The organism is Variovorax sp. Root473, assembly GCF_001426505.1.
GTDB lineage: Bacteria > Pseudomonadota > Gammaproteobacteria > Burkholderiales > Burkholderiaceae_C > Variovorax.
Genome location: NZ_LMEV01000013.1, coordinates 1 through 110,381, shown reverse-complemented (window position 1 = coordinate 110,381; position 110,381 = coordinate 1). Strand labels below are relative to the sequence as shown.

107 protein-coding genes and 1 tRNA gene (1 of these 108 running past the window's edge) are annotated in these 110,381 nt (G+C 68.5%); 37 read left to right on the top strand and 71 right to left on the bottom strand.

Annotation, left to right across the window (positions count from 1 at the left end; translation table 11 throughout):
• Nucleotides 1-3, bottom strand: the 5' end (the start) of a protein-coding gene (locus ASD34_RS06915; RefSeq protein WP_056574735.1) for a CysB family HTH-type transcriptional regulator. The gene continues 942 nt to the left of window position 1, outside the view; 3 of the gene's 945 nt are visible here — the first part of the coding sequence; it begins with the start codon at nt 1-3; its stop codon lies beyond the left edge, outside the window.
• A gap of 171 nt (nt 4-174) precedes the next feature.
• Here ASD34_RS06915 and ASD34_RS06910 point away from each other — a divergent pair, with 171 nt between their 5' ends.
• Nucleotides 175-777: a TetR/AcrR family transcriptional regulator gene (locus ASD34_RS06910; protein ID WP_056574732.1), complete on the top strand. Its 603-nt coding sequence runs from the start codon at nt 175-177 to the stop codon at nt 775-777.
• 216 nt (nt 778-993) lie between these two features.
• Nucleotides 994-1,902, top strand: a complete 909-nt coding sequence (locus ASD34_RS06905) for an alpha/beta hydrolase (protein WP_056574729.1) — start codon at nt 994-996, stop codon at nt 1,900-1,902.
• Between the two features lie 9 nt (nt 1,903-1,911).
• Here the strand turns inward: ASD34_RS06905 and minE are convergent, their stop codons facing one another.
• The 5 genes from minE to ASD34_RS06880 all read right to left on the bottom strand — a co-directional run bounded on the left by minE (nt 1,912) and on the right by ASD34_RS06880 (nt 5,930).
• The gene (gene minE / locus ASD34_RS06900; RefSeq protein ID WP_056574726.1) at nt 1,912-2,184 is read right to left on the bottom strand and encodes a cell division topological specificity factor MinE; all 273 of its coding nucleotides are present in this window, start codon (nt 2,182-2,184) and stop codon (nt 1,912-1,914) included.
• 2 nt (nt 2,185-2,186) lie between these two features.
• The gene (gene minD, locus ASD34_RS06895) at nt 2,187-3,002 is read right to left on the bottom strand and encodes a septum site-determining protein MinD (protein WP_056574723.1); all 816 of its coding nucleotides are present in this window, start codon (nt 3,000-3,002) and stop codon (nt 2,187-2,189) included.
• Nucleotides 3,003-3,075: 73 nt separating this feature from the next.
• Nucleotides 3,076-3,852, bottom strand: coding sequence for a septum site-determining protein MinC (minC, locus tag ASD34_RS06890; protein WP_056574720.1), 777 nt, complete (start codon nt 3,850-3,852; stop codon nt 3,076-3,078).
• A gap of 223 nt (nt 3,853-4,075) precedes the next feature.
• Nucleotides 4,076-5,359, bottom strand: coding sequence for a solute carrier family 23 protein (locus ASD34_RS06885; RefSeq protein ID WP_056574718.1), 1,284 nt, complete (start codon nt 5,357-5,359; stop codon nt 4,076-4,078).
• A gap of 148 nt (nt 5,360-5,507) precedes the next feature.
• Complete coding sequence (locus ASD34_RS06880) at nt 5,508-5,930, bottom strand: hotdog fold thioesterase (RefSeq protein ID WP_056574715.1); 423 nt, start codon at nt 5,928-5,930, stop codon at nt 5,508-5,510.
• A gap of 87 nt (nt 5,931-6,017) precedes the next feature.
• Between ASD34_RS06880 and ASD34_RS06875 the strand changes: the two genes are divergently transcribed.
• A complete protein-coding gene (locus ASD34_RS06875) occupies nt 6,018-7,373 on the top strand; it encodes a hypothetical protein (RefSeq protein WP_056574712.1) in 1,356 nt (451 codons plus the stop codon).
• Here ASD34_RS06875 and ASD34_RS06870 read toward each other — a convergent pair.
• The 3 genes from ASD34_RS06870 to ASD34_RS06860 all read right to left on the bottom strand — a co-directional run bounded on the left by ASD34_RS06870 (nt 7,357) and on the right by ASD34_RS06860 (nt 10,578).
• The gene (locus ASD34_RS06870; RefSeq protein ID WP_157609658.1) at nt 7,357-8,700 is read right to left on the bottom strand and encodes a tripartite tricarboxylate transporter permease; all 1,344 of its coding nucleotides are present in this window, start codon (nt 8,698-8,700) and stop codon (nt 7,357-7,359) included. The two genes, ASD34_RS06875 and ASD34_RS06870, sit on opposite strands and share 17 nt — an antisense overlap.
• A gap of 41 nt (nt 8,701-8,741) precedes the next feature.
• Nucleotides 8,742-9,194, bottom strand: coding sequence for a hypothetical protein (locus tag ASD34_RS06865; protein ID WP_056574709.1), 453 nt, complete (start codon nt 9,192-9,194; stop codon nt 8,742-8,744).
• 97 nt (nt 9,195-9,291) lie between these two features.
• Nucleotides 9,292-10,578 (bottom strand): hydroxymethylglutaryl-CoA reductase, degradative, encoded by a 1,287-nt coding sequence (locus ASD34_RS06860; protein ID WP_056574706.1) that lies wholly within the window; start codon nt 10,576-10,578, stop codon nt 9,292-9,294.
• A 137-nt stretch (nt 10,579-10,715) separates the two neighbouring features.
• Here ASD34_RS06860 and ASD34_RS06855 point away from each other — a divergent pair, with 137 nt between their 5' ends.
• Nucleotides 10,716-12,104 carry a PLP-dependent aminotransferase family protein gene (locus ASD34_RS06855; protein WP_157609653.1) on the top strand — a complete coding sequence of 463 codons (1,389 nt, stop codon included), beginning with the start codon at nt 10,716-10,718 and terminating at the stop codon, nt 12,102-12,104.
• Nucleotide 12,105: 1 nt separating this feature from the next.
• Here the strand turns inward: ASD34_RS06855 and ASD34_RS06850 are convergent, their stop codons facing one another.
• The 5 genes from ASD34_RS06850 to ASD34_RS06830 form a co-directional block, all read right to left on the bottom strand.
• Nucleotides 12,106-12,891, bottom strand: a complete 786-nt coding sequence (locus tag ASD34_RS06850) for a crotonase/enoyl-CoA hydratase family protein (protein ID WP_056574703.1) — start codon at nt 12,889-12,891, stop codon at nt 12,106-12,108.
• 82 nt (nt 12,892-12,973) lie between these two features.
• Nucleotides 12,974-14,782, bottom strand: coding sequence for a feruloyl-CoA synthase (locus tag ASD34_RS06845; RefSeq protein ID WP_056574701.1), 1,809 nt, complete (start codon nt 14,780-14,782; stop codon nt 12,974-12,976).
• A 1-nt stretch (nt 14,783) separates the two neighbouring features.
• Nucleotides 14,784-15,731, bottom strand: a complete 948-nt coding sequence (locus tag ASD34_RS06840) for a 3-hydroxyacyl-CoA dehydrogenase NAD-binding domain-containing protein (RefSeq protein ID WP_056574698.1) — start codon at nt 15,729-15,731, stop codon at nt 14,784-14,786.
• Nucleotides 15,728-16,936 (bottom strand): ABC transporter substrate-binding protein, encoded by a 1,209-nt coding sequence (locus tag ASD34_RS06835; protein WP_056574695.1) that lies wholly within the window; start codon nt 16,934-16,936, stop codon nt 15,728-15,730. The genes ASD34_RS06840 and ASD34_RS06835 overlap by 4 nt, the downstream gene beginning before the upstream one ends.
• Before the next feature lie 34 nt (nt 16,937-16,970).
• A complete protein-coding gene (locus tag ASD34_RS06830) occupies nt 16,971-17,891 on the bottom strand; it encodes a 3-keto-5-aminohexanoate cleavage protein (RefSeq protein ID WP_056574692.1) in 921 nt (306 codons plus the stop codon).
• A gap of 157 nt (nt 17,892-18,048) precedes the next feature.
• Here ASD34_RS06830 and ASD34_RS27030 point away from each other — a divergent pair, with 157 nt between their 5' ends.
• Together ASD34_RS27030 and ASD34_RS06820 are read left to right on the top strand one after the other, a co-directional pair.
• The gene (locus tag ASD34_RS27030) at nt 18,049-18,429 is read left to right on the top strand and encodes a DUF1090 domain-containing protein (protein ID WP_162248689.1); all 381 of its coding nucleotides are present in this window, start codon (nt 18,049-18,051) and stop codon (nt 18,427-18,429) included.
• Between the two features lie 17 nt (nt 18,430-18,446).
• Entirely contained in the window at nt 18,447-19,157 is a 711-nt protein-coding gene (locus ASD34_RS06820; protein WP_056574686.1) for a Crp/Fnr family transcriptional regulator, read from the top strand.
• 35 nt (nt 19,158-19,192) lie between these two features.
• On the opposite strand, the gene ASD34_RS06815 is transcribed toward ASD34_RS06820, so the two are convergent.
• Nucleotides 19,193-20,995 (bottom strand): NAD(P)/FAD-dependent oxidoreductase, encoded by a 1,803-nt coding sequence (locus tag ASD34_RS06815; RefSeq protein WP_056574683.1) that lies wholly within the window; start codon nt 20,993-20,995, stop codon nt 19,193-19,195.
• Between the two features lie 390 nt (nt 20,996-21,385).
• Between ASD34_RS06815 and ASD34_RS06810 the strand changes: the two genes are divergently transcribed.
• The 3 genes from ASD34_RS06810 to ASD34_RS06800 all read left to right on the top strand — a co-directional run bounded on the left by ASD34_RS06810 (nt 21,386) and on the right by ASD34_RS06800 (nt 24,745).
• Nucleotides 21,386-22,765, top strand: coding sequence for a hypothetical protein (locus tag ASD34_RS06810; protein WP_082548524.1), 1,380 nt, complete (start codon nt 21,386-21,388; stop codon nt 22,763-22,765).
• Nucleotides 22,766-22,889: 124 nt separating this feature from the next.
• Nucleotides 22,890-23,534, top strand: a complete 645-nt coding sequence (locus ASD34_RS06805) for a TetR/AcrR family transcriptional regulator (RefSeq protein ID WP_056574677.1) — start codon at nt 22,890-22,892, stop codon at nt 23,532-23,534.
• The gene (locus ASD34_RS06800; RefSeq protein ID WP_056574674.1) at nt 23,531-24,745 is read left to right on the top strand and encodes a glycosyltransferase; all 1,215 of its coding nucleotides are present in this window, start codon (nt 23,531-23,533) and stop codon (nt 24,743-24,745) included. Before ASD34_RS06805 ends, ASD34_RS06800 begins: the two co-directional genes overlap by 4 nt.
• A 6-nt stretch (nt 24,746-24,751) precedes the next feature.
• Here ASD34_RS06800 and ASD34_RS06795 read toward each other — a convergent pair whose 3' ends face one another.
• The 10 genes from ASD34_RS06795 to ASD34_RS06750 form a co-directional block, all read right to left on the bottom strand.
• Nucleotides 24,752-26,704, bottom strand: a complete 1,953-nt coding sequence (locus tag ASD34_RS06795) for a sigma-54-dependent Fis family transcriptional regulator (protein ID WP_056574671.1) — start codon at nt 26,702-26,704, stop codon at nt 24,752-24,754.
• Nucleotides 26,705-26,828: 124 nt separating this feature from the next.
• Nucleotides 26,829-27,530 (bottom strand): ABC transporter ATP-binding protein, encoded by a 702-nt coding sequence (locus ASD34_RS06790; RefSeq protein WP_056574668.1) that lies wholly within the window; start codon nt 27,528-27,530, stop codon nt 26,829-26,831.
• Nucleotides 27,531-27,615: 85 nt separating this feature from the next.
• The gene (locus ASD34_RS06785) at nt 27,616-28,368 is read right to left on the bottom strand and encodes an ABC transporter ATP-binding protein (RefSeq protein WP_056574666.1); all 753 of its coding nucleotides are present in this window, start codon (nt 28,366-28,368) and stop codon (nt 27,616-27,618) included.
• Entirely contained in the window at nt 28,365-29,348 is a 984-nt protein-coding gene (locus ASD34_RS06780; RefSeq protein ID WP_056574663.1) for a branched-chain amino acid ABC transporter permease, read from the bottom strand. Before ASD34_RS06780 ends, ASD34_RS06785 begins: the two co-directional genes overlap by 4 nt.
• The gene (locus ASD34_RS06775) at nt 29,345-30,217 is read right to left on the bottom strand and encodes a branched-chain amino acid ABC transporter permease (protein ID WP_056574660.1); all 873 of its coding nucleotides are present in this window, start codon (nt 30,215-30,217) and stop codon (nt 29,345-29,347) included. The genes ASD34_RS06780 and ASD34_RS06775 overlap by 4 nt, the downstream gene beginning before the upstream one ends.
• 150 nt (nt 30,218-30,367) lie before the next feature.
• On the bottom strand, nt 30,368-31,543 hold the full coding sequence (locus ASD34_RS06770) for an ABC transporter substrate-binding protein (protein ID WP_056574658.1): 1,176 nt from the start codon (nt 31,541-31,543) through the stop codon (nt 30,368-30,370).
• Nucleotides 31,540-32,364: an alpha/beta fold hydrolase gene (locus tag ASD34_RS06765; RefSeq protein WP_056574656.1), complete on the bottom strand. Its 825-nt coding sequence runs from the start codon at nt 32,362-32,364 to the stop codon at nt 31,540-31,542. Before ASD34_RS06765 ends, ASD34_RS06770 begins: the two co-directional genes overlap by 4 nt.
• Nucleotides 32,361-33,911, bottom strand: coding sequence for a benzoate-CoA ligase family protein (locus tag ASD34_RS06760; protein WP_056574653.1), 1,551 nt, complete (start codon nt 33,909-33,911; stop codon nt 32,361-32,363). Before ASD34_RS06760 ends, ASD34_RS06765 begins: the two co-directional genes overlap by 4 nt.
• Nucleotides 33,912-33,944: 33 nt before the next feature.
• Nucleotides 33,945-35,495, bottom strand: coding sequence for a 3,4-dehydroadipyl-CoA semialdehyde dehydrogenase (locus tag ASD34_RS06755; RefSeq protein WP_056574651.1), 1,551 nt, complete (start codon nt 35,493-35,495; stop codon nt 33,945-33,947).
• Nucleotides 35,492-35,986, bottom strand: a complete 495-nt coding sequence (locus ASD34_RS06750) for a DUF4863 family protein (protein ID WP_056574649.1) — start codon at nt 35,984-35,986, stop codon at nt 35,492-35,494. Before ASD34_RS06750 ends, ASD34_RS06755 begins: the two co-directional genes overlap by 4 nt.
• Nucleotides 35,987-36,153: 167 nt before the next feature.
• Between ASD34_RS06750 and ASD34_RS06745 the strand changes: the two genes are divergently transcribed.
• From ASD34_RS06745 to ASD34_RS06725, 5 genes are all read left to right on the top strand, one after another.
• The gene (locus ASD34_RS06745; RefSeq protein ID WP_056574647.1) at nt 36,154-37,095 is read left to right on the top strand and encodes a helix-turn-helix transcriptional regulator; all 942 of its coding nucleotides are present in this window, start codon (nt 36,154-36,156) and stop codon (nt 37,093-37,095) included.
• A 141-nt stretch (nt 37,096-37,236) separates the two neighbouring features.
• Entirely contained in the window at nt 37,237-38,910 is a 1,674-nt protein-coding gene (gene boxC, locus ASD34_RS06740) for a 2,3-epoxybenzoyl-CoA dihydrolase (RefSeq protein WP_056574645.1), read from the top strand.
• Nucleotides 38,911-38,944: 34 nt separating this feature from the next.
• Nucleotides 38,945-40,372, top strand: coding sequence for a benzoyl-CoA 2,3-epoxidase subunit BoxB (boxB, locus tag ASD34_RS06735; protein WP_056574643.1), 1,428 nt, complete (start codon nt 38,945-38,947; stop codon nt 40,370-40,372).
• Between the two features lie 137 nt (nt 40,373-40,509).
• Nucleotides 40,510-41,790: a benzoyl-CoA 2,3-epoxidase subunit BoxA gene (gene boxA, locus ASD34_RS06730; RefSeq protein WP_056574641.1), complete on the top strand. Its 1,281-nt coding sequence runs from the start codon at nt 40,510-40,512 to the stop codon at nt 41,788-41,790.
• Between the two features lie 10 nt (nt 41,791-41,800).
• Entirely contained in the window at nt 41,801-42,247 is a 447-nt protein-coding gene (locus ASD34_RS06725) for a MaoC family dehydratase (RefSeq protein ID WP_056574638.1), read from the top strand.
• 100 nt (nt 42,248-42,347) lie between these two features.
• On the opposite strand, the gene ASD34_RS06720 is transcribed toward ASD34_RS06725, so the two are convergent.
• The 3 genes from ASD34_RS06720 to ASD34_RS06710 all read right to left on the bottom strand — a co-directional run bounded on the left by ASD34_RS06720 (nt 42,348) and on the right by ASD34_RS06710 (nt 45,317).
• Nucleotides 42,348-42,821 carry a hypothetical protein gene (locus tag ASD34_RS06720; protein WP_056574635.1) on the bottom strand — a complete coding sequence of 158 codons (474 nt, stop codon included), beginning with the start codon at nt 42,819-42,821 and terminating at the stop codon, nt 42,348-42,350.
• 160 nt (nt 42,822-42,981) lie between these two features.
• The gene (locus ASD34_RS06715; protein WP_056574633.1) at nt 42,982-44,037 is read right to left on the bottom strand and encodes an alpha/beta hydrolase family protein; all 1,056 of its coding nucleotides are present in this window, start codon (nt 44,035-44,037) and stop codon (nt 42,982-42,984) included.
• A gap of 107 nt (nt 44,038-44,144) precedes the next feature.
• Complete coding sequence (locus ASD34_RS06710) at nt 44,145-45,317, bottom strand: AraC family transcriptional regulator (protein ID WP_056574630.1); 1,173 nt, start codon at nt 45,315-45,317, stop codon at nt 44,145-44,147.
• 106 nt (nt 45,318-45,423) lie between these two features.
• Here ASD34_RS06710 and ASD34_RS06705 point away from each other — a divergent pair, with 106 nt between their 5' ends.
• The 3 genes from ASD34_RS06705 (at nt 45,424) to ASD34_RS06695 (ending at nt 46,916) form a co-directional block, all read left to right on the top strand.
• On the top strand, nt 45,424-45,885 hold the full coding sequence (locus tag ASD34_RS06705) for an RrF2 family transcriptional regulator (protein WP_056574626.1): 462 nt from the start codon (nt 45,424-45,426) through the stop codon (nt 45,883-45,885).
• On the top strand, nt 45,875-46,777 hold the full coding sequence (locus ASD34_RS06700; RefSeq protein ID WP_056574623.1) for an NAD(P)/FAD-dependent oxidoreductase: 903 nt from the start codon (nt 45,875-45,877) through the stop codon (nt 46,775-46,777). Before ASD34_RS06705 ends, ASD34_RS06700 begins: the two co-directional genes overlap by 11 nt.
• Nucleotides 46,778-46,840: 63 nt before the next feature.
• Nucleotides 46,841-46,916, top strand: a tRNA-Gly gene (locus ASD34_RS06695).
• Between the two features lie 54 nt (nt 46,917-46,970).
• Here the strand turns inward: ASD34_RS06695 and fahA are convergent.
• The 7 genes from fahA to ASD34_RS06660 are packed head-to-tail and all read right to left on the bottom strand — an operon-like array spanning nt 46,971 to nt 53,206.
• Nucleotides 46,971-48,293: a fumarylacetoacetase gene (gene fahA, locus ASD34_RS06690; RefSeq protein ID WP_082548522.1), complete on the bottom strand. Its 1,323-nt coding sequence runs from the start codon at nt 48,291-48,293 to the stop codon at nt 46,971-46,973.
• 2 nt (nt 48,294-48,295) lie between these two features.
• The gene (locus ASD34_RS06685; protein WP_056574620.1) at nt 48,296-49,102 is read right to left on the bottom strand and encodes a cyclase family protein; all 807 of its coding nucleotides are present in this window, start codon (nt 49,100-49,102) and stop codon (nt 48,296-48,298) included.
• A gap of 47 nt (nt 49,103-49,149) precedes the next feature.
• Complete coding sequence (locus ASD34_RS06680) at nt 49,150-49,941, bottom strand: ABC transporter permease (RefSeq protein ID WP_082548521.1); 792 nt, start codon at nt 49,939-49,941, stop codon at nt 49,150-49,152.
• Complete coding sequence (locus ASD34_RS06675; protein WP_056574617.1) at nt 49,938-50,708, bottom strand: ABC transporter permease; 771 nt, start codon at nt 50,706-50,708, stop codon at nt 49,938-49,940. Before ASD34_RS06675 ends, ASD34_RS06680 begins: the two co-directional genes overlap by 4 nt.
• On the bottom strand, nt 50,701-51,486 hold the full coding sequence (locus ASD34_RS06670; protein ID WP_056574614.1) for an ABC transporter ATP-binding protein: 786 nt from the start codon (nt 51,484-51,486) through the stop codon (nt 50,701-50,703). Before ASD34_RS06670 ends, ASD34_RS06675 begins: the two co-directional genes overlap by 8 nt.
• The gene (locus ASD34_RS06665) at nt 51,483-52,430 is read right to left on the bottom strand and encodes an ABC transporter substrate-binding protein (protein WP_056574611.1); all 948 of its coding nucleotides are present in this window, start codon (nt 52,428-52,430) and stop codon (nt 51,483-51,485) included. The genes ASD34_RS06670 and ASD34_RS06665 overlap by 4 nt, the downstream gene beginning before the upstream one ends.
• On the bottom strand, nt 52,427-53,206 hold the full coding sequence (locus ASD34_RS06660; RefSeq protein WP_056574608.1) for a TetR/AcrR family transcriptional regulator: 780 nt from the start codon (nt 53,204-53,206) through the stop codon (nt 52,427-52,429). The genes ASD34_RS06665 and ASD34_RS06660 overlap by 4 nt, the downstream gene beginning before the upstream one ends.
• 100 nt (nt 53,207-53,306) lie before the next feature.
• On the opposite strand from ASD34_RS06660, the gene ASD34_RS06655 reads away from it, so the two are divergent.
• Both ASD34_RS06655 and ASD34_RS06650 read left to right on the top strand, forming a co-directional pair.
• A complete protein-coding gene (locus ASD34_RS06655; protein WP_056574604.1) occupies nt 53,307-55,301 on the top strand; it encodes an acetoacetate--CoA ligase in 1,995 nt (664 codons plus the stop codon).
• Nucleotides 55,302-55,308: 7 nt separating this feature from the next.
• Complete coding sequence (locus ASD34_RS06650) at nt 55,309-55,773, top strand: YbaY family lipoprotein (RefSeq protein WP_235509991.1); 465 nt, start codon at nt 55,309-55,311, stop codon at nt 55,771-55,773.
• 43 nt (nt 55,774-55,816) lie between these two features.
• On the opposite strand, the gene ASD34_RS28530 is transcribed toward ASD34_RS06650, so the two are convergent.
• From ASD34_RS28530 to ASD34_RS06625, 5 genes are all read right to left on the bottom strand, one after another.
• Entirely contained in the window at nt 55,817-57,775 is a 1,959-nt protein-coding gene (locus ASD34_RS28530; RefSeq protein WP_082548520.1) for an adenylate/guanylate cyclase domain-containing protein, read from the bottom strand.
• Nucleotides 57,776-58,004: 229 nt separating this feature from the next.
• Entirely contained in the window at nt 58,005-58,718 is a 714-nt protein-coding gene (locus ASD34_RS06640; protein ID WP_056574596.1) for a 2OG-Fe(II) oxygenase, read from the bottom strand.
• A gap of 82 nt (nt 58,719-58,800) precedes the next feature.
• Nucleotides 58,801-59,529, bottom strand: coding sequence for a nucleotidyl transferase AbiEii/AbiGii toxin family protein (locus tag ASD34_RS06635; protein WP_056574593.1), 729 nt, complete (start codon nt 59,527-59,529; stop codon nt 58,801-58,803).
• Nucleotides 59,522-60,016: a helix-turn-helix domain-containing protein gene (locus ASD34_RS06630; RefSeq protein WP_056574590.1), complete on the bottom strand. Its 495-nt coding sequence runs from the start codon at nt 60,014-60,016 to the stop codon at nt 59,522-59,524. The genes ASD34_RS06635 and ASD34_RS06630 overlap by 8 nt, the downstream gene beginning before the upstream one ends.
• A 61-nt stretch (nt 60,017-60,077) precedes the next feature.
• Entirely contained in the window at nt 60,078-60,980 is a 903-nt protein-coding gene (locus ASD34_RS06625) for a LysR substrate-binding domain-containing protein (protein WP_056574587.1), read from the bottom strand.
• Nucleotides 60,981-61,165: 185 nt separating this feature from the next.
• Here ASD34_RS06625 and ASD34_RS06620 point away from each other — a divergent pair, with 185 nt between their 5' ends.
• The 3 genes from ASD34_RS06620 to ASD34_RS06610 are packed head-to-tail and all read left to right on the top strand — an operon-like array spanning nt 61,166 to nt 64,084.
• The gene (locus ASD34_RS06620; protein WP_056574584.1) at nt 61,166-62,365 is read left to right on the top strand and encodes an acyl-CoA dehydrogenase; all 1,200 of its coding nucleotides are present in this window, start codon (nt 61,166-61,168) and stop codon (nt 62,363-62,365) included.
• 8 nt (nt 62,366-62,373) lie between these two features.
• On the top strand, nt 62,374-63,612 hold the full coding sequence (locus ASD34_RS06615; protein WP_056574581.1) for a CaiB/BaiF CoA transferase family protein: 1,239 nt from the start codon (nt 62,374-62,376) through the stop codon (nt 63,610-63,612).
• A gap of 13 nt (nt 63,613-63,625) precedes the next feature.
• The gene (locus ASD34_RS06610) at nt 63,626-64,084 is read left to right on the top strand and encodes a VOC family protein (RefSeq protein ID WP_056574577.1); all 459 of its coding nucleotides are present in this window, start codon (nt 63,626-63,628) and stop codon (nt 64,082-64,084) included.
• Here ASD34_RS06610 and ASD34_RS06605 read toward each other — a convergent pair.
• Complete coding sequence (locus ASD34_RS06605) at nt 64,081-64,539, bottom strand: CopD family protein (RefSeq protein ID WP_056574574.1); 459 nt, start codon at nt 64,537-64,539, stop codon at nt 64,081-64,083. The genes ASD34_RS06610 and ASD34_RS06605 overlap by 4 nt on opposite strands.
• A gap of 56 nt (nt 64,540-64,595) precedes the next feature.
• A complete protein-coding gene (locus tag ASD34_RS06600) occupies nt 64,596-65,567 on the bottom strand; it encodes a LysR family transcriptional regulator (RefSeq protein WP_056574571.1) in 972 nt (323 codons plus the stop codon).
• Between the two features lie 112 nt (nt 65,568-65,679).
• On the opposite strand from ASD34_RS06600, the gene ASD34_RS06595 reads away from it, so the two are divergent.
• From ASD34_RS06595 to ASD34_RS06570, 6 genes are all read left to right on the top strand, one after another.
• Complete coding sequence (locus tag ASD34_RS06595; RefSeq protein ID WP_056574567.1) at nt 65,680-67,029, top strand: DUF3100 domain-containing protein; 1,350 nt, start codon at nt 65,680-65,682, stop codon at nt 67,027-67,029.
• A 25-nt stretch (nt 67,030-67,054) separates the two neighbouring features.
• Nucleotides 67,055-68,224 carry a M20 aminoacylase family protein gene (locus ASD34_RS06590; RefSeq protein WP_056574564.1) on the top strand — a complete coding sequence of 390 codons (1,170 nt, stop codon included), beginning with the start codon at nt 67,055-67,057 and terminating at the stop codon, nt 68,222-68,224.
• A 4-nt stretch (nt 68,225-68,228) separates the two neighbouring features.
• The gene (locus ASD34_RS06585) at nt 68,229-69,614 is read left to right on the top strand and encodes an L-serine ammonia-lyase (protein ID WP_056575357.1); all 1,386 of its coding nucleotides are present in this window, start codon (nt 68,229-68,231) and stop codon (nt 69,612-69,614) included.
• Between the two features lie 58 nt (nt 69,615-69,672).
• The gene (locus tag ASD34_RS06580) at nt 69,673-70,503 is read left to right on the top strand and encodes an isocitrate lyase/PEP mutase family protein (protein ID WP_056574561.1); all 831 of its coding nucleotides are present in this window, start codon (nt 69,673-69,675) and stop codon (nt 70,501-70,503) included.
• Entirely contained in the window at nt 70,475-71,116 is a 642-nt protein-coding gene (locus tag ASD34_RS06575; protein ID WP_056574558.1) for a uracil-DNA glycosylase family protein, read from the top strand. The genes ASD34_RS06580 and ASD34_RS06575 overlap by 29 nt, the downstream gene beginning before the upstream one ends.
• 82 nt (nt 71,117-71,198) lie before the next feature.
• Nucleotides 71,199-71,822: a hypothetical protein gene (locus ASD34_RS06570; RefSeq protein ID WP_056574555.1), complete on the top strand. Its 624-nt coding sequence runs from the start codon at nt 71,199-71,201 to the stop codon at nt 71,820-71,822.
• Nucleotides 71,823-71,952: 130 nt separating this feature from the next.
• Here ASD34_RS06570 and ASD34_RS06565 read toward each other — a convergent pair whose 3' ends face one another.
• Nucleotides 71,953-73,644 (bottom strand): hypothetical protein, encoded by a 1,692-nt coding sequence (locus ASD34_RS06565; RefSeq protein ID WP_056574552.1) that lies wholly within the window; start codon nt 73,642-73,644, stop codon nt 71,953-71,955.
• Nucleotides 73,645-73,708: 64 nt separating this feature from the next.
• Entirely contained in the window at nt 73,709-73,903 is a 195-nt protein-coding gene (locus ASD34_RS06560; RefSeq protein WP_056574549.1) for a DUF1127 domain-containing protein, read from the bottom strand.
• 90 nt (nt 73,904-73,993) lie between these two features.
• On the opposite strand from ASD34_RS06560, the gene ASD34_RS06555 reads away from it, so the two are divergent.
• Nucleotides 73,994-74,884 carry a LysR family transcriptional regulator gene (locus ASD34_RS06555; RefSeq protein ID WP_056574546.1) on the top strand — a complete coding sequence of 297 codons (891 nt, stop codon included), beginning with the start codon at nt 73,994-73,996 and terminating at the stop codon, nt 74,882-74,884.
• Between the two features lie 6 nt (nt 74,885-74,890).
• Here the strand turns inward: ASD34_RS06555 and ASD34_RS06550 are convergent, their stop codons facing one another.
• The 12 genes from ASD34_RS06550 to ASD34_RS06495 form a co-directional block, all read right to left on the bottom strand.
• Complete coding sequence (locus ASD34_RS06550) at nt 74,891-75,544, bottom strand: ANTAR domain-containing protein (RefSeq protein ID WP_200937536.1); 654 nt, start codon at nt 75,542-75,544, stop codon at nt 74,891-74,893.
• 60 nt (nt 75,545-75,604) lie between these two features.
• Nucleotides 75,605-76,759, bottom strand: a complete 1,155-nt coding sequence (locus tag ASD34_RS06545; protein WP_056574540.1) for a transporter substrate-binding domain-containing protein — start codon at nt 76,757-76,759, stop codon at nt 75,605-75,607.
• A 66-nt stretch (nt 76,760-76,825) separates the two neighbouring features.
• Entirely contained in the window at nt 76,826-78,460 is a 1,635-nt protein-coding gene (locus tag ASD34_RS06540; protein WP_056574537.1) for a nitric oxide reductase activation protein NorD, read from the bottom strand.
• The gene (locus tag ASD34_RS06535) at nt 78,457-79,275 is read right to left on the bottom strand and encodes a CbbQ/NirQ/NorQ/GpvN family protein (RefSeq protein WP_056574534.1); all 819 of its coding nucleotides are present in this window, start codon (nt 79,273-79,275) and stop codon (nt 78,457-78,459) included. The genes ASD34_RS06540 and ASD34_RS06535 overlap by 4 nt, the downstream gene beginning before the upstream one ends.
• Nucleotides 79,276-79,296: 21 nt before the next feature.
• Complete coding sequence (locus tag ASD34_RS06530) at nt 79,297-80,334, bottom strand: aliphatic amidase (RefSeq protein WP_056574532.1); 1,038 nt, start codon at nt 80,332-80,334, stop codon at nt 79,297-79,299.
• A 43-nt stretch (nt 80,335-80,377) separates the two neighbouring features.
• The gene (gene urtE, locus ASD34_RS06525; protein ID WP_056574529.1) at nt 80,378-81,067 is read right to left on the bottom strand and encodes an urea ABC transporter ATP-binding subunit UrtE; all 690 of its coding nucleotides are present in this window, start codon (nt 81,065-81,067) and stop codon (nt 80,378-80,380) included.
• Nucleotides 81,068-81,084: 17 nt separating this feature from the next.
• Nucleotides 81,085-81,867 (bottom strand): urea ABC transporter ATP-binding protein UrtD, encoded by a 783-nt coding sequence (gene urtD / locus ASD34_RS06520; protein ID WP_056575354.1) that lies wholly within the window; start codon nt 81,865-81,867, stop codon nt 81,085-81,087.
• Nucleotides 81,868-81,881: 14 nt separating this feature from the next.
• Entirely contained in the window at nt 81,882-82,934 is a 1,053-nt protein-coding gene (gene urtC / locus ASD34_RS06515; RefSeq protein WP_056574527.1) for an urea ABC transporter permease subunit UrtC, read from the bottom strand.
• Nucleotides 82,935-82,937: 3 nt separating this feature from the next.
• Nucleotides 82,938-83,840, bottom strand: coding sequence for an urea ABC transporter permease subunit UrtB (gene urtB / locus ASD34_RS06510; protein WP_056574524.1), 903 nt, complete (start codon nt 83,838-83,840; stop codon nt 82,938-82,940).
• Nucleotides 83,841-83,845: 5 nt separating this feature from the next.
• Entirely contained in the window at nt 83,846-85,039 is a 1,194-nt protein-coding gene (gene urtA / locus ASD34_RS06505; protein ID WP_056574522.1) for an urea ABC transporter substrate-binding protein, read from the bottom strand.
• 411 nt (nt 85,040-85,450) lie between these two features.
• Nucleotides 85,451-85,945 (bottom strand): hypothetical protein, encoded by a 495-nt coding sequence (locus tag ASD34_RS06500; RefSeq protein WP_056574519.1) that lies wholly within the window; start codon nt 85,943-85,945, stop codon nt 85,451-85,453.
• The gene (locus tag ASD34_RS06495) at nt 85,946-86,902 is read right to left on the bottom strand and encodes a LysR family transcriptional regulator (protein ID WP_056574516.1); all 957 of its coding nucleotides are present in this window, start codon (nt 86,900-86,902) and stop codon (nt 85,946-85,948) included.
• A 95-nt stretch (nt 86,903-86,997) separates the two neighbouring features.
• On the opposite strand from ASD34_RS06495, the gene ASD34_RS06490 reads away from it, so the two are divergent.
• Complete coding sequence (locus ASD34_RS06490) at nt 86,998-87,987, top strand: NAD-dependent epimerase/dehydratase family protein (RefSeq protein ID WP_056574513.1); 990 nt, start codon at nt 86,998-87,000, stop codon at nt 87,985-87,987.
• Nucleotides 87,988-87,994: 7 nt separating this feature from the next.
• Here the strand turns inward: ASD34_RS06490 and ASD34_RS06485 are convergent, their stop codons facing one another.
• The 4 genes from ASD34_RS06485 to ASD34_RS06470 all read right to left on the bottom strand — a co-directional run bounded on the left by ASD34_RS06485 (nt 87,995) and on the right by ASD34_RS06470 (nt 91,592).
• Nucleotides 87,995-88,939: a glutaminase gene (locus tag ASD34_RS06485; RefSeq protein ID WP_056574510.1), complete on the bottom strand. Its 945-nt coding sequence runs from the start codon at nt 88,937-88,939 to the stop codon at nt 87,995-87,997.
• Nucleotides 88,936-89,844, bottom strand: coding sequence for a DMT family transporter (locus ASD34_RS06480; protein WP_056574507.1), 909 nt, complete (start codon nt 89,842-89,844; stop codon nt 88,936-88,938). Before ASD34_RS06480 ends, ASD34_RS06485 begins: the two co-directional genes overlap by 4 nt.
• A 273-nt stretch (nt 89,845-90,117) precedes the next feature.
• Nucleotides 90,118-90,627 (bottom strand): flavin reductase family protein, encoded by a 510-nt coding sequence (locus ASD34_RS06475; RefSeq protein ID WP_056574504.1) that lies wholly within the window; start codon nt 90,625-90,627, stop codon nt 90,118-90,120.
• A gap of 50 nt (nt 90,628-90,677) precedes the next feature.
• Complete coding sequence (locus ASD34_RS06470; RefSeq protein WP_056574501.1) at nt 90,678-91,592, bottom strand: LysR family transcriptional regulator; 915 nt, start codon at nt 91,590-91,592, stop codon at nt 90,678-90,680.
• A 130-nt stretch (nt 91,593-91,722) separates the two neighbouring features.
• On the opposite strand from ASD34_RS06470, the gene ASD34_RS06465 reads away from it, so the two are divergent.
• On the top strand, nt 91,723-93,723 hold the full coding sequence (locus ASD34_RS06465) for an alkyl/aryl-sulfatase (protein WP_056574498.1): 2,001 nt from the start codon (nt 91,723-91,725) through the stop codon (nt 93,721-93,723).
• Between the two features lie 6 nt (nt 93,724-93,729).
• On the opposite strand, the gene ASD34_RS06460 is transcribed toward ASD34_RS06465, so the two are convergent.
• Complete coding sequence (locus ASD34_RS06460) at nt 93,730-94,959, bottom strand: nucleoside recognition domain-containing protein (RefSeq protein WP_056574496.1); 1,230 nt, start codon at nt 94,957-94,959, stop codon at nt 93,730-93,732.
• Between the two features lie 96 nt (nt 94,960-95,055).
• On the opposite strand from ASD34_RS06460, the gene ASD34_RS06455 reads away from it, so the two are divergent.
• From ASD34_RS06455 to ASD34_RS06445, 3 genes are all read left to right on the top strand, one after another.
• Complete coding sequence (locus tag ASD34_RS06455) at nt 95,056-96,684, top strand: phospholipase D family protein (RefSeq protein WP_056574494.1); 1,629 nt, start codon at nt 95,056-95,058, stop codon at nt 96,682-96,684.
• An 85-nt stretch (nt 96,685-96,769) separates the two neighbouring features.
• Complete coding sequence (locus tag ASD34_RS06450) at nt 96,770-97,924, top strand: ABC transporter substrate-binding protein (protein WP_056574491.1); 1,155 nt, start codon at nt 96,770-96,772, stop codon at nt 97,922-97,924.
• Between the two features lie 101 nt (nt 97,925-98,025).
• Nucleotides 98,026-98,373, top strand: a complete 348-nt coding sequence (locus tag ASD34_RS06445; protein WP_056574489.1) for a hypothetical protein — start codon at nt 98,026-98,028, stop codon at nt 98,371-98,373.
• A 4-nt stretch (nt 98,374-98,377) separates the two neighbouring features.
• On the opposite strand, the gene ASD34_RS06440 is transcribed toward ASD34_RS06445, so the two are convergent.
• From ASD34_RS06440 to ASD34_RS06405, 8 genes are all read right to left on the bottom strand, one after another.
• Nucleotides 98,378-99,106: an ABC transporter ATP-binding protein gene (locus ASD34_RS06440; protein WP_056574487.1), complete on the bottom strand. Its 729-nt coding sequence runs from the start codon at nt 99,104-99,106 to the stop codon at nt 98,378-98,380.
• Nucleotides 99,099-99,866, bottom strand: coding sequence for an ABC transporter ATP-binding protein (locus tag ASD34_RS06435; protein WP_056574484.1), 768 nt, complete (start codon nt 99,864-99,866; stop codon nt 99,099-99,101). The genes ASD34_RS06440 and ASD34_RS06435 overlap by 8 nt, the downstream gene beginning before the upstream one ends.
• Nucleotides 99,863-100,825, bottom strand: a complete 963-nt coding sequence (locus ASD34_RS06430; protein WP_056574481.1) for a branched-chain amino acid ABC transporter permease — start codon at nt 100,823-100,825, stop codon at nt 99,863-99,865. Before ASD34_RS06430 ends, ASD34_RS06435 begins: the two co-directional genes overlap by 4 nt.
• On the bottom strand, nt 100,822-101,682 hold the full coding sequence (locus ASD34_RS06425; RefSeq protein ID WP_056574479.1) for a branched-chain amino acid ABC transporter permease: 861 nt from the start codon (nt 101,680-101,682) through the stop codon (nt 100,822-100,824). The genes ASD34_RS06430 and ASD34_RS06425 overlap by 4 nt, the downstream gene beginning before the upstream one ends.
• A 36-nt stretch (nt 101,683-101,718) precedes the next feature.
• Nucleotides 101,719-102,930, bottom strand: a complete 1,212-nt coding sequence (locus ASD34_RS06420) for an ABC transporter substrate-binding protein (RefSeq protein WP_056574476.1) — start codon at nt 102,928-102,930, stop codon at nt 101,719-101,721.
• A 97-nt stretch (nt 102,931-103,027) separates the two neighbouring features.
• The gene (locus tag ASD34_RS06415; RefSeq protein WP_056574473.1) at nt 103,028-103,351 is read right to left on the bottom strand and encodes a 2Fe-2S iron-sulfur cluster-binding protein; all 324 of its coding nucleotides are present in this window, start codon (nt 103,349-103,351) and stop codon (nt 103,028-103,030) included.
• Nucleotides 103,352-103,361: 10 nt separating this feature from the next.
• A complete protein-coding gene (locus ASD34_RS06410; RefSeq protein ID WP_056574470.1) occupies nt 103,362-104,807 on the bottom strand; it encodes a glutamine synthetase family protein in 1,446 nt (481 codons plus the stop codon).
• Nucleotides 104,808-104,816: 9 nt separating this feature from the next.
• Nucleotides 104,817-106,154: an aromatic ring-hydroxylating dioxygenase subunit alpha gene (locus tag ASD34_RS06405; RefSeq protein WP_056574467.1), complete on the bottom strand. Its 1,338-nt coding sequence runs from the start codon at nt 106,152-106,154 to the stop codon at nt 104,817-104,819.
• A 296-nt stretch (nt 106,155-106,450) separates the two neighbouring features.
• Here ASD34_RS06405 and ASD34_RS06400 point away from each other — a divergent pair, with 296 nt between their 5' ends.
• Nucleotides 106,451-107,185 carry a GntR family transcriptional regulator gene (locus tag ASD34_RS06400; protein WP_056574464.1) on the top strand — a complete coding sequence of 245 codons (735 nt, stop codon included), beginning with the start codon at nt 106,451-106,453 and terminating at the stop codon, nt 107,183-107,185.
• A 16-nt stretch (nt 107,186-107,201) separates the two neighbouring features.
• Here ASD34_RS06400 and ASD34_RS06395 read toward each other — a convergent pair whose 3' ends face one another.
• Nucleotides 107,202-108,008, bottom strand: coding sequence for a metallophosphoesterase (locus tag ASD34_RS06395; RefSeq protein WP_056574461.1), 807 nt, complete (start codon nt 108,006-108,008; stop codon nt 107,202-107,204).
• A 129-nt stretch (nt 108,009-108,137) separates the two neighbouring features.
• Between ASD34_RS06395 and ASD34_RS27840 the strand changes: the two genes are divergently transcribed.
• Nucleotides 108,138-108,311: a hypothetical protein gene (locus ASD34_RS27840; protein ID WP_167394953.1), complete on the top strand. Its 174-nt coding sequence runs from the start codon at nt 108,138-108,140 to the stop codon at nt 108,309-108,311.
• Nucleotides 108,312-108,360: 49 nt separating this feature from the next.
• Here ASD34_RS27840 and ASD34_RS06390 read toward each other — a convergent pair whose 3' ends face one another.
• Nucleotides 108,361-109,332 carry a LysR family transcriptional regulator gene (locus ASD34_RS06390; RefSeq protein ID WP_056574458.1) on the bottom strand — a complete coding sequence of 324 codons (972 nt, stop codon included), beginning with the start codon at nt 109,330-109,332 and terminating at the stop codon, nt 108,361-108,363.
• A 123-nt stretch (nt 109,333-109,455) separates the two neighbouring features.
• On the opposite strand from ASD34_RS06390, the gene ASD34_RS06385 reads away from it, so the two are divergent.
• Complete coding sequence (locus ASD34_RS06385) at nt 109,456-109,998, top strand: hypothetical protein (RefSeq protein WP_056574455.1); 543 nt, start codon at nt 109,456-109,458, stop codon at nt 109,996-109,998.
• Nucleotides 109,999-110,381 lie beyond the last annotated feature (383 nt).

The following is a 110,381-nucleotide window of genomic DNA, read 5'->3' as shown; positions in this document are numbered from 1 at the left end:
CATCTGGCGCTGGAGGTGAAAGGTCCGGACCCGGACGGGGCCGACCGGCGATTCTCGGCAGAAGCGGTTATGCGGGGAACGATGCGTTTGTTGGTTTCACATGAGCAAAACATCTATGAAGCCACTCTGCGTGGGGGAGTTGATGTTTCGCACGACTGTGCTAAAGTTCACCGCATGGACGCCAAGACCCAGAAAAGCGAACTCACCCGCGCCGCCATCGTTGGCGCGGCGATGCACCTCGCGCTGGCCGAAGGACTGGAAGCCATTTCGCTGCAGGCCGTGGCGAGCCGGCTCGGGCTGTCCAAGAGCGGCGTGTTCTCGCGCGTAGGTTCGCGCGAGGCATTGCAGAAGGCCGTCATCGAGGAGTACGGCCGCGGCTTCCTGGCCGAGGTGTTCGTGCCTGCCATGCAGAAGTCCAAGGGCCTGGCGCGTCTGAACGACATCGTTGCGCGCTGGATCGCCCGCACGCGCGATGTGGAGGCACAAACCGGCTGCCTCTACGTGGCCGGGGCCTTCGAATTCGACGACCGCGAAGGCGAGCTGCGCGACCTGCTGTTCGATGAGGTCACGCGATGGCGTGCCGCGCTGCGCCGCACCGTGCTGCAGGCGGTCGAGACCGGCGAGCTCCAGGCGGACACCGACCCCGCCCAGTTCGTGAGCGAGATCAACGGCATCATGATGAACCAGCTGCACGACGCGCGCTTCCTGCGCGATGGGCATGCAGCCGAGCGCGCGGGCCAGACCTGGCAGCGCCTTCTTTCCAGCTACCGCGCCTGAGGCGCACCTGCAGACGACGACCCTTGCCTCTTCGTCCGCCTTGATTTCGCACTACCGTGCGATAAAAAAGGAGAAGCACCATGCTGATCATTGCCCTCTTTCTCGCCGCCTACGCGGCCCTCCTCGGTGTGCGCGGCGTGCAGGACACGCTGCGCAGCCTGCCGCGCAGCAACCAGGACTGGGTCTGGTACTGAGCCCCGACAAGGAACTCCTTCGATGACCACGACCACCACTTCCGTTCCCCCGGGCTACTACAGCGCCAGCCCGTTCATGCGGGCGATGCGCTTCGGCCTCGGCGCCTCGCAGCGCCTGTGGCCCGCGCTCGGCGTGCGCGCGGCGTACCGCGTGTTCGGCACGCCGCTGCCGCCCAAATGGCTGTACCGCGGCCAGCACCCCGGCACCGACTGGCGCCGCGAGGCCTGGTCGTTCGAGGACGCGAACCTTGGCATCTACCACCTCGCCGCGCAGGACTCGAGCGCCGAGTCGGCGCCGGTCGTGCTGCTGGTCCATGGCTGGGGCGGCCATGCGGGCCAGATGCTGCCGCTCGCGCAGGCCGTCGCTGCAGAGGGTCTGCGGCCCGTGCTGCTCGAGATGCCCGCCCACGGTCGCAGCGCGGGCACGGCCAGCAACCTGCCGCAGTTCGCGCGCGCCATCGACTACGTGACAGCACGGCTCGGCGCCGACGGGCACGTGCTGCACGCGGCGATCGCGCATTCGCTGGGGGCCAATGCGCTGGCCTATGCGGCGGGGCGCGGGTTGCCGGCGCAGCGGCTGGTGCTGCTCGCACCGCCGGCTTCGCCGCGCGAGTACACGCGCTATTTCGCGCAGGTGTTCGGGCTCAGCGAGCGCACGCGCGCGGGCATGCAACGCCTGATCGAAGCGCGTGAAGGCATCCTCATGCAGCAGCTTGAACCTGCCGCCGTGGGCCCGCGCATCACGCAGCCGACGCTCATCGTGCATGACCGCGACGACCGCGTGAACCGCTTCGCCGACGCCGAGGCCTTTCGCGATGCGATCGCCGGCGCGCGTCTCTTTCCCACGCAGGGGTGGGGCCACCGCCGCATCCTCAAGGAAGCGGCGGTGCTGGACCAGGTGGCGCGCTTCGTGGCGCCACCGCAGTCCTGATACCGACGCTCAGCGCGCCGGAACCGGATCGGGCAGTTCGATCTTGATGTCCAGCACTTCGAGGTTGTCCTGGGTTTCCAGGTGCACCTTGATGTCGTCGGCGTTGATCGACACGTACTTGGAAATCACCGCCACCAGCTCGCGCTGGAGCTCGGGCAGGTAATCGGGGCGCTTCTTGCCGCTGAGGCTGGAGCGCTCGTGAGCGAGGATGATCTGCAGGCGCTCCTTGGCGACGCTCGCAGTCTTCTTCTTCTCACCAAGCAGGAACGAAAGAAACGACATGCCTACTTGCTCCCGAAAATCCGTTTGAAGAAGCCCGGCTTCTCGGCTTCGACAAAGCGCATCGGCTTGTCTTCGCCAAGGAAGCGCGCGACCACGTCGCTGTACGCCTGGGCCACGTCGGTGTCCTTGTCGTGGATGGCGGGCACGCCCTGGTTGGAGGCGTGCAGCACGCTTTCCGACTCGGGGATCACGCCGATCAGCTTGATGCGCAGGATGTCCTGGATGTCTTCCAGCGAGAGCATCTGGCCGCCGGCCACCCGGTTCGGGTTGTAGCGGGTGATCAGCAGGTGCTCCTTGATCGGCTCGCCGCCGTCCTTGGCGCGCTTGGTCTTGCTGCTAAGCATGCCCAGGATGCGGTCCGAGTCGCGCACCGAAGAGACTTCGGGGTTGGTGACGATCAGCGCCTCATCGGCGAAATGCATCGCCATCATGGCGCCGGTCTCGATGCCGGCGGGCGAGTCGCAGACGATGTAGTCGAAGTCCATGGCGGCCAGGTCGGTCAGCACCTTCTCCACGCCTTCCTGCGACAGGGCTTCCTTGTCGCGCGTCTGCGAGGCGGCCAGCACGAACAGGTTGTCGCACTGCTTGTCCTTGATGAGCGCCTGGCTCAGGTTGGCCTCGCCCTGGATCACGTTGATCAGGTCATACACCACACGGCGTTCGCAGCCCATGATCAGGTCGAGATTGCGCAGGCCCACGTCGAAGTCGATCACGGCCGTCTTCTTGCCGGCGAGCGCAAGGCCCGACGCGAAGCTGGCGCTCGTGGTCGTCTTGCCGACGCCGCCCTTGCCCGAGGTCACCACCACAATTTTGGCCATCGCCATTCCTTCTTGTTTCGATTCAGTTGTCGATTGATGTTCGGCGTCGCCGCGATCCTGTTCCTGTGTCATCTCAGGGAATCGCGTCGATCGCTATCTTTTTGCCGTCCAGGCGCACCTGGGCGGGCTTGCCCAGCACGGGCTCGGGCAGCGGCACTTCGTTCGTGCGATAGATGCCGGCAATGGCCACCAGCTGCGCTTCCATGCAGGTCGAGAAGATCCGCGCCTCGGTGTTGCCGCGCGCACCGGCAATGGCCTTGCCGCGCAGCGGCGCGTACACATGCACGTTGCCGTCGGCGATGACTTCGGCGCCGAAGCTCACGATGGCGGTCACCACCACGTCGCCGCCACGCGCGTAGATCTGCTGGCCCGAGCGCAGCGGCTTGTCGATCAGCAGCGTGCCGTTGGCCGGCACCGGCAGCTCGCGCACGATCTGCGGGGCTTCGGAGGCCGCAGGCGCCTCGGCGGGCGGCGCTGGCGGGCGCGGCGCGGGGGCCGCGGGCATGGCGGCCACCGACAGGCCGGCGTCACGTGCCGCGGCATGCTGCTCGGGGCTGCCGCCGCGCACGGCGATCGGCTGAGTCTGGTGGCGCGCCAGCAGGCTGCGCAGGGCGGCAAAGTCGATCCCGGGGGCAGGGGCGCCGGCTTCGGCCGCCAGTTCCTGCAGCATCGAGAGGTCGATCACCACCGGCTCCTGCTCGAAGAAGTCGGGCGAATCCGCCAACTGGGCGTCGAGTGCCTCGGCCAGCACGTCGAGGTCGGCTGTCTTGAGGATCACTGCGATCAGCGGCAGCGTGGCGCTCTTGAATTCGAAAACCGCCTTGGTACGAGCGGCGGAAACATCGGCCATTGGAAAACGTGTGTGAACGTCGGTGCGAAAAGCGTTGGAGTCTAACGGGCGCCGGCCAAAGCCCGATGGCTGGTGTCGTGTTCACTGACCCTGCACAACACTTATTGCACGAGGTTTCATCTTGCTGCAGTTCCAGGGATACCGCGGAACCGGCTTTGCCGGGCCGCTGGTATCGCCCCCTGCAAGGGGGTTGGGGGCCACACGAAGTGGGCAAGCCTGGGGGTTAGTTCTTTGTTTTGCCCAGCAGGGCGTAGAGGATGATCGCGCCGAAAGTGGCGGTTCCGATGCCGCCGAGGGCGAAGTCGCCGAACTTCAGCGTGAAGTCGCCAGTGCCGATGATCAGCGTGATCGCGGCCACGATCAGGTTCTTGTTCTGCGAGAAATCGACCTTGTTGTCGACCCAGATCTTGGCGCCCGCAATGGCGATCAGGCCGAACACCACGATGCTCACGCCGCCCATCACCGGCAGCGGAATCGCCTGGATCAGCGCGCCGAACTTGGGGCTGAAGCCCAGCACCAGCGCAATCACCGCCGCCACCACGAACACCGCCGTCGAGTAGATGCGCGTGGCCGCCATCACGCCGATGTTCTCGGCATAGGTGGTCACGCCCGTGCCGCCGGCGGCGCCGCTCACCACCGTGGCAATGCCGTCGCCGATGAAGGCACGGCCCATGTACGGGTCGAGGTTGCGGCCGGTCATGGCCGTCACGGCCTTCAGGTGGCCGAGGTTTTCCGCCACCAGGATGATCGCCACGGGCGCGATCAGCAGCATTGCGTTGGCCGTGAACACCGGCGCCGTGAAGGTCGGCAGGCCGAACCAGGCCGCGTTGGCGATGCCGCTGAGGTCGACCGGCTTGCCCAGGCCCATGCCGTTGGTGAGCGCGGCATACACCAGCGTGGCCAGGATCAGGCCGATGAGGATCAGCAGGCGCTGCACCATGCCGCGCGTGAACACCGCCACCAGCCCCACGCACAGGAAGGTCACGGCCTGCATCCACGAATCGAAGTTGCTGGCCGCCATGTTCTTGATGGGAATGCCCGCCAGGTTCAGCCCGATCACCGCCACCACGGCGCCCGTGACCACGGGCGGCATGAAGCGCTCGATCCAGCCCGTGCCCACGGCCTGCACGATGGCCCCGATCAGGATGTAGACCACCCCGCAGGCCACGATGCCGCCCAGCGCCACTGCGATGTTGGCGTTGGCCCCCTTGCCCGCGTAGCCGCTGGCCGCGATCACCACGCCGATGAAGGCGAAGCTCGAGCCCAGGTAGCTGGGCACCTTGCCGCCGGTCACGAAGTAGAAGATGAGCGTGCCGATGCCGCTCATCAGGATCGCGATGTTGGGGTTGAAGCCCATCAGGATCGGCGCCAGCACCGTGGCGCCGAACATGGCGATCACGTGCTGGATGCCCATCGCGCCAGTCTGCAGCCAGGGCAGCCGCTCGTCGGGCGCGATCACGGCGCCATTGGCCAGTGTGGACACCGGCTTTTCAGTCCAGTTGAACATGTGTTTTCTTCTCCTCGGTTGGTGTGTCTTGGGGGGTCGACGCGCTCCCTGGGGCGAGATTGTGGTCGATCCACCCCGTGCTGAACACGGGTGCCACCCGCAAGAGGCGTACCAGCGGGGAAGGAGAAGAAAAGGGGGCCGGTGCCGCTCAGCGCGGCTGCAGCACCGCCATGGTGATGCGCGACACGCAGGTCAGCTCGCCCGCCTCGTTCGTCAGGTCGATCTGCCAGACCTGCGTGGTGCGCCCGCGGTGCACCGGCCGCGCCGTGCCGATGACCCAGCCGCTGGTGGCCGAGCGGATGTGGTTGGCGTTGATGTCCAGGCCCACGGCGCGGTCGCCCTCGGGGGCCGAATAGTGCGCGCCGCAGGAACCCAGCGTCTCGGCCAGCACCACCGACACGCCGCCGTGCAGGATGCCGTAGGGCTGGCGGGTGCGCTCGTCCACCGGCACGCGGGCGCGGATGAAGTCGTCGCCCACCTCCAGGAACTCGATGCCCAGGGCGGCCACGGCCGTGCCCACGTGGTTGGCGGTCAGCGATTCGACCGAGATGTCTTTCTTCCAGATACGCATGCAGGGGTCTCCGATACAGGGGGTGCGAGGGCACTATAGCGACGACGGCTGACAACCGCAGTCGCCTTTGCGTGCTACCTTGGCCCGATGACCTTCCCTTCGGTGCGGCGGTGGCTCCTGGGCTCGGTGGCGGTGCTGCTGCTGGGCATCGGCGCGCTGGTGCTCGTGGTGGCCGCGCGCCTGCCCGACGACGAGGAGGTGGCGGCCCGCATCGCCGCCGGCTTCTCGCAGCGCTACGGCGTCGACCTGACCGTGGGCGGGGCCCACTGGTCGCTGTGGCCGGTGCCCGTGCTGGCACTGTCCGGGCTGGCCACCGACCAGCCGCAGCCCATCACCCTGCGCCGCCTGAGCGTGCGGCTGCACCTGTGGCCGTTGCTGCTGCGCCGCGTGGTCGCCATCGACGAGATCGAACTCGAAAGCCTGGTGCTGCCGCGCGCCTCGGTGCGCGCCTTCCGGGGCAAGGGCCCTGAGCCGCAGGAGGGCGACCGCATCATGGTGCTGCCGGCACCCTGGGCGCTGGCGCCCGTGCCGGTGGAGCGCGTGCGTTGGCGCGACGTGGTCTGGATCGACCGCCGCGACATCGCGCTGGCCTACGACGGTGACGTGACGTTCGACGACAACTGGCGCCCGCGCACCCTGCGCCTGGCGCGCGCCGGCGCCGCCTCGCCCGTGCGCCTGCGGCTGGATCGCGAAGGCGGCGAAGACCGCTGGCGCACCCGCATCGACGCCGGCGGCGGCACGTGGAACGGCGAATCACGCCTCGAAGTGCTGCCCCAAGGACGGGGCTTGCGCGTGTCAGCCGAGCTCGACCCGCGCCAGGTCGACATCGAGGCGCTGGTGCAGGCCTTCGGGCGCCGCTCGCCGGTGGCCGGCAAGGTCTCGGGCCACACCTCGCTGGTGGCCGAGGCCCGCGAAGTGGGCGGGCTGATCCGTGGCCTGCACACCCGCACCCGCTTCTCGGTGCAGCCGGCCACGCTGACCCGGCTCGACCTGGCCAAGGCCGTGACCACCGTCGGCATCAGCCGCGGCGGCACCACGGCACTGGACGAGCTCACCGGCATGCTCGACACCCAGGGTACCGAAGACGGCATCGTGATGCGCTACACCAACCTCAAGGCCCGCTCTGGCGTGCTCACCGCCAGCGGCAACCTGCGGCTCTTCAACCGCCAGATGACGGGCGAGATCGCGGTCGACCTCGTCGACGGCGTGGTCGGCGTGCCGCTCAAGATCAGCGGCAGCGTGGCCGAGCCCGAGGTGTCGATGACCGGCGGTGCGCTCGCGGGCGCAGCGGTCGGCAGCGCGGTGCTGCCGGGCGTGGGCACGGCGATCGGGGCGCGCGTGGGGCAGCAGGTGGAGAAGCTGTTCGGCGGGGACGAGAGGAAACCGGCGCCTGCCAGGCCCGCGCCGACACCCAAACCCTCAAGCCCTAGGCCAACGCCTTGATCGCCGCAGGCACCGTCAGCACCGCCGTGTAGTAGCCCATGAACTGCACGCCGGTGTTGAAGCCGATGGCGCGCGACAGCAGCCCGCCGAGCAGGCCCATCGTCAGGATCACCAGCAACCCGAGCAGTTGGCCTTCCCACACGCTGATCACCACGATCAGCCCGACGAAGGTCGCGATGATCGCCTCGTGGCTCACCTTGCGCGACACGAACAGCGCCGCGCGGCGCGCGAAGTTCATCGTGAAGGGGTAGGCCACCAGCGCCGCCAGCACCACGGCCAGCATGCCGTAGCCGAGGAACTCCCAGTGGTTCAGCAGGTTGTGCAGGTTGTGGGTCTGGCCCGTGGCCGCGTCGATGGTGAACACCGGCGGTGCGTTGAACAGCGGCGCCGCAGGGCCGGCCGCCACCGGGCTCAGCGGCAGGCCGATGGCGATCAGCGGAATCAGTGCCTCGGCGATGTAGGTGGCCTCGGTCACGCCGTTGCGCGCGGCCAGCGTGGTGGTCAGGCGGTGGTACGCGTGCCTGATGCGCGAACCGACCAGCTCACCCAGCACCACCGTCATCGCGACCGGACTGAACACGAAGGTGGCGCTGGAGATCGTGGCGGTGGCAAAGGTCCACTTCACCTGCTTGCCGTCGAGCACCTTGAACGGATTCGGGAAGTAGCCCGACCAGCCCTTCACGTCCGGCGCAAGCGAGAAGGTGCGGACCTTGTCGCGCTTCATGCGCGCCCGTGCGGCGGGCGAGATCACCGAGAACAGGTCGGCCACCAGCGGCCCGATCGCGATGCCCAGGAAGTAGCTGATGCTGAGCTTCACGCCGTACTTGCCCGTGAGCGCCTGCAGCGCGACGATCACCATCACGAAGGGCACCAGCGTGGCCACCGACGCCCAGCGCCCGCTCGAGAAGTAGGCGATGGCCACGGCCGCCACCACGAAGATCCACGGCGCAGCCTTGGTGATGGCTGCGCCATAGGGCGCGAGCAGCACCGCGAACAGCACCGCCAGCGGCACGGCGATGAAGGCCGCGATGATCGCGCCCGACACCATCTTGCGCAGCGCGATGTGCGGCACGCCCAGGTTGCGCAGCACGTTCGCGTCCTGCAGCAGCGGCGTAGCCATGGTGTCGCCCGGGATGCCGAGCAGCGCCGTGGGCACCGCGTGCGTCATGTGCTTGGCCACCGCGGCCGCCAGGAAGAAGGTGAACACGCCTTCGGGCGGCACGCCCAGCAGCACCACCAGCAGCGTGAGCGGTGCGAGCGTGGTGGTTTCGTCGGTGCCCGAGACGAGGCCGATGGCCGCGAACACGATGGCGCCCACGAGGCCCATGCCGGTGGCGACGAGGATCTGGTTGAACAGCGCGGCGTCGATCACGAGGCGGCTCCTTCGGTGTTTGTGGCGCGGGGCTTGTACGACGCGAACAGGCCGTAGATTTCCAGCTCCTTCATCTCGCGCACCACCGACGGCGGAAGGTCGTTCACCGAGCCCAGGTCGCCGTGCTCGCCGGCCAGTTCGGCCAGCACTTCCTCGCGCCAGCGCGGATCGGGGTCCGTGCCTTCGACCACCTCGCGCTTCGGCGCGAAGAGCTTCGCGCAGATCACGCCCGAGACCACGCAGCCGCCCAGGCCCGCGAGCATCGCGTAGGCGCGCGCCAGTTCAGGCGTGCTCACCACGCTCGCGAGCACGCGGCTCGCCACGAGGTACCCCGTGAGGCTCACCGCGACGCCGATCACGATCGACCACGCGAGGTGGCCCAGGTCGGCCGTGTCGCCCCATATCTCCACCAGCCGCCAGCGGGCGGGCGTTGCACTGTCTGCGTTCATCTGCGATGTCTCCGTCTTTGGTGATGTGACAGCCGCTAGCGCGGCCGCCGCGGTGTGGGCCGCGGTCCCTGTAGCGGGCCCCTCCCGCCGCGTTGAGTTATTTCTTGCGCAGCGCGTCGAGCAGCGCCACGGCGCGGTCGGTGCGCACGTCGTGTTCGGCCGCCATCTGCTTGGCGATGTGATCGATCTCGTCACCGGTCGCACCGGCGACGAGCGCGATGTTGCGGGCGTGCAGCGCCATGTGGCCGCGCTGGATGCCTTCGGTGGCGAGTGCACGCAGGGCGCCGAGGTTCTGCGCGAGGCCGACGGCCACGGCGACTTCGCCGAGTTCCTGCGCCGACTTCACGTCGAGGATCTTCAGTGCGAGCCGTGCGAGCGGGTGCGTCTTCGTCGCGCCGCCGACCAGGCCCACGGGCATTGGCATCTCGATGGTGCCGACGAGCGCGCCGCTCGTGTCCTTCTCCCACGTGGTCAGCGAGGTGTAGCGCCCGCTGCGGCAGGCATACGCATGCGCGCCGGCTTCGACCGCGCGCCAGTCGTTGCCGGTCGCGACGATCACCGGGTCGATGCCGTTCATGATCCCCTTGTTGTGCGTCGCCGCGCGGTACGGGTCGATGGCCGCGAAGGTGTACGCGTCGATCACGCCCTCGACCACCTCTTCGCCGCTGCGCTCGCGCGTGGCCAGCACGGCGGGTGCGAGCCGCACGCGCGCACGCGCCAGCCGCAGGTCCGCCAGGTTCGACAGGATGCGCAGGCGCACCGTGCCGCCCGTGAGCTGCTCGACCAGCGGCGACACCGCCTCGGCCATCGTGTTGACCGTGTTCGCGCCCATCGCGTCGCGCACGTCGACGATCAGGTGCATCACCACCATCGCGCCGCGCGGCGTGTCGCCGAACACATGCACCTCGATGTCGCGGCAGCCGCCGCCCAGGCCGATCAGCACCTTGTCGCGGCTGTTCGCCACGGCCAGGATCTCGTCGCGCGCACGCAGCAGCGCGAGCCGGGCGCCGTACGGGTCGGTGATGCCGATCACCTGCACCTGCGCGCGCATCAGCGGGCCGGTGCTCGAGGCCTCGAAGCCGCCGCCTTCGCGCGCCAGCTTGGCCATGAACGAGGCGGCGGCGACCACCGAGGGCTCTTCCACCGCCATCGGCACGAGGTAGTCGCGACCATTCACGGTGAAGTTGCCGGCCACGCCCAGCGGCAGCTCGAAGGTGCCGATCACGTTCTCGACCATGCCGTTGGCGCGCTCCACGCTCAGCGCGCCGGGCTGCGCGAGCAATGCCACCTCGTCGTTGGTGAGCGAGGCGGCCTGTGCGATGTGGGCCAGGCGTTGGGTGGGGGTGAGTGCGCGGAAATTGGGAATGCGGGAATCGGCAGCCATCGGTGCGTGTCTCTTCGGGAGGTGAATTCGGGAGCAGGCAATTTAGGCCCGCTGTACCGCCCGCGGAAGGCACAGTTTGGCGGGACAGTGTGGACAGTGGTGCGTCGCCATCGCTGGCTGTGTCAAAGTCCCGGCCCATGACCACGATCGCCGATTCGCTCGCCGACACCCTTGCGCGCCAGATCGCGAGCGGCGCCTACAAGGCTGGCGACAAGCTGCCGTCGCTGCGCGAACTCGCGCAGCTGCACGGCTACGCCAAGAACACCGTGGTGGCCGCGTTCGAGCTGCTGGTGTCGCGCGGCCTCGTCGAGCCGCGGCGCGGTTCGGGCTACTACGTGCTCGCGCAGGCCACGGCCACACCCAAGCCCGCCGAGGACGACGCGGGCAGCCTCGGCCGCGCGATGGACATCGTGTGGCTCATGCGCGAGCAGCTCAAGACGCAGCCCGACGCGGTCGCCGTGGGCGACGGCTTTCCGCCCGTCGAATGGCTCGCCGACGTGCGCCTGGACAAGTACCACCCGAAGGTCGTGCGCACGGGGCTCGGCGCGCTCTTTCGCTACGGCAGCCGCTTCGGTTATGCGCCGCTGCGCGATCACCTCGTGCGCAAGCTGGCCGACTTCGGCATCGGCGCCGAGCCGCGGCAGATCGTGCTCACGCACGGTGCCAACGAGGCGATGGACATCGTCATCCGCTATTTCGTGCCGCCCGGCGGCAAGGTGCTGGTGGACGACCCGGGCTACTACCCGCTCTTCGGCAAGCTCAAGCTCGCGGGCGCACAGATGCTGGCCGTGCCGCGTCTTGCGGACGGACCGGATCTGGACGTGCTGGAGCAACTGCTCATCGCCGAGCGGCCGCGCCTGTTCTTCACGCAGTCGCTCGCGCACAACCCCACGGGCTCCGACATCTCGCCGGCCAAGGCCTTCCGCGTGCTGCAGCTGGCGCAGAAGTACGACCTGCTGATCGTGGAGAACGACCCGCTGGCCGACTTCAAGCCCACGGCGTTGCCGCGTCTGTCCGCGCTCGACCAGCTCGAACGCACCATCTACATCGGCAGCTTTTCGAAATCGTTCTCGGCCGCGCTGCGCGTGGGCTTCATCGCCTGCGGTGCCGACCTGGCGAGCGACCTCGCCGACCTGAAGGCGCTGATCCACGTGAGCAGCTCGGAGTACAGCGAGCGCACGGTCGACGTCATCCTGAGCGAGGGCCACTACCAGCGGCACCTCAAGCGGCTGCAGCAGCGGCTGGGCGAGGCCACGCGCGACGCGCTGAAGCTGTTCGACGCCGTGGACGCCGAGGTCTTCGCGCGCAGCCCGCAGTCGCTCTACATCTGGGCCGCGCTGCCCGGCGTGGACGACTCGCTGGCCTTCGCGAAGGAACTGCTGCCGCGCAAGATCGTGATGGCGCCGGGGCGCATCTTCAGCGTCGATTCGACGCAGGTCTCGCGCTGGTCGCGCTTCAATGTCGGCGCGATGGCCGACCCGCGATTCGCGAAGGCGCTGCGCACCGCGTTGCGGCGCCGGTCCTGAATCAGCCCTTGAAAGTGCCGTGCCGCCCCGCGCCGCCGGCAAAGCGCGCGGCCCCGGCTTCGCCTTCGGCTGCAACGATCGGCACGCCCCGTGCGCCCTCGCGGCGCAGCGCTTCGGCCAGCGGCAGGTCCCATTGCTCGAAGGCGGAGCGGCGGTCGGCCCGCATGCATTGCTGCGGAAAGGCGGCGATCTGGCGCGCCAGTTCCTGCGCCGCGGCCAGCGCGCCGCCCGGCGGCGTGGTGCGGTTGACCAGGCCCATCGCCAGCGCCTCGGCCGCGCCGACGGGGCGCCCCGTGAGGATCAGGTCGAGTGCGCGCCCCATGCCGATGAGGCGCGGCAGCCGCACGGTGCCGCCGTCGATCAGCGGCACGCCCCAGCGGCGGCAGAACACGCCGAACACCGCGTCCTCGTCGGCCACGCGCAGGTCGGCCAGCAGCGCGAGTTCGAGTCCGCCCGCGACCGCGTAGCCGTTCACCGCCGCGATCAGCGGCTTGGACAGCGCCATGCGCGTCGGACCCATCGGGCCGGCGCCGCCGCCCTCGGGGTCGAGTTCGTTGCGGCGCGCTGGATCGCCGACCGCGCCCAGGTCGGCGCCCGCGCAGAAGTGGCCGCCCGCGCCCGTCAGCACGGCCACGCGCGATGTGTCGTCGGCCTCGAAGCGCTCGAAGGCCGCGCGCAAGGCGGCGGCGACCACGCCGTCCACGGCGTTGCGCTTGTCGGGGCGGTTCAGCGTGAGCGTGCAGACAGGGCCGTCCACGTCGAAGGTCACGCAGGGCGGGGTGGTCATGCGGGCGTCTCCAGGAAGCTGAGGTGGCGGGGCAATCCGGCCATCGTAGAAAACATTCCCGGGTTCTCCAACCCCGCCGCGTTCAGGTGACGCGAATCACGTCCGCATCCCCTGCGCCCGAGGCATGCAGCCGCGCCACCTCGGCCGCGCGCCGCGTGAGCACCGCGCGCTGGTTGATGTAGCCCTTGTCGGTGATCTCGCCCGCGTCGAGGCTCGGCGGTTCGGCCAGCACGAGCGCGCAGGCCGGGCATTGCGACGAGCCCGCGCCTTCGTCGCGCAGGGCGCGCAGCACTTCGGCGATGCGCGCGGCCAGCGCCTGGGGCGCGAGCGCCGCGCCTTGCGGGCTGGCGAACACCAGCATGCCGATCGCGTCGCGGTCGTGGCCCGTGAGCACGATGTCCTGCACATGCGGCGCCAGCAGCGACACCAGCTTCACGCGCAGCGTGCCCACCGACACCCAGGTGCCGGTCGAGAGCTTGAAGTCTTCCGCCACGCGGCCGTTGAAGATCACGCCCTGCGACGGGTTGGCGGGGTTCGCGGGAAAGCCGGCGTCGCCGATGCGGTAGTAGCCCTCGGCGTCGAAAGCCTCGGCGGTCTCGCGCGGCGCATCGCGGTAGCCGGGGAATACCGAGACGCCCTTCACGCGCATCTCCAGCTTCTCGCCGTTGGGCACGAACTTGAGTTCGAGCCCAGGCAGCGGGGCGCCGATGCAGCCGGCGCCGTCGAGCTGCCAGTGCGCAGAGGTGATGGCGGGCGAGGTCTCGGTCGCGCCCCAAGAGGTGGTGAGCCAGAGCGGGCGCGAGGGCCGCACGTGCTGCGCCACCGCTTCGAGCCGTTGCCATGTCGAAGGCGCAAGCGCAGCCGCCGCGTAGAAGGCCAGGCGCAGCCGCGAGAACACCTCGGCGGCGAGGGCATCATCGGCTTCGAGAAAAGGCAGCAGCATGTCGAAGCCGCGCGGCACGTTGAACAGCAGCGTGGGTTTCACCTCGCGCAGGTTGCGCACCGTCTTCTCGATGAGACCCGGCGCGGGGCGGCCTTCGTCGATGTAGAGCGCGCCGCCGTGGCACAGCACCATGTGCAGGTTGTGGTTCGCGCCGAAGGTGTGGCTCCACGGCAGCCAGTCGACGAGCACCGGCTTCTCTTGCGAGAGGAAGCGCCAGGTCTGCGCCATCATTTGCTGGTTGGCGCACAGCATGCGGTGCGTGTTGATCACCACCTTGGGCTTTCCGGTGGAGCCCGAGGTCAGCAGGTACTTGGCATGCGTGTCGGGGCCCACGGCGGCGAAGGCCTGCATGACGGCGGGCGTTTCTTTCGCGCCGAGCAGCGCGTCGAACGCCATCGCGCCGGGATGCATGTCGGCGTGACGGCTGAACACCGTAACCGCCTCGATGCCGCTGCCTGCAAGCGATGCACCGTACACCGACGCATCGGACGCGTAGACCAGCGCCGGTTGCAGCGCCCGCAGCATGTCGTGCAGCCGCGACCGGTCTTTCGCCATGCGCGAGTAGGCGCTCGACAGCGAACACGCCGTGCGACCGATGTGCATCGCGGCGAGCATCAGCACCGCATGGTCGATGGCGTTGTCCGAGAGGATCACGATCGGCTTGCCTGCGGGCAGGTCCAGGTCGAGCAGGCCTTGCGCCACGGCACCGACGGCGGCGCGCAGCGCGTGGTAGTCGAGCGTGCGCCAGCCTTCGCCCGTTTCATCGCGCTCGGCGAAGGCCAACGCGTCGGGCGTCTCGCGCGCCCAACGCTCGATCCATTCGCCGATGCAGCGCGCATACGGCTGCAGCGCCGTCGGCGAGCGCAGCACGAACGAGCCGTCGTCGAAGTCGATGCGCACCGTGCGGGGCGGCGCGACCAGGGTGTCGTCGAGAAGGAAGTCGGTCATGTCAATCCAGCGTCCCCGTCTCGGCCTTGGCGCGAATCAGGTTCAGCAGCAGGGTGTCGCGCGCGGCTTCGAGGTCGGCCGTGTGGCGCGTGCCGAGGGCTTCGTCCACGCCTTGCACCACCTGCTGCTTCAGCGCGTCCGTCATCGACGGCGCGCCCAGGTCCTTCCACCAGTCTTCGATGGGCCCGCCCAGGTGCGCGAGCAGATGTTCGATGCCGCCCGCGCCACCCGAGAGGTGCAGGTTCATGAACGGCCCCATCACCGCCCAGCGCAGTCCGGGGCCGTGCGCGATGGCGGTGTCGATGTCGGCCACGCTCGCCACGCCTTCGTTGACGAGGTGAAACGCCTCGCGCCACAGCGCGGCCTGCAGACGGTTCGCGATGTGGCCTTTCACCTCGCGCTTCACGTGGATCGGCCGCTTGCCGATGGCGGCATAGAACGCCATCGTGCGGGCGATGGTGTCGGGCGAGGTCTGCTCGCCGCCGATCACCTCGACCAGCGGAATCAGGTGCGGCGGGTTGAACGGATGACCCAGCACCACGCGCTGCGGGTGCGCGCAGCCCGCCTGCACACCGCTGATGGCCAGCCCCGACGAGCTCGACGCGAGGAGGGTCTCCGGCGGCGCAGCCGCGTCCATGCGGCGAAACAGGTCGATCTTGAAATCCATGCGCTCGGGGCCGTTCTCCTGCACGAAGTCGGCCACGGCCACGGCGTCTTCCAGGCTGTCGTGAAAGCGCAGGCGATCGACCGAGGCGCCCTCGGCGAGGCCGAAGCGCGCCAGCGTCGGCCAGTGCTGCGCCACGGCGGCGCGCAGCCGGTCTTCGGCGCCGGGCGAGGGGTCGGTCGCGTTCACGTCGAGCCCGTGCGCGAGGAAGTGCGCGGCCCAGCTCGCGCCGATCACGCCGGTGCCGACGACGGCGACGCGCTTCACGTCGGTGGTGAGGTTCATGCTGATTTCCACCGCGCGCAGCGGCTCTCCGACTTGGTGGTCCACGCGGCTTCGCCGGGGATGTTTTCGATCACCTTGTAATAGTCCCACGGCTCCCTGGATTCGGCCGGCGTCTTCACCTGCATGAGGTGCATGTCGTGCACCATGAGGCCGTCGTCGCGCAGCCAGCCGCCCTTGACGAACATGTCGTTGAACTTCGTCTTGCGCAGCTGTGCCATCACCTTGTCGGCGTCGTCGCTGCCGGCCGCCTTCACGGCCTGCAGGTACTGCAGCGTGGCCGAGTAGTCGCCGGCATGGAAGGAGGAGGGCATGCGCTTGTGCTTGTCGAAGAAGCGCCGCGCCCAGGCGCGCGACTCGGGGCTCTGGTTCCAGTACCAGCTGTCGGTGAGGTACATGCCCTGCGAGGCCTTCAGGCCCAGCGCGTGCACGTCGTTGATGGTGATGATCATGCCGGCGAGTTTCATGTTCTTGCTGATGCCGAACTCCGCCGCCGACTTGATGGCGTTGACCGTGTCGCCGCCCGCGTTGGCCAGGGCCAGCACCTGCGCCTTCGAGCTTTGCGCCTGCAGCATGAACGACGAGAAATCGCTCGCGCCCAGCGGGTGCTTGACCGAGCCCGCCACCGTGCCGCCGCCGGCCTGCACGGTCTTGGTGGCGTCGCCTTGCAGCGCGGCGCCAAAGGCGTAGTCGGCCGCCACGAAGTACCAGCTCTTGCCGCCGGCCTTGACCACCGCGCTCGCGGTGCCGCGCGCCATCGCCACCGTGTCGTAGGCGTAGTGCACGGTGTAAGGCGAGCAGTATTCGTTGGTAAGGCTCGACGCGCCCGAGCCCACCACGAAGTACGGCTTCTTCTTGTCGGCCGCCACGCCCGCCATGGCAATGGCCGCGCCCGAGTTCACGCCGCCGACCAGCATGTCGACCTTCTGCACGTCGAACCATTCGCGCGCCTTGGCAGCGGCGATGTCGGGCTTGTTCTGATGGTCGGCCGTGACCAGCTCGATCTTCTTTCCATTGATGGCGCCGCCCATGTCGGCGATGGCCATGCGGATGGCTTCCGCACCGGCCGGGCCGTCGTAGTCGCGGTAGATGCCCGACATGTCGCTGATGAAGCCGATGCGGATGGTGTCGTCGGACACCTGGGCGAAGGCGCCCGATGCAAGGAGGGCGCCCAGCGCGAGGGCCAGGGCGGTGCGAGGGGTGTTCATGTGCGTTGTCTCCGTTTGTTGTTCTTGCCTGTCGTCAACCCAGCGCGAACTCGGGCCGCGGGCCGCCCATGCGCGGCAGGCCCATGATCTGCCGCGCCTCGGCCGGCGTGGCCACTTCCATGTCGAGCTCGCGGATCACGCGCACGATGCGCTCGGTGAGCTGCACGTTGGTGGCGAGTTCGCCGTGGCGGAAGTAGAGGTTGTCTTCCAGCCCCACGCGCGCGTGGCCGCCCAGCAGCAGCGCCGCCACGTTGGCCTCGAGCTGCGACATGCCGATGCCGCTCACGCCGAAGATGGCGCCCTTGGGCAGCGTGTCGACCATCATCTGCAGGTTGCGCGGCGAGTACGGCATCGCGTTCTGGAAGTTGCGGTGCACGTTCATCACCAGGTTGATGAAGTACGGCTCGTCGTCATGGCCTTCCTCGATCAGCGTGGTCGTGTCCTGCAGGATGTGCGTGGGGCTGAACACTTCCCACTCGGGCTTGATGCCGCGTGCCTTCATGCCGGCGGCCAGCTCGCGCCCGCGCGTGATCGGCGTGTCCATGAGGATCTGCTTGCCCTCGAAGCTCAGGTTGAGCGTGGTGGCGTCGAGCGTGCACATCTCGGCGCCGGCGTCCATGCCCTTGATGCGCTCTTCCCACGCGATCTCCCAGCGATCGCCGGCCAGCGGCTTCACCATGTCGCCGTGCACACCGCCGCCGGTGGAGTTGTTCAGCACGATGTCGCTGCCCAGCGCGCGGATGCGGCTGTTGATGTCGCGGTACACCTCGGCGTTGCAGGTGGCGCCGTCGTCGGGGCGGCGCGCGTGGATCGCCACCACGCTGGCGCCGGCGTTCCAGCAGCGCAGCACGTCGGCCGCGATCTCGGCGGGTTGCGTGGGCAGATGGGGGTTTTGGGACTTGTGCGCCATGCCGCCGGTGGGGGCGATGGTCACGATCACTTTGCGCTTCGACATGGCGGATGCTTTCGGGAGTCTTTCGTGGAGGGCGCGCCATTATTTTTTCGGGGCCCTGTCGCACTCAGTCATCGCGATGACATTCCGGGGCAGGGTTTACGCGGCGCCAGGCGCTAAAGTCGTCGTTGCGCCATCACGCGCATCAGGAGCACCCTCAATGAAACTACGCCTTCTCGTGCTGGCCGCCGCGGCCGCGTTCACCGCCCTCGGCGCTGCCGCCCAACCCACGGGCCCAGGCACCTGCGACGCCAAGCGCGAAGCCATCGGCCGCGACATCGAGATGGCGAAATCGAAAGGCCAGAAGCAGCGCGTGCGCGGCCTCGAAACAGCGCTGGCCGAAGTGAACCGCAACTGCACCGATGCCAAACTGGCGGCCGAGCACGCGCGGCGCATCCGCAACCAGGAGCGCAAGGTCGCGGAACGTGAGCGCGATCTGCGCGAGGCACAGGAGAAGGGCCGTGCCAGCAAGATCGCCGATCGCGAGAAGAAGCTGCGCGACGCGCAGGAAGAACTGCAGCACCTCAAGGGCGCGCACTGAGTGAGCCAGCCGCCGACATGCCCGTGACGAAGCCGGCTCCTCCCGCATCCCCGCAGACCATTGCCCAGCTGCTGCAGGGCTCCGCCTGGTTCCCGCGGCTCGACGTGAGCGCGGGCGAGCGCGTGCTCGACGAGATGCGCGAGGTCGAGGTGGCCGCGGGCGCCGCGCTGTGCCGCTGCGGCGACACGCCGCTGCACTGGTACGGCACCATCGAAGGCCTGCTCAAGTGGTGCGTGACCTCGCCCGACGGGCGCTCCGTCACGCTGGGCGGCCTGTCGGCCGGCAGCTGGTTCGGCGAGGGCACGCTGCTGCGCGGTGTGCCGCGCACCGCCGACATCATCGCCTTGCGCCCCAGCCGCGTGGCGCTGATGCCGCTGGAGACCTTCGCATGGCTGCGCGCCACGCACCGCAGCTTCGACGACTTCCTGCTGCGCCAGATCAATGAGCGCATGCACTGGTTCCTCGGCAACTTCACCGCGCACCACCTGCTGGACACCGACAGCCAGGTCGCGCGCGCGCTCGCCGGTTTGTTCCACGAGTGGCTGCATCCCGGCAGCGACCCGCACCTGCAGGTGTCGCAGGAAGAGATCGCCAACCTCTCGGGCCTGTCGCGCCAGCGCTGCAACGCGGCGCTGCGGCGGCTGGCGCTGGCCGGCCTGCTGCGCATCGAGTACGGCGGCATCACCGTGACCGACCTGGAGGGGCTGCGTCGGCGCATCGACGGATGAGTGGATGAAGGCCGCGAACGGCCTTCATCGCGTCTTCAGCGCTTGTGGTGCGACGCCGCCAGCTCGTACACCGGCGTGTCGATGCCTTCCATGCGCGCCTTCAGCTGCAGCGCCAGAAACTGCGAGTAGTGGCGCGACTGGTGCAGGTTGCCGCCGTGGAACCACAGGTTGTCGACCTGTGTGGGCTTCCACATGTTGCGCAGCTCGCCTTCCCATGGACCCGGGTCCTTCGGCGTGTCGGAGCCCAGGCCCCAGCACTTGCCGACCTTGTCGGCGATCTCGGGCGAGATCAGGTCGGCCAGCCAGCCGTTCATCGAGCCATAGCCCGTGGCGTACACCAGCAGGTCGGCCGGCAGTTCGGTGCCGTCGGTGAGCGTGACCGAGCGCGCGTTCACGCGCTCGATGTTCACGCCGCTCTTCAGGTGGATGCTGCCGTTGGCCACCAGCTCCGAGGCGCCCACGTCGATGTAGTAGCCCGAGCCGCGCCGCAGGTACTTCATGAACAGGCCCGAGCCGTCCGCGCCGAAGTCGAGCAGGAAGCCCGCCTTCTCCAGCCGCGCGTACAGGTCGGCGTCGCGCTTCTTCATCTCCTCGTACACGGGGATGTGGAAGGTGTGCATGATCTTGTAGGGCACCGAGGCGAAGATCAGGTCGCCCTTGTGGTGGTCGATGCCGTTCCTGAGCGCCTGCTCGGAATACAGGCCGCCCAGCGCCAGCTTCATCAGCGACTGCGAGGGCGCGATGTGCGTGGACGAGCGCTGGATCATCGTCACGTCCGCGCCGTGCTCCCACAGCGCCGCGCAGATGTCGTGCGCCGAGTTGTTCGAGCCCAGCACCACGCACTTCTTGCCGGCGTAGGCCTCGGGCCCGGGGTGCTGGCTGGAGTGGTGCTGGTCGCCCAGGAAGTCCTCGGCGCCCGCCACCTTCGGCACGTTCGGGTAGCCCGACACGCCGAGCGCGAACACCAGCTGCTTCGGACGCAGCGTCACCGGCTTGCCCTCGCGCTCCACCTGCACCTCCCAGCGCTGCGCGGCCTCGTCGAAGCGCGCCTTGGTCGCGTTGGTGGAACTCCAGTAGTTGAGCTCCATGATCTTGGTGTACATCTCGAGCCAGTCGCCGATCTTGTCCTTGGGCGCGAACACCGGCCAGTCGTCGGGGAAGGGCATGTAGGGCAGGTGGTCGTACCAGACCGGGTCGTGCAGGCACAGCGACTTGTAGCGCTTGCGCCAGGAGTCGCCGGCCCGGGCGTTGCGCTCCACGATGATCGTCGGCACGCCCAGCCGGCGCAGCCGCGCGCCCAGCCCGATGCCACCCTGGCCGCCGCCGATGATCACCACCTCGGGCTGCTCGGTGTAGCCCAGCGCGGCCTCTTCGTCGCGGCGCCTCTCGAGCCAGTTCTTGCGGCCCTTGTGCACGCCGTGCTCCGCGCCCTTGATGCGGTTGTCGCCTGTCTTTTCCTCGAAGCCTTTCAGCTCGGTCATGGTGGTGAGCAGCGTCCAGGCCTTGCCGTTGCGTAGCCGAAGATGCCCGCGCCCGCGCGCGACACGCGTCTCGAAGGTGAACCACGCATCGATCACGCCGTCGGCCTCGGTCGCCTCGCCTTCGAGCGCGAAGGTCGTGGGCTGCGTGTCGGCCAGCCGGGCCTGCAGCATGGCGCGGATGGCCTCCGGGCCTTCCTGCGTGCGGATGTTCCAGGTGAAGGCAACGAGGTCGCGCCAGTAGCTGTCGGCCTCGAACAGCGAGACGGCCGTGTCGATGTCGCCGCGTGCGAGCGCGGCGGCGAAATCGGCCAGCCACTGGGCGGCGGCCTGGGTGGGGCCGGTGGTCGGGTCTGTCATTGCATGTCTCCGTGTGTCGTTGAACGAATCGAATCGAATGCGGCGCGGCAAGGCGCACGCGGAAGACGTGGCGCAGCTTTCGTGCCGTGTGGGGGGCGACGAAGGATCAAGGGGTTGGCGGGGGTTTTGTCGCAAGTGGCGGGCGCGTCGCATGCGCCGTGCGACGAGCCTGCGACGTGGTTGCGACGAGTTGGCGAACCGAGTGGGCAGGAGAGGAACACTTTCGAATTAACTTTTCCGTGCCAATGTCGACACCGCCGCAAAAGCTGTGGCGCGCTGGCCACTTTTGCGTGAACTTTTGGTTATGAATTCAAAGCTTTCGTTACATTCATGGCGCCTTTCGGCGCCGCCGGAAGCGCACAAAAAATCCATACAAAGGACGAGGGACACATGAGGGCAAACATCAGAACCGCGCTTGCCGCGGCAGTGGTCTTGGGGCTGGCCGGATGCGGCGGTGGAGGAGGCGGCGGCGGCGGTGGCGGCGGGTTGCCGATCGGATTCGTTCCGGCGCCTGCACCCGCGCCGCCCGCAGCGGCCGAGCTGAAGCTCACCGTCGAAATCGCAGGCAGCGTGGCCACCCCCGATGGCGCGGGCACGTACAGCGTGCGGCCGGGGCAGGAGGTGGTGGTCAAGGCGAGCGACAGCGTCGCCTGGGCCGCCAGCGGTGGCGGTGGCACGGCCACCCTCATCCAGGACGTCGACACCGGCGCCACGCAGTGGGTCTCGCGCTTCGCGAACAGCAGCAAGACGGACGCCGCCAGCTACAAACTCGAAGCCTCCGCCTCGGAAGGCCGCACGAAGCAGGTGAACTTCGCGGTGCAGACCGGCAGCTACGACAACGGCGACTACATGGTGTTCGCCGCCAATGGCTCGCGCCAGAAGCTGCACATCGACTTCGATGCGAAGACCTACGACGTGACCGACGCGGCAGGCGACAAGACCTCGGGCACCTTCAGTGCGAACGGTACCGGCTGGGTCTTTTCCAACAGCCGCGTTCCCGGCATTCCCAACAACGCGACCTTCCTGACGCTGAAGGACAGCTTCGCCGGCGGGTTCCCCTTCGCCGTGCCCTTCTCGTCGCCCGTGACCTACAAGAATGCGCCGTTCATCGCGACGCGCGCCTTCGTCACGACGCAGGCCAAGCTGGACGGCACATACGACCGCGCGCGCGTCGACTACACGAGTGCAGACCGCGAATCCGCGATCGCGCAGATCCGGATTTCCGATGGCGGCACGGTGATGAAGCAATGCGTCGATCAGAAGATCTATCGCATCGAGAACTGCCCGAGCGGCAGCGTGGCGACCACGGCAGTCGCGGCGGACACGGAAGCCGGTCTGTGGACGCTGAAGGACACCAGTGGCGCGGTCGTCGGCAAGTTCGGCATCGCCATGGTGGAAGGCGACAAGATCTACCTGAGCGCCGGCACGTCGACAGCCTTGGCCAATCAGGTGATGGCCATCGGTGTGCCGGCCGCCGCGACCTATGCGGACTTCAACGCCTCCGGGTGGGCCACGGACGGGGACATCAACCTCTCGACCGTGTCGCCGGGCCTGTATTCCCTGACGGCACCCGGAGGGCCGGGAATCACCAAGTCGCTGACGCTGGCCACGATCGTCGACGCCCCTGCCGGCATGCGGATTGCCTTCGATCGTGCGGATGCATCGCAGCAGTATTTCGCCATGCGTTCGAGCAAGCTCGACGTTCTGATCGGCACGCGGGGGCCTTCGTCGCCCACGCGCGGCTACCTGCACATCGGCGTGATCCAGTAACACCACGCTGACCCCCAAAGCCCGCGCGCCGAGACCGGCGCCGCGGGCTTTTTCATGGGCGATTCGAAAGAATTTGAACGACGTCTAAAATTAGACGACGTTCAAATGCAAGGGCCCCGAAACCGTGACCGAACCCGATCCCCCAGGCCGCCGCGAGCGCCGCCGCACCCAGACGCTCGATCACGTCGCGTCCACCGCCATGCGCCTGTTCGAAGCGCAGGGCTACGACGCGACGACGATGGAGCAGATCGCCCAGCAGTCCGACGTGGCCAAGGGCACGCTCTACAACCACTTCCCGACCAAGGAAGCGATCCTGGCGCACTGGGTGCACCTCGAACTCGTGGTCGATGCGCAGCGCCTGCATGCGTCGATCGACCCGAAGGCCGGTTTCACGGCGCAGCTCACCAGCCTGCTCGACGCTTCGGCCGAATGGTCCGCGCGCTACCGGGCCTACCTGCTCGACTACTTCCGCTTTCGCTTCCTCAACATCGAGAGCGAGCTCGGCGGCGGCGACCGCGGCACGCCGCGCGACCTGTCGGGGCTGTTCGAGGCGCTCATCGCCGCCGCCCAGCAGGCCGGCACGCTGCGCACCGACGTGTCGGCGGCGCACCTCGCCAGCCTGTTGCACCACCTGTACTTCGGCGCGTTGATGCGCTGGCTCACGCTGCCCGGCCTCGTGCTGCGCGACGAGTTCGCGGTGGTCGTCGACCTCTTCGTCGGCGGCGCGCGCTCCGCCCCAAGGACTGTTGCAAGGAGACGCATCCCATGAAGATCGCCGTGCTCACCTACGGCACCGAGGGCGACGCGCGCCCGCTCGCCGCGCTGTGCCGTGCGCTGGACGACGCAGGCCATGCGTCGGTGCTGCTCGCGGACACGACCACCCTCGGCGCGGCCGAACGGCTCGGCGTGCGCACGCAGGCACTGGCCGGCGACATCCGTGAGGCGCTCGGCGGCGTCATCGCGCAGGGCGACAAGCCGGCCGCCGCCGCGAAGGCGCTCGCGGACATCGCCAATGCCAACGCCACGCCCTGGCTGCGGCAGACCGTCGAGGCCGCGCAGGGCTGCGACGCGATCGTCTGCGCGGGGCTCGCGGCCTTCGTGGGCCTGTCGGCGGCCGAGGCGCTGGGCGTGCCGGCCATCGGCGCGGGCATGTTCCCGCTCACGCCGACGGCCGCGTTCGCCTCGCCCTTCCTGCCGCCCGCGCGCGTGCCGCGCTTCCTCAACCGCGCGAGCCACCACCTCGTCAACGGGTTGCTCTGGCGCGCCTTCCGGCCCGCCGTGAACGCCGCGCGCGTGGCGGTCTGTGGCCTGCCGCCGCGCCGCCGCCTGTGGACCACGCACCCCGCGCTCTACGGCTATTCGCCGAGCCTGCTGCCGCGCCCCGCAGACTGGCCCGCCAACGCCGCCGTGTGCGGCCAGTGGTTCGCGCCCGCACCCGACTGGGAGCCGCCGGCGTCGCTGCGCGGCTTCCTCGCGGCCGGCGAGGCGCCCGTCTACATCGGCTTCGGCAGCATGACGGGTTTCGACAAGGCGCGGCTGCTCGCGGCCCTCGTCGACGGCATGGCCGGCCGGCGCGCGGTGCTGCATCCGGGATGGAGCGGACTCGATGTGCAGCAGTTGCCGCCGAACTTCCACGCCATCGGCGACACGCCGCACGACTGGCTGTTTCCGCAGATGGCCCTGGTGGTGCACCACGGCGGCTCGGGCACCAGCCACTCGGCCGCGCGCGCCGGCGTGCCCTCGGTGGTCGTGCCCTTCGCGGGCGACCAGGCGTTCTGGGCCCACCACCTCGCGCAGGCCGGCGTGGCACCGCCCGCGGTGGCGGGTGCGCGGTTCGGCGCCGACGACCTGGCGCGTGGCATCGCGTTCGCGCACGACCCGCAGGTGCGTGCGCGGGCCCGTGCACTGGGCGAGCGCATGCGCGCGGAAGACGGCCTGGGCACGGCCGTGCGCACCATCGAGCAGATCCTCGCGCGCTAGATCGGATCAGCCGCGCTGCGGCGCCACGATGCCGAAGCGCTTCATGTGGCGGTACGCAGTGGCGCGGCTGATGTCGAGTTCCTGCGCGGCGCGTGCCACATGCCAGCGGTGGCGCTGCAGCGCGTCGAGCAGGCGGGCGGCATCGGCGGCACCGTCGTCGGCGTCCGCCGATGCGGGCGCGGCGTCACGGTGATCGGGCGACGAGCGATGCGGTGCCAGACGCAGGTCCTCGGGCGTGATGCGGGTGCCCGTGCACAGCGCCAGCGCCAATCGCAGCACGTTGCGCAACTCGCGCAGGTTGCCCGGCCAGTCATGCGCCATCAGCCGCTGCATCGCCGCTTCCGAGAGTCGCGCGGTCGCGTTCGTCGCCGCAGCCTCTTCGTGGAACATCGCCTCGATCAGGTAGCGCCGGTCGCCCCGCGCGCGCAGCGGCGGCAGCTTCAGCACCGCGCCGCACAGGCGGTAGTACAGGTCCTCGCGAAAGCGTCCGGCCGCGACCAGCGCCGACAGGTCGCGGTGCGTGGCGGCCACCACGGCCAGGTCCACGCGCTGCGGCGATTCGGCGCCCAGCGGCAGCACCTCGCCTTCGGACAGCACGCGCAGCAGCCGCGTCTGCAGCGCCATCGGCATGTCGCCGATCTCGTCGAGGAACAGCGTGCCGCGGTCGGCCTGTGCGATCAGCCCCTTCATGCCCTTGGCGCGCCCGCCCGTGAAGCTGCCGGGCGTGTAGCCGAAGAGCTCGCTCTCGATCAGCGAATCGGGAATGGCCGCGCAATTCACCGCCACGAAGGGCAGGGCGGCGCGGCGGCTCGCGCCGTGCAGCGCGCGCGCCAGCACCTCCTTGCCGCTGCCGGTCTCGCCCTCGACCAGCACATGGATGCCGCGATCGACCAGGCGGCGCGCCTGCGCGAGCAGCTGCTGCATCGCGGGGTCGTCCTCGCCCGCGATGCGTTCGAGCAGCGGCAGGCGGTCCGAAGGCTGGGGCGCTGGCGATGAGGGCGCGGTGACCGGCGAGCGGCGCAGTCGCGGCGCGATCAGCGAGGCGTGGTACTCGCCGCCGCCGGGCAGCAGCACCGTGTGCGCGAAGGGCAGGGCGGATGCACCGCCGTTGCCCAGGCGCCAGATCGCATCCATCGGCAGGTGCAGCAGCTCCGACACCGCGCCGCCCAGCAGGGGCTGCCGAAGCCCGGAGAAGATCTCGCGCGCCCCGCCGTTGGCACCCACCACCGTGCCGCCCTCGTCGAAGGCCAGCATCACTTCGCCGGCCACGTCGACCAGCCCGAAGGCGCTGCCCAGCCGCAGGATCCAGTGGCTGCGAAAGTGCCGCAGAAAGTCGGCATCCTCGATCATCCGCGCGTAGATCGACACCAGGTGCCGCACCAGGTGCTGGCTCTCGCGCGCCTCGGGCGAGCGCAGCGCCGACACGTCGAGGATCGCCGTGAGCTTGCCGCTGTGATCGAACAGCGGCGCCGTCGTGCAGGTGAGCGCGATGTGCGTGGCGTCGAAGTGCTCGGTCTGGTGGCAGGTCATCGGCTGCCGCTCGATCAGGCAGGTGCCCACGCCGCAAGTGCCCGCATGCGCTTCGTTCCAGTCGGCGCCCAGGTACAGGCCGGCGCGGCGCAGCTGGTCGTCCCAGGCCGGGTTGCCGATGTAGTCGACCGTGATGCCCTCGGCGTCGGTCAGCAGCACCATGTAGCCGATGTCAGCCACGCGCCGGTAGATGTCTTCCATGCCCGCGCGCGCGGCGCGCAGGAAATGCTCCAGCTGCTGCTGGTGCGCGCGCACCTCCTGCGCCGGCAGGATGCGCGCGGGCGTCGGCCGCGACGGATCGAGCCCGTGGTCGCGCACGCAGCGCGCCCACGACTTGTGCACCAGGCTCGTGGCCGGATCGGCCAGCAGCGCGCCGGCGGTGGCGATCGAGTAGACGTTGTCGATGTGACGCGATTGCAGGGACGTCATGCGCAGCCTCGCTGGAATGATGGAGCGCGGCCATCATTCGGCTGTCGCACTGTCGCAGGAAAGAGGTGAAACCCGGTGCGACGCAGGTGTTACGCCCGCTCACAGCGGGCCTTGTCGCACCTTGTCAGACGCCCAGCAGTTCTTCCAGCACCTGCGGCTGCCCCAGCAACTCTGCCGACGCCCCATGCCGCACGATCTGCCCCTTCTCCATCACCACCGCGAGGTCGGTGTGCGCAAGCACCTTGCGGTAGTCGCGATCGACGATCAGCGTGGCGATGCCGCTGCTGCGGATCTCGCTGATCACGCGCCAGATCTCGGCCACGATCAGCGGGGCGAGGCCCTCGGTGGCTTCGTCGAGGATCAGCAGGCGCGGGTTGGTCATGAGCGCGCGGCCGATGGAGAGCATCTGCTGCTCGCCGCCCGACAGCTGCTGGCCGCCGTGCCCGAGCCGCTCCGACAGGCGCGGAAAGGTGGCCATCACGCGGTCGAAGGTCCAGGCGCGCTGGCCGTCGACGCCGGCGCGTTCGCTCATCACGAGGTTCTCGCGCACCGACAGGTTCGGAAAGATGCCGCGGCCCTCGGGCACGTAGCCGATGCCCAGGCGCGCCATCTTCTCGGGCGGCAGGCCGGTGACGGTGCGGCCGTCGACCTGCACTTCGCCGGAAGCGGGGCGCACGTAGCCCATGACCGTGCGGATGAGCGTGGTCTTGCCCATGCCGTTGCGCCCGAGCAGCCCGACCGAGGTCGCCGCCGGAATGCCGGCGTGCACGCCGCGCAGGATGTGGCTGTTGCCGTAGTAGGTGTTGAGGTCGCGAACGATCAGCATCTCAGGCCTCCCGCCGGGCCGCCCCAAGGGAGGCGTGCGCCCCCTCGGGGGGCAGCGAATACACGAAGTGATGAGCGTGGGGGCATCAGTGTTGCTCCTCGCCGAGGTAGGCGGTGCGGACCTCGGGGTTCTCGCGAATTTCTTGTGGGTTGCCCGTGGCGATGACGGTGCCGTTCACCATCACCGTGATGCGGTCGGCGATGCGGAACACCGCATCCATGTCGTGCTCCACCAGCAGGATGGCGTGCGTGGCCTTCAGCCGCGCGAGCAAGGTGAGCATGCGGTCGGTTTCCTCGGCGCCCATGCCGGCGAGCGGCTCGTCGAGCAGCAGCACGCGCGGGTGGGTGGCCAGGCACATCGCCACTTCGAGCTGGCGCTGCGCGCCGTGGCTCAGCGTGCCGGCGATGCGCCGCGCCTCCGCCGCGAGGCCGGCGGCTTCGAGCGCGGCATCGGCCGAGGCATTGCTGGTGGCGCAGCGCTGCGACGACTGCCAGATCGCCCAGGGCTTCGCGGTGGCGGCCTGCGCGGCGAGGCGGCAGTTCTCGTGCACGCTGAACTCCGGAAAGATGGTCGTGCGCTGGTAGCTGCGGCCCACGCCGTCGCGGGCGCGGCGTGACTGCGCGCGCGCGGTGATGTCCACGCCGTCCAGCGCGATGCGGCCTTCGGACGCCTCGATCTCGCCCGAGAGCATGTTGATGAGCGTCGACTTGCCGGCGCCGTTGGTGCCGATCACCGCATGCACCTCGCCAATGTGCAGGTCGAGCGTGACGGCGTTGACGGCCGTGAGGCCGCCGAAGCGGCGCGTGAGCTTGTCGACAGAGAGCAGTGCGGCGGTCATGCGCCTCCCTTCGGCGACAGGCGCTGCACCAGGCCGATCAGGCCCTTCGGCAGCAGCGCCACGAACACGATGATGGCAATGCCCAGCGTGAGCTGCCAGTGATCGGCCAGCGGGCCCATCACCGCATGCGTCGAGAAGATTTCCTTCAGCAGCGTGAAGGCCACGGCGCCGATCACCGCGCCGCGCAGGTGGCCGAGGCCACCGAGGATCACCATCAGCAGCACCTCGCCGGAGTTGTGCCAGGCCATCAGCTCGGGGTTGACCACGCCATCGCGCGAGGCCAGCAGGAAGCCCGCAAGGCCGGCCAGCGCGCCTGCGAGCACGAAGGCCGCGAGCTTGTAGCCGTACACCGGAAAGCCGGCAGCGCGCATGCGCTGCTCGTTCACGCGGATGCCCGCGAGCGCCGCGCCGAAGCGCGATCGGCGCACCAGCGCGAGCAGGCCGTAGGTGAACGCGAGCGCACCCAGCACCACGTAGAACAGCACCGTGCGGTTCTCCATGTCGAGCGCACCGAGGGCGGGGCGCACGTACAGGTAGATGCCGTCGCTGCCGCCGCCGACCTTGGTGTCGTGGAACACGAAGAACGCCATCTGCGCAAAGGCCAGCGTGACCATGATGAAGTACACGCCGCGCGTGCGCAGGCTCAGCGCACCGACGAACAGCGCATACAGCGCTGCTGCCCCCATCGACAGCGCCAGCAGCACTGCGAAGTTGCCGCCCTCGTTGCCCGAGGCCAGCACGGTGACGTACGCACCAATGCCGTAGAAAGCCGCATGGCCCAGGCTCACGAGCCCGGTCATGCCCACGAGCAGTTCCAGGCTGAGCGCGAAGATCGACAGGATCATCACCTTGACGATGAAGTCCGACGCGTAGTTGCCCAGCAGGGGGCCGGCCACGCCGAGGGCGATGGCGCACAGCACGGGCACGATGAAGGCACCACGCCGCGGCGACGAAGGTGCGGATGCAACCACCGGGCTCATGGCCGCCTCCCCATCAAGCCTTCGGGCTTCCAGATCAGCACGATGGCCATCAGAAGGTAGATGCCAATGCCTGCGAGGTCGGCGAAGAACACCTTGCCGAAGGTGTCGACGAAGCCCACCAGCAGCGAGGCCACGAGCGCGCCGGTGATCGAGCCGATGCCGCCGATCACCACCAGCACGAAGCAGATGATGAGCACGCTCGCGCCCATGTTGGGGTACACCGAGGACATCGGCGCGGCGATCATGCCGGCCAGCGCCGCCAGCGCCACGCCGGCCGCGAACACGATGCGGTACAGCCGCTTCACGTCGATGCCCAGGCCGCGCACCATGTCGCGGTTGCTCGCGCCGGCGCGGATCATCATGCCCAGGCGCGTGCGGTTGACCACGTAGTACAGGCCCACGGCCAGCACGATGCACGCGGCCGAGGCGAACAGGCGATACCACGGGTAGCTCATGACGTTGCCCAGCGCGAAGCTGCCGTCCAGCCACGCGGGCACCTTCACGCCGTGCACGTCGTTGCCCACGAAGATGGAGCGCAGTTCCTCGAACACGAGGATCAGGCCGTAGGTCATGAGCACCTGCTGCAGGTGGTCGCGCTGGTAGAGGTAGCTGAAGAAGGCCCACTCCAGCACGTAGCCGAAGATCGCGGCCAGCACCACGCCGGCCACCAGCATCAGCAGGAACTGGTCGCCGAACAGCGGCGCCAGCGAGAACGCCAGGTAGGCGCCGATCATGTAGAAGCTCCCGTGCGCGAGGTTGATGACGCCCATGATCCCGAAGATCAGCGTCAGCCCCGAGGCCACGAGAAAGAGCAGCAGGCCGTACTGAACGGAGTTCAGGCACTGCACTAAGAAGGTTCCGAAATCCACGTTGGAGGTTCTCTCTGAGCGGGATCGTTGAGGGAGGGAGGCAGTGCGCCAGACACCGCGGAACCGGCTTTGCCGGGCCGCAGGTGTCGCCCCCGGTGAGGGGGGTGGCGTAGCGACACGAAGTGCGCGAAGCCTGGGGGAGAGCCAGGTTTACATCCGGCAGCCGCGCGCCGGGTCAGACAGGCCCTTGATGGCCGTGCTCACCAGCTTGTTTTCCTTGCCTTCCACCTTGCGCAGGTAGATGTCCTGCACGGGGTTGTGCGACTTGCTCACCGTGAAGGTGCCGCGCGGGCTGTCGATCTTCGCCTTCTCGATCGCGCCCGAGAACTCGGCCTTCTTCGAGATGTCGCCCTTGGTGGCGTTCAGGCCCACGCCCAGCATCTGCGCGGCGTCGTAGCCCTGCACCGCGTACACGTCGGGCTGCAGCTTGAACGACTTGGCGTACGCCACGCGGAAGGCGTTGTCGCGCGGGGTGTTCAGGCCGTCGGCGTAGTGCAGCGTGGTGAGCATGCCTTGTGCCGATTCGCCCTGCGCATCGAGCGTGCCGTCGGTCAGGAAGCCGGGGCCGTACAGCGGGATGGTCTTGTTCAGGCCGGCGGCCTGGTAGTCCTTGACGAACTTCACCGCGCCGCCGCCCGCGAAGAAGGCGTACACCGCATCGGGCTTGGCCGCCGCGATCTCGGTCAGCAGGGCCTGGAACTCCACGTTGGGGAAGGGGAGGGTGAGCTGCTTGTCGACCTTGCCGCCGTTCTTCTCGAAGCCTTCCTTGAAGCCGTTGACCGACTCTTCGCCGGCCGCGTACTTCCAGGTGATCGTCATGACCTTCTTCTTGCCTTGCTGCTTGGCCGCCACCTCGCCCATGGCGTAGGCCGGCTGCCAGTTGCTGAACGAGCTGCGGAAGATGTTGGGCGCGCACATCGGGCCCGTGACGGCGTCGGCGCCGGCGTTCGGCACGATGAGCACGGTGCCGCTTTCCTTGGCGGCCTTGGCCATGGCCATCGCCACGCCCGAGTGGACGGTGCCCACGATCACGTCGACGTTGTCGCGCTTGATGAGCTTGTTGACGTTGTCGGTGGCCTTGGCCGGGTCGGATTCGTCGTCGACCTTGAAGTATTCGATCTCGCGGCCGGCGAGCTTGCCGCCCTGTTGTTCCACGTAGAGCTTGAAGCCGTTTTCAATGGCCACGCCCAGGGCGGTGTAGGTGCCGCTGTAGGGCAGCATGAGGCCGACCTTGAGCTTTGCCGTGCCCTGTGCGCCGGCCGCGGAGGCCAGGGCGGCGAGGGCGATGGCCGTGAGCGCCAGGCGCGCGGTGCGAAGGTTCGTCATGGTGTCTGTCTCCTGTTGTTGGTGATGAAAGAAGCGGTCGCGACGATGACACGATCCGGCTGATCGCGATGCGGGGAATGCCCGCATTCAGGGATTTCGAGCAGCTCGCATGTCCCACTGACGCGCGGTGCGATGTCGCGGATCTGCGCGAGCGTGCCGTATTCGTCCTCGATGCCCTGCACCGCGAGCACGGGGCAGCGGATGGTGGCCAGCTCGGCCTCGATGTTCCAGTCGCGAAAGGGCGGGTGCAGCCAGATGCGGTTCCAGCCCCAGAAGGCCGAGTCGGCGCTGTCGTGGTAGCGGCCGAGCTTGCTGGGCAGGTCGCTCGTGCGGTAGGCGGTGCGCGCAATCTCGATGTTCGCGACGGTCTTGTCTTCCACGAAGATGTGCGGCGCGAGTACCACGAGGCCTGCGACCTTGTCGGAGAAGCGCGAGGCGTACAGCAGCGAGATCGAGCCGCCGTCGCTGTGGCCGAACAGCCACGGCTTCTCGTCGCCGAGCTTCAGCGCGTCGAACAGCGCGGGCAGCACCTCGTGCGCCTGGCGGTGCATGAAGTCGACGTCCCAGATCTCGTCCTCGGCGCGCGGCGTGGAGCGGCCATAGCCGGGGCGCGAGAACACGAGGCCGCGTGCGTTCGCGGCTTCGCAGACCTGGGCCGGGAAGTCCTTCCACATCGCGACGGAGCCGAGGCCCTCGTGCAGGAAGACGATGAGGGGGGCGTCGGCGCCACGCTCGGGGGCGATCCACTGGCACTCGATGCGGATGGGGCGGCCACGCCAGTCGATGGTGACGAAGTCGGTGGCAACCGTGGGTGTGCTCATGCCTGCTTCTCGCGTTCACGCAACCTGAAGCGCTGGATCTTCCCCGTCGCCGTCTTCGGCAGCTCGCTCACGAACTCCAGGAAGCGCGGGTACTTGTACGGCGCCAGGCGCTCCTTCACGAAGGCCTTGAGCTCGTCCTCGGTGGCGGCGGCGCCGTCTTTCAGCACGACGAAGGCCTTGGTCTTCGTGAGCCCTTCGGCGTCTTCCTTGCCGATGACGGCGGCCTCGAGCACGGCCGGGTGCTGCATCAGCGTGGCCTCGACCTCGAAGGGCGAGACGTAGATGCCGCTGACCTTGAGCATGTCGTCGCTGCGGCCCGCGTACGTGAAGTAGCCGTCGGCGTCGCGCGTGTACTTGTCGCCGCTCTTGGTCCAGCCGCCCTGGAAGGTGTCGCGCGACTTCTCGCGGTTGCACCAGTACATGAGCGCCGAGCTCGGGCCGCGGATGTACAGGTCGCCCACCTCGCCATCGGCCACGGGGCGGCCGTCTTCGCCGCGCAGCTCGATCTCGTAGCCGTCCACCGGCTTGCCGGTGGTGCCGTAGCGCACGTCGCCGGGGCGGTTGGAGATGAACACATGCAGCATCTCGGTCGAGCCGATGCCGTCGATGATCTCGCAGCCGAAGTGCGCCTTGAAGCGCTGCGCGATCTCACCCGGCAACGCCTCGCCGGCCGACGAACACATGCGCAGCGCCACGGCCTCGCGTGCTGGCAGCTTCGGCGAGGCGAGCATGCCCGCGAAGCCGGTGGGTGCGCCGAAGAACACGGTGGGTTGGTGCTCCACCCAACGACGGAAGGTGGCGTCGGGCGTGGGACGCTCGGCCATCAACACGACGGTGGCGCCCACCGACAGCGGGAAGGTCAGTGCATTGCCCAGGCCGTACGCGAAGTACATCTTGGCGGCCGAGAAGCACACGTCGTCCTCGGTGAGGCCGAGCACGGGTTTGCCGTAGAGCTCGGCGGTCCACCACAGGTTGGCGTGCGTGTGGACGGTGCCCTTGGGCTTGCCGGTGGAACCGGAGGAATAGAGCCAGAAGCCCGGGTCGTCCGACGCGGTGAGCGCGGGGGCGGGCAGGGGCTCGGCGGCGGCGAGCGCGGCTTCGAATGCCTGCGCGCCTTCGGGCAGCGGGCCCGGCGGTTGCGACACGAACAGCGTCTGCACTTCATGGCCGCCGCGCGCCATCGCGTCCTGCAAGGTCGGCAGCAGCGCGCCCGACACCAGCACCGCCTGCGCGCGGCTGTGGTCGAGCATGTAGGCGTAGTCGTCCGGCGTGAGCAGCGTGTTCACGGCCACGGGCACGATGCCCGCGTAGAGGCAGCCGAGAAAACTCACGGGCCAGTCGTTGCCGTCGAGCATGAGCAGCAGCACGCGCTCCTCGCGGCGCAGGCCCGCGGCTTTCAGCGCGGCGGCCAGGCGGCGCGCGCGGTCTTCGAGCTGGCCGTAGCTCAGCGTGCCGCGGTCGTCGATGTAGGCGGTGCGTGCGGCGCGCCCGCGGTTGAGGGCGAACAGGTGTTCGGCAAAGTTGAATCGTGCGGGCAGGCTGCTCATCGTGTTGTCTCCTTGGGGCCTGTACGTCGGGCGCTAGAGGCCGAGTGCGGCGAGCACGCCGGGGCTCGCCTGTACCGCGCTCCTGCGGTGATAGAAGTCGAGTGCGCGCAGGCCGCCCAGTTCGGCGCCGCCGCCTGCGCGGCCGGGGCCGCCGTGCATCGACATCGGCATCACGTTGCCGTGGCCGGTGTGGGCCTGCGCCACCTCGGGCGTGATGACGTGCACGCGGCCGTGGCTCGGTGCGACCGACAGCGCGGCCTGGGCCAGCGCGGCATCGTCGCTGCCGTACAGCGAAGTGACGAGCGAACCCTGCCCACGGTGTGCGAGCGCGATGCCGTGTGCCAGGTCGTTGTAGGGCAGCAGCGTGGCGACGGGGCCGAACACTTCCACGTCGTGCACGCGCTGCGCCGCATCGGCGTCGCGCGCGCCCAGCAGCACGGGGCCGATGCAGGCGGCCACGGCGGGGTCGGCGTCGATGAGGGGCTTGTTACTGCTGTCGTGCAGCACGGTGGTCTGCGCGGCCAGCGCGTCGAGGCCGTCGCGCACCGCGTTCAGTTGCGCGCGGCTCACGAGCGAGCCCATGCGCACGCTCTCGTTGCGCGGGTTGCCGACGGTCACGCCCGCGAGCTTCGCGCCGATGGCCTCGGCCGCGGCGTCGTACACCTCGGCCGGCACCAGGATGCGGCGGATGGCGGTGCACTTCTGGCCCGACTTGACGGTCATCTCGCGCACCACTTCGCGCACGAGCAGGTGGAAGGCCTCGCTGCCGGGCGCGGCGCCGGGCAGCAGCAGGGCGCTGTTGAGGCTGTCGGCCTCGATGTTGGCGCGCACCGAGCGCGCGGCCACAGCGGGGTGCGAGCGGATCACGGCGGCCGTCTCGGCCGAACCGGTGAACGAGACCACGTCGAAGGGCTGCAGCTGATCCATCAGGCCGGCCGAGCTGCCGCAGATGACCGACAGCGCGCCGGCCGGCAGCACGCCCGCATCGACCACGTCCTTCACCATGCGCTGCGTGAGCCAGGCGGTGGCCGTGGCGGGCTTGACGATCACGGGCACGCCCGACAGCAGCGCGGGCGCGGCCTTTTCCCACAGGCCCCACGAGGGGAAGTTGAAGGCATTGATGAACAGCGCCACACCGTGCGTCGGCACCTGCAGGTGCTGCGACTGGAACACGGGCTCCTTGCCGAGCTTCACGGCGTCGCCGTCGCGCAGCGCGCGCACGTCGCCGAGCGCGTCGCCCCACTTGGCGTACTGGCCGAGCGTGAAGATCGCGCCGTCGATGTCGACGGCCGAGTCGTTCTTTACCGTGCCGCAGTTCGCGGTGGCGATCTCGTAGTACGCGTCGCGGTTCGCCTGCAGCACCTTCACGACGGCGGCGAGCAGGCCGGCGCGTTGGCGGTAGCTGAGGGCGCGCAGCGCGCGGCCGCCTTGCTCACGCGCAAAGGCGAAGGCTTCGGGCAGGTCGAGGCCGGTGGCGTCGACGCGCGCAAGTTCGGTGCCGAGCACCGGGTCGAACAGCGGCGTGCCGGCGCCCGTGCCGCTTTGCCAGCGGCCGGCGACGTGGTTGGCGAGAAGGTCGGTCATGAGGTGAACTGGATCTGCCCTTCGGGCAGGAGATAGAGGACGAGCGCGCGGCCCTGGGCCACGGTCGGGCGATGCGCGGTGCCGGGTCCGTAGACGCACCAGCCCGCGGGCCGTCCGTCGAAGGTGGCGCCGGGGGTGTCGTCCAGCGGCATGATCAGATCGATCTCGCCGTGGGGGTGCGTGTGGTGCGGGCCGGCCAGGTCCTGCATGTCGACCACGTCGACCGAGAAGCGGTGCAGCGCGTCCTCGGCCTTGAAGACGCGGCCGTACCTGATGCCGCCGCCTTCGCGCTCGCACAGCCAGCCCTCGGCGACGCCGCCGATGCAGGCCTGACGCAGTTGCGCAAAGCGGGCGCTGCCGGCGCCGTGGGTGGCGTTGAGCCACTGGTCGAGCGTGCTGTCGAGCGGCTTGCCGGCGATCTCGGCGGTCAGGCCGGAGATCAGTTGGTGAAATGCCGCCTTGCCGGTGGCGGGCGTGGAGGTGTCGGACATCGTGGGCCTCGAGCGGTGAACTAACGTCTTCTTGCAGGAAAGCTGCGCGTGCAGTATCTTGCGTGTGATCGAACAATAAGCAGCGAGACAACAGGTGTCAAGCAATATAGTGCATATATGGTGTTTACCCTGAGCGCGCACAATCCCGGCGAAGAACGAGGAATGGCATGAACGAGCATGTAGACGCGGTGCTGGCCACCGCGCCCGAGGGCGGCCAAAGCAACAGCGCCGCCGTGGCCGGGGAGGCCAAGAACCCGCTGCTGGTGGCACTGGGCGACCGCGTGCGCAACCTGCGCGCGCAGCGCGGCCTCACGCGCAAGGCGGTGGCCCTGTCGGCCGACGTGTCGGAGCGCCACCTGGCGAACCTGGAATACGGCATCGGCAACGCATCGATCCTGGTGCTGCAGCAGGTGGCCGGGGCGCTGCACTGCTCGCTGGCCGAGCTGGTGGGCGACGTCACGACGAGTTCGCCCGAGTGGCTGCTGATCCGCGAATTGCTGGAGCACCGCAGCGAGGCCGACCTGCGCCGCGTGCGAGTCGCGCTGGGCGAGATGCTGGGCACCGCCTCGGTCGATCCGGCGCGGCACCGGCGCATCGCGCTCGTGGGGCTGCGCGGCGCGGGCAAATCGACGCTGGGCCAGATGCTGGCCGAAGACCTCGAAATTCCTTTCATCGAGCTGAGCCGCGAGATCGAGAAGCTCGCGGGCTGCAGCGTGCGCGAGATCCACGACCTGTACGGCACCAACGCCTACCGCCGCTACGAGCGCCGCGCGCTCGAGGAGGCGGTGCAGATCTACAGCGAGGTGGTCATCGCCACGCCCGGCGGCATCGTGTCCGACCCGGCCACCTTCAACGAACTGCTCGCGCACTGCACCACGGTGTGGCTGCAGGCCGCGCCCGAGGAGCACATGGGCCGCGTGGCCGCGCAGGGCGACACCCGTCCGATGGCCGCCAGCAAGGAAGCCATGGAAGACCTGCGCCGCATCCTGAATGGCCGCGCTGCCTTCTATTCGAAGGCTGATCTGTCGGTGGACACGAGCGGGAAGACGCTGCAGCAGAGCTTCCAGGCGCTGCGCACGGTCGCCCGCCAATCCATGGGACTCGTCTGAGCCTCTGAGATCTGAAAAAAAGCACAACAGGCATTGACTTGCCTGTTTGCATGCAGCATGATGCATGTCATCGGAACAAGGAAGTGCATTATTATTCCTGTTCACGGTTTTCTGAACACAGCCCCCACAGGAGACTTCCGCATGACCGACACCACGTCCCAGGCGCCCCAGCGCGTCGACTACCGCATCGAACCCGCCCAGTACCGCCACTGGTCGCTGAGCTTCGATGGCGCCATTGCGCGCCTCACGCTCGACATCGCGGAAGACGGCGGCATTCGCCCCGGCTACAAGCTCAAGCTCAACAGCTACGACCTGGGCGTGGACATCGAACTGAACGACGCGCTCAACCGCATCCGCTTCGAGCACCCTGAAGTGCGCAGCGTGATCGTCACCAGCGGCAAGGACCGCATCTTCTGCTCGGGCGCGAACATCTTCATGCTCGGCGTTTCCAGCCACGCCTGGAAGGTGAACTTCTGCAAGTTCACCAACGAGACGCGCAACGGCATGGAAGACACCTCCAGGCACTCGGGCCTGAAGTTCCTCGCGGCCGTGAACGGCGCCTGCGCCGGCGGCGGCTACGAGCTGGCACTGGCCTGCGACGAAATCCTGCTGGTCGACGACCGCTCTTCTTCCGTCTCGCTGCCCGAGGTGCCGCTGCTCGGCGTGCTGCCCGGCACCGGCGGCCTGACCCGCGTGACCGACAAGCGCCATGTGCGCCACGACCTTGCCGACATTTTCTGCACCAGCGTCGAAGGCGTGCGCGGCCAGCGCGCGGTCGACTGGCGCCTGGTCGATGCGGTGGCCAAGCCCGCGCAGTTTGCCGCCGCCGTGCAGGAGCGCGCCACGCAACTCGCCGCCGGCAGCGACCGCCCCGCAGGCGCCAAGGGCGTGGCCCTGACCCGCGTCGAGCGCACCGACAGCGCCGACGGCATCGCCTATGCGAACGTCAACGTGCAGATCGACCGCAGCAAGCGCACCGCGACGATCACCGTGAAGGCGCCCACCGGCGCGCAGCCGGCCGACATCGCCGCCATCGAGGCCGCGGGCGCCGCCTGGTGGCCGCTGGCCGTGTGCCGCGAGCTCGACGACGCCATCCTCAACCTGCGCACCAATGAACTCGACGTCGGCACCTGGCTGCTCAAGACCGAAGGCGACGCCGCCGCCGTGCTCGCCTCCGACGCCGTGATGTTCGCGAACAAGGACCACTGGCTGGTGCGCGAAACCATCGGCGGCCTGCGCCGCACGCTGGCGCGCCTGGATGTGTCGTCGCGCAGCCTGTTCGCGCTGGTCGAGGCCGGCTCGTGCTTCGCCGGCACGCTGGCCGAGCTGGCCTTCGCGGCCGACCGCAGCTACATGCTCGCGCTGCCCGACGATGCCGCGCGCGCACCGAAGCTCACGCTGAACGAATTCAACTTCGGCTTCTTCCCGATGGTGAACGACCAGAGCCGCCTGCAGCGTCGCTTCTATGAAGAGGCCTCGCCGCTCGAAGCCGCGCGCGCCGTCGCCGGCCAGGCGCTCGACGCCGACGAGGCCGTGAAGCTGGGCCTCGTGACTGCCGCGCCGGACGACATCGACTGGGACGACGAGATCCGCATCGCCATCGAAGAGCGCGCCGCCATGTCGCCCGACGCGCTCACCGGCCTTGAGGCCAACCTGCGCTTCGCCAGCAAGGAGAACATGGCCACCCGCATCTTCGGCCGCCTCACGGCCTGGCAGAACTGGATCTTCAACCGCCCCAACGCCGTCGGCGAAAAGGGCGCGCTGAAGGTCTACGGCACCGGCCAGAAAGCCGGCTTCGACCTGAACCGCGTTTGAGCACAGAGCAGTCCGCACAACTCAAGGAACAACGATGAGCACGATCAACTACAGCGAGAAGATCCCCAACAACGTCAACCTCGGCGAAGACCGCACGCTGCAGCGCGCGCTCGAAGGCTGGCAGCCGAACTTCATCAACTGGTGGGACGACGTGGGCCCCGAGGGCTCGACCAACCACGAGGTGTACCTGCGCACGGCCGTGAGCGTCGACCCGCAGGGCTGGGCGCAGTTCGGCCACGTGAAGATGCGCGACTACCGCTGGGGCATCTTCCTGAACCCGGGCGATGCCAACCGCGAAGTGCACTTCGGCGACCACAAGGGCGAGAAGGTCTGGCAGGACGTGCCCGGCGAACACCGCGCCAACCTGCGCCGCATCATCGTCACGCAGGGCGACACCGAGCCCGCGTCGGTCGAGCAGCAGCGCCACCTGGGCCTCACGGCGCCATCGATGTACGACCTGCGCAACCTGTTCCAGATCAACGTCGAAGAAGGCCGCCACCTGTGGGCCATGGTCTACCTGCTGCAAAAGCACTTCGGCCGCGACGGTCGCGAAGAGGCCGACGCGCTGCTGCAGCGCACCTCGGGCGACGCCAACAACCCGCGCATCCTGGGTGCGTTCAACGAGAAGACGCCCGACTGGCTCGCCTTCTTCATGTTCACGTACTTCACCGACCGCGACGGCAAGTTCCAGCTGGCTGCGCTGGCCGAGAGCGCGTTCGATCCGCTGGCGCGCACCACGAAGTTCATGCTGACCGAGGAAGCGCACCACATGTTCGTGGGTGAGAGCGGCGTGTCGCGCGTCATTGCGCGCACCGCGCAGGTGATGAACGAGCTGAAGACCGACGATGCGCAGAAGATCCGCGCCGCCGGCTGCATCGACCTGGGCACCATCCAGCGCTACCTGAACTTCCACTACTCGGTGACCATCGACCTGTTCGGTGCCGACCAGTCGAGCAACGCCGCCATCTTCTACAGCTCGGGCCTGAAGGGCCGCTACGAAGAAGGCAAGCGCGACGACGACCACGTGCTCAAGGGCCAGACCTACAAGGTGCTTGAAGTGAAGGATGGCCAGCTCGTCGAAAAAGACGTGCCGATGCTCAACGCCCTGAACGAAGTGCTGCGCGACGACTTCATCAAGGACTCGGTGGCCGGCGTCGGCCGCTGGAACAAGGTGCTGGAAAAGGCTGGCATCCCGACGCGCCTGTCAGTGCCGCACAAGGCCTTCAACCGCCAGATCGGCGCACTCGCCGGCATCAAGATGTCGCCCGAGGGCCGCGTGGTGAACGACGTCGAATGGGCTGCCAAGCGCGACGAATGGCTGCCGAGTTCCGAAGACTTCGCTTTCGTGGCATCGTTGATGGGCCGCGTCATCGAGCCGGGCAAGTTCGCCGGCTGGATCGCACCGCCGGTGATGGGCATCAACCGCCAGCCGGTTGACTTCGAGTACGTGCGTTTCGGCTGAAGAATTAGGTACACCCCCAGGCTGCGCGCACTTCGTGTCGCTTCGCCAACCCCCTTGCCGGGGGCAGCACCTGCGGCCCGGCAAAGCCGGTTCCGCGGTGCTTCGCGAAAGGGGCCCGGGTGAAAAAGGAGAACACGATGGATATGGTCGTTGAAGCCGGGGTCATCAAGCAGCACCTGATCGACCCCGAGATCTGCATCCGCTGCAACACCTGCGAGGCGACCTGCCCCGTGAACGCGATCACGCACGACGACAACAACTACGTCGTTCGTGCGGACGTCTGCAATGGCTGCATGGCCTGTATCTCGCCGTGCCCCACGGGCTCGATCGACAACTGGCGCACCATGCCCCTGGTGCGCGCGTACACCATCGAAGAGCAGCTCACCTGGGAAGAACTGCCCGCCGAGCTGTCGCCCGAAGAACTCGAAGCGGCCGGCGTGTCCGGCGCAGCCGCTTCGGCCGCGGAAGTGCCCGCACAGACGCAGGCCCAGGCGGCCGCCGAAGCCACCGAGCCGGTCTTCAACTCCGCGCAGTACGGCGCCAGCGTGCCGCCGTGGTCGGCCGCGCACGCCTACACCAACCTCTTTCCGCCGAAGACGCCGACCACCGCCACCGTGGTGGGCAATTTCAACTGCACCGAAGCCGGCTTCGACAGTGAGACACACCACATCGTGCTCGACTTCGGCGTGGTGCCGTTCCCCGTGCTCGAAGGCCAGTCGATCGGCATCGTGCCGCCGGGCGTGGACGCCATCGGCAAGCGCCACCATGCGCGCCAGTACTCGGTGGCCAGCCCGCGCAACGGCGAGCGGCCCGGCTACAACAACGTCTCGCTCACCGTGAAGCGCGTCACCGAGGATCACGAAGGCGACCCGGTGCGCGGCGTGTGTTCCAACTACGTGTGCGACCTCAAGGTGGGCGACACGGTGCAGGTGGTGGGCCCGTTCGGTTCGTCATTCCTGATGCCGAACCACCCCAGGTCGCACATCGTGATGATCTGCACCGGCACCGGCAGCGCGCCCATGCGCGCCATGACCGAATGGCGCCGGCGCCTGCGCAAGAGCGGCAAGTTCGAAGGCGGCAAGCTCATGCTCTTCTTCGGCGCGCGCACGCAGCAGGAGCTGCCGTACTTCGGCCCGCTGCAGTCGCTGCCCAAGGACTTCATCGACATCAACTTTGCGTTCTCGCGCACGGCGGGACAACCCAAGCGCTACGTGCAGGACCTGATGCGCGAACGCGCCGCCGACCTGGCCGCACTGCTGAAAGACGGCGCCAGCCACTTCTATGTGTGCGGCCTCAAGAGCATGGAAGAGGGCGTGGTGCTCGCACTGCGCGACGTGGCGAAGGAAGCGGGGCTCGACTGGGACACCGTGGGCGCCGCACTGAAGCGCGAAGGGCGCCTGCACCTCGAAACGTACTAGGCTGCGGCGGATGAAGTTCGCCGACTTCCATGCGGGCCAGGTCATCGAGGCCGGGCCGTACGTGCTCACCGAAGCCGAGCTGCTGCAGTTCGCGCGGGCCTACGACCCGCAGTGGTTTCATACCGATGCCGAGGCGGCTGCCGACAGCCCCTTCGGCGGACTCATCGCAAGCGGCTGGCATACCTGCTCGATCGCGATGCGGCTGGTGGTCGAAGCGGCGCTGGCCGGCTCCGAATCGTTCGCGTCGCCAGGGCTGGAGCATGTGCGCTGGCCCAACCCGGTTCGCCCGGGCGACGCGCTGCGGCTGGTGGCCGACGTGATCGAGGTGCGCCGTTCCGAGAAGCGCCCGACGCTCGGCATCCTGCGCTGGCGCTGGCGATTGTTCAACCAGCGCGCGCTCGTGGTGCTCGACACCGAAGTCACCAGTCTCTTCAAGCTTTCCGCACCCGGCCTCTGAACGACACAAGCCCGCAACGCACAGGCGCTGCGGGCGTGATTGCTTTCGGATGCCCACCTGCAGCAGCCGCGTCCGGCCGCTGCAGGCGGGGGCGCGCGACTTACTTCTTGTGCAGGTCGACCGCGCCCGAGCCCTGGGCCTTGCCGCTCGCCTTGGCGCCGGCCGTGGCCGGTTTCACGGCGCCGCCGACCGCGCCCGCGGCACCGGTCGCGCTGTTCACGGTGCTGCCCACGGTGTTGGTCACACCGCCGACGGCCTGCGTCGCGCCGCCGACTGCGCCGGTGGCACCGCCGACCGCACCCGTGGCCGTGCCGAGCACGCCACCGACGGCATTGCCCACGCCGCCGGTTGCGCCGGAGGTGGAGGTGTCCGCATTGGCATCGGCCGACGCACCGGTCTGCGTGCGTGCGCCTGCTGCGCCGCTTTGCGTCGCACCGGTGCTGCCCGAGGCCTTCACATCGGCGTTGACCCCCACGCCGACACCGACGCCTTGCGCCTGGGCTGTTCCGCCGAGGGCCAGGAGGCCCGCCAGCATGGCGCCGATGAAGATGCGGTTGGTTGCATGTGTAGTCATGAGTGACAGTTCCTTTCGTTGCTGAGTCACGGTTTGCAGAACCGACCGGGGTTCGATCGATTCGGGGGCAACCATGACGGGCCGGCAGGTTGTCGCCATGTGCGGCAGGTTCGCCCGACGCTGTGGGAACTGGCCGTCGGCGGAATCGGGGGCTCGTGCGTTAGGGCGGCGCCGTCGGGTCTGCGGATCGGGACGGCAGATGCGCGCTGAAGAAGGCAGTTGTCTTGCGGTTCACCTCGGGCAGGACGCTCGCGCGGTCGAAGCCCGGCGGGTCGTTCAGCATGTCGCCGATCAGGCCCGAGAGGTTCGGCGGCGGCGGTGACAGCAGCGCACCGTGGCCGCCGGTCGGCATGTCCGCAATCAGCTCGCAGCGCGGCAGGCAGGCCGCGAGCACCCGGGCGCTGTGAAAGCGCGGAACCAGCCACCGGTCTTGCTGCGCGGTGATCAGGCCCAGCGGCACCCGGGGCGTGGCCAGCGAGGCCATGTCGAAGTCGGCCGACGACGGCACGCCCGCCACGATGGCGGCGATGCGCGGGTCGGTGTGCATGCGCCAGGTAGCGTTGTCGAAGCGATGGCGGATGACGAGTTGGGCGCCCCACTTCTTGAGGCCGTCGAATGGCCCGCCCGTGAGCCGCGTGATGAGGCCCACGCACGACTGGAAGTCGTCTACCAGGTTCGCCTCGCAGTGCTGCTTGAATCCAGCCGGTGACCAGCGCCCGCCCGCGAGGGTCAGCGCCGTATGCCCCCCCGCCGACATGCCGTACATGCCGACTTTGTCGAACTGCAGCAGCGGCGCAAAGCGCGCATCGCGGGCCACCGCATCGATGGCACGCGACACCTCGGCCGGGCGCATCGTCCAGCTGTCGGGGCCGGGGTTGCGTTCGTCCTTGTAGTTGTCGGCCTTGTGCTCGGGCATGGCGACGACGAAGCCCGCCTCGACCAGGCTGCGCGCCAGGTCCGCATGCACCCATGGCGCGCCGCCCGAACCGTGCGAGACCACGACCAGCCGGCCGTTGCCGTGCACCGGCGCTCCCTGCGCCGCCACGTCGAGCGTGAAGCGCGCACGCCGTGTCGGCTGGGGCGGGTCGTTGGTGGGATAGAACACGGTGACCGGGCCGTCGCCGGCAGCCGCGGGAATCTCCGCCAGCCCCATCGCGGCGTGCACCCAGCCGGACCCCAGCGCCAGCAGGCAGATGAAATACAGACGTCTTCGCATCGAACTCCTTGTCATCGAAGGCCCAAGCCCTCGGTGACACGGACGATGTCGCGCCGTGCTGCACGCGTCTGGCCGAAACCCGCAAGCGCGGTTTTCGGCCAGAGATTTCAGGATTCGGCCAGCTTCTGCTTGCGGAATTCGGTGGGCGTGAGGCCGGTGGCGGCCTTGAAGGCGCGGTTGAACGGACCGATCGACTGGAAGCCGGCGGTCAGCGCGAGGGTCAGCGCGGGCAGCTCGCGCTTCGACGGATCGGCCAGTGCTGCCATCGCCTCGGCCAGCCGGAAGCCGTTGACGAAGGCGTTGAAGTTGCGGTGCCCGAGCCGCTGGTTGATGACGCGGCGCAGCCGGTATTCGGGGACGGACAACTGGGCGGCGAGGCTGGCGATGCTCAGATCTTCGCGGTGGTAGACGCGGTCGACGGCCATGGCGTGCTGGAGGGCTTCGGCGAGGCGGTCTTCGGCGGGGTCGGCGTCAGGGGCGGGTTCAGGTGGCGGAGGCGGCTCGGCTGCTGCCGGCGGCGGCGGTGCTTCGACCGGCGCCGGTGCGACCGCTTCTTCTTTCAGTGGCGCTTCTGGCGTCATGGCTGGCATCGTGACCGGCGCCTGCGCAGCCGGAAACAGCTCCGAACCCGCCAGCCGCAACATCCGCCACGCCACCACCGCGACGATCAGCAGCAGCATCGCCACGTCCGCGGTCGCTGACAGGTCCGACAGCTGTCCGCGCGGCGAGGCCAGACGAACTGCCAGCATCCCGACGCTGTAGCCGACGCCCGTCACCACGATGAACACACGCAGCCGGCGCCGTCCTTCCACCAGGTCGGCGCGCCACTGCGAAGCCGCCGCCCTCGCGGCCAGCACCGCGAACACCAGCGGCACTGCGCGCTGCACACCCATCGTGAGCGGCGCAAGCACCGAGGCGCTGCCCGCCACCAGCGCGCAATTCAGCGCGGCCACCGCGGCGACCGCCAACCAAGTGACGACATGCAGCGGCCGCAGCACGAAGTCGTCGTCGAACAATGCCTGCACGAACACCCAGAACAGCACGCCGTTGCCGATGGACACCGCGACAAACGGCGCCTGCCACCCGCGCGGCACGAGCGCTTCGAACAGCGGCATGGCGCCGATGACCTGCACGCACAGGCCGAGCGCGAGCAGCGCACCCGCACGCGCGGCCGGCAGGCGAGGGCGGTCGCGCCCGAGGACCAACGCGAGCACGAGCAGCAAGGCCAGTAGCACGCCGCGCAGGGCTGTGTCGAACAGGGTGGTCGGGGTGAGCGTCATGGCGAGGCCGATTCTCGTGCCTGCGCCGCGGCAAGCGGACGCGGAGTGCGGGGCGCTGAAAGACCCTTCGGCGTGCCGTGAAAAGTCATGAAACAAATAATGTTGCATGAAACGAGACAGCAAGCTTTCCGGCGTGCTCCACGTGCTGCTGCACATGGCCGAGCTGAACGCACCTATCACGTCCGAAGCGCTCGCCGCGGCGATGCAGACCAACCCCGTCGTCGTGCGCCGTCTCATGGCGGGCTTGCGGCAGGCCGGCTTCGTCAGTTCGGCCAAGGGGCATGGCGGCGGGTGGGTGCTGTCGTGCACCCTGTCGGCGGTAACGCTGGGCGACATCCACAACGCCGTCGGCGCGCCCGCGCTGCTGGCCATGGGCAACCGCACCGAGAGCCCGGGCTGCATCGTCGAGCAGGCGGTGAATGCGGCGCTCGACGGCGCATGCGACGAGGCCGAGGCGCTGCTGCTCAAGCGCTTCAACAGCATCACGCTGGCCGATCTTTCCAGGGACTTTCATCGCCGCATGACAGGCGGCGGCTTCACATTGAAGGACATCGAACATGCGTCATGACGCTCTGATCGTAGGCGGCAGCTTTGCCGGCCTTTCCGCGGCCATGCAGCTTGCACGGGCGCGGCGGAAGGTCTGCGTCGTCGACGCAGGTGCCCCGCGCAACCGCTTCGCCGATGCTTCGCACGGCTTCTTCGGGCAGGACGGCATGCCGCCGCGGCAGATGATTGCCGACGCGCGCGACAAGCTGCTCGCCTATCCGTCGGTCAGCTTCGTCGAAGGCATGGCGACTGCGGCAACGGCCGATGGCGCGGAGGGCTTCACGGTCTCGCTGAACAACGGCGAACAGCTGTTGGCGCGCAAGCTGCTGTTGGCTTTCGGCGTGCAGGACGGCCTGCCCGACATTCCGGGCCTGGGCGAGCGCTGGGGCAAGAGCGTGCTGCATTGCCCCTATTGCCACGGCTACGAGTTCGGCGACCGCCCGCTGGGCGTGCTCTTTCACAGCGCGCATCCGCCGGAACACGCGTTGCTGATCGCCGAGTGGGGCCCGACGACGCTCTTCCTGAATGGCGAGGAAGGGCCGGATGCCGAGGCTCGCGCCCGGCTGCAATCACGCGGCGTGACCATCGAGCCCGGGCGCATCGCCGGCCTCGAAGGGCAGGGGACGCACCTGGCCGCCGTGCGCCTGGACGACGGTCGGCGCGTGCCGCTCGAAGCGATGTTCGTGGCGCCGCACACACGCCCGGCCAGTCCGCTGGCCGAGCAGCTGGGCTGCGCGTTCGACGACTGCCCGATGGGCAAGGTGTTGCGCGTCGATGCGATGAAGACGACCACCGTGCCTGGCGTGTACGCCGCGGGCGATGTGGCGATGGCTTTTTCCAACGCCACGCTGGCCTCGGCCGATGGGCTCTTCGCCGGGGTGGCGATGCACCGCGCGCTGGTGTTCGGGGCCTGATTTCAAATTTTTTCGGGGAAGACTGGAAAACGGCTTCGAACCACCCTATAATCTGAGGCTCACGCGGGAATAGCTCAGTTGGTAGAGCGCAACCTTGCCAAGGTTGAGGTCGAGAGTTCGAGACTCTTTTCCCGCTCCAAATCGCATGAAAAGGCCACCTCACCCGGTGGCCTTTTTCATTGGTGCGTCGCTTTCAACCTCGCGCCGGCAGCACGGTCCCCCGGCTCTCGCCGAAACCGATGCGCGCATGGCCGGGCTTCTCGCACCAGCCGCGCAGCAGCACCGCATCCCCGTCTTCCAGGAAACCGCGCGTCTCGCCGTTGGCCAGCGTCACCGGGGTTTGCGCCGCGCGCGTCAGCTCGATGATCGCGCCGGCCTCGCCCTCGCCGGGGCCCGAGATGGTGCCGCTGCCGAACAGGTCGCCCGGGTTCAGGCTGCAGCCGCCCACCGTGTGGTGCGCCACCATCTGCGCAATGCTCCAGTACTGGTGCTTGAAGCTCGTGGCCGACAGGCGCGACGGCCCGGTCTTCTGCGCGCGCGCCTTTTCGCTTTCGAGCCAGACTTCCAGGCGGATGTCGAGCGCGCCGCCTTCGCGGTTCGCGTCGCCTTCCAGATACGGCAGCGGTTGCGGGTCGTTCGCGGGGCGCGTCCACGCCTGGCGGTAGGGCGCGAGCGCTTCCATCGTCACGATCCACGGCGAGATCGTGGTGGCGAAGTTCTTCGCGAGGAACGGTCCGAGGGGCGCCATCTCCCAGAACTGGATGTCGCGCGCCGACCAGTCATTGAGCAGGCAGAGCCCGAAGATGTGTTCTTCCGCGCGCGCAAGCGGAATCGCCTCGCCCTGCGCGTTGCCCTGGCCGATCCACACGCCCAGCTCCAGTTCGTAGTCGAGCCGCGCGCAGGCCTGGTACGTCGGCGCCTTCGCGCCGGGCGCCATGGCCTGGCCCATCGGCCGGTGGAAGCGCTGGCCGCTCACGCCGATGGTCGACACGCGCCCGTGGTACGCGGTCGGCACCCAGCGAAAGTTGGGCGTGACATCGCCGTCGGGGTTCATCAGGCGGCTGATGTTCAGCGCGTGGTCGATCGAGGTGTAGAAGTCGGTGTAGTCGCCGATGCGCGCAGGCACGGTGTATTCGATCTCGGCTTGCGGCACGAGGCAGCCGCGCAGGTCGTTCACCGTCGCCGCCGGCGCATCGCTGTGCAAGAGCGCAAAGACTGCATGGCGCAGCGCCTGCCAGGCGGAAGGGCCGAGCGCGAAGAAATCGTTGAGCGCGGGCAGGGCAGCCGCGCGCGCGCCATCGAGCGCGAGGCCTTCCACGTGCGAGCCCGCCGCCAGCGCCGCGAGGTCGAGCACCTGGTCGCCGATGGCCACGCCGCCGCGAAACGGCTCGGGGCTGCCGGTGCGACGGAACATCGCATACGGCAGGTTCTGGATCGGAAAGTCGCTGCCCGCGGCGTTGGCCGATGCAATCCAGCTGCGGGCGCCGGCGTCGTGCGTGTGGTTGAGTTCGATCATCTTCAGACCGATGCCATCAACGCGTCGTCGAAGATCGCCACCGCGCGCGTCCAGCCTGCCGAGGCACCGCGGATCTTGTGCGGAAAGCAGCTGATGAAAAAGCCCGTGGGCGGCAGCACCTCGAGGTTGTGCAGCTTCTCGATGTGGCAATAGCCGATGTCGCGCCCGGCCTTGTGGCCTTCCCAGATCAGCGAGGCGTCCTGCGTCTCGCCGTACTTCTTGGCGGTGTGCACGAACGGCGCGTCCCAGCTCCAGGCGTCGGTGCCCGTGAGGCGCACGCCGCGCTCCAGCAGATACATCGTCGCCTCGTAGCCCATGCCCGCGCCGGCCGACACGTAGTCGTTGTTGCCGTAGCGCGAGCCGGCGCGCGTGTTGACCACCACGATTTCCAGCGGGCTCAGCGTGTGGTTGATGCGCTTGAGCTCGGCCTCGACATCGGCGGCCGTGACCACGTAGCCGTCCGCGAAGTGGCGAAAGTCCAGCTTCACGCCGGGCTGGAAGCACCATTCGAGCGGCACGTCGTGGATGGCGATGGCGGGCTTCTTCTCGCCGAGCGCCTTGTCCATCGTCGAGTGGAAGTGGTAGGGCGCATCGAGGTGCGTGCCGTTGTGCGTGGACAGCTGCACCAGCTCCACGGCCCAGCCTTCGCCGTCGGGCAGGTCTTCTTTCTTCAGGCCGGGAAAGAAGGGCTCGATCTGCTCGAAGGTGTTGTCGTGCGTGAAGTACTGGATCTTCGGCGCGAAGGCCGGCGGATCGGACAGCACGTCGTTTTCGAGAAAGATCGACAGGTCGACGAACTTGCGTGGCATGGCGGGCTCCTTGTGGGGTGTTCGTGTTGGAAGAAAGAAGAAAGGAATCAGGGCTGCTGCCAGCGCAGCAGGCGCTTTTCTGCCAAGGCCAGCAGCGCGTTGCTCACGAAGCCGATGAGCCCCAGCAGCACGATGCCGGCGAACAGGTCGTTGGCGCGGAAGGCGCGCGCCGCCAGCAGGATGGCCTGGCCCAGGCCGCTTTGCGAGGCGATCATTTCGCCCACCACCGCGACGATCAGCGCGATGGTCAGCGCCAGCCGCATGCCGGCCAGGATGTCGGGCATGGCGTTGGGCAGCCCCATCTTCCAGATGTACGCGGCGCGCGACATCTGCAGGCAGCGCGCCACCTCCGACAGGCGCGGCTCCACGGCCGCGAAGCCGTGCACCGTGGCCAGCAGCACCGGCCACATCGCACCGAAGGCGACCACGAACAGCACCATGCCGGGGTTCAGCCCGAAGATCGAAATGGCCAGCGGCAGCAGCGCCGACGCGGGCAGCGGGCGGATGAACTCCAGCGTCGGCTGCACCCACGCGCGCACGGAGGGCGACACGCCGATGGCCGCGCCCAGCAGCACGCCGAACAACGAAGCCAGCAGCCAGCCTTCGACCATGCGGCCGACCGTGGCCTGCGTGAAGGCGAGCAGTTCGCCATTGCCATCGTTGCCCGCAGAGAGATTGAGCCCTTCGAGCAGGCTCGCGAAGGTGGCCTGCGGCGTCGGCAGGAACACGCGGCTGACCCAGCCCGCGTTGCTCGCGATCCACCACAGCGCGACCAGTGCAATCAGCACGCCGATCGAGCCAATCCATCCGAGGCCGAACCGGTCATTGCGGCCGTTCATGGCTGCACCCCCATGCGGCGCGCGACGAAGGCCTGCAGCCGCACCATGCCCGCGTTGACCGCGAAGCCCACCACGCCAATCCAGCCCAGCCATGCGAGCATCAGCGCGGGGTCGAAGCTCTGTTGCGCGATCATCATCGCGTAGCCCATGCCGTGCGGGTTCGCGGCGATCTCGACCGTCACGGCCACCACCAGCGCGACCGCCACACCGAGGCGCAGCGCGACGAAGAGGCGTGGCACGATGGCCGGCAGCACGATCTTGAAGGCACGCTCGCGCGCTGACAGGCCGAGCACGCGGCTCACCTCGAGCAGCCGGGGCTCGATCTGCTGCACCGCCGACTGCACCAGCACCAGCAGGGGCCAGAAGGTGGCGAAGGCGACGATGGCCACTTCCATGCGCACGCCGAAACCGAAGCCCAGCATCGCGAGCGGGATCAGCGCGACCGAAGGCACGGGGCGCAGCACCTCGATGGAGACGGAGCCCAGCTGCGCTGCACGGCGCGAGAGCCCGAGCACCAGGCCGAGCGCAAGGCCGAGCACGGCACCCAGCAGCAGGCCGAGCGCCGCTGTGCCGAGCGTGAAGCCCGTGGCCTCCCAGAGCGAGCCGTCCATGGCCGCGCCGACGAAGGCCTTGGCCGCCGCAGTCGGTGGCGCGAGCGCATCGCTGCCCATTGCTGCGGCACGCCGCGCGTACCACTCGAAGGCGCTGACCAGCACCGCGGGAAACACCCACGGCCGAAGCCAGCGCAAGAGGCGACCTTCAGTCATGGCCCTGCTCGATGAAGGCGAACAGCTCACGCCGCAACTGCAGGTACTCCGGATGCTCCTTGGTCGTGAGCTGGTCCCGCGGGCGCGGGATCTTCACGTCGATCATCCGCGCCAGGCTCGGACGCCCGGGGCCGGGATTGGCCTGCAGTGCGATCACGCGGTCGCCGAGGTAGATGGCCTCTTCGAGGTCGTGCGTGACGAACAGCACCGTGAGTCCGTCGTCGCGCACCAGCCGCGCGAGCTCGTCCTGCAGGCTCTGGCGCGTGAGCGCATCGAGCGCGCCGAAGGGCTCGTCCATCATCATCAGCTCGGGCTTCTGCGCGAGGCAGCGCGCGATCTGCGCGCGCTGCTGCATGCCGCCCGACAGCTGCACCGGAAACTTGTGCGCGTGCTTCGCGAGGCCGACCTTGCCGAGCACGTCGGCAATGCGCGGTGCGCGCTCGGCCGTGGGCACGCCGGCCGCTTCGAGCGCGAGGCTCACGTTGCCTTCGACGGTGCGCCACGGCAGCAGCGCACGGCCGTAGTCCTGGAACACGAAGGCGACTTCGCGCGAGGGCGTCGTCATCGGCACGCCCCTGCGCCGCACCTCGCCGGCGCTGGCCGTGACCAGGCCGCTGGCCGCGCGCAGCAGCGTGGTCTTGCCGCAGCCGCTGGGGCCGACGATGCAGACGAACTCGCCGCGCGCCACGTCGAACGACGTCGGCGACAGGATCTCTCGCCCGCCGAGGCGGATGGTGACGCCGTCGAAGCGCAGGAAGGAATCGGCGACCGTGCTCACTTGGCGATCAGCTTCGCAACGTCGATGTTCGTCTTGAGCATGTCCTGCTCCTTCATGAGCCCGGTCCAGTAGCCCAGCTGCTTGTCGGTGACCACGGGGCCGGGCGGTGAGACCTGCACCTTGGCCAGCACCTCGGGCGGCAGCTTGATGTACTTGCCGATGGCCGTGCGCACCTTGGCGTCGTTCTTCGGCTGCTGGATGAAGGCACCGGCCTCGACCAGCGCCTCACGAAAGGCGCGCGCCGTGGCGGGGTTCTTTGCCACCCACTCGCGCTTGGCCGCATGCACGATGGTCTGGTTGTTCTCGGGCAGGAAGGTCGAGTAGTACGAGGCCACGTAGCCCGCGCCGCTCTCGGTGATGCGGCTCATGAACGGGTCGGCCGACACCACCGCATCGACCGAGCCGCCGCGCAGCAGGTCGGCATGCTGGGGGAACGCGGCCTCGATGAAGTTGACCTTGCGGTAGTCGACACCGCTGTCCTTGAGCCACGCGCGGAAGGTCACGTGCAGGAAGGCACCGAGCCCCGGCACGCCGATCTTCTTGCCCACGCAATCCTGCGCGTTCTTGATGCCCGAGCCCGCGCGCGCCACGAGGCCGAAGCCCGTGATCGTCTTGGAGGTGAGGCCGCCGCCGGCCACCAGCACCAGGTCGAGCCCGCCGTCCACCGCCTGCAGGAACACCGAGGGCGTGGGCCCGCCAATTTGCAGCGAGTCGGACTGCAGCGCGGCCGGGATGGTGGAGTTCAGCGGAATGAACTTCAGCGCCACGTCGAGGCTGCGCTTCTTGAAGTAGCCCTCTTCGGCCGCCACGAAGACCGAGGCGAAGTCGGTCACTGCCGTGTAGCCGAACACGATCTTCGGGTGCGCCTGCTGTGCGCGCGAAGGCAACGAGGCGGTGGCCGATGCGGCCGCGAGCGCCGACAGCAGGGTGCGTCTTTTCATCATGGCTGGGGTCTCCTGGGGATGGTCTTTTTCGTGCGTGGGGACTTGGCGGCGGGGGCCTTCGACATCGCCTTCGGTTTCGGCAGCGCGGCGCGCAGGCCGCCGACGATGAAGTTCACGAGCATCGGTGCCACGGCCGGGTCGGCGCGTGTGTTCTCGCCGCGCGAGAGCCGTTCGATGCGGCTGTCGTTCAGGTGGTGCAGCAGCGCGCCCAGCGCGAACTGATAGCCCCACGCAACCTGGCTGCGCGTGGCGTGCGGCAGCGCCACATGCAGTGCGTTGATGTAGGCCTCGGCCAGCGGGTCGAAGTAGCCGCGCAGCACGCGGTCGGCTTCCTCGGTGGCGTGGTACAGCTCGCGTGCCACCAGCAGTGCGTAGTACTCGCCCTCGGTGCTCGCACGCAGCGCCAGCACGGGCGCGGTGAAGGCCTCGATGATGCGCGGCAGCGTGCGCGCGTCGTCGGGGTCGATGGTCACGGCCGCAAGGCGCGCGAGCCGTTCCTCGATGGTGTGGCTCCAGTGTTCGAAGATCGCGTGGAACAGCTCGTGCTTCGGACCGAAGTAGTAGCCCACCAGCGCCAGCGGCACGCCGGCTTCTTCGGCGATCTGGCGGATCGTCACCGCGTGGTAGCCGTGCTGCGCAAAGAGCTTCTCGGCTGCCAGCAGGATCGCCTGCCGGCGGTCGGGCCGTGCGGTCTCGGGTGCGACGATCGGGGCACCTGCGACGCGTGAAGCAGGGGAGGCGCTGCGTTTGCGGGCCGTCGGTGTGCGAGCGTTCATGGGGGCGTATTGAACGGCTGTACAAAAATGTTGAACACGCGTACAAACCCTGAGGTCAACCCTCATTGAGCACGGACGTTCGCGGCGCTACGCTCGTGGCATGCCCGCTCCCAACATCCCCCAGATCCGTCTCTACCAGAACTGGCTGCGCGACACGCGCGGCCTGGCCTTCGACAGCTACGACGCGCTGTGGCGCTGGTCCGTCACCGACCTCGACGCCTTCTGGCAGAGCATCTGGGACTACGCTGGTCTGCGCTCGCCCACGCCGCACACCGCGGTGCTCGCCGAACGGCGCATGCCCGGCGCGCGCTGGTTTCCCGGCGCACAGGTCAACTACGCGCGCGAGGTGCTACGCCACGCCGACGCCGCCCATGCGGCCGGCCTGCCCGCCATCGTGAGCGACAACGAACGCGGCGAGGTGCGCGAGCTGTCGTGGCCCGAGTTGCGCCGGCAGGTGGCCTCGGTGGCGCTCACGCTCCAGTCGCTCGGCGTGCGCCGCGGCGACCGCGTGGCCGCCTACATGCCGAACGTGCCAGAAACCATGGTCGCGTTTCTCGCGTGCTCCAGCATCGGCGCGGTGTGGAGCGTGTGCGCGCCCGACATGGGCACGGCCGCCGTGGCCGACCGCTTCCGCCAGATCGAACCCACGCTGCTCATCGCGGTCGACGGTGTGCACTACGGCGGCAAGCCGCTGGACCGCAGCACCGTGCTGCAGGAGCTGCGCGGGCAGTTGCCGAGCGTGCAGAAGCTGCTGCTCGTGCAGACGCCCTTTGCCGCGAACGCGGTGGCGCACGATGTCGAATGGCAGCAGGCCATTGCGCGCGACGATGCCGAGGTCGCGGCCTTCGAGCCCGAATGGCTTCCCTTCGATCACCCGATCTGGATCGTCTATTCGAGCGGCACCACCGGCCTGCCCAAGCCCATCGTGCACGGGCAGGGCGGCATCCTGCTGACCATGCACGCCTGCGGCCTGCACAACGACGTGGGCGCGAGCTACGGCGCCAACAACTTCGGCGAGCGCTACCACTGGTACAGCTCCACGGGCTGGGTGATGTGGAATTCGCAGCTCTCGGGCCTGGCCTTCGGCGCCACCATCTGCATCTACGACGGCAACCCGGCGGGCAGCAAGGACAAGCCCGACTGGGGCGTCCTGTGGCGCTTCGTGGCGAAGCACCGCGTCACCTTCTTCGGCGCGGGCGCGGCCTATTTCACCAACTGCATGAAGGCGGGGCTCGTCGCGAAAGACTGTGGCGACCTGTCCCGCGTGCGCGCCCTTGGCAGCACCGGCTCGCCGCTGCCCGACGAGGTGCAGCGCTGGGGCTCGCAGCAGATCCTCGACGCAGGCTCGAAGGAGGTGTGGTGGTGCAACATCTCGGGCGGCACCGACTTCTGCGGCGCCTTCGTCGGCGGCAACCGCGAGCTGCCCGAAGTGCCGGGCCAGATGCAATGCCGCGAACTCGGCCATGCAGTGGAAGCCTGGAACGAGCAGGGCCAGCCGGTCATCGGCGAGGTCGGCGAGCTGGTGTGCACGCAGCCCATCCCGTCGATGCCGCTGTACTTCTGGGGCGACGAGGGCAATGCACGCTATGTGTCGAGCTACTTCGACACCTACCCCGGCGTGTGGCGCCACGGCGACTGGATCAAGATCGGCAGCGACGGCGGCTGCATCATCTATGGCCGCAGCGACGCCACCATCAACCGCCAGGGCCTGCGCATGGGCACGAGCGAAATCTACAGCGCGGTCGAAGGCCTGCCCGAGGTGCTCGATTCGATGGTGGTCGACCTCGAGTACCTGGGCCGCGACAGCTACATGCCGCTGTTCGTGGTGCTGCGCCCCGGCGTGGCGCTCGACGAGGCCATGCGCACGCGCATCAACAACGCGATCAAGACCTCGCTGTCGCCGCGCTTCGTGCCGAACGACATCTTCCAGGTGGCCGAGATTCCGCGCACGCTGTCGGGCAAGAAGCCGGAGCTGCCGATCAAGAAGCTCCTGCTGGGCCAGCAGATCGAGAAGGTCGTGAACCGCGAGGCGATGGCAAATCCCGGCAGCCTGGATTGGTATGTGGCTTTCGCCGCGCAGCGCGCCTCCGCATAATGGGCCGATGAAAAGACGCACCAGCCTCCTCATGCTCTTCGCCGTTGCCGGCGCCTCCGTCCTGGGCGCCTGCGCTTCCCCAGGCGCGCCCGCCACGCCGAAGCCGGGCGCTGCGCCGCTGCGCGTCACAGGCACCGTGGCCTACCGCGAGCGCATCGCACTCGACCCCGCGGCCGAAGTGCGCGTGCAACTGCTCGACGTGTCGCGCATGGACGCACCCTCGGTCGTGCTCGCCGAGCAGCGCATTCCCGCCAACGGCAAGCAGCCGCCCTTCGCCTTTGAGTTGAGCGTGGATGCAGCGCGCATCGACCCGCGCATGCGCTACGCCGTGGCGGCGCGCATCACGCGCGGCGAGCAGCTGCTGTTCATCAACGACACGCAGTATTCAGTGCTCACGCAGGGCAACGGCACCATCGCCAACCTCGTGCTGGTGCGCGTGGCCACGCCACAGCCGCCGCGCCCCTCGCGCTGATCGAATCGAAGCCGCGCGACACGCTCGCGCGAGCCCGTCCAGGTCAGGTCAGCAATTCGTGCAGCACCATGCGCATCTGTCGGCCGCGCAGCTCCACCCGTTCTTCGATGCGCCGGGTGGCCAGCCGCCCGTTCAGGGCCGCGTAGGTGACTTCTGAAATCAACATGCGCGTGCCCAGCTGGCGGTTCGCGCCTTCGATGCGGCTGGCCACGTTCACCACGTCGCCGAACGCCGTGTAAGACAGCCGGTCGTTCGAGCCCAGCACCCCCGCCACCACCACGCCCGTGTGAATGCCGATGTGCGTGCGGAACTCGGGCAGGCCCTGTTCGGTCCACTGCCGGTTGAGTTGGTGCATTTCGGCGTGCAGTTCCAGCGCAGCGCAGCAGGCCTTGTACTCGGCGTCTTCCAGGTCGGCCGGTGCGCCCCACAGCACCATGATGCCGTCGCCGATGAACTTGTCGATCACGCCGCCGTGGCGCGCGAACACATCGGCCGCGAGGTTGAAGTACTCGGTCAGCTGGCGCACCAGCACGTCGGCGTCGATCGATTCGGAGATCGACGTGAAGCCCTCCACGTCGGTGAACATCACCGTCACCTGGCGCGGCGAGCCGTTGGGCGCGAGTGCGTGGCCCTGCGCCACCAGCTGGTTGATCACGTCCACCGGCACGAACTTGCTGAAGGCCTTGAGGCTGCGCGCCGAATCGTCGAGCGCCTGGTCCAGGTGCTGGATCTCCAGCACGCGGCTGGGCTCGCGCGGCAGGTCGTCGAGCTCGAGGCGGCCGATGCGGTGCGCGATGCGCGAGAGGTTCTCGACCGGCGCCGTCACCAGCTTCGACAGCTTGAGCGACATGTACAGCGCCAGCCCCAGGAACACCAGTGCCAGCAGCAGCGACCACGCCACCGCGCGGCGCAGGCCGCCCAGCAGCACGTCTTCGGGCACCCAGCTGACCAGCTGCCAGCCGGTGGCGGGAATGCGCGAGGCCTGCACCAGGTAGCGCCGCCCCTCGTGGCTGAAGGCGAAGGCCTTGTCGCTGCCGCTGCCGGCGGTGCCGTCGGCCACCATCTGGGCGTTCAGTGCGCCGAGTGCGCCCGTGGGCGCCTCCAGCGTGTGCAGCACGCCGGGCATGTCGCTGCGCGCAAGCACCTTGTGATCGGCGCTGAGCAGCGCGCTGTTGCCGTTGCCGTTGCGGCTGAACAGGCGCACGAACTCCGACAGCCGGCCCAGCGACACGTCGCCCGCCACCACCATCGCCTGCGGGCTGCCCTCGGCCTGGCGGCGCTGGCTCGGCAGGGCGTAGGTCACGCCCAGTTCCTGCGCGGCGGCGAAGACATACGGGGCGGTCCACACCGGTCCCTGCGTGTTGCGCGCCTGCACGAACCAGCTGCGCTGCGTCGGGTTGTAGTCACTGCGGTAGGCCTCCACGCGCTGCGTGGCAAAGCGCTGCTGCACATCGGCCTCGGAGCCCAGCGGCAGCTTGTACTGCCAGGTCTCGGTGGTGAAGCCGTCGCCGCGTGCAATGTGCCGGATCGCCGGCACGGGGTAGCGCAGCGCCATCAGCATCTTGGCCTCGACGTTCGCCACATAGACGCTGTCGAGTTCGGGCGACTGCTGCAGCAGCGTCCACAGGAGCTCGGCCGTGCGGTCGACGCTTTCGCCCGCGGGCGTCAGGCTCGGCGAGTTGCCGATTGCGCCGACGGCCGACTCGGCCTTGGCCAGGAAGGCCAGCACCTTGTCCTCGATGCGGTCGTGGTTCGACTTGTGCGCGGAGGTGCCGATCGTCGTCACCAGCCGTTGCGAACCCCAATAGCCCAGCGTGACCAGCAGCAGCGACTGCGCGAGCGCGACGGCACTGACGATGGACCCGACATCGACCCGGAAGCGGCGTGGGCGCCGGGGCGGGGGGGATTCAGCGGTGGACGGATTCGGTGGCACCGGCGTGGTGGCGTGCGCGAAAGACGGGCGACCCGCCTCATCCGGAGGCCCGGACGATTTCTTGTACATACAGCTCCCTGACGACAACTCGGAACGGAGCCAGGCCTCTTTTTTTCATGAGGCCAGGTCCGACGCCCGGAGGAGAGTGCGGGGCCGATCATGCGCGTCGGCCATCCTGGCAATCCCCTCGGATGCGCGCGGGATTTTCGCTTGTATTTGGTATATGTGTGCAACTTTGCACGCTCGATGCGACGTTGCTGCGCCCGAGGGCTTGCTTGCGAACCGGCGTTCGTTGCAGTTAGCGTGCGTCGTGAAAGATCAGGCCCAGCGTGTGGCGCCGTCCGCTGTGCACACGGCTCACGCCGTGGCGCATCGTCACGCGGTAGCTGCCGCGCGTGCCGGCCACGGGCCGCTGGTTCACCGCGAAGATCACCGCCTCGCCTTGTGCGAGCGGCACCACCTCGGCGCGCGACTGCATGCGCGGGCGCTGCTCGGTCAACACGAACTCGCCGCCCGTGAAGTCATCGCCGGGCCGGCTCAGCAGCACCGTGAGCTGCAGCGGAAATTGCAGGTCACCGTACAGGTCCTGGTGCAGGCAGTTGTAGTCGCCTTCGTCGTAGCGCAGCAGCAGCGGCGTGGGGCGCAGCTGGCCCGCCGCATGGCAGCGGTCGAGGTAGGCCGCGTGGTCCGGCGGGTAGTCGGCCGACTGGCCCATCGCTGCGGCCCAGGCATTGGCCAGCGGCGCGAGGCGCTCGTACAGCGCGCTGCGAAACGCCACGAGCCTGGACGGCAGCGGGTTCGCGAAGTACTGGTACTCGCCCTGGCCGAAGCCGTGGCGCTGCATGACCACGCGGCTGCGGAAATGCTGCGGCTGTTCGTACATCGCGGCGAGCGCGGCGCATTCCTTCGGTGTGAAGAGCACGCCGGTCGCGGCGCAACCGCGCGTGGCGAGGTTGGCGTCGATGCGGGGCCAGTCGAGGGCGTCGACGCGAGAGGCAGCGGGGGAGGTCATGCGATCAGTGTCGCGCGGCGGCGGAATGCGGGCTCGCCGTTTTCGGACGCGGGTTTCGGGGGGGGGGCCGTGCGGATGTCTTTCAAGCGTCGGGGCTGCGCTTGGCGCGCGGCGCTCGCGGCAGCAGGGCCTTGATGTGCTTGCGCAGCAAGGCCGGCGGAATGGAGGTCATCTGCAGCATGTGCATGCACCGCTCCATGCGTCCGGGCCGCGCCAGCAGTGCATCGGCCGCCTTTTCAAGATCGGCATCGATGCTGTCGCCGTAGGCGAGCCGCGCCTTGCATGCCGCGCGCTGCAGCAGGGGCTTGCCGGGCTGCATCATGGCCAGGTCGATCAGGTCGCGGCTGAACACGCTGTCGTCGGCCCAGCGGTCGGAGTTGGCGAGCAGCTTGCTCGCCGCCATGTCCAGCGGCGTTAGGGTGGCGATGCCGTCGATGTGGTCTGCGGCGCTGGGGGCTTCGAGTGCGATGCGTGCCTCGAGCACGATCTCGAACTTGATGTCCGTCTCGCCCACGCGAACGGCACTTCGGATGCCGTATTGGTCGGCGCGCACGTCGCGGGCCTGCTGCAAGCTCGCGCCTTCCCGGGCCAGCGCGCGCAGCCCCTCGCTGCTGGTGGCGAGCTGACGCAGGCAACGGTAGCCCGCCACATCGGACACGAGGAAGTCGATGTCCACCGACTCGCGGTATTCGCCATGGCGCAGCGCGATGGCGGTGCCGCCGCCGAACAGGCAATGGTTGTCCGCCAGCAGGGGCGCATTCAGCGCCGCGAGCACCTCGGCCACCTGGCGATGGTGGGCGCGCTCAAACATCCAGCGGCTTCCGGCCCAGCAGGCGGGCCAGTTCGGACAGCAGCTGGCGTTCGTTGTCCTCGAGCGCGGACGGATCGGCGTGGCGCCAGTTGCGCTCGTAGGTGCCCCAGGCCTCTTCGGGGGTGAGTTCCGCGTCTGCGGGCAATTGCCATGCGAGGCGACGCAACTGCGCGAAGTCGCCCACCCGGACGGTCTTCGTCGGCGTGCGCGTAGGCGCAGGCGTCGCCATCTCCTTGGCGGCGCCTTCGACGGGTGCCGTCACTTCGACATCCAGGCCCAATGCCGCCAGGGCGTTCATGTAGGCCCCCATCGTGACGGAGGGTTCGCCGCGTTCGATGCGATGCAGCGTCATGCGCGACATGCCCGCCGCCTCGGCGGCCGTGGTGGCGCTGATCCGGAGCGACTTCCGACGGGCATGGATATGCCGGCCGAACGCTTCAAGGCGTCGGCTGGCTCTGTCCAAGATCGGCGGGGCGGTGGATGGCATATATGTATCCCATATTAGGCATATCTAAGAAAATGTCCAGTATGAGATGCATTTTGGCGCTTCAACCCTCGCGCGCCTGCCCCAACAACCAGTCACTGAACAACTTCAACAACGGCCGCTGGTCCGCCCGCTCCGGCGTCACCAGGTAATAGCTGCGTTCCGCCGACAGCGCCCGCGGGCAGGCCACCACCAGCTCGCCGCGCGCCAGTTCGTCGGCCACCAGCATCGTCGGCATCAGCGCCACGCCCAGGCCGTGCGAGGCGGCGGCGGCAAGGATCGAGAACAGCTCATAGCGCGGCCCGCCGCGGGCGTTGGGTGCATCGATCCGTTGCGCGTCGAACCACTGGCGCCAGCCGTCGGGGCGCGTGCTCTGCTGCAGCAGTGGCATCTGCGCGATGGCGGCGGGCGAGACGGCCTGGCCGTCGGGCAGCAGCGAGGGGCTGCACACGGGCACCACGTCTTCATGCATCAGCAGCAGCGCGCGCGTGCCGGCCCAGTTCTCGACCTGCGCGGGCGTGCCGGCGTACAGCGCGGCGTCGAACTCAGCGTCGGCAAACAGGAAGGGGCGGGTGCGCGTCTCGATGTGCACCACCACGTCGGGCTGCAGCGCCGCAAAACCGCGCAGGCGGGGCACGAGCCAGCGCGTGGCGAAGGTGGGCACCGCGGCCAGCGACAGCGAACCGCCTTCGCCCTGGTGCGCCATGGCGTCGAGCGTGTCGCGCTCCATGGCTTCGAGGCGGCGGGCGATCTGCCGTGCATAGGCGGCGCCGCTGGCCGTGAGCGCCACGCCGTGCCGCGTGCGGCGGAACAGCGCCACGCCCAGGAAGGCCTCGAGCGCGCCGACCTGGCGCGACACCGCGCTCTGCGTGAGCGCCAGTTCCTGCGCGGCGCGCGTGTAGCTCTCGTGGCGCGCGGCGGCGTCGAAGCATACGAGGGTCTGCAGGGGCGGGATCTTGCGGCGCATGTATGCCTGGATCGTATGAATGGATTTGAGCGTTTATCTATGGAAAAGCGCGAGAAACGTCTCGCAAGACATTCTACAAACGCATATCTGGGTGAGGATTCATCGTTTGCCTGACCGCAGGCGCGTGGCTAGGATCGGCCCATTCCCTTCTTGTTTCTCTCATTTCCTTTTTCCGGAGACATCACATGGCCGCCAAAGCGCAATTCCACTGGGACGACCCCCTTCTTCTCGACCAGCAGCTGACCGACGAAGAACGCATGATCCGCGACGCGGCCAACGCCTACTGCCAGGAGCGCCTGGCGCCCCGCGTCATCGAGGGCTTCCGCACCGGCGAAACCGACCCGGCGATCTTTCGCGAAATGGGCGCGCTCGGCCTGCTCGGCCCGACGATCCCCGAGCAGTACGGCGGCCCCGGCCTGAACTACGTGGCCTACGGCCTGATCGCCCGCGAAGTCGAGCGCGTCGACTCGGGCTACCGCTCGATGGCCAGCGTGCAGAGCTCGCTGGTGATGGTGCCGATCTTCGAATTCGGCACCGAAGGCCAGAAGCAGAAGTACCTGCCCAAGCTCGCCACCGGCGAATGGATCGGCTGCTTCGGCCTGACCGAACCCGACCACGGCTCCGACCCCGGCAGCATGGCCACGCGCGCCAAGAAGGTGCCGGGCGGCTACTCGCTCAGCGGCTCGAAGATGTGGATCAGCAACTCGCCCATCGCCGACGTGTTCGTCGTGTGGGCCAAGGAAGTCAGCGAAAGCGGCACCGTGGGTCCGATCCGCGGCTTCGTGCTCGAGAAGGGCATGAAGGGCCTGAGCGCTCCTGCCATCCACGGCAAGGTCGGCCTGCGCGCCAGCATCACCGGCGAAATCGTCATGGACGGCGTGTTCTGCCCCGAAGAAAACGCCTTCCCCGAAGTGCAGGGCCTGAAGGGCCCGTTCACCTGCCTGAACAGCGCCCGCTACGGCATCTCGTGGGGCGCCATCGGTGCCGCCGAAGACTGCTGGCACCGCGCCCGCCAGTACACGCTGGACCGCAAGCAGTTCGGCCGTCCGCTCGCCGCCAACCAGCTCATCCAGAAAAAGCTGGCCGACATGCAGACCGAGATCACGCTGGGCCTGCAAGGCAGCCTGCGCCTGGGCCGCATGAAGGACGAAGGCATCGCCGCGGTCGAGATCACCTCGATCATGAAGCGCAACAACTGCGGCAAGTCGCTGGACATCGCCCGCATGGCGCGCGACATGATGGGCGGCAACGGCATCAGCGACGAGTTCGGCGTGGCCCGCCACCTGGTGAACCTGGAAGTGGTCAACACCTACGAAGGCACGCACGACATCCACGCCCTGATCCTGGGCCGCGCCATCACCGGCATCGCTGCTTTCGCCAACTGAACGAACGCATGAGCACCAAGCCCGCAGCACTCGACGGCATCAAGGTCCTCGATCTGTCCCGCGTGCTCGCGGGCCCGTGGTGCACGCAGATCCTCGCGGACCTGGGCGCCGACGTCGTCAAGATCGAACGCCCCGGCGTCGGCGACGACACGCGCACCTGGGGCCCGCCGTTCGTGAAGGACGCGAACGGCCACGACACCGACCAGGCCAGCTACTTCACCTCCTGCAACCGCAACAAGCGTTCGGTCACCATCGACATGGCCACGCCCAAGGGGCAGGCGCTGCTGCAGCAGATGGCGGCGCAGGCCGACATCGTGGTCGAGAACTTCAAGACCGGCGGCCTCAAGCAGTACGGCCTCGACCAGGAAAGCCTGCGTGTGGCCAACCCGCGCCTCATCTATTGCAGCGTGACCGGCTTCGGCCACGACGGCCCGTACGCCGAGCGCGCGGGCTACGACCTGATGATCCAGGCCATGACCGGCATGATGAGCATCACCGGTCGCCCCGACGGCGAGCCCGGCGGTGGTCCGTTGCGCGTGGGCGTGGCGCTCACCGACCTCTTCACCGGCGTCTATGCGAGCACCGCCATCCTCGCGGCGCTGCAGGTGCGCGACCGCACCGGCGAAGGCCAGCACATCGACATGGCACTGCTCGACGTGGGCATGGCCATCCTCGCCAACCAGGCGAGCGCTTTTCTCAACACCGGCAAGGCGCCGGGCCGCCAGGGCAACACGCACCCGAGCCTCGCGCCTTACCAGGACTTTCCGACGCAAGACGGTTCGATGCTGCTGGCCATCGGCAACAACGGCCAGTTCGCGCGTTTCTGCGAAGCCGCCGGCCACGCCGAGTGGGCCGCCGACGAACGCTTTGCGACCAACACGCTGCGCGTGAAACACCGCGGCGTGCTGATCCCGATGATGGAAGACCTCACGCGCACCCGCACCACCGCCGACTGGGTGGCGCTGCTCGAAGACAAGGCCGTGCCCTGCGGCCCCATCAACGACATCGCGCAGGCCTTCGACGACGCGCAGGTCAAGGCGCGCGGCCTGGCCGTCACGCTGCCGCGCGACGCGGGCGACGGCATCGCCAGCATCACTGGCGTGGCGAGCCCGCTGCGCCTCACGGCCACGCCGCCGGTGCTGCGCCGCGCACCGCCCGCGCTCGGGCAGCACACGCAAGAGGTGCTGGCCGAGATGGGGGTCGATGCCACGCGCTTCGAGGCATTGCGCGCGGCCGGGGTGGTCTGACACACTGGCGGGCATGACGCGCCCGCCTGATCCGTCGTCTCCTGACACTGCCACCGACGCAGCCCCGTTCGCGGTGCTGCGCATCGACCACGTCGTGCTGCGCGTGCGCGACGCCGCGCGGTCCATGGCCTTCTATTGCGACGTGCTCGGCTGCACGTTAGAGAAGCGCCGCGACGACCTCGGCCTCGTGCACCTGCGCGCCGGCAGCAGCCTCATCGATCTCGTCACGCACGACGGCAAGCTCGGTAGCCAGGGCGGCGAGCTCGCCGGGCGCGAGGGCCGCAACGTCGATCACCTCTGCCTGCGCATCGAGCCTTTCGACGAAGCGGCGATCCGCGCGCGCATGGCGCGGCACGGCGTGCCGGTGCAGGGCGAGGTGCAGAACAACTTCGGCGCCGAAGGCAACGGCCCTTCGATCTACCTCGAAGACCCCGATGGCAATGGCGTTGAACTGAAGGGGCCCGCGGTCTAGCCGCCGCGCCCGATCACCGCCACCGCGAACACCACCACGCCCAGTGCGAGGTTGAGCGCCACCAGCTGGCGCACGGTGTTCAGCCGTGCGGCCGCCACGGGCCAAGCGCTGTCGTCCACCGCGCGGCGCAGCGCGCGGAATACCGAGGCGCGGATGTAGACATAGATTGCCGCCATCACGAGCGCAATGCCCATCATGGCCTCGACGCGCCAGTGCACGGCACGAAAGCCGCCGGTCGCGTGGACCATGCCGATGCCGGTCACGAACAGCAGCGTGACGGACGCGTCCACGCCGATGAAGAAGCGCCGCAGCGTCGCGGCCATCATGCGCAGGCGCAGCGGCGGCTCCAGCGTGGCGACGGCGGCGGGGCGCACCGCGAAGTGCATGACGGCCATGCCGCCGACCCAGAAGGCGGCGCACAGCAGGTGAATGAAGAGGGGAGCGAGGTAGGACATGGGGTCCGATCAGAACACCGAACCGTGCGCGCACGCAACGCAAGGCCCCATGTCCTTCAACCCGCTGCACCGCGCCCCCGCGTGCTCGCGCGGGGCTTGCCGGTGCCGGCCACGGAATCCGCATAGCGCTTCATGTCAGCGACCACCTGCCGCAGCAGCGCCGCCGCGGCCGGCGGCAGCAGGCGGCCGTGCCGCGACACGATGTGCGAGCGCCCCTGCGACAACAGCGGGTTCTTCATCGGCAGCTCGACCAGCGCCGGATGGTCGGCGTTGGGCGTGAGCGAGATGCGCGTGCCCAGCGTGTAGCCCAGGCCCGCCGACACGAAGTGGCCCAGCGCGCTGAACGAGGTGGTGGTCAGCAGTGCGGGCAGCCGCACGCCCTCGCTGATCTCGGCCGCCTCGATGTGCTGGCGCACGCCGAAATTGCGGTGCAGCGTGGCGCCGGGGTAGGGCAGCAGGTCGGCCAGCTTGAGCGGGCGCTCCAGCTGCGCGAGCGGGTGCGAGCCCAGCACCATGGCCTGGATCGGCTGCGCGTGCGACTGGTGCGAGGTGAGCCGCTCGTCCTTCGGCGGCTGGAACAGCATGCCGATGTGGGCACGCTCCTCGATCACGCGGCGCACGATCTCGTCGGTGCTGGCGACGTCGAGGTTCACCGTGATCTTCGGGTGGCTGGCCATGAAGATGCGCAGGCTGTGCCGCATGAGCCAGTCGACATAGCCTTCGCCGGCCACGATGTCGATGTGGCCGCTCTCGATCTTGCGGATGCTGTCCATCTGCGCCAGCAGGTGCTGCTTTTGCCCTTGCTGCCTTCGCACGTAGCCGGCCAGCAGCTGGCCCGCGTCGGTGGGCACCACACCGCGTCCGTGGCGCTCCAGCAGCGGCAGGCCGCACTCGGTCTCCAGGATGCCGATGGCGCGGCTCACGGCCGACGGGTCCATGTCGAGCACGTCGGCCGCGCCGCGCACCGAGCCGCTGTCGAGCACCTGCATGAAGTAGCGCACCCGGCGGGTGTCGAGCTTGTCGTCCATGGCGGTCGTCTCCGAGTGTTGCATTCAATGCAACGAATATCCTTATTTGCGGTCATTGATGCAAGAGGCTCGCCGCCCGAAACTCGCCGGCACCCCTCGAAAACGCCCACCCATGACCTCCGCCGCCTCCACGATTGCAGCCATAGCGCCTTCCAGCGCCACCGGCAAACTCAAGCTCCTCGTCGTCACCCTGGTCCTCGTGGCCGTGGCCGAACTCATCGGCCCGACGCAGTTCAGCGTCGGCCCCGGCAAGGTGGTGTTGCTGCCGATGCTGTGGGCGCTGCTCATGGCCGCCGCCTGGGGCATCGCGCACCGGCGCGTGCCGGGCGTGGTGCGCGTGGCCACGGCGCAGCAGTCGCTGGCCGGCGCCCTGCTCAACGCGGGCCTGCTGCTGTTCGTGGTGAAGCTGGGTCTCACGGTCGGCGCCGCGCTGCCGCAGGTCAAGCAGGCCGGCTGGGCGCTGCTGTTCCAGGAGTTCGGCCATGCGCTGGGCACCCTGGCGCTGGGCCTGCCGCTGGCGCTGCTGCTGGGCATCAAGCGCGAGGCCGTGGGCGCCACCTTCTCGGTGGGCCGCGAGGGCAACCTGGTGATCATCGGCGAGAAGTACGGCATGGCCTCGCCCGAAGGCCGCGGCGTGCTGGCCGAGTACATCACCGGCACCGTGCTGGGCGCGCTGTTCATCGCGGTGATGGCGGGCTTCATCGCCAGCCTGCACATCTTCGACCCGCGCTCGCTGGCCATGGGCGCCGGCGTGGGCTCGGGCAGCCTGATGGCGGCCGCGCTGGGTGCCATCGCCGCGCAGAGCCCGCCCGAAATGCTGCCGCAGCTCACGGCGATTGCCGCGGCATCGAACCTGCTGACCACCGTGGCCGGCTTCTACTTCACGCTGTTCCTCTCACTGCCGCTGTGCTCGTGGCTCTACGGCAAGCTGGAGCCGGTGCTGGGCCGCTTCTCCAAGCACGGCGCGCAACAGGGCGCCGCCGTGGACGCGGGCGCGAACGTCTCGAGCGCCGACGTGGCCCACGCCGCGCCGACCTCGCTGCGCGACACGCTGCTGGCCTGGCTGGTGGTGGGCGGCGGCGTGCTCATCGGCAATGCCCTGACCTACAAGGTGCCGGTGCTGGTGTCGCTCGAAGGCGTGCTCGCCGTGGTGGCCATTGCCGCCGCCGTCGAAGCCATCAAGCGCTTCGTGCCGCGCCTGCCGATGGTGCTGGTGCTCTCGGTGGTGGCCACCGTGGTCGGCATCCCGGGCCTGTTCCCGTTCTCCGACGCGCTGATCGCGCTCACCGCCAAGCTCAACTTCCTGGCCTTCACCACGCCGGTGCTGGCGCTGGCCGGCTTCTCGGTCGCGAAAGACCTGCCGGTGTTCCGCCGCCTGGGCTGGCGCATCGTGGTGGTGTCGCTCACCGCGACGGCTGGCACCTTCCTCGGCGCGACTTTCATCGCCGAGTTCTTCCACTGATTTCATCCCACGAGAGATCCACGCCATGTACCGCGACCCCGAGATTGCCGAAGACACCCGCGCCCGCATGCTGAGCTGGCGCCGCGACATCCACGCCAACCCCGAGACTGCCTTCGAAGAGCACCGCACCGCCAATGTGGTGGCCAATGCGCTGATGCTCATGGGCCTGCCCGTGCACCGCGGCCTGGCCGGCACCGGCGTGGTCGGCACGCTGAAGACCGACGACGGCCCCAGCATCGCGCTGCGCGCCGACCTCGACGCGCTCAACATGCAGGAGCTGGGCACGCAGGCGCACGCCTCCAAGTGCGTTGGCAAGATGCACGCCTGCGGCCACGACGGCCACACGGCCATGCTGTTGGGCGCGGCCGAGCACCTGTCGCGCCACAAGCCGTTCCAGGGCACGGTGCACTTCGTGTTCCAGCCCGCCGAGGAAAACGAAGGCGGCGGCCGCGTGATGGTGGAAGAGGGCCTGTTCGAGCAGTTCCCGGCCGACGCCGTCTACGGCATGCACAACTTTCCAAGCCTGCCGCGCGGTCGCTTCGCGATCCGCAAGGGCACGATGACGGCCTTTCTCGACACCTTCGAGATCGTCATCACCGGCAAGGGCGCCCACGGCGCCATGCCCGAGACCGGCATCGACTCGGTGGTGATCTCCGCCCAGCTCATCAACGCGCTGCAGACCATCGTGAGCCGGCGCACCGGCGCCACCGACGCGGCCGTGGTCAGCGTCACGCAGATCCATGGCGGCGACACCTGGAACGTCATTCCCGAGACCGTGGTGCTGCGCGGCACCGTGCGCACACTCGACGCCGGCATCCAGGACAAGACCCAGGCGGCGATGCAACAGATCTGCGACGGCGTGGCCGCCACGCACGGCGCGAAGGTGGCGCTGGAATACCGCCGCGGCTACCCCGGCGTGGTCAACACGCCGGCCGAGACCGACGCAGCCATCGCGGCGGCGGCCAGCCTGGTCGACATCGAACAGGTGCACACCGACATCCCGCCGGCCATGGGCTCGGAAGACTTCGCCTTCATGCTGCAGAAGCGCCCCGGCGCCTACATCGGCATTGGTGCGGGCGAGGGCCCGAACGACCCGAACGTGCACAACCCGTACTACGACTTCAACGACAACATCCTGCCGCTCGGTGCGGCCTACTGGGTGGCGCTGGTCAAGCAGCAGCTTCCGGTCGCATGATGCGCTGATGCTCTCTGCCTTCGACATCTTCAAGATCGGCATCGGGCCGTCCAGCTCGCACACCGTGGGGCCGATGCGCGCCGCGCTGAAGTTCGCGCAATCGCTCGAACGGCGCGGCCTGCTCGCGCAGGTGGCGCGGCTGCATGTAGACCTGTTCGGCTCGCTCGGCGCCACGGGCCATGGCCACGCGACCGACCAGGGCGTGATCCTGGGGCTCCTGGGCGACGCCCCCGACACCGTGCGGCCCGAGACCGTGCAGCCGCGCCTGGACGCGTTGCGCCGCACCGGCCAGCTCGCGCTGCTGGGCACCACGCCCATCGCCTTCGACCGCGTGCGCGACATCGCCTTTCGCGGCGAAGCGTCGCTGCCCGAGCACCCGAACGCCATGCGTTTCACGGCGTTCGCGGCCGACGGCGCCGTGCTGGCCGAAGGCACCTACTTCTCGGTCGGCGGCGGCTTCGTCGTCGAGGGCGGGCAGGCCGTGGCGCAGACGGCCGCCGCGGCCGCGGCCGTGCCGCATCCCTTCACGACCGGCGACGAACTCATGGCGCAGTGCCGTGCGCACGGCATTTCCGTCGCCACCCTGGTGATGCGCAACGAATGCGTGTGGCGGCCCGAGGCCGAGGTGCGCGCGGGCCTGCTGCGCATCTGGGGCGTGATGCAGCAGTGCGTGCAGCGCGGCTTCGGCATCGACAACCCGCTGGCCGCGCATGCGCTGCCTGGCCCGCTACGCATGCGCCGTCGCGCGCCCGAACTGCACCGCGAACTGCTGGCGCAGGCCGGCGCCGCCGATCCGCTTGCGGCCATGGACTGGGTCAACGCTTTCGCGATGGCGGTGAACGAAGAAAACGCCGCCGGCGGCCGTGTCGTCACCGCGCCCACCAACGGCGCGGCCGGCGTGGTGCCCGCCGTGATGCACTACTACCAGCGCTTCGTGCCGCAGGCGAGCGACGACGGCATCGTCGACTTCCTGCTCACCGCCGCGGCCATCGCCTTGCTCTACAAGACCAACGCCTCCATCTCGGGCGCCGAGGTCGGCTGCCAGGGCGAAGTGGGTGTGGCCTGCTCGATGGCGGCGGGCGCGCTCGCCGCTGTGCTCGGCGCCACGCCCGCGCAGGTCGAGAACGCCGCCGAGATCGGCATGGAGCACAACCTGGGCCTCACCTGCGACCCGGTTGGCGGCATGGTGCAGATCCCGTGCGTGGAGCGCAACGCAATGGGCGCCGTAAAAGCCATCAACGCCTCGCGCATGGCGCTGCGCGGCGACGGCAGCCACTACGTCTCGCTCGACGCCGTGATCCGCACCATGAAGCAGACCGGCGAGGACATGAAGTCCACGTACAAGGAGACCTCGCTCGGGGGGCTTGCCGTCAACGTCGTCGAGTGCTGACGACGGCTGCGTCAGAATGGCCGGCTCACTGTCTTGAACCACAGAAAGCCGAGACTCCATGACCCGCACCGTTGCCGACAAGCGCGCCGCCTTCCGCGCCCTCCACGAACAAGGCTGCTTCGTCATTCCCAACCCCTGGGACACCGGCAGCGCGCGCTACCTCGAAGGTTTGGGCTACCAGGCGCTGGCCACCACCAGCTCGGGCTTCGCGTGGTCGCAGGGCCATGCAGACGGCGCCATGTCGCGCGACCGGATCCTCGCGCACCTGCGTGAACTCGTGGCCGCCACCGACCTGCCGGTGAACGCCGACTTCGAGAATGGCTTCGCCGCCGACGCGCAGGGCGTGGCCGAGAGCGTGCGCCTCGCAGTCGAGACCGGCGTGGCGGGCCTGTCGATCGAGGATTCGACGGGCAATCCCGACGATCCGCTGTTTCCCATCGACGTCGCGGTCGAGCGCCTGCGCGCCGCGCGCCGGGCCATCGACGCCGCGGGCGGCGACACGCTGCTCGTTGGCCGCGCCGAAAACTTCTTTGCCAACCGTCCCGATCTCGACGACGCCATCGCGCGCCTGCGTGCGTACGCCGAGGCCGGCGCCGACTGCCTCTACGCGCCCGGCATCAAGACGCGCGAGCAGATCGCCGCCGTGGTGGCCGCCGTCGCGCCCAAGCCGGTCAACCTGCTGGTCGGCGCGACCAGCGATCTCACGATGGCGGACATCGCCGCGCTCGGCGTGCGCCGCGTCAGCGTGGGCGGCGGCATGGCGCGCGCGGCCTGGGGCGGCTTCATCCGCGCCGCGCGCACGCTGGCCGAGCAGGGCCGCTTCGACGGCTTTGCCGATGCCACGCCGGGCGCTGAACTCAATGCTTTCTTCCGTCCGTTCGCCGATTAGTTTCATCGTCGTGGATGCGTTGCTCGCCGAGGTCCGCGCCTGCCGTGCGTGCGAGGCTTATTTGCCGCTCGGGCCGCGCCCGATCGTGCAGGCGAGTGCGAGCGCGCGGCTGCTGATCGTCGGCCAGGCGCCCAGCCTCACGGTGCACCAGACCGGCGTGCCGTGGAACGACAAGAGCGGCGACCAGCTGCGCCGCTGGCTCGGCATCGACCGCGAAGTGTTCTACGACGCGTCGCGCATCGCGATCGTGCCCATGGGCTATTGCTACCCGGGCCGTGGCAAGAGCGGTGACCTGCCGCCGCGCAAGGAATGCGCCGCGCTGTGGCACGAGAAGCTGTTCGCGCAGATGCAGCAGGTGGAACTGACGCTGCTCATCGGCCAGTACGCGCAGCGCCACTTTCTCGGCAAGCGTGCGCGCGGGGGCGTGACGGAAACGGTCGAAGCTTTCGCGGACTACGCGCCGCGCTTCGTCCCGCTGCCGCATCCGTCACCGCGCAACACGGGTTGGCTCAAGCACCACCCGTGGTTCGAGAGCGATGTATTGCCGGTGCTGCGTGAACGAGTGCGATCGACGCTATTGGGTCAAGTCGGAGCCGAATTGCTACGACCATGAGAATACTGAGTCGCCCAATTCTGTTGGGAGGCTATTTTTCTTCAAATGTTCGAACGCACAACGTCCTCGCAACTTAAGCACTATGGAAAAACTCGCGGAATTCTTCGTCCAGAACGCTACCACCGACAAGATGTGGATAGCGTTTCTTGCGCTCGCGATCTACTACGTCCTGAAGAAGGAACCGTTCAAGGTTTTCGAGCACTTCTCCCAGAAGCAGGAAAAGGAGCACACGCTTGCAAAGGAGCTTCTTGAAACAGGGAGGCTGACAAAGGATGCCAATGAATTTCTTCGCGAGCATCTCGAACACTACGCCTTCAAGCGCTACTACGGCATCTCGGCTGATGCAGAGATGCGCATTGCGTTAGTGAAATTTCAGAAGAAGCATCAACGGGAGATTTCTTGGGCGCAACTTCGACGGGCGTACACGAACATCAAGCTGAGTGACACGAAGTTGGAAGCAAGGCTTGGGTGGATCGATCACGCATTCAGGTGGTTTGTCACGATACTTTGCTGGGCCACCGGAGGATATGCGCTGGTTGTCATTGGTCTTGCCGCCTATGCGGGCTCCCAATTCGGGCGATTGCAGTTCTTTGGTCTCACCATAGTCGCGCTCATGCTGCTGCTCGCGGCCATGTTCTTTTCAAGCATGAATTGGCCGTATCACAACACTCGCGCGATCATGAAGCTTCTGAAGAAAGAGAAGTAGGTGAACCTGTCTTTCCACGAACAGTTCTGTGGTGATGCCTCCAAGTGGAGTTCCTTGATCGCGTGGCCCAGCACAGAGCACATACAAGCAGGCCAAAAATGCCAGCTCTTTGAGCTCAGTTCAGGAGGCTTCATTCGGGTCTCGGCCCTTTTCTTGGCAAGAGGGCGGTGCGCCGGGCCGACGGCCGCCGCGGCGGCTTCGCCTCCAGCACCAGTTCGGCCGGCAGCGCATCGTTCCACGACTCGGTGAAGTAGGCGCGGTCGCTCGGCACCAGCTGCGGCAGCACCTCGCGCAGCAGGCCCAGCGAGTGCTCGGCCGCCTTCAGGTCGCCCGCGTGCGCCGCGTACCACGCGTGCTCGAACAGCAGGCTGCCCTGCTGCAAGCCGGGGTATCGGCGTCGGCCTGCCTCGTGATCGGCCAGCCGCGCCTGTGCCACATCGACCCAGCGCGCGGGCCAGTTGGCGGCGTCGAAGGCATCGGCGAGCGGACCCGCGAGCTTCGAGATCGCGGACGGATCGAGCGGCTTCTGTGCGCGGAACTGCGCGAGCGTGGGTTGCGTGTCGGGCCGGCAGTGGCCGCGTGCGATGCGCATCAGGTAGATCGCGTTCCATGCCGAGCGGCCCTGGCCGTCGGTGTGGCCGCACAGCCATTCGCTGAAGGCGATCCACTGCACCGCGCGGCGCGTGGTGTCGGCCCGGTGGCCGTCGTGCGCGAGCGCCGGCAGGTCTCCCAGGCCCACGCGGTCGAACAGCCACGCGGCCATGCCCATGTTGGCGGCCACGTGCTGCGCGGCATCGAAGGAGTGCGATTCGAAGGCTGCCGCCAGTGCTTCGCCGAAGCGCTGCAGCGACTCTTCGGCGAGCGCCGCAGCGGCCGACCGGTCGTCGGTGGCCTGTGCGAGGGCGCGCGAGCGGCAGGCCAGCGCCCACAGGTTGCACCACTCGAAGCGCACGTCGGGGTGGTGGCGCAGCACCAGCGCGCGCGCCGGGTCTTGCGCCATGCCGCCCAGCAGCGACTGCGCCAGCGGCAGGTCGCGCGCGGTGTAGGCGCACCACGCCGAGACGATGCACTCCATCGCGCCGAGGTAGTCGTTGCCCGCCACATGGTGCGCGAGCCTTTGCTTCTTGAGCGCCTGCAGCCGGCGGCGCGCCTGCTCGTTGTCGCCGAGCCGGCGCCACAACATCGCCTCGTTGAGGGTGACCAGCGCGCGCTGGAAGTCGCTGGCGGCCAGCGTACCGGCCAGGCGGATGGTTTCGAGCGCGCTGCCTGCGCCGTTGCCCCCCGCCACGGGCGACATCAGCCGGCCTTGCCGCGCGGCCTGCTGCGAGGCGACCAGCTGCTTCCAGAAGGCGGCGTCCTGCAGGTGCACGGCGTCGGGCGGCGTGATCGTGCCGGCGGCCTGCGCCTTGCGCGAACGCAGGCCGAGGAACGACGCCACCTCGGCGGCGGTCGCCGGGCGGTTGTCCACGAGCAGGCGCAGGCGCTTGGCCTGCGCGGCCGGCAGCCAGAACGGACCCTGGCTGCGCCGCTCGGCGTTGAGAAAGCGCGGCTCGCGCTGCAGGTCTTCGCCCCAGCCAACCTCCAGGCCCCAGGCCTTGAAGTCGCGGAACGCACGGCTCACGACCATGCGCAGCGTGCTGGCGTCGGACACCTCGCCGCGCAGGTCGGCCAGCCGCACGACGCCGCTGCCGCCGCCATGGGCATGGGCGTGCTGCATGCGCACCAGCAGCCACAGCGACTGGAAGGCCGCGCGCCGTCCGTCGACGGACTGCGGCGAGGTGAGTTCGATGGAAAGAAGGGCAGGGGTGGCAGAGGAGGGCACGCCCCGGATTGAACCTCAAATCGCGCGCGCCTTCCTGAAGAAAGCGTGCGCAGGGCTCGGCGAATCAGTAGCGGTGCCGGTCGATCAGCTCGGGCACTTCGCTGCGGCCGATGCCCAGGTCGCGCAGGTCGTGGTCGCTCATGCCCGCCAGCAATTGCACGTCGTCGCGAGCGCGGCGGCGTGTCACGGCGCGGCGGCGCCAGTCGTGCAGGGCGTGCAACAGGCGTTGATGAAAAGACGGTGGCTTCGGCGCGGTCACGGTGGGCTCCTGGTAGGGGAGCGCTCATCTTCCGGCGGCGCGTGCTATTGTGGAAGTTGAGATTTCTGACACCTTCAATCAGCATTTCTGATGCGACAGCTCAACCTCGACCAACTGCGCACCTTCATCGCGATCGCCGACCTGGGCACCTTCTCGGCGGCGGCCAAGGCGCTGCACCTCGCGCAGCCGACGGTAAGCCTGCACATCAGCGAACTCGAATCGCGCCTGGGCGCACCGCTCGTGGTGCGCGGCAGCCGCCGCGTGCTTCCCACGCCGGCCGGTGCGGCGCTGGTGGAGCGCGGGCGCAAGCTGTTGCGCGACACCGACGACGCGGTGGAGGCCGTCAAGCGCCAGGCCGAGGGCCGCACGGGCCGCGTGCGGCTGGGCACTTCGACCGGCGTGCTGGTCGACCTGCTGCCGCAGGTGCTCGAGGCGCTGGGGGCGGAGCACGCGGGCATCGACGTCGAGGTGAGCATCCGCGGCTCTTACGAGGCCATGGAGCGGCTCGCGGCCGGCACGCTCGACATCGGCCTGGTCGCCATCCCGCAGCCGCCGGTGCGTGGCATCGTGGTCACGCCGTGGTGCGAGCAGCCCATGATGGCGTTCGTGCCGCAGCGCTGGAAGGCGCCGAAGCGCGTCACGCCAGCGTGGCTCGCGGCGCAGCCGCTGATCTTCAACGAGGCAACCACGCACATGTACCGCCTCACGATGGAGTGGTTTGCCGCCGCCGGTTTTGCGCCGCGCGCGCGCATCGAACTCAACTACGACGCGGCCATCCGCAGCCTCGTGGCGGCGGGCTATGGCGCCGCACTGTTGCCGCTGCAGAAGTCCACCGACATGGCGCGCAACGACCGCATGCAGGTCGTGCCGGTGACGCCCAAGCTCACGCGCCGCGTGGGCATCGCGCACCGCCAGCATGCCGTGCTCGACGGTGCCACGCAGAGCGTGCTGAAGGTGCTGACGGGCTTTCGCCAGCTCTGAGTGCGGTCAGCCCGGCCCGGGCTTGTTACTGCGCGTGCCCAGCGAGAGGATCTCGTTGGCGTTGACGATGGCCGCGGCAATGTCTTCCATGGTGGTGCGCTTGCTCATGGCCTGTTCGCGGATCAGGTCGTGCGCCTGGCCTTCCGACACGTCGTGCGTCTTCATGAGGATGGCCTTGGCCTCGGCCAGTTGGCGCACGCCGAGCAGCTTGGCTTCGGTCTTGCGCAGGCGCCGCGCGAGCGAGCGGCTTTCCTTGTGCGCTTCGCGCGCGACCACCAGCGCCGATAGCAGCCCGAACGATCGCACCGGAGACGGCAGCACGGCCTTGGCGCGGATCTCGAGCACGGCCTCGACGATGGTCGGGTTCTCGTAGGTCACGACGGCAATGACGGCGGGAGCGTCCTCGCTCTGGGTCCATTCGAAGCGCAGGTTGATCAAGTCGGGCTGCACGGCCATGAAGGCCACGTCGATGCCCTCGGGCAGGTGCTGCACGGGCGGCCAGAAGGCCTGCACCTGGCAGCCGATGCGCTGCAGTTGCTGGGTGAGCTGACGGCCGTCCGCGTCGTCGGGGTGAATCACCGCGATCTTCAGCAGCCGCAGCTCCTTGAGCTGTGGTGGCGTCACCCGCAGGGTGTGTCGCTTGGGGGCGTTGCCGTCCACGCTCAGGCCTTTCGCGCGACGTGGGGGAACGCAGGCGTTCCAGGAGTGCAGGCCGTCATCCTAGAGCTCCAGCGTGTCGAGCTTAGCCGTCCAGTCGCCCAGGGAATGGGTGACGAGGTACGGGTCCGGGTACACCGCGCGCGTGGCCTGCCGGACGATGGTGAACTGCCCCTGCGCATCGACCCGGCCGATGCGCGGATACAGACAGGTGTGGTGGTTGGTCGGGTCGATCTTCACGCGGCCCTGTGGTGCATCGAACTCGCTGCCCAGAATGTGCGGCAGGATCTCCGCGATGCCGTCCGTGCCCGCCTGCCGGAAGGCGTTGGCGAAGATGTGCATCTGGAAGTACGAGGCCTCCCAGCACAGGTTGGGCACGCAGCCGTCGCCGAAACGCGCGCGCAGCCGCGCCAGGCAGCGCTGGTTGGCCGGCGAATCGATCGACTGGAAATACGGCGCCGCCGTGAAGTGGCCCGTGGCCACGCCGGGGCCCATCTGCGAGATCTCGGCTTCCGAGGTCGTGAGGCTCGAGATGGGCATCGTCTTCGGATCGAAGCCCGCCTCGGCATACGCGCGGTAGAGGCTCGCGGTCGAGTCACCCACCACCGTCGAGAAGATGAAGTCCGGCCGCTTGTCGCGGATGTCATCCATGATCGCGCGGTAGTCCTTCTCGGTGGCGTCGAGTGCCACGTAGCGTTCGCCGAGTTTCTCGCTGCCGGGACGCTGCATCACCAGCTCGCCCATGATGCGGTTCGATTCGTAGGGGTAGATGTAGTCGGAGCCGATCAGGTACACGCGCGCGCCGAAGTTCGTGGTCATGAACTCGGCCAGCTGCACGCTGTTCTGGTTGGGCGCCGCGCCGGTGTAGATCACGTTGCCCGAGTACTCGAAGCCTTCGTACAGCGTGGGATAGAACAGCAGCTTGTTCCACTTCTCGACCACCGGGATCACGGCCTTGCGGCTGCTCGACATGTAGCAGCCGAAGATCACGTTCACGCGGTCCTGCACGATGAGCTTTTCGGCCAGCTGGGCGTAGCGCACGGGGTTCGATTGCGGGTCGTAGCGCACGCCCACGAGCTCGCGGCCATCGACGCCGCCGGCCGCATTGATTTCCTCGATGGCCAGCAGCGCGCCCTGCAGCTGCGACAGGCCGATGGTCGAGGTGACGCCGGTCTCGGAATACAGAATGCCGACGCGAAGAGGGTCCCTGTCAGCCACTGGGGTGTCTCCTGGATGTGTGGGCCCTCATTGTGTGCTTCTCCCTGGCTTTCTTCCGTCGTTCGGTCAATGGGCGGCGGCCAGCCGCGTGCTCATGCGGGCCAGCCGCGCCGGCAGGCTGCGCGCGTCGTCGGCGATGCAATAGTTGCGCCAGCCGAAGATGCGCCGCACGTACGCGTCGGCCGCGCCGTCCACCGCGATGCAGGCGCTGCGCACGCCGACGTCGCGCGCCTCGGCCACGGCCTGGCGGGCGTCTTCGATGAGGTACTTCGGGTCGTGCACATCGATGTCCGACGGCGCACCGTCGGTCACCAGCAGGATCGCGCGCGGCCCCGTGGGCTCGGCCTGCAGATGCGAGGCCGCATGGCGCAGCGCGGCGCCCATGCGCGTCGAGTAGCGCCCGCGCACCGCGCTGATCATGGCGCGCGAGGGCGGGGCGAGCGGCTGGCCGAATTCGAGCAGGCGGTAGTAGTACACCTCGGCGCGCGTGTTCGACGAGAAGCCGTGGATGGCGAGCCGGTCGATGCCGCGGGCGTTCGAGGCGGCGAGCAGCAGCGCAGCCTGTTTCTCCAGGTCGAGCAGCGAAACGGCGCCATCGCCGTGGCCCGCGTCGTTGGCCGATTCCGACAGGTCGAGCAGCACCAGCACGCTCGATGGGCGCGGCCCCTTGCCGGGTCGCATGAACAGCCGCGCATCGGGCCGCAGGCGCAGGCGGCGATCGACCAGCACCTCGATGGCCGCGTTCAGGTCGATGTCGTCGCCTTCCCACTGGCGGCGCAGGCGGTGCGTGCGGTCGAGGTGGCGTGCGCGGGGCAGGGCGAGCGGCACGATGCGCCCGCCGCCAGCCGCTCCCGAAGTGCCTGCCGCGCCCAGGCCCTGCCACGCGGGCAGCTTCTCGATCACCGTGCACCAGTCGGGGCGCAGGCGCTCCTGCGTGCGGTCCCATTCGGGGTAGGTGTAGCGGCCGAGCTCCATGTCGGCGATGCCTTCGGGTGGGGCTTCGTTGCCTTCGTTCGGTGCCTTGGAAGGTGGCGGTGGTCGCACGCCCGTCTGCTGCAGCGCGATGGCGTCGTCGGGTGGTGTCTCGGCCTCGCCGAAATCCCACAGGTAGCTGTTGTCGTCGCGCCAGGGCGCGGGCACGGCGTACTCCTGCGGCTCGAAGCGCACGCGCATCTGGCCGAGGTCGTTGGCGAGGATCGAGGCGATGGCGCGGAAGGCGTCGTAGTCCTCCAGCCCCGCGCGCGCGACGGTCTCGTCGAACAGGCGGCGCGCCTTGTTCACCCAGTGGTTGTCGTCCTGCGCATCGGCTAGCAGCAGCAAGCGGTCCATGCGTGCGACCAGCGCGGCAAAGCGCAGATCCAGCGGATCGGGCGCGGGCGGAAGCCCGGCAGTGAACCAGCCATGCAGGCCGGGAAAGTCGCGGCACAGCAGCCGCTCGACGCGCGCGTCTTCGAGCGCCGAGACGATGGCGATGCCCATCGGCTTGAGCATGCGCGCCGGCCGCGCAGGCGTTGAATAACGCAGGTGCGCGACCGCATGCGCCACCATCGCGCGGTGCAGGCGCACGGCCTCGTCACCCTCGGGCAACAGCAGCCGGCGGCCCGTGAGCACGGCGCGTGCGCCGGCCAGCGGCTGCACGTCGACATCGATGCCGGCCAGCCCGCGGGCCAGCAGCGAGAGGGCGCCATGCGCGTCGGTCATCCGAACTGCGCCTCGACAAAGCCTTGCAGCGCGCTCGCCATGTCGGGGTCGTCGGTGAGCGCGCGCGTCATCGTCATGTCGCAGCTGTCGCGCGGCGACACACCGTCGCGGATCAGCACGCCCGCGTAGATCAGCATGCGCGTCGACACGCCCTCGTCGAGCCCGCGGTGCTTGAGCTCGCGCGAGCAGTGCGCAATGGCCACCAGCTTCGCGGCGAGCGCGGGGTCGACGCCGGCCTCGTGCGCGACGATCTGCGCTTCGAGCGCGCCGTCGGGGTAGTCGAACTCCAGCGCGGCGAAGCGCTGGCGCGTCGACGGCTTCATGTCCTTCGCGCTGCTCTGGTAGCCGGGGTTGTACGACACCACGAGCTGGAAGTCGGGGTGCGCGCGCACCAGCTCGCCCTTCTTGTCGAGCGGCAGGATGCGTCGCGCATCGGTCAGCGGGTGGATCACCACGGTGGTGTCCTGCCGCGCCTCGACCACCTCGTCGAGGTAGCAGATGCCGCCGTGGCGTACCGCAAGCGTCAGCGGGCCGTCGTGCCAGGCCGTGCCATTCGCATCGAGCAGGTAGCGCCCGACGAGGTCCGACGCCGTCATGTCCTCGTTGCACGCGAGCGTGACCAGCGGCCGCCCGAGCGACCACGCCATGTGCTCCACGAAGCGCGTCTTGCCGCAGCCGGTGGGCCCTTTCAGGATCAGCGGCATGCGGTGGCGATAGGCATGCCGATACAGCGCGACTTCATTGCTTGCCGGCCGGTAGAAGGGCTCGGTCTCGATGCGGTAGCTGGCGAGCGGGTCGCGGACGGGGGCGTTCATGGCGTGGGACTGTCCCTTTTTTCAGCGGTGCTTCGCCGGTTCGTTCGGAATGCCCTCGATCGGGCATTCGGGCGTCCCCACCGTGCTGCGCGTGAACGACTCCACCATCTCGCGCGTGCCCTCGGGGTCGTTGATCCACTGCGTGTAGAAGTTGTAGGGGCAGGCCGCCACGCCCTTGTCGCCGTCGCCGGAGTTGATGGTGCCGGTGTAGCCGCGGTGTACCAGCTTGAACAGGTGGTTCTGCGACTGGCCGTTCTTGCGCGCGTCGCGGATCAGGCCCATCGACAGCTCGGCGTAGTTGATGCCCATCTCTTCCTCGCCGCATTCGCCGAGCGTGCGGCCGTCGAAGCCGATGAGCGCCGAGTGGCCGAAGTACGAGTACACGCCGTCGAAGCCGGCCGCGTTGGCCACCGCCACGTAGGTGTTGTTCATGAAGGCCATGGCTTTCGACACCATGATCTGCTGCTCCTTGGCCGGGTACATGTAGCCCTGGCAGCGGATGATGAGTTCGGCGCCGCGCATCGCGCAGTCGCGCCAGATCTCGGGGTAGTTGCCGTCGTCGCAGATGATCAGGCTCATCTTCATGCCCTTGGGGCCTTCGCTCACGTAGGTGCAGTCGCCCGGGTACCAGCCTTCGATGGGCACCCACGGCATGATCTTTCGGTACTTCTGGACGATCTCTCCCTGGTTGTTCATGAGGATCAGCGTGTTGTAGGGCGCCTTGTTCGGGTGCTCCTCGTGGCGCTCGCCGGTGAGCGAGAACACGCCCCACACGTTGGCGCGGCGGCAGGCGTCCGCGAAGATCGCGGTCTCCTCGCCGGGCACCGTGGCGGCGGTGTCGTACATCTCCTTCGAGTCGTACATGATCCCGTGCGTGGAGTACTCTGGAAAGATCACCAGGTCCATGCCCGGCAGGCCTTTCTTCATGCCGACCAGCATCTCGCCGATCTTGCGTGCGTTGTCCAGCACCTCGGCCTTGGTGTGCAGGCGGGGCATCTTGTAGTTGACGACCGCGACGCCAACGCAATCGTTGCTGCTCGAAATATCACCATGTCTCATGACGCTGCTCCTGAAGGGTGGTTGAAGGGAAAGAAGGAAGGGCTTACACGGTCAGGAAGGACCTGACCTTGTCCTGGTCGAGGCTCGCGCGTGCTTCGTCGTGCACGATGCGGCCGCGGTCGATGACGAGAAAGCGGTCGGCCAGGTCGAGTGCAAAGCTCAGCACCTGCTCCGACACCACGACGGCGAAGCCGCGCTCGGCGCGCAGCACGTTCAGCGTCTGCGCGATCTCCTTGATGATCGAAGGCTGGATGCCCTCGGTGGGTTCGTCGAGGATCAGCACCTTCGGCTCCGAGATGAGTGCGCGCGCAATCGCCAGCATCTGCTGCTGGCCGCCCGAGAGATTGCCGGCCTTGCGCTGCTTCATGTCCTTGAGCACGGGGAAGAAGGTGTAGAGGTACTCGGGCACCGTGCGGTGGCCCGACCGGGCGGCGCCCGAGAGGATGTTCTGCTCCACCGTGAGGAACGGAAACACCATGCGCCCCTGCGGCACGAAGGCCAGGCCCTGCGCCACGCGCTGGTAGCTGGGCAGCTTGGTGAGCTCGGCGCCGCCCAGGCGGATGTGGCCGCCGCGCGCGGGCAAGAGACCGATGAGCGACTTCAGCAAGGTGGTCTTGCCCATGCCGTTGCGGCCCATGATGGCGACCGCCTCGTCGGGCGCGACACGCAGCGACACATCGCGGATGACGTGCGATTCGCCATACGCCACGTTGAGTTCGGAGACTTCGAGCATCTGGATATCTCCTTTTCTCAATGGCCAAGGTACACGTCGATCACGCGCGGGTCGGCCTGCACTTCGGCGGCTGTGCCTTCGCTCAGCAACTTGCCCTGGTGCAGCACCGTGACGCGGTGCGCGATGCGCTTGACGAAGTCCATGTCGTGCTCGATCACGACCACCGACTTGCCCGCGGAGATGCGCCGCAGCAGGTCGCCCGTTTGCTCGCGCTCGCGCGGACTCATGCCCGCCACGGGCTCGTCGAGCAGCAGCAGCTCGGGCTCCTGCATGAGCAGCATCCCGATCTCGAGCCACTGCTTCTGCCCATGGCTGAGCTGCCCGGCGCGGTGGCCCAGGCGATCGGCCAGGAAGACCTGCTCGGCCATCGCGTCGATGCGCGCACGCACGGCGGGCGTGCGACGGAAGGTGAGCGACTGCAGCAGGCCGTGCATGCGCGGCAGCGAGATCTCGAAGTTCTCCAGCACCGTGAGGTCTTCGTAGACCGAGGGCGTCTGGAACTTGCGCCCCACGCCGGCGCGCACGATCTCGTACTCGTTCAGGCGGCCCAGGTCCTGGCCGTTGAACAGCACGCGGCCCGCGCTGGGTTTCGTCTTGCCGCAAACCATGTCGAGCAGCGTGGTCTTGCCCGCGCCGTTCGGCCCGATGATCACGCGCAGCTCGTTGCGCTCGACCGAGAGGCTGAGCCCGTCCACGGCCTTGAAGCCGTCGAAGGACACGGTGAGGTCTTCGATGCGCAGGATCTGCTCGTTCGACGGCGGCACCGCCGAAGCGGCCTGTGGCAGCCCCCCGTTGGGCATCGTCATCGTCGCGTTCATGGCGTCCCCTCCGCACCGCGTCGGCGCACGAGCTTCTCGCCCAGGCCCGCGAGCCCGTTCGGCATGGCCCACACCACGAGGATGAACACGGCGCCCAGCACGTACAGCCAGCCTTCGGGAAAGGTCTCCGACAGGTACGACTTGAGAAAGCCGATGAGCAGCGCGCCGATCACCGCCCCCGGAATCGACAGCCGGCCGCCGACCGCCGCGTAGATCACCATCTCGACCGAGGCCACGACGCCGATCACGCCCGGCGCGATCAGCCCCACCTGCAGGCTGTAGAACGCCCCACCAATGGCCGAGAGCACCGCGGCCACCGCGAACACGAAGGCCTTCATGTGCGCCGTGTTGTAGCCGCTGAAGCGCACGCGGTCTTCCTTGTCGCGGATGGCGATCAGCAGCTTGCCGAAGCGGCTGCGCACGATGGCCAGCGACACCATCATCACCAGCGCGATGGCCGCGACCTCGACGAAGTACATCGCGCGCCTGGCCTCGTCGGTCGCGATGTCCCAGCCCAGCAGCGTGCGGAAATCGGTGATGCCGTTGGCACCGCCGGTGTCGCCCTGCTGGCCGACCACCACCACCGTGAGCGTGAGCGCCAGCGACAGCGTGACGATCGCAAAGTACACGCCGCTCACGCGCCGCTTGAAGATCGCGTACGAGAACACATACGCCAGCACCGCGGGAATCACGAGGATGCCCACGATCGTCCAGCCCAGTGAATGGAAGGGCTGCCACCACGCGGGCAGCTGCTCGACGCTGCTCCACACCATGAAGTCCGGCAGCTCAGGCGCGGAGGCTTCGAGCTTGAGGAACATCGCCATCATGTAGCCGCCCAGCCCGAAGAACATGCCCTGGCCCAGGCTCAGCACGCCGCCGTAGCCCCAGGTGAGCACCACGCCCACCGCGACGAACGCGAAGGCCAGGTACTTGCTCACGAGGTTCAGGCGGAACGGGTCGAGCGTGAGCGGCAGCACCACCGCCAGCAGCACCAGCACGGCGAGCAGGGCACCGAGGTCGCGCTTGCGTTGAGGAGAAAGACCGTGCATGCCTCAGCTCCTCGATCGGGTGGCGAACAGGCCGTTGGGCCGGAAGTAGAGCACCGCGATCACCAGCAGCAGGATCGTGGCCTTGGCCATCGAGCCGCTCATGAGGTACTCGAGCCAGGTCTGCGACTGCGCAATGGCAAAGCCCGAGAGCGCGGTGCCGATGAGGCTCTGCGCGCCGCCGAACACCACCACGATGAACGAGTCGACGATGTACAACTGGCCTGTGCCGGGGTTGGTCGAGCCGATCATCGTGAACACCGAACCGGCGATGCCCGCCAGGCCCGAGCCCAGCGCGAAGGTCATCGCGTCGACACGGTGCGTGTCGATGCCCACTGCACCGGCGATGGCGCGGTTCTGCGTCACCGCGCGCACCTTCAGCCCCCATGGCGTGCGGTACAGCAGCAGGTACACGCCGACCGCGACCAGGGCCGTGAGCCCGACGATGAAGATGCGGTTCAGCGGAAGCTGGATGCCCGCCGTCGGCTCCCACGCCCCCGCCAGCCACGAAGCCAGCGGCACGCTCACTTCCTGCGCGCCGAAGATGGAGCGGTAGGCCTGCTGCAGCATGAGGCTCAGGCCCCAGGTGGCCAGCAGGGTGTCCAGCGGCCGGTCGTAGAAGAAGCGGATGAAGCCCCGTTCCAGCACATAGCCGAACGCGAAGGTCACGGCGAACGCGAACGGAATCGCGGCGAACAGGTACAGGTCCATGAAGCCCGGCGCGTAGTGCGCGAAGAAGCGCGCCGCCAGGTAGGTCATGTAGGCGCCCAGCGCCATCAGCTCGCCATGCGCCATGTTGATGACGCCCATCAGGCCGAACACGATGGCCAGCCCGAGCGCCATGAGCAGCAGGATGGTGAACAGGCTCACGCCGTTGAACACCTGCATCACCGCGATGTCGAAGTTCATCGCGTTCAGACCTTCGGGAAGGGGTTGGGCTCGACCAGCTGCGGCGATTCCCACACGATGTCGAACTGCCCGTCGGGCCGCGCGCGGCCCACGCGCACCTTCTTCCACACGTGGTGGTTGGTGGCGTGCACGCGCACCGTGCCTTCGGGCGCCTCGAGCTCCACGCCCGCGGCGGCGGCCGTGACCTTGTCGACCTCGAAGGACTTGGCCTTTTCCACCGCCAGCTTCCAGAGGTACACGCTGTTGTAGGCTACCTCCATGGGGTCGCCGATCACGCGGTCCTGCCCGTACTTGGCCTTGAAGGCCTTTACGAACTTCTCGTTGGCCGGCGACTTGATGCTCTGGAAGTAGCCCATGCAGGCGTAGTAGCCCGCGGCGTTGTCCTTGCCGATGCCGTCGATCTCGTTCTCGGACACCACGGTCGACAGCAGCACCTGCTTGGCGCCGTCCAGGCCCGCCGCGCGCAGCTGCTTGTAGAAGGCCACGTTGGAGCCGCCCACCACCGTGCTGTAGATGCAGTCGGGCTTGGCGGCCTTGATCTTGTTGATGATCGACGAGAACTCGGTGTGGCCCAGCGGCGCGTACTCTTCGCCGAGCACCTTGCCGCCGGCCTTGGCGATGGCGGGCTTGGCGATCTTGTTGCAGGTGCGCGGGTAGATGTAGTCGGAGCCGACGAGAAAGAAGTTCTTGCCCTTCTCGCGCGCCATCCACTCCACGGCCGCGATCACCGACTGCGTGGCTTCCTGCGAGGGGTAGAACACGCGCTTGTCCTGCTCCTGGCCTTCGTAGTAGGTCGGATAGAACAGCAGGCCCTTGGCCTGGTTGAGCACCGGCAGCAGCGCCTTGCGCGAGGCCGAGGTGTAGCAGCCGATGATGGCCACGACCTTGTCGCGCTCCAGCAGCTTGCGGGCTTTTTCGGCGAACACCGAGTTCTCGCTCGCGCCGTCTTCGACCACGGCCTGGATCTTCTTGCCCAGCACGCCGCCGGCGGCGTTGATCTCTTCAATGGCCAGTTTTTCGGCGTCGACCAGCGAGGCCTCGGCGATGGCGATGGTGCCCGAGAGCGAGTGCAGCAGGCCGAGCTTCACGGTGGCGCCGTCCTGCGCGCGCGCCAGGCCGGCCACGCTGCCGGCGGCGCCCAGCACGATCATCGAGCCGCCTGTCTTCACGATCTGGCGGCGGTTGAAAGCGTTCGTCATGTCAAATTCCTTTGCTTTGGTTTTGTGCGAGTCATCAGGAACATCCGACCTTCGGAAGCCGTGCTGCGGGTGTCTCCTCCCGCCGCGCGGCCCCTGCAAACGAGCGCTGTGCTGCCAGTGCTTTTTCTTCGGGCAAAGCTGCGCCACCGGATGACGCGCATCCGTTTTGAAAAGGCGTTGTTGCGACCGAAAAAACAAAAAAGCCCGAACCGGTGGTGAAACCGATTCGGGCTTAATTGCCCGACACCTCGCTGGCAGCACTGGCAGCGGGCGTCGTATGACTGGGAACGATTGCTCGTTGGGGCGGATTCTTCTCGCCTCACCCCGGCGTGAACATACGCTTTTTCGCTAATTGGCGAAAGGGCGGCGCGTGTGCTATTCGCGCGCAGCGCCTGCGTGAACCAAAGGCGGTCAGCTGCGCGGGCGTGCGTAGTCCGACTCGATCCACGCGGTGGCGCTCGACGTCGTGAGCCGGAACGCGGGCGACACGTTCACGCTCGCCAGTTCCGAATCGTCGGCATCGTCATACGCCGTGAGCGTGGCCGAGGGGTTGTCTTCGTCGGGCACGATCGACAGGGCCACGCGAATGCGCTGGTCGTTGCGCGCGGTGACCGTCACGCTCTTGTTGAGCGTGGCGTGCAGCTGCTGTTCGTGGCGGCGGATCACCTCGGTGGCGGTCTTCACCAGCGTGTGGAAGGCGGGGGTGTCCAGCGGCTTGGGGTTCTTCTTGTCGCGCCCCATGGTCCAGGGGCCGACGAGCGCAGGCTCGGGGTCGCCGTGGCGGGTCATCTCGACAGCCCAGCCGTCGTCTTCCTCGTTCTTGATGATGCGGGCGGTCCAGAGGCCGTCGCGCCAGAGGCGGGGTTCCTGCAGGGGGAGGTGGTCGGGGGAATCGGTCGTCGTCATTCAGGGAGAAGCTGTGGGTCTTGCGCGGGGCATTGTCGCCCGGGGCGCGGGCGCCGCCGCCGCGCCAACGTACTGTTGCAAGCCCTCGACCAGCGCATCGAAGGCCACGCGGCAGCGCGGGCTGTGGCGCAGGTCTTCGTGCATCGTGACCCAGGTGTCGAGCTTGAGCGAGAGCACGCGCGGCAGCAGGCGCACCAGCGCGGCGTCGCGTTTCGCCAGGCCCACCTGGCACACGCCGATGCCCGCGCCTGCGCGGATGAGCGCCAGCTGCGCGAGGTCGCTGTCGGTGCGTAGCGCAAAGGCGTCGCGCGTGAAGCCCGTGGCCGACTTGAGCGACTTGATCGCGTCGCGCACGAAGGCCGAGGGCTGGTCGTAGCCGATGAGCGCGTGCGCCGCCAGGTCGTCGGGTGTGCGCGGCGTGCCGTGGCGCGCGAGGTAGCTCGTGTGCGCATGAAAGCCCAGCTCGACGCTCCCGATGCGGCGCGCCACCAGCTGCGCCTGCCGGGGCCGCACCATGCGCACGGCGATGTCGGCCTCGCGCCGCAGCAGGTCCTGCACGCGGTTGGTCGACACCAGCTCGACCTTCAGTGCCGGGTGTGCCTCGCGCAGCCGCGCCACGACGGGCGGCAGCACCTCCACCGCGACCACCTCGCTGACCGACACCCGCACCACGCCGCGCACGCCGTCGCCCTGGCTGCTGGCCGCGCGCTGCAGCGAGGCGGCGGTGCTTTCCATGGCCTCGGCGTGCGTGCGCAGCGCCAGCGCCACCTCGGTGGGCAGAAGGCCCACCTGCGAGCGGGTGAAGAGCACCACGCCGAGCGCTTCTTCGAGCGCCGCCACGTGGCGCCCGACGGTGGGTTGCGTGATACCGAGCGCCCGCGCCGCGCCGGAAAGAGAACCTTCGCGCAGCACGCCGAGGAAGGAGCGGTACAGCTCCCAGCTGATGTTCCAGGTCATACGGAAATGTATGGCCGATGGTGCATGTTCGGCAATTCCATTCGAATCCCATCCTGCCCAGAATTTGCCCATCGATCACTGTTCAGGAGCATTTCATGGCACGCAACGACCACACGGTTCTGGTGCTCGGCGCCACGGGCGGCATCGGCGGCGAGATGGCCCGCCAGCTGCGCGATGCAGGCTGGCAGGTGCGCGCGCTGAAGCGCGGCGCCACCGAGGAAAAGCGCGAGGGCATCATCTGGCTGGCCGGCGACGCGATGGACGCGCGGGCCGTGGGGCGGGCCGCGAAGGGCTGCGAGGTCATCGTGCATGCGGTCAACCCGCCGGGCTACCGCCGCTGGTCGGAGCTGGTGCTGCCGATGCTCGACCACAGCATCGCCGCCGCCAAGGCCGAAGGCGCGACGCTCGTGCTGCCCGGCAACGTCTACAACTTCGGGCCCGATACCTTCCCGGTGCTGGCCGAAGATGCGCCGCAGCATCCCGTCACGCGCAAGGGGGCGATCCGTGTCGAGGTGGAGCGGCGCCTGGAGATCGCGAGCCGCGAGGGCGCACGCGTGCTGATCGTGCGCGCCGGCGACTTCTTCGGCCCGAAGGCCGGCAACAACTGGTTCTCGCAGGGTTTGGTGAAGGCGGGGCAACCGGTGAAGGCCGTGAGCTACCCGGGCAGCCCCGGCGTCGGTCACCTCTGGTCGTACCTGCCGGACGTGGCGCGCACGATGGTCGAGTTGCTGGCGCGGCGCGATCGGCTCGAGCCTTTCGCCACCTTTCACATGGCCGGTCACTGGGATGTCGACGGCACGCGCATGAGCGATGCGATCCGCAGGGTGGTGGCGCGCCGTACCGGCGTCGAGGTGCCCGTGCGGGGCTTTCCGTGGGGGCTGACGGCACTGGCGGCGCCCTTCGTGCCGACCTTGCGCGAACTGCGCGAGATGCGCTACCTGTGGCGCACCCCCGTGGGCATGGACAACGCGAAGCTGGTGGCCTTTCTTGGGCGCGAGCCGCACACGCCGCTCGAGGACGCCGTGGAAGCTGCGCTCGACGGCATGGGATGCCTGCCCGTGGCGCCGGCGGCCATTGCAGCCTGAAGGCGCGTCAGAACACCGACAGGCCGGTGCGCGCCACGAACAGCTCCAGCGCCTTCATGCCCAGCAGCGAGTTGCCGGTGGCATCGAGCGCCGGCGACCACACGCACAGCGTGAGCGTGTCGGGCACCACCGCGACGATGCCGCCGCCCACGCCGCTCTTGCAGGGCAGGCCGATCGAAAAGGCCACGTCGCCGGCCGCGTCGTAGGTGCCGCAGGTGAGCATCAGCGAGTTGATGCGGCGCGTCTGCCGCTCGCCCGTGACCTCGGGCTCGCCGGGGATCGGGTGCGCGCCGTCGCGGCACAGGAAGGCGGCGGCGCGCGCGAGCTGGCGGCAGCTCATGCGCAGTGCGCACTGGTGGAAGTAGGTGTCGAGCACCTCGGCCACGTCGTTGTCGATCTTGCCGAAGCTCTTCATGAAGTTGGCCAGCGCGACGTTGCGAAAGCCTGTGTCGGCCTCCGACTGCGCCACCTCGACGTCGAAGCCGATGGGCTCGCCGCACAGGCTGCTCATGAGCGCGAGGATGTCGGCCTTGGCGCTGCCGCCCCTGGCCCTGGCCTGGCTCACGAGCCGGTCGGCCACCGCGATGGCGCCGGCATTGATGAACGGGTTGCGCGGCTTGCCCTGCTCGTTCTCCAGCTGCACCAGCGAGTTGAACGGGTTGCCCGACGGCTCGCGTCCGATGCGCTCCCACAGCGCGTCGCCCATGCGCTGCATGGCGAGCGTGAGCGTGAAGAGCTTGGACACGCTTTGAATGGAGAAGGGCATCTCGAAGTCGCCCGCGCCGGCTTCCTCGCCGTCGCAGGTGCGCAGCGCGATGCCGAACTGCCGCGCATCGACGCGCGCCAGCGCCGGGATGTAGCTGGCCACGGTGCCGCCCTGGCCGAGCTGCAGGCGCAGGGTGGCGACGATCTCGTCGAGGACGGGCTGGAATCGGTGGCGTGTCTTGCTCATGCCGGGCGTTGTACCGCAGGCCGCCGGTTCACCAGCACGATGCCCAGCGCCACGCCGATCAGCGCCACCACCAGTTGCAGCGTGAGCGGCTCCTTCAGTAGCGCGACGCCGAAGATCAGCGCGAACAGCGGCGTGAGAAAGGTGAAGGACGACATCTGCGTGGCCGGGTAGTGCCGCAGCAGCCACATCCACGTGAGGTAGCTCGCGAACGCGCCGACCACCGTCTGCAGGCCGATGGAGGTCCAGGCCCAGGCGGAGTACGAGAAGCCCCAGCTCTCGCCCAGCGCGAGCGACAGCACGGGGCATACGGCGGCGGTCACGGCGACTTGGTAGAACAGCGTTTTTTCGGCGCTGGCCGTGGCCAGGCGCGTGGTGCGCAGCGTGAGCGTGGTCAGGCCCCAGAGCATGCCGGCCGCCAGCGCCATGCCGTCGCCGATGAGCTGCGACGAACTCATGTGGCCGAAGCCTTCGCTGAAGGCCAGCACCACGCCCGCGAAGGCGATGAACAGGCCCAGCCACTGGAAGCCGCGCAGCCGCTCGGCCGGCACCCAGCGCGGCAGCAGCAGCGAGACCCAGAACGGGGCCGTGTAGAGGAACACCGTGAGCCGCGAGGCGCTGGTGTGCTGCAGGCCCAGGTAGATGCCGGCGAACTCGCCCGCGAACAGCAGGCCGGCCAGCAGCCCGGGCCACAGCGTGCCGTCGCGCTCGAACAGCGGCACGCGCCGCACCGCGCACCACAGCCACAGCAGCACCACCGCGCCGACCATGCGCACCGTGGCCTGCCACAGCGGCGGCACCTCGGTCACGGTGGTCTTGATGAGGATCTGCTGCAGGCCCCAGAACGCGCAGCAGGCGATGAGCAGGCCGATGGCCAGGGAGTCGAGGTGGGTCTTGCGCTGGATCATTCGCGGTCAATCGGTGGCGGCAGGGACGGCGGAAGTGCCGCCGAATTCATCCGATGATCGTAGCGTGCCGGCGCCAAAGGCGTGCGCCGGCGCTCAGCGCCCGGCCAGCGGGTAGGGCGGCTTGCCGCGTGTGCCCACCATCAGGTCCGGCACCACCGTCTCGACACCAGTTCTGCCGCAGCGGTTGCGGCGATGGCGATGGCGGCTCGGGCGTGCCCTGCGCCGTGGCAATCCGCGCGGCGAGCAGCAGGACGGCCAGCAGCGCGGGGTGCTTCACAAGGGGTGCTCGGTGTAGAAGCGCCCGCCGTGGAACAGCAGCGGCGAGGCGTCGGGGTCGTGCGTGCAGCGCTCCACCTCGCCCACGAAGATCACGTGGTCGCCTTCGTCGTAGCGGCTGCGGTTGAAGCACTCGAAGCTGGCGGCTGCGCCCTGCAGCACCGGCGCGCCGCCCAGGCCTTCGGTGTAGGCCACGTCGGCCCAGCGGTCGATGTTCTTGGTGGCGAAGCGCTCCGCCAGCGCCTTCTGGTTGGCGGCCAGGATGTTGACCGCGTAGTGCGAGCCGGCGCTCAGCGCGGACATCGACGCCGCCGCGCGCGCCAGGCTCCACAGCACCAGCGGCGGCGCGAGCGACACCGAGTTGAACGAGTTGGCCGTGAGGCCGACCAGGCTGCCGTCGGCCGCGCGTGCGGTGACGATGGTCACGCCGGTGGCGAACATGCCGAGTGCCTTGCGGAATTCGCCGGGCGAGAAGGTGGGGGGCTGGGCCCGGCGGGAGGTGGTCACGGGAGAACGGACGGCAAGGCGATGAGCGGCAAAGGAGGGGCCATTTTGGCTCAGGCTCTGGCGGGCTGCTTGGCGGGGCCGAGCAACTCGGTCACCAGCCGGGTATAGACGGTGGCGGCGGCCGTGGGCGTGCGGCCCGCCAGCGTCACCAGGCTGTAGTGGGTGCGCATGCGCGACAGGCCGGTCACCGCCAGCGGCGCGAGGGCGGCGGTCTCGGGGGTGAGGCTGGGCGCGTGGGGCGCGAGGATCACCGCGTGCGCGGTCAGCGCGAGGTGCCGCAGCGTGTCGGCGTCGTCGCAGGTCACGTTGAACACACCGCGGTCGGTGCGGCGGATCTGCCGGTCGAAATACGCGGCCACCTCGCTGGGCAGGTGCGGGCCGGCCACGGGGTAGTCCATGAGCTGTTCGAGCGTGAGCGGCGCCGGTTGCTTCAGCAGCGGGTGCCTGGGCCGCACGAAGAAGGACACCGGCACGTTGGGCAGCCGCACGAGCTTCAGGCCCGATGGTTTCTTGAGGTCGCGGGTGTCGGCGATGAACAGGTCGATCTGGCGCTTGTGCAGCCGTTCGCAGAGCGTGGCGGTGTCGGCCACTTCCATGCGCATCAGCAACTGCGGGTGGCGCTGCGTCATGAGCGACAGCGCCGCGCGCCCGAGCAGGCCCGCCGCGAAGGGGCCCAGGCCGACGTCGAGACTGCCGAGCGTGAGGCCTTCGAGCTGCTGCACCTCGCGCTGGATCTGCCGCGCGTCGGCGACCAGCTCGCGGGCGCGCGCCAGCACCAGCTCGCCGGCCTGCGTGAAGCGCACGGTGCCGTAGGCGCGGTCGATGAGGCGGGCCTTCAGGGTCTGTTCGAGCGCGTCGATGCTGCGCGACAGCGCGGGTTGCGACAGGTGCACGGCCTGTGCGGCACGCCCGAAGCTGCCTTGCTCGGCGAGGGCGATCAGGTGCTGGAGGTGGCGCAACTGCATTTTGCGTTCTGGTTCAAAAGCAAGATCACATTTTGCATTTGCCAAGGGGTTGAGTGCTTCCGAGAATCGGCCACCGCCTCCCGTGCTTTCCCGTGCCCTGTCGTTCGGCAGGCAACAACCCGAGACATCGATGACCCGCATTGCTTCTACGTCCGCACCTTCCGTTCGTTTCTCCGTGGCCCTCGTCGCCTGGGCCTGCGCCTTCACCGCCGCAGCGCAGCCGGTGGCGGTGACGCCCAAGGCGGCCGAGCCCGCCACGCTGAAGGCCAACGCCGGGATGGCAAGGGCGCTGCCGTTCGCGAACAGGCAGGATTTCGAGGACGCGATGCGCGGCTTCATCGGCACCGTGCCCGACGCGCTGGTGACGGGCACCGGCCCGCGCCCGGTCTGGAACATGAAGCCCTACGACTTCCTGAAGGCGAACGAGCCCGCCGACACGGTCAACCCCAGCCTGTGGCGGCAGGCGCAGCTCAATGCCATTCACGGCCTGTTCAAGGTGACCGACCGGGTCTACCAGGTGCGCGGCTTCGACCTGGCGAACGTCACCATCGTCGAAGGCGACACCTCGCTGATCGTGATCGATCCGCTGCTGGCCGCCGAGACCGCGCGCGCCGCGCTCGAGCTGTACTACCAGCACCGCCCGAAGAAGCCGGTGGGCACGGTGATCTACACGCACGGCCATGCGGACCATTTCGGTGGCGTGAAGGGCGTGGTCGACGAGGCCGACGTGGCCGCGGGCAAGGTGCAGGTGATCGCGCCCTCGGGCTTCATGGAATCGGCGGTGGCCGAGAACATCCTGGCGGGCAACGCGATGAACCGGCGTTCGCAGTACCAGTTCGGCACGCTGCTGCCGCCGGGCCCGCGCGGGCAGGTCGACACCGGCCTGGGCAAGGCGCTGGCGCGCGGCAGCGTGACGCTGATCGCGCCCACCTCGACCGTCGAGAAGGCCACCGAGGAACGCACCATCGACGGCGTTCAGATCGTGTTCCAGCTGGTGCCGGGCTCCGAGGCGCCGTCCGAGATGCTCATGTACCTGCCGCAGTTCCGCGTGCTCAACATGGCCGAGGACGTGACGCACAACATGCACAACCTGTACACGATCCGCGGCGCCGAGGTGCGCGACGGCAACCTGTGGGCCAAATACATCGATGAGGCGCGCGTGGCCTTCGGCGACAAGACCGACGTGCTCATCGCGCAGCACCACTGGCCCACCACGGGCAGCGCGCGCATCGTCGACCTGCTCAAGAAGCAGCGCGACATGTACAAGTTCATCAACGACCAGTCGCTGCGCCTGCTCAACCACGGCTACACGGCGTCAGAGATCGCCGAGACGCTGCGCATGCCCGCGAGCCTGGAGCAGGAATGGTCCACGCGCGGCTACTACGGCACCCTGCGCCACAACGCGAAGGCGGTCTACCAGAAGTACCTGGGCTGGTACGACGCCAACCCGGCCCACCTGAACCCGCTGCCGCCGGTGGCGCAGGCGAAGAAGACGGTCGAGTACATGGGCGGGGCCGATGCGGTGGTGGCGCGCGCCCGCGAAGATTTCAAGAAGGGCGAGTACCGCTGGGTGGCCAGCGCGATGAGCCAGGTGGTGTACGCCGAGCCGGCGAACCGCGCGGCGCGCGAACTTGGCGCCGACGCACTCGAACAGCTGGGCTACCAGTCGGAGGCGGGCACCTGGCGCAGCGCCTACCTGGTGGGCGCGATGGAACTGCGCAACGGCGTGCCGAAGATCCCGGGCGGCGGCAGCGCGAACGGCGACACGCTCAAGGCGGTGAGCAACGAGCTCTTCTTCGACTACCTCGGCGTGCGGCTCGACGCGGCCAAGGCCGAAGGCAAGACGATGGTGGTCAACTGGAACTTCACCGATTCGAACCAGAAGTTCGTGCTGACCCTGGAGAACTCGGCGCTCACGCATGTGAAGAACCAGCAGCTGAGCGGGGCGGACGCCACGGTCACGCTGAGTCGTGCGACGCTCGATGCGATCACCTTGAAGCGGACGACATTCCCCGAGGCCGTGCAGTCGGGGCAGGTGAAGATCGATGGCAACCGTGCGAAGCTCGGCGAGCTGTTCGGGATGCTCGACAACTTCGACCTGATGTTCCCCGTGGTCGAACCCCGCAAGTAAGCGGGCTCAGCCGAAGAACCAGTAGCAGACTGAAATGGCGGCCACCACGCCCGCCAGCTCGGCCAGCAGCGCACACGCCACCGCATGCCGCGCCCGCTGGATGCCCACCGCGCCGAAGTACACCGCCAGCACGTAGAACGTGGTCTCGGTGCTGCCCTGGATGGTGGCGGCCACCAGCGCGGGGAAGCTGTCGACGCCCTGGGTCTTCATGGTCTCGATGAGCATCGCGCGGGCCGCGCTGCCCGAGAAGGGCTTGACGAGCGCCGTCGGCATCGCGTCGACAAAGCGTGCATCCCAGCCGCCCGCCTGCACCAGCCAGCGCAGGCCGTCGAGCGCGAAGTCGAGGGCGCCCGAGGCGCGCAGCACGCCCACGGCGCACAGCATCGCGACAAGGTAGGGCAGCAGCTGCTTCGCGATGTCGAAACCTTCCTTCGCGCCTTCGACAAAGGTTTCGTAGACCTTGATGCGCCGGATCGCGCCGGCCGCCAGGAACACGATGATCACGCTGAACAGCGTGAGGTTGCCCAGCAGCGAGGACAGTGAGGCGATGGCCGCGGCCGACAGCGTGCCCAGGAGCGCCATGAAGCCGCCCAGCAGCAGCGCGCCCGGCACGAGGTAGGCCAGCACGACCGGGTCCCACAGCCGCAGGCGCTGCGCGATTGCCACCGTGAGCAGGCCAGCCAGCGTCGAGGCGCTCGTGGCCAGCAGGATCGGCAGGAACACCATCGTCGGGTCGCTCGCGCCCTGCTGCGCCCGGTACATGAAGATGGTGACGGGCAGCAAGGTCAATGACGACGCGTTGAGCACCAGGAACAGGATCTGCGCGTTGGTGGCCGTCACGGGGTCAGGGTTCAGGCGCTGCAGTTCGCGCATCGCTTTCAGGCCGATGGGCGTGGCGGCGTTGTCCAACCCGAGCGCGTTGGCCGCGAAGTTCATCGTGATGAGCCCGAGCGCCGGATGCCCCGCCGGCACGCCCGGCATGAGGCGCCGGAACAGCGGACCGAGCAGGCGCGCGAGCCAGCCGACGAGGCCCGCGGCCTCGGCGATGCGCAGGAAACCCAGCCACAGCGTGAGCGTGCCGAACAGCAGCACCATCACCTCGACGGCCAGCCGCGCCATCGTGAACAGGCTTTCGACCAGCGCCGCGAACACGGTCGGGTCGCCGCCAACGAGCCAGCGTCCCAGCGCTGCCAGCGCCGCCATGCCGAAGAACCCCAGCCACAACCCATTGAGCACGCGTTTTTCCTTCTTTTCGTTGGCTGCCGTGTGTGCCGTTGATCATAGGGCGGCATGCCGCCGCGGCCGGAGTTCTGCGGCGCTACAGTGCGACCCATGGCCGTCGCCCTGTCCTGCCTCCGCCTCTGCCTCTGCCTCTGCCTCTGCCTCTGCCTCCGCCGCTTCGTCGCCCTGGCGTCGACGGGGCTGACCATCGCCTGGCTCGCGGGCTGCGCCAGCCTGCCGCCGCCGCAGCCGCACCCGGTGCTCACGAGTGCGATCACCGACGTGGCCGACACCGACCTGGGCCGGCTGGCCGCCAAGGACGCGCCGCAGGGCGGGGCGGCGGGGCTGTCGGGCTTCCGGCTGCTGCCCGAGGCGGCGTTCGCGTTCGATGCGCGCATCTCGCTGGCGCGGCACGCCGAGAAGTCGCTCGACGTGCAGTACTACCTGATCAGCAACGACGACGTCGGCCTGTTGTTCCTCAAGGAACTGCGCGAGGCCGCTGCGCGCGGCGTGCGCGTGCGGCTCCTGGTGGACGACCTGTACACGGCGGGCGAGGACGAGGTGTTCAGCAGCCTCTCGGCCTTCCCGAACATCGAGGTGCGGCTGTTCAACCCGCTGCCTTCGCGTGCGGCGTCGCTGCCGGCGCGGCTGCTGTTGTCGCTGGGAGACTTTCGCCGCATCAACCACCGCATGCACAACAAGCTGCTGGTGGCCGACAACAGCTTCGCGGTCTCGGGCGGTCGCAACATCGCCAACGAGTACTTCATGCGCAGCACGGCGGCGAACTTCATCGACATGGACGTGCTCTCCAGCGGCCCGATCGTGCGCCGCATGTCCGAGGGCTTCGACCGCTACTGGAACAGCGACCACGCCTGGCCCATCGAGCGCATCGTGCCGCGACGCCTGCCGCTCGAAGAAGCCCAGCGGCGCTTCGACGCTTTGGCGCGCGCGGCCGTTCCCGACGTGCCGATACAGCCGCGCGACGTGCTGGGCAAGTCGCCGGTGGGCGAGCAGCTCACCACCGGCCGCATCGACCGCTACTGGGCGCCGGCCACGCTGTTCGTGGACGACCCCGACAAGATCACGCGCAAGGCCGAGGCGGCCTACGGCGGCAGCGTGACCGAGGGCGCGCTCGGCGTGATCCAGGCGGCCAGGCACGAGGTGAAGATCGGTTCGCCGTACTTCATTCCCGGCGCGCGCGGCATGGCGATGATGAAGACGGCCATCGAGCGCGGCGGGCGCATCACGGTGGTCACCAATTCGCTGGGCGCCACCGACGAGCCGCTGGCCTACGCGGGCTACGAGCGCTACCGCGCCGACATGCTGAAGATCGGCGTGACCATCTACGAGATCGCGCCCACGCTCACCGGGCGAACGGGGCGCTTCGGCGATTTCGGCAAGTCGATCAGCCGGCTGCACGCCAAGCTGGCCATCGTGGACAACGAGCGCTTCTTCGTCGGCTCGATGAATCTCGACCACCGCTCGGCCGCCGTCAACACCGAGATGGGACTGGTCATCGACAGTCCGTTGCTGGTGAAGGACTACGACCGGCTCATGGGCGGCGAGCGCGTCAACCTGGGCTACCGGCTGCGGCTTGCGCCGGGCGGGCGGCGCGTGCAGTGGCTGGAATACGACGATGCGGGCGGCGACATCGTGCACGAGGATGAACCGGGCGAATTCCTCTGGCTGCGCTTCAAGAACTGGCTGTTGCTGCCCATCGTGGGCGAGGAGCTGCTCTAGGGGTTGTCATGACCAATCCAGCGAGGTGCGTTACATTTCTGTTTGAAATGTGAACTTTTGTCACCGAATACTGGAGGCTTTGATCATGACCGTCCCCGTGCCGCGCGATTCGACCGCGCCGCTTTCCACCAGCCGCCGCCGCGCCCTGTCCGGGCTGGCCGCCACGGCCGCCGGGTTGGGATTTCCGGCGTTCGCGCAGAACCGTGCGATCCGCATCGGGACGACCTTCGACAACAGCAGCGTGGAAAAGGCCAACGGCCAGGGGCTGTACCAGGGCTCCAGCGCATTCTTCAATGCGCTGAACAAGGCCGGCGGCCTGCACGGCAGCAAGGTCGAGCTCGTGATGGCCGACGACACCTTCAAGCCCGACGTGGCCAAGGCCAACGCGCTGGCCTTCGAGAAAGACAGCTCGGTGCTCGCGCTGGTGCACCCGCTGGGCACGCGCCAGACCGCCGAGGTGATGGACGCGGTGCCCGGCATGGCCGTGGTGGGTCCGATCACCGGCACCATCGCGCTGCGCAAGAAGACCTCGCCCAACACCTTCTGGGTGCGCGCCAACTACGACCAGGAGGTCGACAAGCTGGTGAGCACGGCCGCCGTGCTGGGCCAGACCCGCATCGGCCTCGTGCATTCGAACGACCCGCTGGGCCAGTCGGTGCTGGCGGCGTTCAAGAACGCGCTGGCCAAGGCCAAGCTGGAACCGGCGGTGATCGCCACCACGCCCAACACCACGAGCATGGAAGTGGGCCCGGCCGCCGAAGCCATCGCCAAGGCCAAGCCGCAGGTGGTGGTGGTCGGCCTGGCCGGCACGGCGCCAGTTTTTTTGAAGGCGCTGCGCGGCGCGGGCAACAGCAGCTCGGCCTATGGCCTGTCGATCACGGCCAGCGCACTGTCGGCCATGGGCGACCTGGCACGCGGCCTGGGCTTCGTGATCGTGGTGCCGTCGCCGTACTCGACCAAGTTCGAGATCGTGCGCCGCTACCAGGCCGACATGCTGGCCAGCGGCAACAAGGACTTCTCGCTCACCAGCCTGGAGGGCTACATGAACGCCGCCGTGCTGGCCGAAGGCCTGCGCCGCGCCGGCCCTTCGCCCACGCGCAGCGCCGTGCTCGGCGGCATGGCGAGCATCGAGAACTTCGACCTCGGCGGCGTGAAGATCAACTACGGCCGCTCCAACCGCGAAGGCGGCCAGTTCGTGGACGTGGCCGTGATCGGCAGCCGCGGCCAGATGCTGAGCTGATGCCGGTGATGCGTACCGCGCGCTGCGGCGCGCGGTAGCGCCTGCCGGTACGCCGGCACCCATCGGGTCTTTTCGCGCGCGGCACTGCTTACAGTGTGGCCATGACCTTCGAACTCATCATGGGCCTCGCCCTGTTGACGCTGGTGCTGCTGGACCTGGCCCTGTTCTTCCTCGTGCGCTGGGCGGTGCAGCGCGAACACCTCGGCCCGCTGGCGGCCAGCCTCGTCTACGGCCTGTGCCTGGCCCTGGTGCCGTACGCCGTGTGGTGGAACCTCGGCACCTACGTGCTGCTGGGGCGGGACACGACCTTCCTCGCGCCCGCGGTGGACATCGGCCTCACCTTCCTCCTGTGGGTCTGCCTGTGCCTGTCGTGGGGCGCGAGCGTGATCGCGGCCGGCCTGGCCTCGTGGCGCTTCTTCGCTGGTGCCAGGAAGATCGGCCTGGCCTGACGGCTCAGCCGGCCGGCGCCTCGGCGATGCCGACGCCCAGCAGCCCTTCGAGCAGGTCCTTGTCGGCTGCCAGCGCCGCGCTCGGACCCGCGTGCACGACGGTGCCGCGTTCCAGAACGATCGCCTGGTGCGTCATGTCGAGCGCCAGCACCGGGTGCTGCTCCACCACGATCGAGGCCAGGCCTTCGGATTCGCACAGGCGCCGGATCGCCGCCGCCAGCTCTTCCACGATGATCGGCGCGAGGCCTTCCATCGGCTCGTCGAGCAGCAGCAGCTTCGGGTTGGTCATCAGCGCGCGGCCGATGGCGAGCATCTGCTGCTCGCCGCCCGAGAGCTGGTTGCCGTAGTTGCCGCGCCGCTCGCGCAGGCGCGGAAAGAATTCGTAGACCCGCTGCAAGGTCCAGCTGCCGGGGCGGGCGATCACCGTGAGGTTTTCTTCCACCGTGAGCGAGGGGAACACCTCGCGCTCCTGCGGCACCCAGCCCAGCCCCGCGCGCACGCGCTGGTGCGCGGGCCAGCGCGTGATGTCGGCGCCTTGCCAGCGGATCGCGCCCTGCATCACGCGGGTGTTGCCCATCAGCGTTTCGAGCAGCGTGGTCTTGCCCACGCCGTTGCGCCCGAGGACGGCCAGGCTTTCGCCGGGCCGCAGCGAGAAGTCGAGGCGGTCGAGGACCACGGCGTTGCCGTAGCCGGCGGTGACGCGGTCGAAGGCCAGTGCAGCGGATTCAGCCATGGTGGTGCGAGCTTCCCAGGTAGACCTCGCGCACGCGCGGGTCGGCGCCGATCTCGGCGGGCGTGCCTTCGGTGAGGATGCGTCCGCCCACCAGCACCGAGATGCGGCGCGCGAAGCGGAACACGAGCTTCATGTCGTGTTCGATGAAGAGCACGCTGATGTCGGCCGGCAACGCCGCGATGGCTTCGAAGAGTTCGCCGCTCTCGTCCTCCGGCACGCCGGCCGCGGGCTCGTCGAGCAGCAGGATGCGGGGCTTGGCGGCGAGCGCCAGCGCAATCTCGAGCAGCCGCTGCTTGCCGTAGGCCAGCTCGGCCACGGGCACGTCGGCCAGGGTGTCGAGCTTCAGCGTGGCGAGCAGCGCATGCGCTTCGTCGAACACGGCGGTGCAGCCCTTGAGTGGCCGCCACCAGGTGGCGCCCAGCCCTTCGCGCTCGCTGATGGCCAGCACCACCGACAGCAGCGGCGTGAGGCTGGGAAACAGCGTGTTGATCTGGAAGGTGCGCGCCAGCCCCATGCGGGCGCGCTTGTCGCCGGGCAGGCGCGTGATGTCGCGCTCGCCGAGGTGGACGCTGCCGCTGGTGGGCTTGAACACGCCCGTCAGCAGGTTGATGAGCGTCGTCTTGCCGGCGCCGTTGGGCCCGATCAGCGCCTGCCGCGCACCGGGTTCGAGCGACAGGTTGACCTCGCTCACGGCCTGGAAGGCGCCGAAGCGGATGCCCAGGTTCTGCGTGCGCAGCGCGTGCGTGGTGCTCGATGTCATCGCGCCTTCCCCGTGCGAACCACGCGCGAGAGCGCGCCCATGATCCCGCCGCGGCCCAGCATGACGGCCGCGATCAGGAAGATGCCGAGCCAGAACATCCAGTACTGCGGGTTCATGTCGGCGAACCAGTCGTGCACCAGCATGTAGACGATGGCGCCGATGAGCCCGCCGTACAGCCGCCCGGTGCCGCCGAGCACGAGGATGATGAGCACTTCGGCCGAGCGGTTGAAGCTGATCGACTCGATGCCCACGAACTGCGTGGTTTGTGCCAGCAGTGCGCCCGCCACGCCGGCCACCGCGGCCGACATTGCATAGGCCATGCGCAGGCGCGCTTCCACCGGTGAGCCGATGGCCGTCATGCGCTTGCGGCTGTCGTGGATGCCGCGCAGCGCCAGGCCGAAGGGCGAGCGCAGCACCAGCCGCACCAGCAGGAACATTGCGAGTACCACGCCGAAGGCATAGCCGAACGCGGTCTTGCCGTAGAGGTCGAACTCGAACAGGCCCAGCACCGGCGCAATCACCACGCCCTGCAGGCCGTCGGTGCCGCCCGTGATGCCCGAGAGCCGGTTGGCCAGCTCGAACAGCAGCACGCACACGCCGATGGTGATCATCAGCCGCGTGAGGTCGGCGCCGCGCACGACGAGGTAGCTCAGCACGTAGCCGAGCAGGCCGCACACGGCGAGGGCGAACAGCAGGCCGGTGAAGGGCTCGCTCCAGCCGTACTTGGCGAGCAGGCCGGCCGCGTAGGCGCCCGCGCCGAAGAAGGCGGCGTGGCCCACGGTGAGGATGCCCGCGTAGCCCAGCGCCATGTCCAGCGACACGGCGAACAGGCCGAAGATCATGATCTGGCTCATCAGCGTGAGCTTGTCGGGCAACAGGAAGAAGCTGGCCGCGAGCGCGAGCCAGAAGGCGATTTCGGCCACGCGCAATTGCGCGGGCGAGAGGCTCAGCGGCTTCATGCGAGCCCCTTCTTGGCGACGATGCCGTTCGGGCGCACCAGCAGCATGACGATCATGAACACGTAGATGAGAAAGGCGCCGGTTTCAGGCAGGTAGTACTTGCCCGCCACGTCGACGATGCCGACCAGCAGCGCTGCGATGAACGGGCCGGTGACGGTGCCCGCACCGCCCACGCACACCACCATCAGGAAGTAGACGAGGTACTTGAGCGGGAACGACGGCTCCAGCCCCAGCATGCCCAGGCTCAGCGCGCCGCCCAGGCCCGCGAGGCCGCAGCCCAGCGAGAAGGTCAGGAAGAACAGGCGCTGCACGTGGATGCCCGTGCCGCCCGCCACGCGCTGGTTGTCGACCGCGGCGCGCACCATCGCGCCGTAGCGCGTCTTGCCCAGCCCCAGCAGCAGCGCGACCAGCACGGCCACGCCGCAGCCGATCAGGAACAGGCGGTAACGGCCCACTTCGAGGCCGAGCAACGACACCTGGCCTTCGAGCGCCTTCGGCAGCGTGAAGGGCTGCATCGTCGGGCCGAAGAAGTAGGTGAACGCGGCGATCGAGACGAACACCACGCCGATCGACAGCAGCACCTGGTCCAGCGGGTGCGCGCGGTACAGCCGCCGGTAGAACACGAACTCCAGCACCGCGCCCGCCAGCGCCGCAGCGATGAAGGCCGCGGCCAGCGAGAGCCCGAAGCCCAGGCCCCACTGGTTCATCAGCACGGCGGCTGCGTAGCCGCCCACCATCGCGAAGCTGCCGTGCGCGAGGTTGACGAAATTCATGAGTCCCATCGTGATGGACAGGCCCACGCCGATGAGAAACAGGAGCATGCCGTAGGCCACTCCGTCGAAGATCACGATGCCCATGAATTTCCTGCTTGCTGCGTGCTGGCTGGCGTTGGCTTACTTGGCGGCGGCTTCCTTGGCCGGGTCCTTGACGCGCTCGAACTTGTCGAACTCCACGTTCACCAGCTGGCCGTTGGCGCGCTCGGTCTTGCGGATGTAGACGGTCTGCACGATGTCGCGCGTGGCCGCATCGATCTCGATGGGGCCGCGCGGGCTCTCGAAGCTCAGGCCCTTGAGCGCGTCCATGAACTTGTCGCCGGCGGTGTCGCCCTTGGTCTTGGCCAGCGCCAGGTCGATGGCGGCCATGGTGTCGTAGGCGGTCACGGCGAAGTAGCTGGGGCGCAGCTTGGTGCCGTTGTCGGCGGCGAAGTCCTTCACGAACTTCTGGTTCTTGGGCGAGTTGTGGGCGAACGAGTAGTGGTGGCTGGTGACGAGGCCCAGCGCCACGTCGCCGGTGGCGTCCAGGTAGCTGTCGTCGGTGGCTTCGCCGGTGGCGAAGAGCTTGATGCCGGCCTGTTCCATGCCGCGCTCCTTCCACACCTTGAGGAAGGCCGGCGGCATCACGCCCGAGGGGAAGAAGAAGAACACGGCCTGGGGCTTGGCGTCCTTGATGCGCTGCACGTAGGCCGAGAAGTCGGGGTTGTTCATCGGCGTGCGCACTTCGCCCGAGACCTTGCCGCCGCCGGCGGTGAAGGCCTTCTTGAACGCGGTTTCGGCATCGACGCCCGAGGCGTAGTCGGCGACCACGGTGTAGGCGTCTTTCACGCCCTGCTTGAGCATGTAGCGCGCCATCGGGTCGGTGACCTGCTGCACGGTGAACGACAGGCGCGCCACGTAGGGCGAGCTGGTCGTGATGGCCGAGGAGGCGGCGTTCATCACCAGCGTGGGGATCTTGGCCTGCGTGGCGATGGCGCCCACGGCGTACGCGTTGGGGCTGAAGTCCAGGCCGGTGAGCACGTTCACCTTGTCGCGCACGATGAGCTCCTGCGCGATGCGCTTGGCGGCGTCGGGCGCGGGGCCGGCGGTGTCTTTCTTGATGATCTCGACGACGCGACCGCCCACCTTGCCGCCGTGCTCCTTCAGATAGAGCGCGATGCCGGCGTCGAACTGGCGGCCGTAGTCGGCGTAAGGGCCGGAGTAGGTCGCGATCAGGCCGATGCGCAGCGGCTCGGCGGAGGCTTGGGCCAGGGCTTGGCCCGCACCCGCCATGCCGAGGCCGGCGAGCAGCAGGGTCGAGAGGAGGGTTCGCTTGGTCATCGTCGTCGTCATGAAAAAACGCCTTTCTGTGGGAGTGGAATGCGCCGCTCGGGCGCCGCTGGCTTGTAACCGGATGTTTGGCAGCGGGCGATGATGCCCGACGCGCTGGTCAGACCTGTGTATCGGGCACACGCACCGTGAGGCCATCGAGGGCGGCGCTCACGCTGAGCTGGCAACTCAGGCGCGAACCGGGCCGGCGCTCGGAGGCGACGGCATCGAGCAGCGCGCTTTCCATGTCGTCGGGCGGCGGCAGCAGTTCGAGGAACGCGTCGTCGACGTAGACATGGCAGGTCGCGCACGAGCAGCAGCCGCCGCACTCGGCGTCGATGCCGCGCACGTTGCCGCGGATGGCGGTCTCCATCACGCTGGCGCCGATCTTGGCGTCGACCTCGCGCGTGGAGCCGTCCTTGAGGATGTAGTGAATCGTGGGCATGAAGAAGGGCTCAGAACATGTCGAAGTACTCGCGGTGTTCCCACTCCGAGACTTCGAGGTTGAAGCGGGCGATTTCCGCTTCCTTGATGTGGCAGAGGTAGTCGATGAAGGACTTGCCCATCTGCGCGTTGAGCATCTCGTCCTTGCGCAGGCAGGCGAGGGCATCGCCGAGCGATCGCGGCAGTTGCTCGGCCGGCGTTTCGTACGGCGCATCGGCCGAAGGACCCGCGTCGGTCTGGTGGCGGATGCCGTCCAGGCCCGAGAACAGTTGCGACGCGAGGTACAGGTACGGGTTGGCCGTCGGCTCGCCCACGCGGTTCTCGATGCGCGAGGCGCTCTGGCCCGGGCCGCCGAGCACGCGCAGCATCGCGCCGCGGTTGTCGCGTGCCCAGATCGCGCGGTCGGGCGCGAGCGAGAAGGGGCGGTAGCGGCGGTAGCCGTTGATCGTCGGGCTGGCCAGTGCCGCCGCGCCGCACGCATGCGCCTTCAGGCCGCCGAGGTAGTGCATGCCGATCTCGCTGAGGTCGCGCCCGCCGGGCTCGGGCATGAAGGCGTTCACGCCGTCGCTCCTGCGGCGCAGCGACTGGTGCAGGTGCCAGCCGCTGGACATCACGTTCGGGATCTTCGGGCGGCACATGAAGGTGGCGTGCAGGCCGGCGCGCTGGCAGATCTGCTTGATCGCACTGCGCAGCAGCACCATGGTGTCTGCGGGCGTCAGGCCGGCCGTGGGGCCGAAGGTGAGCTCGAACTGGCTCGGACCGAACTCGATTTCGAGCGAGCGCAGCGGCAGGCCGAGCGCGATGAGCTGCGAGCGCAGCAGCTCCATCAGGCCGTCGACGCGGTCGTAGCGCAGCTCGGTGAGATACTGGTGGCCGTGCGAGAGCAGCGACACGCGCGGCGGCTCGCCGGGCTGGCCCGAGTCGGCCAGGCCCATGCGCGCGTCTTCGAGCTTGAAGACGTGGAACTCGACCTCGAGGCCGGCGATGAAGTCCAGCCCGAGTTCGTCGAGCTGCGCCACCGCGCGCTGCAGGATCTGCCGCGTCGCGAAGGGGCAGGGCCGGCCGTCGGCCATGTAGGCGTCGCACAGGATCCAGCCGGTGCGAGGCGACCACGGCAGGATCTTGAAGGTGGCCGGGTCGGCCACGATGGTGAAGTCGGCGCCGCCCTGCAGGCCCTCGATGGCGAAGCCGCCGCCCTGCGTGAACACGGGGAACACGGTCTTGTGCGAGGTGTCCTTGGCCAGCAGGGTGGAGGTGAGGTTCACGCCCTCCCACAGGGCCGAGCGCGCCTCGCTCGCGACCAGGGTCTTGCCGCGCAGCAGGCCGTGCTGGTCGGGCCAGGCGAAGCGGACGGTGTCCACCTCGGCGCTGTCGATGCGGCGCACGAGTTCGCGCGCCTGCGCGTGCTGGTCGGCCGACCAGAGACCGAAGCGGTCGACGAAGGTGTGGCTGTTCATGGCGCGTGCTCAGGCAGCAGCGGCCAGGCGTGCGGAGGCCCAGTCGGACTTCAGGCGGCGCGCACGATCGGCGTCCTGCCAGTAGGCCTCGGTGGCGGCTTCATCGACCACCTTGCCGATGCCGTCGATCGACGGTGGGCCGGTCATGGCGCTGGCCTGGGCGGCGTCGATGAGCATCGGCGCGGTCTCGCCGGCGAGCGTGGCCTCGATGGCCTTTACCAGCACGCGGCGGTAGGCAATGATGCCCTTGTCGGTGCTGCCCAGGTGCTCGCGCGTGCGGTCCTGGATGGCGCCTTGCGACTCCACCGCCCACTGGTCGTGCACGTTGATGTCGTCGCCCATGCCGGTGTAGGTTTCGGTCAGTTGTTCGTCGACGCTGTAGCCGTAGTTGTTGCGCTTGTTCTTGCGCGAGGTGTAGTCGGGCAGTTCGTAGAGCTTCAGGCGCTGGTCGCGCATCTGCTGCTTGTCGACCGGGCCGGTGAAGCTGGTGAAGATGGCATACCAGTAGCAGTGCGTATCGTCGACCGGCACATGCCACTGCGAGATGGTCATCTCCGCGCTCATCGGGATCACGAAGGCCTGCGGGAACACCACGTTGGTCACGCGCACGTGGGTCGTGTCTTCGGAGAGCTTGCGCAGCGCCTTCAGGCGCAAGCCGTAGTCGGTCGGCTCCACGCTGATGTCGGGGCGGTCGTACTCACGCAGCACCTTGGTGATGGGCATGTCGGAGTCGGCCGAGGCGCCACGGAACTGCTTGCCGTAGCTCTCGGAGGTGTCTTCGTCCTCGAAGAAGCGGTGCAGGTACGAGGCGTGCGCGGGATCGATGCCCACTTCGAGCGCCTGCAGCCAGTTGCATTCGAACAAGCCCTTGAACGCGAAGGTGTGGGTGTCGGGCGCGACGAAGCAGTCGAAGTCGGGGAAGGCCGGGGGCTCGCCCTCGCCGATGTACGCGAAGACCACGCCGGCCTTTTCCACCACCGGGTAGGCCGACTGCTTGATGCGGCTGCACAGCTTGCTGGTGGCGGGCTCGGCCGGCGTCTCCAGGCAGTTGCCCTTGGCGTCGAACAGCCAGCCGTGGAAGGCGCAGCGGATGCCGCCGTTTTCCAGCCGGCCGAAGGCGAGGTCGGCGCCGCGGTGCGGGCAGTCGCGGTCGAGCATGCCGAACTGGCCGCTCTCGTCGCGGAACAGCACGAAGTCCTGGCCCATGAGTTTCACGGGCTTGACCGGGCGCGGGCCCGCCAGTTCGTCGGCCAGGGCCACGGGCTGCCAGTAGCGGCGCAGCAGCTTGCCGGCGGGGGCGCCGGGACCGACGCGGGTGATGAAATCGTTTTGCTCGGCGCTGATCATCGTGCGGGCTCCATCGAGAGGTCTTTGTCAGAAGGTCTGCAGGCATTGCATGCAGTTGTATGCATTGTCTTGGTGATTTTTGACAAAGGTCAAACTTTCATCGCCTTGTTCGCCCTTATCTGGGGCATGGAGGCGTCACATTTAGGGTTAACGCTGAGGTATTTGTGGGTTTTTGACACATATCTGTTTGCGCTGCATGCAACAACCGCGCCCGTTTGGCTATGCTGCGTGCAGTGGCGGGCGGGTCTCCTAGAATCCGCCCATTCATCCCTCTCCTGTTGCCCTGGCGCCTCCCGATGGACTCCCAACAATCCCGCGTGCTCGTGCAACTGCGCGACCTGATCCTCAAGGGCGAATTCGTGCCCGGAGAGCGGCTGGCCGAGATCCCGCTTGCAGAGAAGCTCGGCGCCTCGCGCACGCCGGTGCGCCTGGCGCTGGCCAGCCTCGAACACGAAGGCCTGATCGAGCAATCGCCCAGCGGCGGCTACCAGATGCGCCGCTTCACGTCGCAGGAAGTGGCCGATGCGATCCGCGTGCGCGGCGTGATCGAAGGCTTTGCCGCCCGTCTGCTGGCGGAAGACGGCGTGTCGCGCCAGTTGCTGCGCGAGTTGAAGGACTGCCTGGAAGAGGGCGATCGCGCGGTCAACAAGCCCAGCATGGAGCTCGATGACTACGCCGCGTACGTCGAGATGAACGACCGCTTCCACAAGCTGATCCTCGAAGGCTGCGGCAACCTTGCGCTCAAGCGCGTGATGGACATGCTCGGCGGCCAGCCCTTTGCTGCGCCGAGCGCGATGCTCCCCATGCAGTCGTCGATGGAAGAGGGCCAGCAGTGGATGCGGCAGGCGCACCGCACGCACCACGCGATGGTGCAGGCGATCGAGCGCGGCCAGGGCTCGCGGGCGCAGGCGCTCGGCGAAGAACACGTCGAAATCGCGCGAATGAACCTCGACTACGCGCTGGAGCGGCCCGAGCTCGCGGCCGAACTTATGCCGGGCATCCGTCTGGTGGCCAAGGGACGCGCCGCCTGAGCGGCGAAGCGGCCGGTCAGCGGATCTCGATCAGCAGCTGGGGCTGGTAGCCCTCTTGCTCGCCGTTGCTGCGGTAGCCCAGCGGATTGGCGACCACGCGGCAACCGTCCTTCACATAGTCGAACGGGCAATGCAGGTGGCCGTGCAGCCACAGCTGCGCGTGCGGCAGCAGCTCGTCGAGCGAATTGCAGAAGCCCGCGGTGCCGGGCGTGAGCCCGTAGCGGGGATCGGCGCTCGCGAGGCTGGGCGCGAAATGGGTGATGGCTACCGTCGTGCCGTCGTAAGGCTGGGCCAGCGCGTCGCGCAACCAGGCCTGGCAGGTGAGCGCTTGCTCTCTCATTTCGGTTGACATGAAGGGCTTGCCGTTGCGCGTGCCGGCCATCTTCTCGAGGTAGAAATCGGCTGCGCGCATCGCCTTGCCGCGCTTCTTGAGCGCCTCGGCGAGGCCGTCGCGGGGCTCGACCAGCGCGTCGAAATCGGCCCACAGCGTGGTGCCGATGAAGCGGATGCCCTCGATGACCCGCGTCTCGCGCTCCAGCCAGAGGATGCCGAGCTCGTCGCACAGCGCACGCAGGCGCGCATGCGTCGCGTCGAAATCGAGGTTGTCGTACTCGTGGTTGCCCGGCACATAGATCACCGGCGTCGGCCAGCCGTTGCGTGGCGAGAAGCGGCCGAGGCCGAAGTCGGTATCGGTGAGGCGGGAGCCATCTTGATACGAGCCGATATCGCCCCCGAGCACCAGCAGGTCGGCGCCCGGGATGGGGTCGGCGTGGAAGCGCGGGTGGGATTCCAGGTGCAGGTCGGAGAGCAGTTGCAACTTCATCGTCGGATCAGTCTAGGTGAATCGCACCATGCATGAGACGCATAACTTGGGGCTTGCTTTACTAGGGATTACCCTTAATCTACATCCATCGTCAATCAACCCCGTCGCAGCCACAGGCCGCGCACCGTCATGTTCAGTCTTCTTGCCCAAGTGGCCCGTTTCTTCCGTTCGTCGCCGAGCCAGACCCCCGCCAGCCACGCCGCTGCGCTGATGGAAAGCGCCGACAGCCGTGCCGGCCGCGGCGCGCACCACGCGCAAGAGCTGCGTGCGGCCGCTTCCGCCTGGCTCAGCGTCGTCAGGTAACTGACAGACCCCGCACCGCCTCTGGTGGCGCAGCGTGGTTCAGGGCAGATCACGCCTGTCCGTGGACCGAGCCCGCGAACGCGGCGGCTGCCGAGCGCAACAGGGCCGTGCGCAGCCACTCGTGGGAATGCCCGTGCTGGGCGCGCCGATGCCAGATCGCGTCCACGTGCACCGGCGGCTGGTCGAACGGCAGGTCATGCACCACCAGTTGTTCCTCGATGCCGGTCACGCTCACGAAGTGGCGCGGCAACACCGTCAGCAGGTCCGAATTGGCCACCACGCGCCCGGCAGTGAAGAACTGGTTCACCGTCACCGCGATCCGTCGCTCGCGCCCCATGGCGCCCAGCGTCTGGTCGATGAAGCCGTACGGCCGGCCCGAAAAACTCACCAGCAGGTGCCGCGCCGCGCAGTAGCTGTCGAGCGTCAACGGCGCCCCCGCCAGCGGATGGCCGCGCCGCATCACACATACATATTGGCCCAGGTAAAGCCGCTGGGTCTCGAACGGCACCCCCACCCCCGATTGCCCGCGCGCTGCGAGGCTCGCGATCACCGCCGGAAAGTAGCCGACCGCCATGTCGACCTCTTCATGCTCCAGCATGCGGCGCGGATCGCGCGTGGTCAGCGGCAGCACGCGCAGCGAGATGGCGGGGGCTTCTTCTTCCGCGATTTGCACCAGGCCAGGCATGAGTTCCGCGGCGGTGGCATCGGCCATGGCCAGCAGGAAGGTCGTGTCGGCGGTGCCGGCGTCGAATTCCCCGGGCGCCAGCGTGTGCTGCAGTTGGCGCAAGGCATCGCGCACCGTGGGCCAGAGGGCTTGCGCGCGAGGCGTGGGTTCCACGCCCGCGCCGGATCGCCGGACCAGTTCGTCGCCCAGCAACTCACGCAGGCGGCGCAGCGAGTTGCTCACGGCCGGCTGGGTGATCGCGAGGTTGCGTGCGGCGCGCGTGAGGTTGCGCTCTGCCATCACCTCGTCGAAGACGCGCAGCAGGTTGAGGTCGAATGTGCGGAAATTGACGTCCATCAGCGATATGAATGATAAACATCAGAAAGATAAAGTGGCGGAACACTGGGGTAATCCCTAATATCAGGGCATCGGCCTTGTTCGCCACCACTGATTACCACTTATCCCCAGGAGGGATGCATCATGACCAGCTTTGTCCACGTTGACCAACCCACCGAACATCCCGGCGTGCGCCGTGCCGAAGTTCTCTTTGGCCAAATCCAGGCCGCTCGCGCCGGTGCCAACGGCGCCCGTCCGCTCATCGCACTGTTCGTGCTGGCCCTCGCGGCCGCCGTGCTGGTGGTCGCCGACAAGATCGTCTCCAACTGGGACGAAGGCGCTTTGCTCGCGGCATGGACCGTGTTCTGTGTCGCCGCCATCGCCTTGTTCGCGCTTTTCGTGGGTTCGGTGCGCAGGAGCGGCCTCGCCACCCTGTGGCGCGAAGCGGCCGGGCGTCGCGCGGAAGCGCGCGCAGACGCTCGCTTCCTGGCAACCGCCCAAAGCGATCCGCGCATCATGCAAGAGCTGCAAGCCGCCGTTTGGCGCCAGCAATCGGACGGCGTCGCGCCGGTCGCTGCCGTCGCCAAGGTCGACGCCCTGGCCCGCATGAGCCGTCGTTCGCAAGAAGTGCACATGCCGACGCTGTACGAAGCGATGCGCCGCATGAACAGCTCGCGCTATTACTAAGCCAGGCTGGGCCGGCCGCTGAGCGGTCGGCTGTAGTTGAGTTGGTTCAAAGGCCCGTCGGACGTATGTCCGACGGGCCTTTTTTATTGGGGGCTGAGCCGATGCAGATTGGCGAACGTCTCTGCTGTCATGGCGGCGTTGCGGGAGTTGCTCGATGGCGCCCTGGCTAGGGGAGCGTCCCCCTCTCTATATATATAAGGGGCAGATGGAGCCGGAGCCGCTCCTGCGGAGCGCAGTGAGATCAAGCGGTGGAGCGGTCTCACTGCGAGATTCTTTTCATCTCGTGTTGGCTTCGGCACCCAAAATGACATACACTGGCAGGCTTCGCTACTGAATACCTCTGGTGTTCGAAGCGACTGGTGCTCTCAGGGGTGTTGGTTGTG

Bases quoted from the DNA above. Each gene is read 5' to 3' on its own strand.
- ASD34_RS06910 (WP_056574732.1), top strand. From the start codon at position 175: ATGGACGCCAAGACCCAGAAAAGCGAACTCACCCGCGCCGCCATCGTT.
- ASD34_RS06905 (WP_056574729.1), top strand. From the start codon at position 994: ATGACCACGACCACCACTTCCGTTCCCCCGGGCTACTACAGCGCCAGC.
- minE (WP_056574726.1), bottom strand. From the start codon at position 2,184: ATGTCGTTTCTTTCGTTCCTGCTTGGTGAGAAGAAGAAGACTGCGAGC.
- minD (WP_056574723.1), bottom strand. From the start codon at position 3,002: ATGGCCAAAATTGTGGTGGTGACCTCGGGCAAGGGCGGCGTCGGCAAG.
- minC (WP_056574720.1), bottom strand. From the start codon at position 3,852: ATGGCCGATGTTTCCGCCGCTCGTACCAAGGCGGTTTTCGAATTCAAG.
- ASD34_RS06885 (WP_056574718.1), bottom strand. From the start codon at position 5,359: ATGTTCAACTGGACTGAAAAGCCGGTGTCCACACTGGCCAATGGCGCC.
- ASD34_RS06880 (WP_056574715.1), bottom strand. From the start codon at position 5,930: ATGCGTATCTGGAAGAAAGACATCTCGGTCGAATCGCTGACCGCCAAC.
- ASD34_RS06875 (WP_056574712.1), top strand. From the start codon at position 6,018: ATGACCTTCCCTTCGGTGCGGCGGTGGCTCCTGGGCTCGGTGGCGGTG.
- ASD34_RS06870 (WP_157609658.1), bottom strand. From the start codon at position 8,700: ATGGGCCTCGTGGGCGCCATCGTGTTCGCGGCCATCGGCCTCGTCTCG.
- ASD34_RS06865 (WP_056574709.1), bottom strand. From the start codon at position 9,194: ATGAACGCAGACAGTGCAACGCCCGCCCGCTGGCGGCTGGTGGAGATA.
- ASD34_RS06860 (WP_056574706.1), bottom strand. From the start codon at position 10,578: ATGGCTGCCGATTCCCGCATTCCCAATTTCCGCGCACTCACCCCCACC.
- ASD34_RS06855 (WP_157609653.1), top strand. From the start codon at position 10,716: ATGACCACGATCGCCGATTCGCTCGCCGACACCCTTGCGCGCCAGATC.
- ASD34_RS06850 (WP_056574703.1), bottom strand. From the start codon at position 12,891: ATGACCACCCCGCCCTGCGTGACCTTCGACGTGGACGGCCCTGTCTGC.
- ASD34_RS06845 (WP_056574701.1), bottom strand. From the start codon at position 14,782: ATGACCGACTTCCTTCTCGACGACACCCTGGTCGCGCCGCCCCGCACG.
- ASD34_RS06840 (WP_056574698.1), bottom strand. From the start codon at position 15,731: ATGAACCTCACCACCGACGTGAAGCGCGTCGCCGTCGTCGGCACCGGC.
- ASD34_RS06835 (WP_056574695.1), bottom strand. From the start codon at position 16,936: ATGAACACCCCTCGCACCGCCCTGGCCCTCGCGCTGGGCGCCCTCCTT.
- ASD34_RS06830 (WP_056574692.1), bottom strand. From the start codon at position 17,891: ATGTCGAAGCGCAAAGTGATCGTGACCATCGCCCCCACCGGCGGCATG.
- ASD34_RS27030 (WP_162248689.1), top strand. From the start codon at position 18,049: ATGAAACTACGCCTTCTCGTGCTGGCCGCCGCGGCCGCGTTCACCGCC.
- ASD34_RS06820 (WP_056574686.1), top strand. From the start codon at position 18,447: ATGCCCGTGACGAAGCCGGCTCCTCCCGCATCCCCGCAGACCATTGCC.
- ASD34_RS06815 (WP_056574683.1), bottom strand. From the start codon at position 20,995: ATGACAGACCCGACCACCGGCCCCACCCAGGCCGCCGCCCAGTGGCTG.
- ASD34_RS06810 (WP_082548524.1), top strand. From the start codon at position 21,386: ATGAGGGCAAACATCAGAACCGCGCTTGCCGCGGCAGTGGTCTTGGGG.
- ASD34_RS06800 (WP_056574674.1), top strand. From the start codon at position 23,531: ATGAAGATCGCCGTGCTCACCTACGGCACCGAGGGCGACGCGCGCCCG.
- ASD34_RS06795 (WP_056574671.1), bottom strand. From the start codon at position 26,704: ATGACGTCCCTGCAATCGCGTCACATCGACAACGTCTACTCGATCGCC.
- ASD34_RS06790 (WP_056574668.1), bottom strand. From the start codon at position 27,530: ATGCTGATCGTTCGCGACCTCAACACCTACTACGGCAACAGCCACATC.
- ASD34_RS06785 (WP_056574666.1), bottom strand. From the start codon at position 28,368: ATGACCGCCGCACTGCTCTCTGTCGACAAGCTCACGCGCCGCTTCGGC.
- ASD34_RS06780 (WP_056574663.1), bottom strand. From the start codon at position 29,348: ATGAGCCCGGTGGTTGCATCCGCACCTTCGTCGCCGCGGCGTGGTGCC.
- ASD34_RS06770 (WP_056574658.1), bottom strand. From the start codon at position 31,543: ATGACGAACCTTCGCACCGCGCGCCTGGCGCTCACGGCCATCGCCCTC.
- ASD34_RS06765 (WP_056574656.1), bottom strand. From the start codon at position 32,364: ATGAGCACACCCACGGTTGCCACCGACTTCGTCACCATCGACTGGCGT.
- ASD34_RS06760 (WP_056574653.1), bottom strand. From the start codon at position 33,911: ATGAGCAGCCTGCCCGCACGATTCAACTTTGCCGAACACCTGTTCGCC.
- ASD34_RS06755 (WP_056574651.1), bottom strand. From the start codon at position 35,495: ATGACCGACCTTCTCGCCAACCACGTCGCCGGCCGCTGGCAAAGCGGC.
- ASD34_RS06750 (WP_056574649.1), bottom strand. From the start codon at position 35,986: ATGTCCGACACCTCCACGCCCGCCACCGGCAAGGCGGCATTTCACCAA.
- ASD34_RS06745 (WP_056574647.1), top strand. From the start codon at position 36,154: ATGAACGAGCATGTAGACGCGGTGCTGGCCACCGCGCCCGAGGGCGGC.
- boxC (WP_056574645.1), top strand. From the start codon at position 37,237: ATGACCGACACCACGTCCCAGGCGCCCCAGCGCGTCGACTACCGCATC.
- boxB (WP_056574643.1), top strand. From the start codon at position 38,945: ATGAGCACGATCAACTACAGCGAGAAGATCCCCAACAACGTCAACCTC.
- boxA (WP_056574641.1), top strand. From the start codon at position 40,510: ATGGATATGGTCGTTGAAGCCGGGGTCATCAAGCAGCACCTGATCGAC.
- ASD34_RS06725 (WP_056574638.1), top strand. From the start codon at position 41,801: ATGAAGTTCGCCGACTTCCATGCGGGCCAGGTCATCGAGGCCGGGCCG.
- ASD34_RS06720 (WP_056574635.1), bottom strand. From the start codon at position 42,821: ATGACTACACATGCAACCAACCGCATCTTCATCGGCGCCATGCTGGCG.
- ASD34_RS06715 (WP_056574633.1), bottom strand. From the start codon at position 44,037: ATGCGAAGACGTCTGTATTTCATCTGCCTGCTGGCGCTGGGGTCCGGC.
- ASD34_RS06710 (WP_056574630.1), bottom strand. From the start codon at position 45,317: ATGACGCTCACCCCGACCACCCTGTTCGACACAGCCCTGCGCGGCGTG.
- ASD34_RS06705 (WP_056574626.1), top strand. From the start codon at position 45,424: ATGAAACGAGACAGCAAGCTTTCCGGCGTGCTCCACGTGCTGCTGCAC.
- ASD34_RS06700 (WP_056574623.1), top strand. From the start codon at position 45,875: ATGCGTCATGACGCTCTGATCGTAGGCGGCAGCTTTGCCGGCCTTTCC.
- fahA (WP_082548522.1), bottom strand. From the start codon at position 48,293: ATGATCGAACTCAACCACACGCACGACGCCGGCGCCCGCAGCTGGATT.
- ASD34_RS06685 (WP_056574620.1), bottom strand. From the start codon at position 49,102: ATGCCACGCAAGTTCGTCGACCTGTCGATCTTTCTCGAAAACGACGTG.
- ASD34_RS06680 (WP_082548521.1), bottom strand. From the start codon at position 49,941: ATGAACGGCCGCAATGACCGGTTCGGCCTCGGATGGATTGGCTCGATC.
- ASD34_RS06675 (WP_056574617.1), bottom strand. From the start codon at position 50,708: ATGACTGAAGGTCGCCTCTTGCGCTGGCTTCGGCCGTGGGTGTTTCCC.
- ASD34_RS06665 (WP_056574611.1), bottom strand. From the start codon at position 52,430: ATGATGAAAAGACGCACCCTGCTGTCGGCGCTCGCGGCCGCATCGGCC.
- ASD34_RS06660 (WP_056574608.1), bottom strand. From the start codon at position 53,206: ATGAACGCTCGCACACCGACGGCCCGCAAACGCAGCGCCTCCCCTGCT.
- ASD34_RS06655 (WP_056574604.1), top strand. From the start codon at position 53,307: ATGCCCGCTCCCAACATCCCCCAGATCCGTCTCTACCAGAACTGGCTG.
- ASD34_RS06650 (WP_235509991.1), top strand. From the start codon at position 55,309: ATGAAAAGACGCACCAGCCTCCTCATGCTCTTCGCCGTTGCCGGCGCC.
- ASD34_RS28530 (WP_082548520.1), bottom strand. From the start codon at position 57,775: ATGTACAAGAAATCGTCCGGGCCTCCGGATGAGGCGGGTCGCCCGTCT.
- ASD34_RS06640 (WP_056574596.1), bottom strand. From the start codon at position 58,718: ATGACCTCCCCCGCTGCCTCTCGCGTCGACGCCCTCGACTGGCCCCGC.
- ASD34_RS06635 (WP_056574593.1), bottom strand. From the start codon at position 59,529: ATGTTTGAGCGCGCCCACCATCGCCAGGTGGCCGAGGTGCTCGCGGCG.
- ASD34_RS06630 (WP_056574590.1), bottom strand. From the start codon at position 60,016: ATGCCATCCACCGCCCCGCCGATCTTGGACAGAGCCAGCCGACGCCTT.
- ASD34_RS06625 (WP_056574587.1), bottom strand. From the start codon at position 60,980: ATGCGCCGCAAGATCCCGCCCCTGCAGACCCTCGTATGCTTCGACGCC.
- ASD34_RS06620 (WP_056574584.1), top strand. From the start codon at position 61,166: ATGGCCGCCAAAGCGCAATTCCACTGGGACGACCCCCTTCTTCTCGAC.
- ASD34_RS06615 (WP_056574581.1), top strand. From the start codon at position 62,374: ATGAGCACCAAGCCCGCAGCACTCGACGGCATCAAGGTCCTCGATCTG.
- ASD34_RS06610 (WP_056574577.1), top strand. From the start codon at position 63,626: ATGACGCGCCCGCCTGATCCGTCGTCTCCTGACACTGCCACCGACGCA.
- ASD34_RS06605 (WP_056574574.1), bottom strand. From the start codon at position 64,539: ATGTCCTACCTCGCTCCCCTCTTCATTCACCTGCTGTGCGCCGCCTTC.
- ASD34_RS06600 (WP_056574571.1), bottom strand. From the start codon at position 65,567: ATGGACGACAAGCTCGACACCCGCCGGGTGCGCTACTTCATGCAGGTG.
- ASD34_RS06595 (WP_056574567.1), top strand. From the start codon at position 65,680: ATGACCTCCGCCGCCTCCACGATTGCAGCCATAGCGCCTTCCAGCGCC.
- ASD34_RS06590 (WP_056574564.1), top strand. From the start codon at position 67,055: ATGTACCGCGACCCCGAGATTGCCGAAGACACCCGCGCCCGCATGCTG.
- ASD34_RS06580 (WP_056574561.1), top strand. From the start codon at position 69,673: ATGACCCGCACCGTTGCCGACAAGCGCGCCGCCTTCCGCGCCCTCCAC.
- ASD34_RS06575 (WP_056574558.1), top strand. From the start codon at position 70,475: ATGCTTTCTTCCGTCCGTTCGCCGATTAGTTTCATCGTCGTGGATGCG.
- ASD34_RS06570 (WP_056574555.1), top strand. From the start codon at position 71,199: ATGGAAAAACTCGCGGAATTCTTCGTCCAGAACGCTACCACCGACAAG.
- ASD34_RS06555 (WP_056574546.1), top strand. From the start codon at position 73,994: ATGCGACAGCTCAACCTCGACCAACTGCGCACCTTCATCGCGATCGCC.
- ASD34_RS06540 (WP_056574537.1), bottom strand. From the start codon at position 78,460: ATGACCGACGCGCATGGCGCCCTCTCGCTGCTGGCCCGCGGGCTGGCC.
- ASD34_RS06535 (WP_056574534.1), bottom strand. From the start codon at position 79,275: ATGAACGCCCCCGTCCGCGACCCGCTCGCCAGCTACCGCATCGAGACC.
- ASD34_RS06530 (WP_056574532.1), bottom strand. From the start codon at position 80,334: ATGAGACATGGTGATATTTCGAGCAGCAACGATTGCGTTGGCGTCGCG.
- urtE (WP_056574529.1), bottom strand. From the start codon at position 81,067: ATGCTCGAAGTCTCCGAACTCAACGTGGCGTATGGCGAATCGCACGTC.
- urtD (WP_056575354.1), bottom strand. From the start codon at position 81,867: ATGCCCAACGGGGGGCTGCCACAGGCCGCTTCGGCGGTGCCGCCGTCG.
- urtC (WP_056574527.1), bottom strand. From the start codon at position 82,934: ATGCACGGTCTTTCTCCTCAACGCAAGCGCGACCTCGGTGCCCTGCTC.
- urtB (WP_056574524.1), bottom strand. From the start codon at position 83,840: ATGAACTTCGACATCGCGGTGATGCAGGTGTTCAACGGCGTGAGCCTG.
- urtA (WP_056574522.1), bottom strand. From the start codon at position 85,039: ATGACGAACGCTTTCAACCGCCGCCAGATCGTGAAGACAGGCGGCTCG.
- ASD34_RS06500 (WP_056574519.1), bottom strand. From the start codon at position 85,945: ATGACGACGACCGATTCCCCCGACCACCTCCCCCTGCAGGAACCCCGC.
- ASD34_RS06495 (WP_056574516.1), bottom strand. From the start codon at position 86,902: ATGACCTGGAACATCAGCTGGGAGCTGTACCGCTCCTTCCTCGGCGTG.
- ASD34_RS06490 (WP_056574513.1), top strand. From the start codon at position 86,998: ATGGCACGCAACGACCACACGGTTCTGGTGCTCGGCGCCACGGGCGGC.
- ASD34_RS06485 (WP_056574510.1), bottom strand. From the start codon at position 88,939: ATGAGCAAGACACGCCACCGATTCCAGCCCGTCCTCGACGAGATCGTC.
- ASD34_RS06480 (WP_056574507.1), bottom strand. From the start codon at position 89,844: ATGATCCAGCGCAAGACCCACCTCGACTCCCTGGCCATCGGCCTGCTC.
- ASD34_RS06470 (WP_056574501.1), bottom strand. From the start codon at position 91,592: ATGCAGTTGCGCCACCTCCAGCACCTGATCGCCCTCGCCGAGCAAGGC.
- ASD34_RS06465 (WP_056574498.1), top strand. From the start codon at position 91,723: ATGACCCGCATTGCTTCTACGTCCGCACCTTCCGTTCGTTTCTCCGTG.
- ASD34_RS06455 (WP_056574494.1), top strand. From the start codon at position 95,056: ATGGCCGTCGCCCTGTCCTGCCTCCGCCTCTGCCTCTGCCTCTGCCTC.
- ASD34_RS06450 (WP_056574491.1), top strand. From the start codon at position 96,770: ATGACCGTCCCCGTGCCGCGCGATTCGACCGCGCCGCTTTCCACCAGC.
- ASD34_RS06445 (WP_056574489.1), top strand. From the start codon at position 98,026: ATGACCTTCGAACTCATCATGGGCCTCGCCCTGTTGACGCTGGTGCTG.
- ASD34_RS06440 (WP_056574487.1), bottom strand. From the start codon at position 99,106: ATGGCTGAATCCGCTGCACTGGCCTTCGACCGCGTCACCGCCGGCTAC.
- ASD34_RS06435 (WP_056574484.1), bottom strand. From the start codon at position 99,866: ATGACATCGAGCACCACGCACGCGCTGCGCACGCAGAACCTGGGCATC.
- ASD34_RS06430 (WP_056574481.1), bottom strand. From the start codon at position 100,825: ATGAAGCCGCTGAGCCTCTCGCCCGCGCAATTGCGCGTGGCCGAAATC.
- ASD34_RS06425 (WP_056574479.1), bottom strand. From the start codon at position 101,682: ATGGGCATCGTGATCTTCGACGGAGTGGCCTACGGCATGCTCCTGTTT.
- ASD34_RS06420 (WP_056574476.1), bottom strand. From the start codon at position 102,930: ATGACGACGACGATGACCAAGCGAACCCTCCTCTCGACCCTGCTGCTC.
- ASD34_RS06415 (WP_056574473.1), bottom strand. From the start codon at position 103,351: ATGCCCACGATTCACTACATCCTCAAGGACGGCTCCACGCGCGAGGTC.
- ASD34_RS06410 (WP_056574470.1), bottom strand. From the start codon at position 104,807: ATGAACAGCCACACCTTCGTCGACCGCTTCGGTCTCTGGTCGGCCGAC.
- ASD34_RS06405 (WP_056574467.1), bottom strand. From the start codon at position 106,154: ATGATCAGCGCCGAGCAAAACGATTTCATCACCCGCGTCGGTCCCGGC.
- ASD34_RS06400 (WP_056574464.1), top strand. From the start codon at position 106,451: ATGGACTCCCAACAATCCCGCGTGCTCGTGCAACTGCGCGACCTGATC.
- ASD34_RS06395 (WP_056574461.1), bottom strand. From the start codon at position 108,008: ATGAAGTTGCAACTGCTCTCCGACCTGCACCTGGAATCCCACCCGCGC.
- ASD34_RS27840 (WP_167394953.1), top strand. From the start codon at position 108,138: ATGTTCAGTCTTCTTGCCCAAGTGGCCCGTTTCTTCCGTTCGTCGCCG.
- ASD34_RS06390 (WP_056574458.1), bottom strand. From the start codon at position 109,332: ATGGACGTCAATTTCCGCACATTCGACCTCAACCTGCTGCGCGTCTTC.
- ASD34_RS06385 (WP_056574455.1), top strand. From the start codon at position 109,456: ATGACCAGCTTTGTCCACGTTGACCAACCCACCGAACATCCCGGCGTG.